This window comes from Campylobacter sp. JH23 (assembly GCF_017846595.1).
Classification (GTDB): domain Bacteria; phylum Campylobacterota; class Campylobacteria; order Campylobacterales; family Campylobacteraceae; genus Campylobacter_D; species Campylobacter_D coli.
Genome location: NZ_JAEQBP010000006.1, coordinates 1 through 115,343 on the forward strand (window position 1 = coordinate 1; position 115,343 = coordinate 115,343).

94 protein-coding genes, 1 tRNA gene, 1 other RNA gene and 4 pseudogenes (1 of these 100 running past the window's edge) are annotated in these 115,343 nt (G+C 30.7%); 35 read left to right on the top strand and 65 right to left on the bottom strand.

Features of this window, described 5'->3' with window-relative positions; genetic code table 11:
- Positions 1-125: hypothetical protein (locus KAR88_RS08885; RefSeq protein ID WP_223206769.1), on the top strand; the 125-nt coding region annotated here is incomplete at its 5' end.
- Positions 122-2,008: a motility associated factor glycosyltransferase family protein gene (locus KAR88_RS06650; protein ID WP_057037428.1), complete on the top strand. Its 1,887-nt coding sequence runs from the start codon at positions 122-124 to the stop codon at positions 2,006-2,008. The genes KAR88_RS08885 and KAR88_RS06650, both read left to right, overlap by 4 nt.
- Positions 2,009-2,038: 30 nt before the next feature.
- Here KAR88_RS06650 and KAR88_RS06655 read toward each other — a convergent pair whose 3' ends face one another.
- From KAR88_RS06655 to KAR88_RS06710, 12 genes and pseudogenes are all read right to left on the bottom strand, one after another.
- Positions 2,039-3,763, bottom strand: a complete 1,725-nt coding sequence (locus tag KAR88_RS06655; protein ID WP_192801334.1) for a flagellin A — start codon at positions 3,761-3,763, stop codon at positions 2,039-2,041.
- Positions 3,764-3,909: 146 nt separating this feature from the next.
- Positions 3,910-5,634: a flagellin gene (locus KAR88_RS06660; RefSeq protein WP_192801335.1), complete on the bottom strand. Its 1,725-nt coding sequence runs from the start codon at positions 5,632-5,634 to the stop codon at positions 3,910-3,912.
- 96 nt (positions 5,635-5,730) lie between these two features.
- The gene (locus KAR88_RS06665) at positions 5,731-7,548 is read right to left on the bottom strand and encodes a motility associated factor glycosyltransferase family protein (RefSeq protein WP_192801336.1); all 1,818 of its coding nucleotides are present in this window, start codon (positions 7,546-7,548) and stop codon (positions 5,731-5,733) included.
- Positions 7,545-9,368, bottom strand: coding sequence for a motility associated factor glycosyltransferase family protein (locus KAR88_RS06670; RefSeq protein WP_192801337.1), 1,824 nt, complete (start codon positions 9,366-9,368; stop codon positions 7,545-7,547). Before KAR88_RS06670 ends, KAR88_RS06665 begins: the two co-directional genes overlap by 4 nt.
- A 10-nt stretch (positions 9,369-9,378) precedes the next feature.
- Positions 9,379-10,628, bottom strand: a pseudogene (locus tag KAR88_RS06675) (DUF2920 family protein).
- Positions 10,628-11,143 carry a prepilin-type N-terminal cleavage/methylation domain-containing protein gene (locus KAR88_RS06680; RefSeq protein WP_002780549.1) on the bottom strand — a complete coding sequence of 172 codons (516 nt, stop codon included), beginning with the start codon at positions 11,141-11,143 and terminating at the stop codon, positions 10,628-10,630. Before KAR88_RS06680 ends, KAR88_RS06675 begins: the two are co-directional and overlap by 1 nt.
- A gap of 3 nt (positions 11,144-11,146) precedes the next feature.
- Complete coding sequence (gene tsaD, locus KAR88_RS06685; RefSeq protein WP_002777752.1) at positions 11,147-12,154, bottom strand: tRNA (adenosine(37)-N6)-threonylcarbamoyltransferase complex transferase subunit TsaD; 1,008 nt, start codon at positions 12,152-12,154, stop codon at positions 11,147-11,149.
- Positions 12,151-13,545, bottom strand: a complete 1,395-nt coding sequence (locus KAR88_RS06690) for a M99 family carboxypeptidase catalytic domain-containing protein (protein ID WP_002793756.1) — start codon at positions 13,543-13,545, stop codon at positions 12,151-12,153. The genes tsaD and KAR88_RS06690 overlap by 4 nt, the downstream gene beginning before the upstream one ends.
- Entirely contained in the window at positions 13,542-14,618 is a 1,077-nt protein-coding gene (dxr, locus tag KAR88_RS06695) for a 1-deoxy-D-xylulose-5-phosphate reductoisomerase (protein ID WP_002799194.1), read from the bottom strand. The genes KAR88_RS06690 and dxr overlap by 4 nt, the downstream gene beginning before the upstream one ends.
- A complete protein-coding gene (locus tag KAR88_RS06700; RefSeq protein ID WP_002780542.1) occupies positions 14,615-15,340 on the bottom strand; it encodes a phosphatidate cytidylyltransferase in 726 nt (241 codons plus the stop codon). The genes dxr and KAR88_RS06700 overlap by 4 nt, the downstream gene beginning before the upstream one ends.
- Positions 15,341-15,348: 8 nt before the next feature.
- Positions 15,349-15,687 carry a hypothetical protein gene (locus KAR88_RS06705; RefSeq protein ID WP_002777761.1) on the bottom strand — a complete coding sequence of 113 codons (339 nt, stop codon included), beginning with the start codon at positions 15,685-15,687 and terminating at the stop codon, positions 15,349-15,351.
- A 2-nt stretch (positions 15,688-15,689) separates the two neighbouring features.
- Positions 15,690-16,997 (bottom strand): NFACT family protein, encoded by a 1,308-nt coding sequence (locus tag KAR88_RS06710; protein WP_060794118.1) that lies wholly within the window; start codon positions 16,995-16,997, stop codon positions 15,690-15,692.
- Between the two features lie 62 nt (positions 16,998-17,059).
- Between KAR88_RS06710 and KAR88_RS06715 the strand changes: the two genes are divergently transcribed.
- From KAR88_RS06715 to KAR88_RS06750, 8 genes are all read left to right on the top strand, one after another.
- A complete protein-coding gene (locus KAR88_RS06715; protein ID WP_002797427.1) occupies positions 17,060-17,635 on the top strand; it encodes a molybdenum cofactor guanylyltransferase in 576 nt (191 codons plus the stop codon).
- Entirely contained in the window at positions 17,632-18,627 is a 996-nt protein-coding gene (locus KAR88_RS06720; RefSeq protein WP_052778195.1) for a phospholipase A, read from the top strand. Before KAR88_RS06715 ends, KAR88_RS06720 begins: the two co-directional genes overlap by 4 nt.
- Positions 18,628-18,759: 132 nt before the next feature.
- A complete protein-coding gene (locus KAR88_RS06725; RefSeq protein WP_192801245.1) occupies positions 18,760-19,728 on the top strand; it encodes an ABC transporter permease in 969 nt (322 codons plus the stop codon).
- On the top strand, positions 19,721-20,659 hold the full coding sequence (locus tag KAR88_RS06730; protein WP_002825228.1) for an iron chelate uptake ABC transporter family permease subunit: 939 nt from the start codon (positions 19,721-19,723) through the stop codon (positions 20,657-20,659). Before KAR88_RS06725 ends, KAR88_RS06730 begins: the two co-directional genes overlap by 8 nt.
- The gene (locus KAR88_RS06735) at positions 20,656-21,411 is read left to right on the top strand and encodes an ATP-binding cassette domain-containing protein (RefSeq protein ID WP_002780521.1); all 756 of its coding nucleotides are present in this window, start codon (positions 20,656-20,658) and stop codon (positions 21,409-21,411) included. Before KAR88_RS06730 ends, KAR88_RS06735 begins: the two co-directional genes overlap by 4 nt.
- A 14-nt stretch (positions 21,412-21,425) precedes the next feature.
- The gene (locus KAR88_RS06740; protein ID WP_002777774.1) at positions 21,426-22,415 is read left to right on the top strand and encodes a siderophore ABC transporter substrate-binding protein; all 990 of its coding nucleotides are present in this window, start codon (positions 21,426-21,428) and stop codon (positions 22,413-22,415) included.
- Positions 22,416-22,580: 165 nt separating this feature from the next.
- Positions 22,581-23,213, top strand: a complete 633-nt coding sequence (locus KAR88_RS06745) for a hypothetical protein (protein ID WP_060785290.1) — start codon at positions 22,581-22,583, stop codon at positions 23,211-23,213.
- A gap of 67 nt (positions 23,214-23,280) precedes the next feature.
- A tRNA-Ser gene (locus KAR88_RS06750) sits at positions 23,281-23,371 on the top strand.
- Positions 23,372-23,884: 513 nt separating this feature from the next.
- On the opposite strand, the gene KAR88_RS06755 is transcribed toward KAR88_RS06750, so the two are convergent.
- Together KAR88_RS06755 and nrfH are read right to left on the bottom strand one after the other, a co-directional pair.
- A complete protein-coding gene (locus tag KAR88_RS06755) occupies positions 23,885-25,717 on the bottom strand; it encodes an ammonia-forming cytochrome c nitrite reductase subunit c552 (RefSeq protein ID WP_192801246.1) in 1,833 nt (610 codons plus the stop codon).
- A gap of 15 nt (positions 25,718-25,732) precedes the next feature.
- The gene (nrfH, locus tag KAR88_RS06760) at positions 25,733-26,224 is read right to left on the bottom strand and encodes a cytochrome c nitrite reductase small subunit (RefSeq protein ID WP_002777782.1); all 492 of its coding nucleotides are present in this window, start codon (positions 26,222-26,224) and stop codon (positions 25,733-25,735) included.
- Between the two features lie 182 nt (positions 26,225-26,406).
- Between nrfH and KAR88_RS06765 the strand changes: the two genes are divergently transcribed.
- On the top strand, positions 26,407-28,491 hold the full coding sequence (locus tag KAR88_RS06765) for an RNA degradosome polyphosphate kinase (protein WP_192801247.1): 2,085 nt from the start codon (positions 26,407-26,409) through the stop codon (positions 28,489-28,491).
- A 141-nt stretch (positions 28,492-28,632) separates the two neighbouring features.
- Here the strand turns inward: KAR88_RS06765 and KAR88_RS06770 are convergent, their stop codons facing one another.
- From KAR88_RS06770 to KAR88_RS06780, 3 genes are all read right to left on the bottom strand, one after another.
- Positions 28,633-30,894, bottom strand: coding sequence for an autotransporter domain-containing protein (locus tag KAR88_RS06770; protein WP_192801248.1), 2,262 nt, complete (start codon positions 30,892-30,894; stop codon positions 28,633-28,635).
- A 205-nt stretch (positions 30,895-31,099) separates the two neighbouring features.
- Positions 31,100-31,458: a transfer-messenger RNA gene (gene ssrA / locus KAR88_RS06775) on the bottom strand.
- Positions 31,459-31,869, bottom strand: coding sequence for a histidine phosphotransferase (locus KAR88_RS06780; protein WP_002822448.1), 411 nt, complete (start codon positions 31,867-31,869; stop codon positions 31,459-31,461).
- Positions 31,870-31,960: 91 nt separating this feature from the next.
- Between KAR88_RS06780 and ruvB the strand changes: the two genes are divergently transcribed.
- Together ruvB and KAR88_RS06790 are read left to right on the top strand one after the other, a co-directional pair.
- Positions 31,961-32,971 carry a Holliday junction branch migration DNA helicase RuvB gene (gene ruvB, locus KAR88_RS06785; protein WP_002777794.1) on the top strand — a complete coding sequence of 337 codons (1,011 nt, stop codon included), beginning with the start codon at positions 31,961-31,963 and terminating at the stop codon, positions 32,969-32,971.
- 9 nt (positions 32,972-32,980) lie between these two features.
- Positions 32,981-34,024 (top strand): AI-2E family transporter, encoded by a 1,044-nt coding sequence (locus tag KAR88_RS06790; protein WP_002777797.1) that lies wholly within the window; start codon positions 32,981-32,983, stop codon positions 34,022-34,024.
- A 46-nt stretch (positions 34,025-34,070) separates the two neighbouring features.
- Here the strand turns inward: KAR88_RS06790 and fumC are convergent, their stop codons facing one another.
- The 3 genes from fumC to KAR88_RS06805 form a co-directional block, all read right to left on the bottom strand.
- Positions 34,071-35,462, bottom strand: coding sequence for a class II fumarate hydratase (gene fumC / locus KAR88_RS06795; RefSeq protein ID WP_002777799.1), 1,392 nt, complete (start codon positions 35,460-35,462; stop codon positions 34,071-34,073).
- 134 nt (positions 35,463-35,596) lie between these two features.
- The gene (gene glmS / locus KAR88_RS06800) at positions 35,597-37,393 is read right to left on the bottom strand and encodes a glutamine--fructose-6-phosphate transaminase (isomerizing) (RefSeq protein ID WP_002777801.1); all 1,797 of its coding nucleotides are present in this window, start codon (positions 37,391-37,393) and stop codon (positions 35,597-35,599) included.
- Positions 37,394-37,396: 3 nt separating this feature from the next.
- Positions 37,397-39,745, bottom strand: coding sequence for a nucleotidyltransferase (locus tag KAR88_RS06805; RefSeq protein WP_002792138.1), 2,349 nt, complete (start codon positions 39,743-39,745; stop codon positions 37,397-37,399).
- Positions 39,746-39,887: 142 nt separating this feature from the next.
- Between KAR88_RS06805 and mqnE the strand changes: the two genes are divergently transcribed.
- Genes mqnE through KAR88_RS06835 form a run of 6 tightly spaced genes read left to right on the top strand, consistent with a single transcriptional unit; the run spans position 39,888 to position 46,520 of the window.
- On the top strand, positions 39,888-40,952 hold the full coding sequence (mqnE, locus tag KAR88_RS06810) for an aminofutalosine synthase MqnE (protein WP_002789617.1): 1,065 nt from the start codon (positions 39,888-39,890) through the stop codon (positions 40,950-40,952).
- A 9-nt stretch (positions 40,953-40,961) separates the two neighbouring features.
- Positions 40,962-42,281 carry an NCS2 family permease gene (locus KAR88_RS06815; protein WP_002789616.1) on the top strand — a complete coding sequence of 440 codons (1,320 nt, stop codon included), beginning with the start codon at positions 40,962-40,964 and terminating at the stop codon, positions 42,279-42,281.
- 15 nt (positions 42,282-42,296) lie between these two features.
- Positions 42,297-42,740, top strand: a complete 444-nt coding sequence (locus KAR88_RS06820) for a phosphoribosyltransferase family protein (protein ID WP_002777808.1) — start codon at positions 42,297-42,299, stop codon at positions 42,738-42,740.
- A 40-nt stretch (positions 42,741-42,780) separates the two neighbouring features.
- Positions 42,781-43,479: a VacJ family lipoprotein gene (locus tag KAR88_RS06825; protein WP_002777810.1), complete on the top strand. Its 699-nt coding sequence runs from the start codon at positions 42,781-42,783 to the stop codon at positions 43,477-43,479.
- 9 nt (positions 43,480-43,488) lie between these two features.
- Positions 43,489-44,058 (top strand): ABC transporter substrate-binding protein, encoded by a 570-nt coding sequence (locus KAR88_RS06830; protein WP_002780490.1) that lies wholly within the window; start codon positions 43,489-43,491, stop codon positions 44,056-44,058.
- Positions 44,058-46,520, top strand: a complete 2,463-nt coding sequence (locus tag KAR88_RS06835; protein ID WP_002787791.1) for an MMPL family transporter — start codon at positions 44,058-44,060, stop codon at positions 46,518-46,520. Before KAR88_RS06830 ends, KAR88_RS06835 begins: the two co-directional genes overlap by 1 nt.
- 33 nt (positions 46,521-46,553) lie before the next feature.
- On the opposite strand, the gene rdgB is transcribed toward KAR88_RS06835, so the two are convergent.
- Entirely contained in the window at positions 46,554-47,162 is a 609-nt protein-coding gene (gene rdgB, locus KAR88_RS06840; RefSeq protein WP_002780486.1) for an RdgB/HAM1 family non-canonical purine NTP pyrophosphatase, read from the bottom strand.
- Positions 47,134-47,589 (bottom strand): hypothetical protein, encoded by a 456-nt coding sequence (locus KAR88_RS06845; RefSeq protein ID WP_002780484.1) that lies wholly within the window; start codon positions 47,587-47,589, stop codon positions 47,134-47,136. The genes rdgB and KAR88_RS06845 overlap by 29 nt, the downstream gene beginning before the upstream one ends.
- A gap of 141 nt (positions 47,590-47,730) precedes the next feature.
- On the opposite strand from KAR88_RS06845, the gene KAR88_RS06850 reads away from it, so the two are divergent.
- Complete coding sequence (locus tag KAR88_RS06850) at positions 47,731-49,026, top strand: MFS transporter (RefSeq protein WP_002783899.1); 1,296 nt, start codon at positions 47,731-47,733, stop codon at positions 49,024-49,026.
- A 1-nt stretch (position 49,027) separates the two neighbouring features.
- Here KAR88_RS06850 and KAR88_RS06855 read toward each other — a convergent pair whose 3' ends face one another.
- Genes KAR88_RS06855 through selA form a run of 4 tightly spaced genes read right to left on the bottom strand, consistent with a single transcriptional unit; the run spans position 49,028 to position 53,432 of the window.
- Complete coding sequence (locus tag KAR88_RS06855) at positions 49,028-49,510, bottom strand: hypothetical protein (protein WP_002810415.1); 483 nt, start codon at positions 49,508-49,510, stop codon at positions 49,028-49,030.
- 44 nt (positions 49,511-49,554) lie between these two features.
- Positions 49,555-50,265 carry a DsbA family protein gene (locus KAR88_RS06860; protein WP_002777827.1) on the bottom strand — a complete coding sequence of 237 codons (711 nt, stop codon included), beginning with the start codon at positions 50,263-50,265 and terminating at the stop codon, positions 49,555-49,557.
- A 48-nt stretch (positions 50,266-50,313) separates the two neighbouring features.
- Positions 50,314-52,113, bottom strand: coding sequence for a selenocysteine-specific translation elongation factor (gene selB / locus KAR88_RS06865; protein ID WP_002780478.1), 1,800 nt, complete (start codon positions 52,111-52,113; stop codon positions 50,314-50,316).
- The gene (gene selA / locus KAR88_RS06870) at positions 52,110-53,432 is read right to left on the bottom strand and encodes an L-seryl-tRNA(Sec) selenium transferase (protein WP_002777832.1); all 1,323 of its coding nucleotides are present in this window, start codon (positions 53,430-53,432) and stop codon (positions 52,110-52,112) included. The genes selB and selA overlap by 4 nt, the downstream gene beginning before the upstream one ends.
- 69 nt (positions 53,433-53,501) lie before the next feature.
- On the opposite strand from selA, the gene KAR88_RS06875 reads away from it, so the two are divergent.
- Positions 53,502-55,163, top strand: a complete 1,662-nt coding sequence (locus KAR88_RS06875) for a 4Fe-4S dicluster domain-containing protein (RefSeq protein WP_023362118.1) — start codon at positions 53,502-53,504, stop codon at positions 55,161-55,163.
- A 4-nt stretch (positions 55,164-55,167) separates the two neighbouring features.
- Here the strand turns inward: KAR88_RS06875 and KAR88_RS06880 are convergent, their stop codons facing one another.
- Genes KAR88_RS06880 through KAR88_RS06895 form a run of 4 tightly spaced genes read right to left on the bottom strand, consistent with a single transcriptional unit; the run spans position 55,168 to position 57,516 of the window.
- Positions 55,168-56,046, bottom strand: a complete 879-nt coding sequence (locus KAR88_RS06880) for an alpha/beta hydrolase-fold protein (protein ID WP_057037145.1) — start codon at positions 56,044-56,046, stop codon at positions 55,168-55,170.
- Positions 56,013-56,504: a flavodoxin FldA gene (gene fldA / locus KAR88_RS06885; protein ID WP_002777839.1), complete on the bottom strand. Its 492-nt coding sequence runs from the start codon at positions 56,502-56,504 to the stop codon at positions 56,013-56,015. Before fldA ends, KAR88_RS06880 begins: the two co-directional genes overlap by 34 nt.
- Positions 56,504-57,199: a hypothetical protein gene (locus KAR88_RS06890; protein ID WP_002783868.1), complete on the bottom strand. Its 696-nt coding sequence runs from the start codon at positions 57,197-57,199 to the stop codon at positions 56,504-56,506. Before KAR88_RS06890 ends, fldA begins: the two co-directional genes overlap by 1 nt.
- Positions 57,199-57,516, bottom strand: coding sequence for a DUF2325 domain-containing protein (locus tag KAR88_RS06895; protein WP_002777843.1), 318 nt, complete (start codon positions 57,514-57,516; stop codon positions 57,199-57,201). The genes KAR88_RS06890 and KAR88_RS06895 overlap by 1 nt, the downstream gene beginning before the upstream one ends.
- 186 nt (positions 57,517-57,702) lie before the next feature.
- On the opposite strand from KAR88_RS06895, the gene KAR88_RS06900 reads away from it, so the two are divergent.
- Complete coding sequence (locus KAR88_RS06900) at positions 57,703-59,127, top strand: catalase (protein ID WP_002780467.1); 1,425 nt, start codon at positions 57,703-57,705, stop codon at positions 59,125-59,127.
- 56 nt (positions 59,128-59,183) lie between these two features.
- A complete protein-coding gene (locus KAR88_RS06905) occupies positions 59,184-59,651 on the top strand; it encodes a Cj1386 family hemin-binding protein (protein WP_002777848.1) in 468 nt (155 codons plus the stop codon).
- A gap of 3 nt (positions 59,652-59,654) precedes the next feature.
- On the opposite strand, the gene KAR88_RS06910 is transcribed toward KAR88_RS06905, so the two are convergent.
- Positions 59,655-60,323 carry a PAS domain-containing protein gene (locus KAR88_RS06910; RefSeq protein ID WP_002780465.1) on the bottom strand — a complete coding sequence of 223 codons (669 nt, stop codon included), beginning with the start codon at positions 60,321-60,323 and terminating at the stop codon, positions 59,655-59,657.
- A 175-nt stretch (positions 60,324-60,498) separates the two neighbouring features.
- Here KAR88_RS06910 and KAR88_RS06915 point away from each other — a divergent pair, with 175 nt between their 5' ends.
- The 7 genes from KAR88_RS06915 (at position 60,499) to feoB (ending at position 68,350) form a co-directional block, all read left to right on the top strand.
- A complete protein-coding gene (locus KAR88_RS06915; protein ID WP_002779137.1) occupies positions 60,499-60,861 on the top strand; it encodes a RidA family protein in 363 nt (120 codons plus the stop codon).
- Positions 60,862-60,864: 3 nt separating this feature from the next.
- On the top strand, positions 60,865-62,304 hold the full coding sequence (dcuC, locus tag KAR88_RS06920; RefSeq protein WP_060787539.1) for a C4-dicarboxylate transporter DcuC: 1,440 nt from the start codon (positions 60,865-60,867) through the stop codon (positions 62,302-62,304).
- A 12-nt stretch (positions 62,305-62,316) separates the two neighbouring features.
- Positions 62,317-63,480 carry a cystathionine beta-lyase gene (gene metC, locus KAR88_RS06925; RefSeq protein ID WP_052781525.1) on the top strand — a complete coding sequence of 388 codons (1,164 nt, stop codon included), beginning with the start codon at positions 62,317-62,319 and terminating at the stop codon, positions 63,478-63,480.
- A gap of 9 nt (positions 63,481-63,489) precedes the next feature.
- On the top strand, positions 63,490-64,857 hold the full coding sequence (purB, locus tag KAR88_RS06930; RefSeq protein ID WP_002798042.1) for an adenylosuccinate lyase: 1,368 nt from the start codon (positions 63,490-63,492) through the stop codon (positions 64,855-64,857).
- Between the two features lie 8 nt (positions 64,858-64,865).
- Positions 64,866-66,206, top strand: a complete 1,341-nt coding sequence (locus tag KAR88_RS06935) for an MmgE/PrpD family protein (RefSeq protein ID WP_192801249.1) — start codon at positions 64,866-64,868, stop codon at positions 66,204-66,206.
- Positions 66,207-66,287: 81 nt separating this feature from the next.
- Complete coding sequence (locus tag KAR88_RS06940; RefSeq protein ID WP_002779147.1) at positions 66,288-66,512, top strand: ferrous iron transport protein A; 225 nt, start codon at positions 66,288-66,290, stop codon at positions 66,510-66,512.
- Positions 66,509-68,350 (top strand): ferrous iron transport protein B, encoded by a 1,842-nt coding sequence (gene feoB / locus KAR88_RS06945; protein WP_057037142.1) that lies wholly within the window; start codon positions 66,509-66,511, stop codon positions 68,348-68,350. Before KAR88_RS06940 ends, feoB begins: the two co-directional genes overlap by 4 nt.
- Here feoB and KAR88_RS06950 read toward each other — a convergent pair.
- From KAR88_RS06950 to gap, 5 genes are read right to left on the bottom strand one after another with little or no spacing between them, the layout of a single operon-like run.
- Positions 68,347-69,846 carry a hydrogenase small subunit gene (locus tag KAR88_RS06950; RefSeq protein ID WP_002787813.1) on the bottom strand — a complete coding sequence of 500 codons (1,500 nt, stop codon included), beginning with the start codon at positions 69,844-69,846 and terminating at the stop codon, positions 68,347-68,349. The two genes, feoB and KAR88_RS06950, sit on opposite strands and share 4 nt — an antisense overlap.
- Positions 69,846-70,673, bottom strand: a complete 828-nt coding sequence (gene fabI / locus KAR88_RS06955) for an enoyl-ACP reductase FabI (RefSeq protein ID WP_057991700.1) — start codon at positions 70,671-70,673, stop codon at positions 69,846-69,848. The genes KAR88_RS06950 and fabI overlap by 1 nt, the downstream gene beginning before the upstream one ends.
- A 3-nt stretch (positions 70,674-70,676) precedes the next feature.
- Positions 70,677-71,348: a triose-phosphate isomerase gene (locus KAR88_RS06960; protein WP_002779151.1), complete on the bottom strand. Its 672-nt coding sequence runs from the start codon at positions 71,346-71,348 to the stop codon at positions 70,677-70,679.
- Positions 71,345-72,547, bottom strand: a complete 1,203-nt coding sequence (locus KAR88_RS06965; protein ID WP_002779153.1) for a phosphoglycerate kinase — start codon at positions 72,545-72,547, stop codon at positions 71,345-71,347. Before KAR88_RS06965 ends, KAR88_RS06960 begins: the two co-directional genes overlap by 4 nt.
- Positions 72,548-72,549: 2 nt before the next feature.
- Positions 72,550-73,548, bottom strand: a complete 999-nt coding sequence (gap, locus tag KAR88_RS06970; protein ID WP_002785681.1) for a type I glyceraldehyde-3-phosphate dehydrogenase — start codon at positions 73,546-73,548, stop codon at positions 72,550-72,552.
- A 61-nt stretch (positions 73,549-73,609) separates the two neighbouring features.
- Between gap and nadD the strand changes: the two genes are divergently transcribed.
- From nadD to KAR88_RS09010, 3 genes and pseudogenes are all read left to right on the top strand, one after another.
- Complete coding sequence (nadD, locus tag KAR88_RS06975; protein ID WP_002779157.1) at positions 73,610-74,155, top strand: nicotinate (nicotinamide) nucleotide adenylyltransferase; 546 nt, start codon at positions 73,610-73,612, stop codon at positions 74,153-74,155.
- A 28-nt stretch (positions 74,156-74,183) separates the two neighbouring features.
- Positions 74,184-74,510 carry a ribosome silencing factor gene (rsfS, locus tag KAR88_RS06980; protein WP_002779159.1) on the top strand — a complete coding sequence of 109 codons (327 nt, stop codon included), beginning with the start codon at positions 74,184-74,186 and terminating at the stop codon, positions 74,508-74,510.
- A 133-nt stretch (positions 74,511-74,643) separates the two neighbouring features.
- A pseudogene (locus tag KAR88_RS09010) lies at positions 74,644-74,919 on the top strand (hypothetical protein).
- Positions 74,920-75,140: 221 nt separating this feature from the next.
- On the opposite strand, the gene KAR88_RS06990 reads toward KAR88_RS09010, so the two are convergent.
- A complete protein-coding gene (locus KAR88_RS06990) occupies positions 75,141-76,505 on the bottom strand; it encodes a phosphomannomutase/phosphoglucomutase (RefSeq protein ID WP_002779163.1) in 1,365 nt (454 codons plus the stop codon).
- A gap of 111 nt (positions 76,506-76,616) precedes the next feature.
- Here KAR88_RS06990 and fliL point away from each other — a divergent pair, with 111 nt between their 5' ends.
- Positions 76,617-77,153, top strand: coding sequence for a flagellar basal body-associated protein FliL (gene fliL, locus KAR88_RS06995; protein WP_002779164.1), 537 nt, complete (start codon positions 76,617-76,619; stop codon positions 77,151-77,153).
- Entirely contained in the window at positions 77,153-77,500 is a 348-nt protein-coding gene (gene acpS, locus KAR88_RS07000) for a holo-ACP synthase (RefSeq protein WP_002831717.1), read from the top strand. Before fliL ends, acpS begins: the two co-directional genes overlap by 1 nt.
- 2 nt (positions 77,501-77,502) lie before the next feature.
- Here the strand turns inward: acpS and KAR88_RS07005 are convergent, their stop codons facing one another.
- The 28 genes and pseudogenes from KAR88_RS07005 to KAR88_RS07155 form a co-directional block, all read right to left on the bottom strand.
- Positions 77,503-77,925, bottom strand: a complete 423-nt coding sequence (locus KAR88_RS07005; protein WP_002800011.1) for a hypothetical protein — start codon at positions 77,923-77,925, stop codon at positions 77,503-77,505.
- Positions 77,922-79,292 carry a cytochrome P450 gene (locus KAR88_RS07010; RefSeq protein WP_002783822.1) on the bottom strand — a complete coding sequence of 457 codons (1,371 nt, stop codon included), beginning with the start codon at positions 79,290-79,292 and terminating at the stop codon, positions 77,922-77,924. Before KAR88_RS07010 ends, KAR88_RS07005 begins: the two co-directional genes overlap by 4 nt.
- Positions 79,289-80,410: a DUF829 domain-containing protein gene (locus tag KAR88_RS07015; RefSeq protein WP_038846752.1), complete on the bottom strand. Its 1,122-nt coding sequence runs from the start codon at positions 80,408-80,410 to the stop codon at positions 79,289-79,291. Before KAR88_RS07015 ends, KAR88_RS07010 begins: the two co-directional genes overlap by 4 nt.
- A gap of 68 nt (positions 80,411-80,478) precedes the next feature.
- Positions 80,479-81,660 (bottom strand): capsule biosynthesis protein, encoded by a 1,182-nt coding sequence (locus KAR88_RS07020; protein ID WP_057040082.1) that lies wholly within the window; start codon positions 81,658-81,660, stop codon positions 80,479-80,481.
- Positions 81,657-83,684, bottom strand: a complete 2,028-nt coding sequence (locus KAR88_RS07025) for a capsular polysaccharide biosynthesis protein (protein ID WP_192801874.1) — start codon at positions 83,682-83,684, stop codon at positions 81,657-81,659. Before KAR88_RS07025 ends, KAR88_RS07020 begins: the two co-directional genes overlap by 4 nt.
- Before the next feature lie 35 nt (positions 83,685-83,719).
- Positions 83,720-85,363, bottom strand: a complete 1,644-nt coding sequence (locus tag KAR88_RS08890; protein ID WP_225982203.1) for a hypothetical protein — start codon at positions 85,361-85,363, stop codon at positions 83,720-83,722.
- The gene (gene cysC / locus KAR88_RS07035; protein WP_002834054.1) at positions 85,360-85,944 is read right to left on the bottom strand and encodes an adenylyl-sulfate kinase; all 585 of its coding nucleotides are present in this window, start codon (positions 85,942-85,944) and stop codon (positions 85,360-85,362) included. Before cysC ends, KAR88_RS08890 begins: the two co-directional genes overlap by 4 nt.
- A gap of 9 nt (positions 85,945-85,953) precedes the next feature.
- Positions 85,954-87,669, bottom strand: coding sequence for an SLC13 family permease (locus tag KAR88_RS07040; RefSeq protein WP_070294380.1), 1,716 nt, complete (start codon positions 87,667-87,669; stop codon positions 85,954-85,956).
- Positions 87,666-89,090, bottom strand: coding sequence for a sulfate adenylyltransferase subunit CysN (cysN, locus tag KAR88_RS07045; RefSeq protein ID WP_192801285.1), 1,425 nt, complete (start codon positions 89,088-89,090; stop codon positions 87,666-87,668). The genes KAR88_RS07040 and cysN overlap by 4 nt, the downstream gene beginning before the upstream one ends.
- Complete coding sequence (gene cysD, locus KAR88_RS07050) at positions 89,090-89,983, bottom strand: sulfate adenylyltransferase subunit CysD (RefSeq protein ID WP_192801286.1); 894 nt, start codon at positions 89,981-89,983, stop codon at positions 89,090-89,092. Before cysD ends, cysN begins: the two co-directional genes overlap by 1 nt.
- 4 nt (positions 89,984-89,987) lie before the next feature.
- Positions 89,988-90,731 (bottom strand): 3'(2'),5'-bisphosphate nucleotidase CysQ, encoded by a 744-nt coding sequence (gene cysQ, locus KAR88_RS07055; protein ID WP_072213939.1) that lies wholly within the window; start codon positions 90,729-90,731, stop codon positions 89,988-89,990.
- On the bottom strand, positions 90,724-92,367 hold the full coding sequence (locus KAR88_RS08895; RefSeq protein ID WP_225982205.1) for a hypothetical protein: 1,644 nt from the start codon (positions 92,365-92,367) through the stop codon (positions 90,724-90,726). The genes cysQ and KAR88_RS08895 overlap by 8 nt, the downstream gene beginning before the upstream one ends.
- A gap of 11 nt (positions 92,368-92,378) precedes the next feature.
- Positions 92,379-93,047 carry a nucleotidyltransferase family protein gene (locus KAR88_RS07065; protein WP_192801287.1) on the bottom strand — a complete coding sequence of 223 codons (669 nt, stop codon included), beginning with the start codon at positions 93,045-93,047 and terminating at the stop codon, positions 92,379-92,381.
- Positions 93,035-93,640 (bottom strand): D-sedoheptulose 7-phosphate isomerase, encoded by a 606-nt coding sequence (locus KAR88_RS07070; RefSeq protein ID WP_192801288.1) that lies wholly within the window; start codon positions 93,638-93,640, stop codon positions 93,035-93,037. The genes KAR88_RS07065 and KAR88_RS07070 overlap by 13 nt, the downstream gene beginning before the upstream one ends.
- Positions 93,628-94,649 (bottom strand): annotated as a pseudogene (locus tag KAR88_RS07075) (dehydrogenase). The gene KAR88_RS07070 and the pseudogene KAR88_RS07075 overlap by 13 nt, the downstream one beginning before the upstream one ends.
- A gap of 3 nt (positions 94,650-94,652) precedes the next feature.
- Positions 94,653-95,684 (bottom strand): GDP-mannose 4,6-dehydratase, encoded by a 1,032-nt coding sequence (locus KAR88_RS07080; protein WP_002835532.1) that lies wholly within the window; start codon positions 95,682-95,684, stop codon positions 94,653-94,655.
- Between the two features lies 1 nt (position 95,685).
- Entirely contained in the window at positions 95,686-96,738 is a 1,053-nt protein-coding gene (locus KAR88_RS07085) for a GDP-L-fucose synthase (RefSeq protein ID WP_002830390.1), read from the bottom strand.
- A gap of 3 nt (positions 96,739-96,741) precedes the next feature.
- Entirely contained in the window at positions 96,742-97,284 is a 543-nt protein-coding gene (locus KAR88_RS07090; RefSeq protein ID WP_002830392.1) for a dTDP-4-dehydrorhamnose 3,5-epimerase family protein, read from the bottom strand.
- A 2-nt stretch (positions 97,285-97,286) separates the two neighbouring features.
- The gene (locus tag KAR88_RS07095) at positions 97,287-98,543 is read right to left on the bottom strand and encodes an NAD(P)-binding protein (protein ID WP_002830393.1); all 1,257 of its coding nucleotides are present in this window, start codon (positions 98,541-98,543) and stop codon (positions 97,287-97,289) included.
- The gene (locus KAR88_RS08900; RefSeq protein ID WP_223213131.1) at positions 98,536-100,740 is read right to left on the bottom strand and encodes a hypothetical protein; all 2,205 of its coding nucleotides are present in this window, start codon (positions 100,738-100,740) and stop codon (positions 98,536-98,538) included. Before KAR88_RS08900 ends, KAR88_RS07095 begins: the two co-directional genes overlap by 8 nt.
- A gap of 1,136 nt (positions 100,741-101,876) precedes the next feature.
- Positions 101,877-102,695, bottom strand: a pseudogene (locus KAR88_RS07110) (glycosyltransferase family 2 protein); the annotation flags it as partial.
- Positions 102,696-102,751: 56 nt separating this feature from the next.
- Positions 102,752-104,065, bottom strand: a complete 1,314-nt coding sequence (locus KAR88_RS07115) for an APC family permease (protein ID WP_002830372.1) — start codon at positions 104,063-104,065, stop codon at positions 102,752-102,754.
- Positions 104,049-107,744, bottom strand: a complete 3,696-nt coding sequence (locus KAR88_RS08905; protein ID WP_225982207.1) for a glycosyltransferase — start codon at positions 107,742-107,744, stop codon at positions 104,049-104,051. The genes KAR88_RS07115 and KAR88_RS08905 overlap by 17 nt, the downstream gene beginning before the upstream one ends.
- Positions 107,745-107,755: 11 nt before the next feature.
- Positions 107,756-108,919, bottom strand: coding sequence for a nucleotide sugar dehydrogenase (locus KAR88_RS07135; RefSeq protein ID WP_002835080.1), 1,164 nt, complete (start codon positions 108,917-108,919; stop codon positions 107,756-107,758).
- The gene (locus KAR88_RS07140) at positions 108,920-110,143 is read right to left on the bottom strand and encodes a capsular polysaccharide synthesis protein (RefSeq protein WP_192801289.1); all 1,224 of its coding nucleotides are present in this window, start codon (positions 110,141-110,143) and stop codon (positions 108,920-108,922) included.
- Positions 110,133-112,682 (bottom strand): CDP-glycerol glycerophosphotransferase family protein, encoded by a 2,550-nt coding sequence (locus tag KAR88_RS07145; protein WP_192801290.1) that lies wholly within the window; start codon positions 112,680-112,682, stop codon positions 110,133-110,135. The genes KAR88_RS07140 and KAR88_RS07145 overlap by 11 nt, the downstream gene beginning before the upstream one ends.
- A gap of 3 nt (positions 112,683-112,685) precedes the next feature.
- On the bottom strand, positions 112,686-114,083 hold the full coding sequence (locus KAR88_RS07150) for a glycosyltransferase family 2 protein (RefSeq protein ID WP_070294882.1): 1,398 nt from the start codon (positions 114,081-114,083) through the stop codon (positions 112,686-112,688).
- Positions 114,073-115,343 carry the 3' portion of a galactosyltransferase-related protein gene (locus tag KAR88_RS07155; RefSeq protein WP_192801291.1) on the bottom strand. It continues 376 nt past the right edge of the window, so 1,271 of the gene's 1,647 nt are visible here — the last part of the coding sequence; the start codon falls outside the window, past its right edge; it ends in the stop codon at positions 114,073-114,075. Before KAR88_RS07155 ends, KAR88_RS07150 begins: the two co-directional genes overlap by 11 nt.

Sequence of the window (115,343 nt, forward strand, 5' to 3'; positions counted from 1 at the left end):
TTATGGAATTAGTTTATGGGCATATTAAAGCACAAGAAAATGCTTTGATTAAAAATATACTTCCTTTAGAAGAAAAACTTAAAGAAAGAAAATTAGATAAATGGATGGAAAGGGTGAGAAGGTGAGAGAAGAAAATAATTTTAACAAAAATTTAAAAGCTTTAAGCGGTTTTGAGTATAATAACTTACGCAAAAAACTTGAGGATCTAAAAGAGCTTAGAGAATTTACTTTCACTCAAGGAAAAGATAATCTTGATATCAATATCATAAAAAAAAGAAATTTAAAAAAAATGTATCAAGATCCCATCAAAGAGCTTGAAAAAAATTTAGAATATTTTAAAGATTTTACACGCTATCCTGTGCTTTTTTTTTATGGTTTTGGAAATGGAATTTTATATAAAATTCTACTTCAAAATCAAGCACTTAAAAGAATAATCATCTTTGAAAAAGAATTAGAACTTATCTTTTTGGCTTTAAATTTCATAGATTTTAGCAAAGATTTAAGCTTAGGGCGACTCATTATTTTACATCATGATGATATTAATCTTCCTAAAATGGATAAAGTTTTTCGTTTGATAGGGGATTTGTTTTATCGTTCTTATAACCTACACATTGCTAATGATTTTTATGAACACTATAAAGAAGATATTTTAAAACTTAATAAACTCAATATGCAAACCATCAAAAATCACAATCTTATGCATGGTAATGATCCAAAAGATGCTCTTCAAGGCATAGAGCAATTTGTTTATAATCTTCCTCAAATGATTACCCATCCTAGTTATAAAGAATTACTTTCTAAAAGAAAGGGTGTAAGTGATACAGCTATCATTGTTTCTACAGGACCATCTCTTACTAAACAATTGCCTTTATTAAAAAAATATGCTAGTAAAGCTACGATTTTTTGTGCGGATTCTTCTTATCCTATTTTAGCTAAACATGGTATAAAGCCTGATTATGTTTGTATGTTGGAACGCGATGAAATAGTAGCTGAATGTTTTAATAATGATTTTGGGGAATTTGATAAAGACATCATTTTTCTAGTAGCTTCTTTGGTGCATAAAAAAACCATTTCTTATCTTGAAAAAAATCAAAGAAAATACATTTTAATCATAAAAGGCCAGCCTTTTGCTAGATGCTTGGGGCTAGACGATTATGGATATATTAGCGGAGGTATGAGTGTATCTCACATGGCTTATGAACTGGCTGAAAATTTAGGACATAAAAACATCATTCTCATAGGTCAGGATTTAGCTTATGCCAAAGATGGGCAAACACACTCTCAAGGTTTTATCCATGCTAATTTACACAATGGAGACTATGAAAGGGACTTAGATAGATTTAGCACTACAGCTTATGGAGGAAATGGAAAAGTTCAAAGTTCTGAAATTTGGACACTTTTTAGACAAATTTTTGAAAATTTCATTGCTTTTAGCAAAAGTAAAACTTATAATTGCACCCAAGGAGGTGCTAGGATAGAAAGCGCTATAGAAAAACCTTTTAAAGAACTTTGTGAAGATTTACTCGAAAATAAAAAAGATAAAAAATTTAAAAAATTACAAGTTTTAAATACTAAAGAACAAGTAAAACTCGGATTAAAAATCTATCAAAAAATCAAAAAAAATATGAATTTATCCTTGAATTTTAAAAAAGAGTGTAAAAAAGTTCAAAAACAAATTCACAATCTTACCCATGGAAAGAACAAACTCTCTCTTGAACAAATAAATCAAAATATAGACAAAATCAAAGAAAAACTTTCAAATAAAAAATATCTCTTTTTGCAAGAAATTTTAGGCCCTACTTTACATCACGAACAAAGTATATTAACGCCTTTATATCTTAAAGATATCAAAGATGAATCTGATAAACAAAATAAACTTTTTGCTTGGATTTATGCGCATGAATCTTTGATAGAAAATATCATAGAACTTTTAGAAGTCCAAGATAAAAGACTTAAAATCGCTATTTTACCTTTGCAAGACTTTTTAGAAAAGAAAAAAGCACTTTAAAAGCTTAGATGCATAAAAGCATCTAAGAAATTATTGAAGAAGTTTTAAAACATTTTGCTGCACTGCATTAGCCTGACTCATAGCATAAGAACCTGATTGCGCAAGGATGTTATATTTAGAAAAATTTGCACTCTCAGCTGCAAAGTCTACATCTCTTATGGTTGATTCAGCTGCTTTAACATTGACTTGAGTAACAGTGATGTTGTTTATAGTAACTTGAAGTTGATTTTGCACCGAACCAATGTCGGCTCTGATTTGATCAAGATTTGTTGTGGCTGTTTCAGCTATATCCATCACCGCCATAGCACCCTTAAGTGTGGTAACACCTGCTGTTTCATCTTTTACTCCAAAAGCAGTTGTTTTCATAGTTGCAAACTGAGAAAGTGTTGAACCACTTGAAAAACCTGAGCCTGCAGAAACATTATATACCTTAGAAAGTTGCGAAGCAGCTGAAATAGTTATTGTATTAGCAGCAGTAAATACAGTAGAATAATTCTTACCACTACCTACAGAATAACCTGAACCTGCCGAAAATCCACTTCCTGCAGCACCCATATAAGCGCTAACAGAAGAAGCTCCAGCTAACATAACTCCTTTATTTACAGAACCAAATCCCATAGCATCAGCGATATTAGCATCAAATCTTCCTTTTGACTCTCTTAAAGAAACAGAAGCCTGAGAGATAAAATTATTCGCTCCAAAGCCTGCAGAAGAAAGATTGGTACCACTGATTAAAATATCCTTACCATCGTTTTTAACCAAAGATAAACGACCATAATTTTCCATCATATCTTTATTGATAAAAGCTCCACCACCGATGCTTCCTTCGATTTTAATTCCTCTTCCTTCTCTTGAGCTAAGCAAAAGTTGTCCATTAGCATCGATTGAAGCTTCAACTCCGGTAGTATCTTTAACTGAATTGATTGCAGAAACTAAAGCTCCATTAGCATCACCATCTTCATAGGCTACTTGACCTATAGTTACCCCATTGATAGCAAATGTATCTGAAGTAGTTCCAGCTCTAACTGCAGCCATACCTCTAGTTTCTACCGTAAAAGTAGCTCTAACACCGGTTTGATCAGCACTCTTATTGATCTCTTCAGCTAAGGCTCCAAGTCCTGTTCCAACTGAAGTTGAAATCACAACTTTTTGAAACTTAAAATCATCTATACCGTTGTAGTTTTTAAGAGTAAATTGCACTTCGCCACTAGATGAAATTCTTCCTCCTGTTTCAAAGCGTGTTAAACCTATCTTAGAAGATTGAGTTGCTCCTATGGTAGCTTTTACAGTTTGATTTGAACTCGCACCGATTTGAAATTCTTGATTGATAAAATTTCCACTTAAAAGTTGTTTACCGTTAAATGAAGTAGTATTTGCGATATTGTCAAGTTCTTCCATTAAACGGTTGATATCTGCTTGAAGCATGGTTCTTGTTTTTAAACTTTGTCCATCTTGAGCTGCTTGAGTTGCCTTAGTTTTGATTGTATCTAAGATTTTAAGTTGCTCATCCATAGCCTTATCAGCAGTTTGTAAAATACCTATAGCATCATTACCATTGTTTATAGCTTGACCTAAAGTAGCTGCTTGTGAACGCAAAGAATCCGCTATCGCCATCCCTGAAGCATCATCTGCTGCGGAGTTGATTCTAAGACCTGAACTAAGTCTGCTTAAAGACTTATCCAGTTCTCTAGCATTAACAACTGAATTTGCATGTGCGTTTAATGCACCGATGTTGGTGTTTATCCTAAAACCCATTTTAAATCCTTTCAAAATATTGCATCGAAAAGATTAAAGCAAGAAGTGTTCCAAGTTTTAGTTTAATTAAAAATTCTAGAGTTTAAAATAAAAAAAGCCTAGCATTAAACTAGGCTTGGATTTATATATATTGCAGCTTTTGTAAACTACTGTAGCAATCTTAAAACATTTTGCTGAACAGAATTAGCCTGTGCCATAGCATAAGAGCCGCTTTGAGCTAAGATATTTGCTTTAGAGTAGTTTGCACTCTCGGCTGCAAAGTCCACATCACGGATTTGCGATTCTGCTGCTTTAACGTTTACTTGAGTAACAGTGATGTTGTTTATAGTTGATGTAACTTGATTTTGCACCGAACCAATGTCGGCTCTGATTTGATCAAGATTTGTTATAGCTGTTTCAGCTATATCCATCACCGCCATAGCACCCTTAAGTGTGGTAACACCTGCTGTTTCATCTTTTACTCCAAAAGCAGTTGTTTTCATAGTTGCAAACTGAGAAAGTGTTGAACCACTTGAAAAACCTGAGCCTGCAGAAACATTATATACCTTAGAAAGTTGCGAAGCAGCTGAAATAGTTATTGTATTAGCAGCAGTAAATACAGTAGAATAATTCTTACCACTACCTACAGAATAACCTGAACCTGCCGAAAATCCACTTCCTGCAGCACCCATATAAGCGCTAACAGAAGAAGCTCCAGCTAACATAACTCCTTTATTTACAGAACCAAATCCCATAGCATCAGCGATATTAGCATCAATTTGTCCTTTTGACTCTCTTAAAGAAACAGAAGCCTGAGAGATAAAATTATTCGCTCCAAAGCCTGCAGAAGAAAGATTGGTACCACTGATTAAAATATCCTTACCATCATTTTTAACCAAAGATAAACGACCATAATTTTCCATCATGTCTTTATTGATAAAAGCTCCACCACCGATGCTTCCTTCGATTTTAATTCCTCTACCTTCTCTTGAGGTAAGTAAAAGCTGTCCATTAGCATCGATTGAAGCTTCAACTCCTGTAGTATCTTTAACTGAATTGATTGCAGCAACCAAAGCACCGTTGCTATCGCCATCTTTATATTCTACTTTACCTATAGTTACTCCATTGATAGCAAAAGTATCTGAAGTAGTTCCAGCCCTAACTGCAGCCATACCTCTAGTTTCTACTGTAAAAGTAGCTCTAACACCTGTTTTATCAGCATTTTTATTGATCTCATCTGCTAAGGCTCCAAGTCCTGTTCCAACTGAAGTTGAAATCACAACTTTTTGAAACTGAAAATCATCTATACCATTGTAATTTTTAAGAGTAAATTGCACTTCGCCACTAGATGAAATTCTTCCTCCTGTTTCAAAGCGTGTTAAACCTATCTTAGAAGATTGAGTTGCTCCTATGGTAGCTTTTACAGTTTGATTTGAACTCGCACCGATTTGAAATTCTTGATTGATAAAATTTCCACTTAAAAGTTGCTTACCGTTAAATGAGGTAGTATTTGCGATATTGTCAAGTTCTTCCATTAAACGGTTGATATCTGCTTGAAGCATGGTTCTTGTTTTTAGACTTTGTCCATCTTGAGCTGCTTGAGTTGCCTTAGTTTTGATTGTATCTAAGATTTTAAGTTGCTCATCCATAGCCTTATCAGCAGTTTGTAAAATACCTAAAGCATCGTTACCATTAGATATAGCTTGACCTAAAGTATTAGCTTGAGATCTTAAACTATCTGCTATCGCCATCCCTGAAGCATCATCTGCTGCGGAGTTGATTCTAAGACCTGAACTAAGTCTGCTTAAAGAAGCATCTAAACTTTTACTATTTAAATCAGCGTTTGCTTTAGCATTTAAAGCTGCAACATTGGTGTTAATACGAAATCCCATTTTAAATCCTTTTAAAAAAATTCAAGCTCATCCATGAACTTGTTAAATGCTATATCGTGCAATCAAAAAAATATTTTATACTTTAGCAATAAAATTTCATACTTTTGACAAAGACTTGTATTTTTGCTCTAATTTTTCTATAAAATAAAGCAACCATTCATGGTAAGCTTTAATATAAGCTGTGATGAAATGTGTTTCATCTTTTATATGAAGTTTCAATACATCAGCAATCATTTTTCCACGATAAGCAAAAGCTCCTCTTAAAACTTCATCCTGTATAAACTCATCTTCATCTAAAGAGTGATTGAAATTTTCTATATTTTGATAAACTTTTTCTAAAAATTCTAAAGGTAAAAGAAAATCTTTACTGAGTATATTTTCTAAAATTTGTTTTAAAGCTAAAGCATCGTCTAAAAATCTTTTAGCATTTTCTTGATCTTTTTGTATTTTTTCTTTGAATTTAACTAGGAGTTTATCACTTCTATTTTTAGTTAAACTTTTTGGAAGTTCAAATTTGGGTTTTTCTTTTGTAAGGAGTTTTTCACAACATTCTTTAAAAGAAAGTTCTTCAGTGAAATTAATCCTTGCTCCACCTTCAGTAGCATTGTAAAATTTAGCCTTTTGATCATTGCAAGCAAAAAGATATTCAAGTTTTATACGATAATCATTCCAAGTTATATGGGTTAAAACTTCACCTTTACCTGCATAGGCAGGGACTTTAAGTTTATCTATATTTTCTTCACCGCTAAATTTCTCTCCAAAATCAAAACCTTTTGAGTGTGAATTTCCTTCTTCATCAAAGGCTAAATCTTGCCCTATCATGATGATATTTTTAAATCCTAAAGCTAAAGCTAAAGTATAAGAAAAATGACTTACATGAGTACCCGTATCTATATAACCAAAGTCATTAAGGTTAAAGCGTTGATAAAGGGCTTTATTTCTTAAAACAATCATACAATTTTCAGCATTTAAACTACGCACGATATTAGGATGCGTAGCACACTCAAGAGCAATGATACTTTGTTTTAAATTTTCTTTATTTTGAAAAAATTTCATTGCTAGATCAGTAAAATCTAAATTCGTAACATAATCAGGTACTATGCCTTCTTTTTCAAGCATACTCAAAGCCCCATCAGCACAAAATATCACTGCTTTATCTTGATAAGCTTTAAGTAAAGGAAGTTGTTTAGCTAAACTAGGTCCTGCAGAAACTACTATAGCATTTTCGAATTTGTTTTTTCTTTCATTTAAGATTCTTTGAAAAGGAATGCTTTCAAGCATAGAAGGGATGTTTTGTAAAAACTGTCCATGTGTTAGCAAAGGTAAAAAACAAGTAATATCTGCATTTCTTATTGCTACACTTGCACTTTTAATACAAAGTTCATTTAAAGATAAAATAGAAGTTTCATAGTATTTAAGATAATAATGCGAGCTAATAAACATTTCATATAAACTTAAATACTCTAAAATACTTTGCTGATCAAAAATCATAGCAATTTGAATTTCTAAATCCTTTGCAACACAGTCAAATAATACAACCTTATAAACTTTCAACTCTTCACTCAAATCTATCGTGCTTAAAGCTAGGATAAAAAGTTCTATTTCGCTTTCAAATACAAAAAGATGTTTATAGTGTTTAGCTAAATTTTTAATCAGTAAAGCATTGCCTATACCATAAATACATACAAAAGGATATCTAGGAGTTTTTTCTAAAATACTTTGATAGAAAAAATTTAATTCTTCTTCTAAATTTTCATACATAAAAACATTATGAGTTTTATCATAGATATTTAAATTTTCATCTATATTAAAACGAGAGCAAGTTTTATTTTGTATGAAATTTAAAAGTTTATTTCCTAAGGGTTCATTTACCCCACTTAATAAAGCTTGTATGTTTTTTTCTAGCAAATTCATGGAAGTTCCTTAGGAAAATTTATAATAATATTTATTTTTTGTTCTAACTTTTCCATAAAATAAAGCAACCATTCATGGTAAGCTTTAATATAAGCTGTGATGAAACTAGCATTATCTACAATATTTTTTTTATAAACTAAACTTATCTTAAGTCCTCGCTCATACATCACTGCTTTTAAAATACCATCCTGTATAAACTCATCTTCATCTAAAGAGTGATTGAAATTTTCTATATTTTGATAAACTTTTTCTAAAAATTCCAAAGGTAAAATAAAATCTTTACTGAGTATATTTTCTAAAATTTGTTTTAAAGCTAAAGCATCGTCTAAAAATCTTTTAGCATTTTCTTGATCTTTTTGTATTTTTTCTTTGAATTTAACTAGGAGTTTATCACTTCTATTTTTAGTTAAACTTTTTGGAAGTTCAAATTTAGGTTTTTCTTTTGTAAGGAGTTTTTCACAACATTCTTTAAAGGAAAGTTCTTCAGTGAAATTAATCCTTGCTCCACCTTCAGTAGCATTGTAAAATTTAGCCTTTTGATCATTGCAAGCAAAAAGATATTCAAGTTTTATACGATAATCATTCCAAGTTATATGGGTTAAAACTTCACCTTTACCTGCATAGGCAGGGACTTTAAGTTTATCTATATTTTCTTCACCGCTAAATTTCTCTCCAAAATCAAAACCTTTTGAGTGTGAATTTCCTTCTTCATCAAAGGCTAAATCTTGCCCTATCATAATAATATTTTTAAATCCTAAAGCTAAAGCTAAAGTATAAGAAAAATGACTTACATGAGTACCTGTATCAATATAACCAAAGTCATTAAGATTGAAGCGTTGATATAAAGGGTCATCTCTTAAAACTACACTTTTATTATCTAAAAAATGAACCAAGCTAAGATGAGTAGCACATGAAAGCACATTTAAAGAAGTTTTATTTTCTTTATTTTGAAAAAATTTCATTGCTAGATCAGTAAAATCTAAATTCGTAACATAATCAGGCACTATGCCTTTTTTCTCAAGCATACTCAAAGCCCCATCAGCACAAAATATCACTGCTTTATCTTGATAAGCTTTAAGTAAAGGAAGTTGTTTAGCTAAACTAGGTCCTGCAGAAACTACTATAGCATTTTCGAATTTGTTTTTTCTTTGGCTTAAGATTCTTTGAAAAGGAATGCTTTCAAGCATAGAAGGGATGTTTTGTAAAAGATGAGAATAACACTCAAAACCGATACATAAACTGGAATTTAAATTTCTTATCACAACTTTAATATTTTTCTCGCAAAGTTCATCTGCTTTATGCCAAATATCTTCATAAAACTTTTTGCAATAAACATTATTTACAAACATTTCATATAAACTTAGATACTCAAACATATCTTTCATATCAAAAAGTATAAGTAGTTGAATATCCACTCTTTCTTCTTCGATATCCACAAGATAAATTTTTCCACTACAAAGTTCCTCACTCAAATCTATCGTACTTAAAGCTAGGATAAAAAGTTCTATTTCACTTTCAAATACAAAAAGATGTTTATAGTGTTTGGATAAATTTTTAATCAGTAAAGCATTGCCTATACCATAAATACATATAAAAGGATATCTATGAGTTTTTTCTAAAATACTTTGATAAAAAAAATTTATTTCTTCTTCTAAGTTTTCATACATAAAAACATTATGAGTTTTATCATAGATATTTAAATTTTCATCTATATTAAAACGAGAACAAGTTTTATTTTGTATGAAATTTAAAAGTTTATTTCCTAAGGGTTCATTTACCCCACTTAATAAAGCTTGTATGTTTTTTTCTAGTATGCTCATGCGGATTTCCTTAAGTCTTTGTGATATCTAAATTGATTTTATTGTTTTTTTCACTAAAACGATACACCAAACCATCACAAGGGTAGCTTATGCTTTTGTTTTTCCATTCTTTTTTAGAATCAGATTCAGATAAAACTTTTTCAAGCATACAAGGAAGTTCTTTGGAAATCAAAGTTTTTATAGACATCCCCATACCATGATCTAAACTTTTGATAAATTTACCATCAATTTGATCTGGATTTTTTATCATATGAAGCTCGGCATCAAAATCAAATTGTTTTAAATATTTATAAAGTTCTAATTTCTCATCAGGTGGAGCTATTTCCTTATCATAAAAAGAATGGTAGCTTACATAATAAGGTTTTGGATAATTTGCTTGATTTTCTATATGATTTAGCTCTAATATATATCTTATCATTCTCCTTGGTATGGAAAAAAAGTTATTTGAGCTCGAATTGCTCGTCCAAAAAGTTTTATCTGAACAATAAATATGGATATGTTTAAAAAAGATACCCGTTCCAAAACAATAGTATTTTGTAAAATCAATTTCCTTGCCAAAACCTATAAGACGCCAAAGAAACTTAGCATAACTAGAATTATCTATCACTCCATTTATAAGCCAAGGTGCAAATTTAGCTGCTAAATGAGCCAAATATCCTCCATGAGAACTACCTATCATGATAACGGGCATACCCCCCCCATAGTATCAAAAGGTGCATGAGCCTTAAGATAAAGAGCTGCATTTAACAAATCTTGCGCCTGCATTACTCCAAAATTTTGATATTCGTTTTTTGTTGGTTGCAAACTTAGATGAATGCTTAATTTAAAATTTGGATTAATTAATTTTTGGTTTTTTTGTTCTTCTAAGATGTGATCAACTTCTTTGAGTGTTGAGCTTAATTCTTCTAAAGAATTTAACTTATCTAAATTAACTTGTATATTTAAAGCTTCACAACTTGTTTTTAAAATAAGTTTGTCTATATCATCCATAAAAAAGCTTGATCCAGTTTGCGGGCGATTACCTATACAATGATAATTCACACTTACTACAGCCACATTAAATTCGCCTGCTACAAATTCAGCTAAGTGTTCACGGTAATTTTCATCCACATCTCCACCAAGCCCAGGGATGATAAACACTAAAGCTTTTATTTCTTTTTCATCATCATACCAAAGCTTAAATTCAAGCTTTGATTCTCTTTTTATATCAAGTTCTACATCATCACAAGAGTCAATCTCATAAGTTTTACTCACTATCATTACATTCCCCCTATTAAAAGATAAGTTTTACTCGCTAGGTTTTTAAAATTTTCATTCTTACTTAAAATCACACAAGCTTTATTACTAGAAGAGCTTGTAAAGTCTATATTTTCTAAATCTTCATGGCTTTGATTGGCTGCGTTAATGATAGCATTTTTACTTGCTTCATTGCTTGAAATTCCCATGAGTATAAAATCAGCTTTATTTATAAAAACAAGTTTTAAGCATTCTTTCTCATCGCCTACGCGAAAATTTACTTCTTTTATACCGTTAAAATTACTAAGATCAACATTTTCAACCCCGCTTACATTACTCATCGTTTTTATAGAGCTTAAATGATCATTTTTTAAAGTATAAATGCTTATATCATTGATTAAAGTTTTAAGATTGTTTAAGGATTTACTCACTTCAGCTTCATCTCTACTAGAACTGAATTTTGGCAAAGCAATCGCTGCTAAAATTCCTAAAATCACGATAACAAAAACAAGTTCTAATATAGTAAAAGCTCTTTTCACTTTTTACATCCTTAAAAAATTTTTATTTTTTGGGCTTAAGATCTCCTCTTCAAGCTCCACAAATTCTTTTCTTTTATAAGTATCAACCCCAGCTCTTGCTATCATCAAAGCATTATCAGAGCAGTATTTTAAAGGGGCTAGTTTTAATTTACTTTGATATTTTTCACATAAATTTTGCAAACGAGAACGCAAATTTAAATTCGCACTTGCTCCTCCCACAACACCAAAGGTTTTAAATTTATAAAGATTAAAAATCTTTTCTAATTTATCCATGATATGCTCACATGCTGCATTTTCAAATCCATAAGCAATTTCTGCTTTTATATCTTCATCTAAATTTTCATGCTTTAAAATTTCTAAACGCACCGCATTTTTAAGCCCTGAAAAACTATAAGCAAGCTCTTTAGAGTGTTTTAAAGGGATGTTAAAATGGATATTTTTTGATTTAGCTTTTTGGGCTAAATTTTCTATAAGCACTCCACCAGGATAGCCCAAATTCATCATCTTAGCTACCTTATCAAAGCTTTCGCCAAAGCTATCATCATTGGTCCTTGCTAAAATTTCTATTTTTCCATCTTCCTTAAGATAAAGAACCTTAGTATGCCCACCACTTACGAGCAAAATTCCCATATCAAGGCAAATAGGCTCCTCTAAAAAAAGACTATAAATATGACCTTTAAGATGATTGATAGCCATTAAGGGCAAATTTAGGCTAAGTGCTAAAGTCTTTGCCATGCTTATGCCACTAAGCAAAGAAACACTAAGTCCGGGTTCATTTGTCACAGCTATGGCACATAACTTATCAAAATACCCCTTGCATTGCTCAAGTATCTTTGGCAAAGCCTCGCTATGAAGTCTTGCTGCAAGCTCAGGTACCACTCCGCCATAAACATTGTGCTCCATTTCTTGAGAGATTTTTTTATGAAATTTACACTCTAAAGTATCTTTATCAATCACTGCTATAGAGCTATCATCACAAGAACTTTCTATAGCTAAAATAAGATTTTTCATTCAAATTCCACTAAAATAGAACCGATAAATTTATCTTTAGCTCTTGCAGTTCTTAGCGTAGCAAGATCAAGTATTTTAGCATTTTTGATAAGCTTGCTTTCGACACTATTTTCTAAGAATTGCTGCAAATTAGCCCCTCTTAACTCATAAAATTCTACGCGATAAATTTTTCCTGCCATATCTAAAGAATAAGGCTTTTGCATATTTTTTTTAGAAACTAAAATATTGCTTTCATCCTTGCTATGATCAAAACCTATGATATTTACGCGCACATTAGCTATCTTTGGAATAAGAAAATTCTCTTTTACTTTTACCTTGGTTCCAAAAGGAACTGTGGTTTCATTGCTATCAACTTGAAAAGTTACTTCATTAAAAGGGTTGCTAAATTCAAGATATTCAGGATAGAGCCTTGTTTGAAATCGGTTGCCGTATTGGATATAAAAAGAATTATTTTCAGCTATGACCGCGGTAAGTTCATTGCTGGTATTATAATTTAACTCCTTATTAACAGGAAAAGGCACATAATTGATAACTTGTCTTGGATTTTTTAAAGAAAGTAAAATTTTATCATCAAAAAGCTTGACTTCGAGCTCTTGATTGATGGCTTTATCAACACCTTGTGGGGTAAGTTCAAAAGTTCTAGTAAATTCAATTCCTGCTGTTTTGAGATAGTTTTCAATAGCCAAAAGATGATAATAAGCCCTTAAATTTACAGGCAAATTTTTACTCGCCTCGTTGGCAAAAGCGGCTTTGCGATTGGATATAACAAAATATGTTAAAGCTTTTAGCATTTCAGCATCACCAAGCTCTTGAGTTTTAGTATTTTTAAGATGATAAGCATGTTTTGGATCAACCAAGGAAGCATTGACACTATTTACAGTTTGAGTGGCTATGCTTTCAAGATCAGGATATTTACTAGCATTGATTTCATTTGTATCAATCACACTTGAATTTCCCCAACGCTTAGGATTTTGCATAGCATCTATATAAGTAGGCTTGTAAAAACCCCAACCATCGTGAAGATTGATCACCATGCTAACTTCAGGAAGTAAAATAAGCTCTTTAATGCGTTTAACTGTTTGATAATCAGGATCTTTTGGACTTATGCTTGCAAATTTGCGATTTAAATCTCCATTTTTCCCGCGTGAGCGTTTAATAATGCTATCAAAAGCTAAATTAGGAGCAACTATGATTTTACCCTTAGTGATATTATAATCACTCAAAAGTAAGCTTGCCGCATGAAATCCACCAGGCTCATCGCCTTGAATTCCTCCAAAAATCAAAACCGTATTGTTATCATCTAAGCTTTTTCCATTCTCTCCCACGCTAAATTCTAAATCTAGAGCAAAAAGTCCGCTTATAAAAAAAATAATCGATATAAAAAATTTCATTTCATTCCCCTTAAATACTCTCTTGTTTTATAATCATACTCAAAAACCTCATCAATACTTGAAATTTTAGGCACACCAAAATGATCCAATGCTTTAAAAACAACATGAGCGATATCTAAAAATTGTATTTTATGATCTAAAAAATTTTGCACTCCAATTTCGTTAGCAGCATTGATAATCACGCCTAAATCAGGATTGTTTAAAAGCTCGTCTTTGAGTTTAAAAATAGGATATTTTTTCGTGCTGATTTTATAAAATTTTAAACCAGAAAGTTTAACAAAATCAACCGGCTCTAAAATTTTACTATCATGCTTAGAAAAAATAGCCTCTGATATAGATAGTTTCATATCAGCCCTTGAAAAATACGCCGTACTTGCACCATTTTTAAACTCACACATGGCATGGACTAAAGATTTTGGTTCGATGAGAGCATCGATATTTTTAAAATTATACAAATGATAAGCTTCGATGATTTCAAAAAGTTTATTTGCCATTGTTGCACTATCTATCGTGATCTTTGAACCCATATTCCAATTTGGATGCTTTAGAGCATCTTTGACACTCACATGACTTAAATCTTTAATTTTGTGTTTATAAAAAGCTCCGCCACTTGCGGTAACATAAAGCTTTGCTATGTCTTTTTTACTCTCAAGTAAAAATTTCAAAGCCGAATGCTCGCTATCTACGGGTAAAAATTTCGCACCTTTTAGAAATTTTCCAGCAACGACCAAGCTTTCTTTGTTTGCCAAGGCGATTTTTTTGCCAAGTTCCTTTGCTTTTAAAGTGCTTTTTAATCCTGCAAAACCCACAATGGCATTGAGCAACAAATCATCTTCACACAAGCTTAAAATTTCTTCTAAACCCTCTTGTCCTACAAAAACTTTATCGTGTTTTACTAAATGCTTATCTTTAGAGTTTTTAATCGCTACAAATTGGGGTTTAAATTGTTCTATTTGCTCATTTAAAAGACTTATATTTTCCCCGCAAGCAAGAGCAGAAATCTTGATATTTTTTAAAGTGGCAAGTTTTAGGGCATTAAGCCCTATACTTCCTGTACTTCCAAAAACTATCATAAAAGAGCAACCATCACAAAAGTAGCGATAATCACCGCATCAATTCTATCTAAAATTCCACCATGCCCTGGTATAAGATCTCCACTATCCTTTACACCCGCTTCTCTTTTAAAATAACTCTCAAGCAAATCACCAATGACTGCAAAAAATGCTACAAAAAATGAGCAAAGCAAAGAAAGCCAAAAACTATAAACAAAAATTCCTATCAAAGTGCCCAAAATACTCGCACAAACAAGACCACCTATCACACCTTCTAGGGTTTTGTTAGGACTTGTTGGAGAAAAAGGAGTTTTACCCATAAGTTTTCCGATAAAATACGCCCCACTATCACAAGCTGCAACGATAATGATAAGCCAAAAAAGTGCAAACATACCCTGATCTAAATACACCTGCCAAAGCGCTAATACAGGCAAACTAGGATAAATATAAATAAGAGCTGGTTTTAAGGAAGCCTTTTTATAAACCAAATATCCAACGACTAATAACAAAGCTAAAATCCCAAAAAGCAAAGCTTTATGCGATAAACTTCCCAAAATAAAAGCTATAGCCAAAGGGATAATAGAGATATTTTCTAAAGCAAAAAGTTTTTTTGCTTCACTAAAAGATAGATACAATAAAACCGCAAAAACGATAAAATTGATAAAAAATTGATCAATCAACGCGATAATAATAATAGCCCCTATCATCACAAGAGCTGAAATAATTCTAGTTGTATTAAACATATTTTTCCTTATATACTAATATCTAAGCGATGAATGCTTTGTGCGTCTTTAAAATTTGGATCTTTAGACTCATCTTCTTCATTTTTCTCATCATCGCTGGTTTTAGCTTCTTGATTGTGTTTTTTCTTTTTTTCTTCTTGTTCGGCTTTTTCTTTGATCTCTTCTTTGATTTCATGAGTCTCATTGACTTTCTCAAGCTTGTTTAAAGTTTTTTCTTTTTCATTAAATTCAGCCATATTTAGCGTAGCTGCAAAACCTTCTTTTGCAAGCTCATTACTCGCTTGAGTGGCAGGATAAGCCATATTTTGATTAACAAAATTCATATTTCCTATTGGGCTAACTGGCATTTTTAATCCTTTGTGATATTAATACTTTTAAAATTTGTATATTTTACAAACGCCTTTTGCTGAACCTTAACAAAATTCTTTAAAGTATAATCGACCCAATATGAACCTTTCTTTAATCCTGAAAAATTCACGCAAAGCCTTGCGCTAAATTCTATCACTTCTTCGCTGATTTTTTGCTTGTTTGAAATAATTAAAACATGAGAACTTGGAATATCTCTTACATGCAGCCACAAATCATCTTTTTTTGCGCTCTTTAGCAAATTTTCATTGCCTTTTTCATTTTTGCCTACGCAAATTTTAAACTCATTAAAATAAAAATTAGCTATGCCATTATCTTGCTTGTTTTCTTGATTTTTCTTGGTGCTTTTTTTAGGCAATAAAATTTCAAGCTCAAATTCATTTTTAGCCTTGCTTAGCATTTCTTTTAAGCCATAAGCAAAGTCTAATTTTTCTTTTAAATTTTCTCTTTGTAAATTTAAATTTCTAGCTTTTTGTTCTAATTTTTTAGCATTTTTATACAATAAATTAGCGCTTTCTTTTGGACTTAAATCGAGTTTAAATTTTACTTTTTTTCCTTCAAAATCATCAAGTTCAAATTCTCTTTCGTATTCTTTTAAAATGCTTAAATTAGCAAATAAAATATCCGCTTGCTTTCTTAAATTTAAAGCTTGATCTAATAAAACTTCTTCTTTGGCTAAAGCAAGATAAAGCTCTTTTAAATTTTCTATTTTTTTATCGATTTGAGCGAGTTTGAGTGTTTGAATTTGCTTGATTTTATTTGCATGTAAAATTTCAAATTTTTGAGTAAAATAATCTTTAAAATTTTTTATTTCTTCAAATTTTTCATCCATTTTATAAGGCTTTAAAGCCTCTAAAACAACATTAGGCTTAACAACGCGGTAACTTTTATCAATATGCCTTAAAGCCTCTATAATCAAATCTTTTTCATCTGTAATAATTACATTGGTATTTTTACCTGTAAATTCAAAATAAATCTTGCTTTCATAGCTCTTATAAGCTTTATCTACCTTAACACTAAAACACAAAATGCGATTATCTTGAAGCAATTTCACCTCTTTGATAAAAGCATTATTAAAGTATTTTTTTAGCATAAAATCAAAAGGAGCGTTATAGTTTTTACTCATTAATTTTGCAGTATAAATAGCACTCATTCCACGAGTTAAATCAAAAATAAATCTTTCTCTATTAAAGCTTAGCTCTAAAATATTATCATTAACACGCTTGATAAAATCGATTTTTTTAAATTGGGAAAAAAAATTTTGTAATTGCATAAGTTCTGTGTATTTCATAAAAGAGATTATAAGATATTTTTGATGAATTTATGATAGAATTGAAATAAAAAAGGAAATTTTTGAAACTTGAAAATTTAAATTGCGTGATTTTATGCGGTGGTAAATCAAGTCGTATGGGAGAGGATAAAAGCAAATTGATTTTTAAAAATCAAACCTTAACCCAATTTCAAGTAGAAAAATTTTCAAAAATATTTAAAAATGTTTATGTGAGTGCTAAAGAGGACAAATTTGGAGCAAAATTTAAACTCATAAAAGATTGCCCTGAATTTGAGATTTATTCCCCCATGCTTGCACTTTATTCTATACTTTCAAATTTTAAAGATGAATTTGTTTTTATTTTAAGCGTGGATAGTCCTAATCTAAGTGATAAAGAACTTTTAAAGTTCTTGCCTTCTTTAAAGCAAGACTATCAAATCATCATTGCCAAAACTCCTTCACATAAACATCCTTTATGCGGATTTTATCACAGCTCTGTAGCTCACTTTTGTAAAAAATTGCTAGAAAAAAATGAACAAAAAATCGCTTTATTATTTTCTAAAGCAAAGACCCACTTTGTAGATTTTGAGGATGAAAGTCCTTTTTTAAATCTTAATTTTTATCAAGAATATGAGCAATTTAAAAGCGAGTACGAGTGAAAAAAATTCTTTTTTTGATATTTTTTTATAGTTTGGTATTTTGCGATGATTTTGAACAAGCTTTAGAATTTGAGAAAAAAGGACAATATGAAAAAGCTATGCAAATTTATAAAAAACTAGCCTTGCAAAATTCTCCTAAACAAGATTTAAAAGAAAATAATGCTTCTTTACTTTCAAGCATAAAGCACGAAACACAAAATACCCAAAAAACACCTAGCACAAAAGAGGATTTTTCGCGCATTGCTTTGGCAAATTATTTAGGAGAAAATTCAAGTTTTAATCCCCTTGGAATCAGCTCATATAAGATGAATTATTTCTTACCTTTTGCTTATAGTTTTGACTCATTAGGCGGGGAAAATAGAAAAACTGAAATGAAATTTCAACTCAGTATTAAAAAAAGATTATTTGAAGATTTGTTAGGATTAGGTGAAAAATATTATGTAGGCTACACTCAAACATCTTGGTGGCAAAACTATAAACATTCCTCACCCTTTAGAGAAACAAATTATCAACCTGAATTTTTTGTAGATATTCCTTTGCATTTTGAAGATTATAAATTTCTTAATAATCTAAGAGTAGGAATTTTGCATGAAAGCAATGGCAAAGGAGATGAGAATTTAGAATCACGCTCTTGGAATAGAGTTTATGCTTCAAGCGTGTTTTTATATCAGCGTTTTTTATTTGTTCCTAGAATTTGGTATAGAATTCCTGAAAACAGCGAAGATGATGATAATCCTGAAATCACACATTATATGGGAAATTTTGATATCAATATGGGGTATTTAGGAAATGATTATTTTATAAATCTCATGCTAAGAAATAATCTTGATTTTCATGACAATAAAGGCGCTGTGCAAGTGGATATAGGATATGATATTTTTGATAATGGAATTTATTGGTATTTACAATACTTCAATGGCTACGGAGAAAGCCTTATAGATTACAACAAACGCTTACAAAGACTTTCTACGGGATTTTTGATTTCATATTAAATTTAATTTTCTTTTTTGTAGATTAAATTAAAACAATCAATTGAGATTTTATAAATTTTTATAGTTTTTTAAATTATTTTATTTTAAAATACGATTTTATTTTTGATAATTATTATTACTATAAGGAAAAAATTGCTTTTTAAACACTTGTTTAGTTTAAATATTCTTTTAATTTTACTTGTTGTTTTTGGAATAATAAGCTTATTTATAGGGGTTATTCGTATCAATTTAGACGATATTTTTTCACTCAGCACTACCCAGCTCGAAATCATTTTACTTACAAGAATTCCAAGACTTATTGCAATTTTACTTACAGGTATGAGTCTTAGTATATGCGGACTCATCATGCAACAACTCACGCAAAATAAATTTGTTTCTCCAACCACTGCAGGGACTATGGATTGTGCTAAATTTGGCATTTTGATTTCTTTAATATTTTTTACAGGAGCTTCTTTTTTTGCTCAAGCTCTCATCGCATCTATTTTTGCTCTTTTAGGTTCTTTTATATTTATCCAAATTCTAAGAAAAATTAAACTTAAAGATGTGATTTTTGTGCCTTTGATAGGCTTAATGTTTGGTGGGATTATAAATGCTATAACCACTTTTTTTGCTTATGCTTTAAATTATATACAAAATATCCAAGGCTGGCTACAAGGCAGTATGGCAAATGTTATGCAGGGAAATTATGAATTGCTTTATATTTCTTTACCGCTTTTTATACTTGCTTATTTTCTAGCCCATAAAATCACTATAGCAGGTATGGGAGAAGATCTTGCTTTAAATCTTGGAGTTTCTTATAATACAATCTTATTTTTAGGCTTAATAATAGTTTCTATTATCACTAGCGTAGTGATTGTAAGCATTGGAGTTATACCTTTTTTAGGTCTTATCATCCCTAATCTTGTTGCCATTTATCGCGGGGATAATCTTAAGAAAAATCTTATCTATATAGCATTATGCGGGGCTTTGTTTTTACTTATTTGCGATATTATCTCAAGGCTTGTGATTTTTCCTTTTGAAATGCCTTTGAGTATAACCACAGGTGTTTTGGGCTCTTTGATCTTTATTTTTCTTTTACTCAAAAGGAAAACTTATGCGTAAAAAAATCTTAATCTTAGCTTTTTTAACCCTTATAATGGCACTTGTTTTTGTATTTGCAGGTTTAAAAGATTTTGATGAATACGCATTAAAAAATCGCTTTTTGCAAATCGCAGCTATTGTTATAGTGGCTATTTGTATAGCTGTATCAACTGTGATTTTTCAAACTCTTTGCAATAACAAAATTTTAACCCCTGCCATCATAGGCTTGGATTCTTTATATATGCTTCTTCAAAGCGCCCTTGTCTTTTCTTTAGGTTCTGCAAATTTGAGTGTATATAGAAATGATATTAATTTTTTAATCACTCTAGCTTGTATGGTTGTATTTTCTTTAGGACTTTATAAAATTCTTTTTAGCAGTGATAAAAGTATTTATCTTATCATGCTTTTAGGTTTGATTTTTGGAACACTTTTTAGCACACTAAGCTCTTTTTTTGAAATTCTTATCGATCCTGATGAATTTATGATTATTCAAGGAAGAATGTTTGCAAGTTTTGATAATGTAGCTTTTGATGTTTTAGCCCTTGCTTATATCGTAACTTTGCTTAGTTTTATTTGGATTTTTCGCTATATGAAATTTTTAGACCCTTTAAGTTTGGGCAAGGATTTATCCATAAATTTAGGGATAAACTATCAAAAAATTTCAAAACATCTTATGATAATAATTGCTATTTTAACTTCTATTAGCACAGCACTTGTGGGTCCTATCACCTTCCTAGGACTTTTAGTAGTAAATATCACTTACGAACTTTTTAAAACTGCAAAGCATAGCATTTTACTACTTGCTTGCATACTCATTAGCATTTTAGCTTTACTTGGGGGAGTATTTTTTGTCTCTAGAATTTTTGATTACAATACAACCATAAGCGTTATTATCAATTTTTTAGGTGGAATATATTTTATCTATCTTGTATTAAAAGGCAATAAACTATGATAAGATTACAAAATATCACCAAATGCTACGATCAAAAGGCTATCATTTCAGATCTTAGTATCGATTTTCATAAAGGAAAAATTACTTCCATTATAGGGGCAAATGGAGCAGGAAAATCTACTCTTTTAGCTCTTGCAAGTCGTTTAATCAAACCTGATAGTGGGCGAATCTATATCGATGGCATGAATTTAGCACTATACAAAGAACAAGATCTTGCGCAAAAAATTTCCATTCTTAAACAGCAAAATCATATTAATTTAAGATTAAAAGTTGAAGAATTGGTCGCATTTGGACGCTTTCCACACTCTCAAGGAAGAATTAATTTAAACGATAAAATGAAAATCGATGAAGCACTTGAGTATATGGGACTTAACACTCTAAGAAATGAATTTTTAGACAGCTTAAGTGGGGGACAAAAACAAAGAGCTTTTATAGCAATGATTATCGCTCAAGATACTGAATTTATCATGTTTGATGAACCTCTTAATAATCTTGATATGAAACATAGCGTACAAATCATGCAACTTATGAAAAATTTAGTAAAAGACTTTAGTAAAAGCATAGCCGTTGTACTTCATGATATCAATTTTGCTTCGATTTATTCTGATGAAATCATAGCCCTAAAAAATGGAAAACTCTTAAAACAGGGTTTAAAAGATGAAATCATCCAAGAAGATGTTTTAAGACAAATTTATGATATGGATATCCCTGTAAGTCAGATTGATGGGAAAAAAATTTGTATTTATTTCTAAATAAAGGAGAATATATGAAAAAATCTTTAGTTTTTGCATTTTTTGCATTCTTTTTAAGTCTAATTTTAACAGCTTGCGATTCTAAATCCAATGAAAACAACGCAAGTACTGCAATAAAAACTAGCACTACGGTAAAGGTTATACCTATTAGTATGAGTGATGAGGGTGATAGCTTTTTAGTAAAAGATAGCCTAGGTGAAAACAAAATTCCAAAAAATCCTTCTAAAGTTGTGATTTTAGATCTTGGAATTTTAGATACTTTCCATGCCCTAAGACTTAACGATAAAGTTGCAGGAGTTCCAGCTAAAAACTTGCCAAAATACTTACAGCAATTTAAAGACAAGCCTAGTATAGGTGGAGTTCAACAAGTTGATTTTGAAGCTATTAATGCTTTAAAACCTGATCTTATTATCATTTCCGGACGCCAAAGCAAATTTTATGAAAAATTAAAAGAAATTGCTCCAACTATGTTTGTAGGACTTGATAATGCAAATTTCTTAAGCTCTTTTGAAAACAATGTTTTAAGTGTTGCAAAACTTTATGGCTTAGAAAAAGAAGCTTCTGAAAAAATTGCAGATATTAAAAATGAGATAGAACAAGCAAAAAGCATAGTAGATGAAGATAAAAAAGCTCTTATTGTTCTAACCAATTCTAACAAAATTTCCGCTTTTGGACCTCAATCTCGCTTTGGAATCATTCATGATGTTTTAGGAATCAATGCTGTGGATGAAAATGTAAAAGTAGGCACACATGGAAAAAGCATTAATTCTGAATTTATACTAGAAAAAAATCCTGATTATCTATTTGTAGTTGATAGAAATATCATTGTGGGCAATAAAGAACGTGCACAAGGCATACTTGATAATGCACTTGTAACTAAAACCAACGCTGCTACAAATAATAAAATCATTTATCTTGATCCTGAATACTGGTATCTAGCAAGTGGCAATGGCTTAGAATCATTAAAAACCATGATTTTAGAAGTAACAAACGCTATTAAATAAACCCTATGTAAGAGAAGTTGTTCTCTTACATTCTCTTATCCAAATCCAACTATCAAGTACAAATCTTAAACAAATTTAAGTTTATATCCACTATAAAAAATTCACTTTCGCTTCACATTCTTTTGTCAAAATACCATACAAATTGATAATCAAAAAGGAGAGAAAATGATTAACAAAAACAAATTATTTAGACAAATTCACATTTATGTGAGTTTATTTTTCTTACCCTGTGCTGTACTTTTTGCACTTACAGGGATTGCTTATATCCTTGGAGCCGATCAAGATACGGGTTTAAAGGTAGAAACTTATAAACTTGTAAAAAATATAGAACCTGGTAAAGAAAAAGATGCACTCATCCAATACTTACAAGAAAACAATTTAAAAGTTCCATCTGACGCTGAAGCTACTCAAGGCAAAGGCAAGGGGGCGAATATGGGCGGAATACACCATAATGCCAATGCAGCTCCTGCTAATGTCAAAGCTGGCAAAGGTAAAAACAATGAAATAACTATAGGTGGAGCACATTATAGCGCCAATATAACTCCTGTTGCTCAAAATGAGTATGTAATAACTATTAAAACTAGATCTTTGTTAGGCGATATGATCATGCTTCATAAAGATAAAGGGGCGTGGTATTTTTCTGTGCTTAGCATAGGCTTTGGTATTGCTTTATTTTTACTCTATATCTCAGGACTTATCATTACTTTATTTGCTAGCAAAAAAGATAGACAAAAACAGCTTGCAACACTTGGAGCTGGGGTTGTTATCACTATACTTTTAGCTTATCTTAGTCTTTAATTTTTTTATCTAGCTTTTTTAAGCTAGGTATTATCTAATTTTTTATATAATCACACTTTAATTTATTGGACAGATGGGTGAGCGGCTGAAACCACACCCCTGCTAAGGGTGCAGATCTTAATCGGGTCTCGAGGGTTCAAATCCCTCTCTGTCCGCCACTGACTTTCAAAAAAAACTATCAACTATCATTTTAATTACCTTTTATATATTATTTGCATTTCAAAAATAAACTTTACAAAGCTTTTTCTTAATCAATAAAATAAAATTCAATTTTATCCTTATTTTTCAACCAAATAACGCAAGCTTTAAAAATAAAAATTTCTATACTTTATCCATCTAAAATAAATGAGCTTTTTTCGTATAATCCAATAATAAAATTGGTTATTTTTCATTTAAAAACGATCTATTTAAAGCAAAGAAGCATTGATTTAAATTCTAATTTTAAAAAACTATAAAAATTATTTTTGTCGTTTTTCTTAAGCAAGTGCTATATTTTTTATAAATCCATCTTATCGTGTGTACTAAACAACTCAAAATTAATCATAGACTTTTATCTATAAAAATTTACTGCTTAAAAGCATAGAAAATATAAAAACATTAAACAGATAAAAATTATAAGATTTTATTTTGAAAGATATAAAAAAAGCCCTAAAATATAGGGCTTTTAAGAATTATTTTTTATCAATTACTCGATAATTATACGGAGCAAGGTTTTTATCGTGTTCTAAAAGTTCTTTTGGAGGATTACCATTTACTTCTACTTCATCACCATAATAACGCTCTCCTGCTTTATGTCCATTAACATCTACTTTATAATAAAGCTCTCCAGGATTAAATTTTTGCATATCTTCAAAACCTAAATTTGAAGTTTTAAAATCATTAATGCCATTAGCATTAGCAATTTCTATAAGTTTAATTTGTCCTGTTTTAGCCATATCTACAGCTTGTAAAAGCATTCTTGAAGCCTCACGAGGATTGTGGAAACCTGTTGAATTTTCAGCATTAACAAAATCAGCTCTCATTTGAGATTTGCGGTGAAGCTCTAAAACTTCTTTAAGTTCTTCACTAATCTTGCTTGCATCAGCTTTACCATCAGTTTGGAATTTTTCCATATTGCCTAACTCATCACGCAATTTTTTAGTATCCATGATTAGGCTAACAATAGCATATTCAGCTGTTCTTTGATCATGCGCTACACTATTTTGTATATCACGAACTTGAGCTCTTAAATAATCCTCGCTTTGTTTATGGCAAGTTTTACAAGCAGAATTAATATCTCTTAATGGAGAAGTGATATTGTGTTGAGAAATTTTCTTAGCACCTTCTCTAACATAAGGCATATGACAATCCGCACAACTTACTCCATTAGCAGCATGCACACCACCACTATAAAGCTCACTTTCAGGGTGTTGAATTTTAATGATTTGCGCACCTGTTAATTTATGAGTGAAATCCGCACCAAATACATTGCGAACTTTATCATAATAATCATCTAACATTTCGATTCTAAAAGGCTGATCTTTTTTCCACTCATTCCATGGGAATGTTAACATGATACCATTAGCTTCGATTTCTTTTGGTTGATTGCCATCTCTCCAAAATTCATATTCATCATAATTTTTTTGAGTGCCATCCCACCATTTTTTAGAACTATCATCAGCAATGGTTTCGCCCATTACTTTTACTTTTTCTCCTGTTGGTTTAAAATAATACTCAACATGGCATTGTGAACAAACCAAAGTTCTCATCTCTTCTCTTGTGGCTTTTACGCCTTGTACTGGATCTTTTTCATAACCTCTAGCAACTAAAGCGTTAATTGCAGCAGGACGAGTAAGTCTTAAGCTCATATCGTTTGGATTATGACAATCTGCACAAGTCACACCCATTCTCTTACCACCATGCGGTCCTGCATGCTCTGGAGAATTTTCTACTATACCATCAACAGCGGGAACATTTTTAATCATAGTCCAATAATTTGTAGAGTTAAATGCGACAAAATCTCCCTTTGCAATATTATTGATAAGCCATGGAGTCCATCCACTATGGCAGTTCATACACGCTGCTGGCTGACCCTTAAATGCTTTAAGTCCGTGAGCATTAAGAAAATCTTTATTATTTCTTGCGGTTTTCATTTGATCTACTTGAACCCAAAAATGTCCTCTTTCTTCATTAAAATCAAGACTAAAAGGATATCCAGCCCAAAGTATTGTTAGTTGAGGAAAACGAATAAGTTTTGAATAAGATAAGTTACCACCAAATTCTGTAGCCTTAGGCTCTTCTTCTTCAACTGTTAAATACATTTTAAGTTGCTCTGGAAAAACCTTTCCCCATCTTTCAAAATTTGGATTATCATCGCTAAGTAAAGAAAAATCCGCATTTGCAGCAATGGCATTTTTGTTTGCCTCGTCTTCTTTTTTTTGATTTATATCATTATTGAGCCATAAAACTCCCACTATAAGCAAAACTAAAACAACGATAGCTAAGCGTAAAAAATTTTTTTTCATTCAATTCCTCCTTAATTAAATTCCATGTTTGTGACCCACATCTTGATGACAAGAAGCACATTTTAAAGATTTGTCCGCATGTGGATTTGTTGTAGCATTGATGGCTGTTTGAGCAAAATCAGCATGACAACGAACACAATTATCTTGTATCATATTCCTACTTTTTTCAGTTGCACTCAAATTTGTAGGAAGCTCATCAAGTTTAAAAGTAAAAGCATAAGCATGATTTAAACCGCTTTCAGCTTTAGCTATCCACTTAGCCAAGAAACCATGGGGTAAATGACAATCAACACAGGTTGCCCTAGCTTCTCCTTTTACCTTTTGTGCATGTGGCCCTGCCATATATTCATTATAAACCTCGTTCATAATATGGCAATTGTTACAAGATTCACTTGCATTACTTAAGTAAGATGTACCTTTTGCATTATAAAAGGTATAAAATCCTACCGCAAAGAACACAAAAAGCAAAACAAGAAAAATACCAAAAAGATTCAAAGATTTTTTCAAAATTTTCCTCCTTAAACTTTCAGAATAAATGAAATTGTTATTCTAACATATAGCTTTTTAAGATAAATTTAAAGATATATTTACTCTTAATTAACCGGAATAAAAATTTTGAATTTTATTTCTCTAAAAAACTCATTATTTTCAAAAATAAATGTTAAAATAACGCAAAAAAAGGAGTTTTAATGCAAACAAATCCGAATATGTTTTTAAATAGAGAACTTTCTTGGCTACGCTTTAACTCACGGGTATTAGATCAATGTTCGCGTCCGTTGCCTTTATTAGAACGCCTTAAATTTGTAGCTATATATTGTACCAATTTGGATGAATTTTATATGATACGCGTTGCCGGATTAAAACAACTTTTTTCAGCTGGAGTTAATATAAGCAGTAGTGATGAGATGTCTCCTTTGCAGCAATTAAAAGCTATACGCAAATATCTTCACAAAGAAAAAGATCTTTTAGAGCATTATTTTAATGAAATTATAAGCGATCTTGAAAAAGAAAATCTTTTTATCAAAAATTATGAAAATTTAGACAACAACCTCAAACAAAAATGTGACGAATATTTTTTCTCTACTATTTTTCCTGTTATTGTTCCAATCGCTGTGGATGCGACTCACCCTTTTCCGCACCTAAATAATCTTTCATTTTCTTTGGCGGTTAAAATTTGTGATAAAACCCATCCTGAGCTTATCAAATTTGGAATGATTCGAATTCCAAGAGTTTTACCTCGTTTTTATGAAGTGAGTGCCAATGTTTATGTTCCAATTGAAAGTATAGTAGAAAAACATACAGAAGAAATTTTTCCAGGTTACAAACTCCTTGCTTCAGCTGCTTTTAGGGTAACTAGAAATGCAGATATGGTGATAGAAGAGGAAGAAGCTGATGATTTTATGATGATATTAGAGCAAGGCTTAAAACTTCGTAGAAAAGGTGCTTTTGTAAGACTACAAATTCAAAAGGGTGCAGATGAACAAATCGTAGAATTTCTTAATACTCATATGAAAATTTTCCACAAGGATGTTTATGAGTATTCTATCTTGTTAAATCTTCCTAGCCTTTGGCAAATTGCTGGCAATAAAACCTTTACTCATCTTTTAAGTCCCCTTTATACACCTAAAACCTTACCGCCTTTTGATGAAAATTTATCCATTTTTGATGCGATAGATAAAGAAGATATACTCATCATTCAACCTTTTGAAAGCTTTGATCCTGTTTATAAGTTCATCAAAGAAGCAAGCAAAGATCCTGAGGTTATTTCTATAAGAATGACTCTTTATAGAGTAGAAAAAAACTCTAACATAGTCCAAGCCTTAATCGATGCAGCAAGCGATGGGATACAAGTTACAGTTATGGTAGAGCTTAAAGCTCGCTTTGATGAAGAAAACAACCTTCACTGGGCAAAAGCTTTAGAAAATGCTGGAGCTCATGTGATTTATGGAATCACTGGCTTTAAAGTTCATGCCAAAGTTTCTCAAGTTATACGCAAAAAAGGCGATAAGCTTAAATTTTATATGCATTTAAGCACGGGAAACTACAATGCAAGCAGTGCTAAAATCTACACTGATGTGAGTTATTTTACAAGCAAAGTTGAATTTGCAAGAGATACAACAAGCTTTTTTCATATACTTTCAGGTTTTAGCAAAAATCGTCGCCTTCAAACTCTCTCTATGAGTCCAAATCAAATCAAAGAAAAAATTCTAGAAATGATAGCTTTAGAGGCAAGCAAAGGAAGCGAAGGAGTTATCATTGCAAAGATGAATTCTCTTGTAGATAGCGATATTATAAAAGCTCTTTATGGAGCTAGTATAAAAGGAACTCAAATCGATCTTATCGTGCGTGGAATTTGCTGCTTGAAACCTAATGAAGAATTCAGCAAAAACATACGCGTTAGAAGTATTATAGGAAAATATTTAGAACATGCTAGAGTGTTTTATTTTAAACACAGCGAGCCAAATTATTTTATATCAAGTGCGGATTGGATGCCAAGAAATTTAGAGCGTCGTTTAGAACTTATGACTCCTATATATGATGAAAGAAGCAAGGCAAAATTAGCACAATTCTTACGCTTGCAACTCAGCGATAATTTACTTGCTTATGAACTTCAAAATGATGGAGAATATGCAAAAGTTGCTAGCAATGAAAAAGTGATTGACTCACAACAAATTTTAGAAGAATATGTCAGTAAAATCTATAAAACTCTTAAAAAGGATGCAGATCAAAGTCGTGCAACGCACTTAGCTTCTAAACTTTTCAAAGAAAACTAAAAGTTTTTAAGGTTTTTACTCTAAAGACTTATTTACTTGTTTATTATAAAAAAGGACTTTAAAATAAAGCCCTAGGAGATTTCCCATAGAAATAAACAATCATTTCTAAACTATAAAAAGATTTAGAAATGATTTTTAAGATTAAAATTTATACTTAAGTCCTACTTGACCACTTAAGTAAGTTTCATTTTTATTATCTACTTTACCTGCTAGTATTTGTTTAGCACCAAAGCCAAGATTCATACTGAGTTGATTTGTAAAATCTACATTACCCCCTACGATAATTTGTCCGTATGTTTTTTTCTTGTTGTTAGCTTCAATACTAGTAAAGAAAGTATTATTTACAGCTAGGTTAGCTGTGTAATCATCACTACTATTGATAACAAATTGTTCTATTTTTGGAGTTACAAAAATATAAGAGTTTTCATTCATATATTTTCTAAATTCAGCACCCACTTCAACACTTACAGAATTGTTTTTCATAGAATCAATATCTTTAGCAATAGCACCATTTTCTGTATGAGATGGAGTATAACTAAAATAATAATTTACTCCCGCAAAAGGTTTGATAAATAAAGTATTATCACTAAAGTCAAACACACGACCTGCATTAGCACTAAGTCCTAAGAATTTGCTTGTATAATCTGAGTTATATGCACCATCTATTTGAACATTGTCTTGTTTAGTTGGAGAAACTTGAGCATAAGCTTTAAGATTAAGTTCCCATTGTGGAGCTACATTGATAGTAGAATACATACCTAATTGGAAGTTATCACTTTTTTGTTCTAAATTATTGTCTTTGATTTTAGCGTTTGCATAAGTAAAATAAGCACCCCATAAAACATCATCATTAGCTTGTTTATCTACTCCCACGGTAGCACCATACATTGCACCACTATCTCCATCGATAATATTAGCACCACCAAAAGCATTAGCCCAAACACTATTAGTATATTCATTTACATAGCTTGGTCTCATATCACTATCTAAGGCAGCAAATTTAAGACCATTCATTTTAGAAGCATAAGTTCCAAAAGGATTGTTTAGCATTGCTACACGAGAACCTATAGAAACATCATTAGAAATATTCATAGTGGTATTCACTGCACTAGAAGCTGAATTGAGATTAGATACAGATTTACCTGTATTGTCTGTGTCTTTTTTGATATCTAAAGCTAGTTTTACACCTTCTCTACTTGCTAAATCTGCTCCTATACTTCCTAATTGTTCTGTAATAGAACGAAGTGCTAGGATAGAAGCTTTATCATTAGCACTAAGATTTAAATTTGAATTTTTATTTACTAAATCAATGTATTTTTCATCATCGATTTTACCACCGTTTTTCTCAGCTTCTTGTTTGAGTTGTTCAAGTTCAGTTTTTTGTTTTTCAAGGGCTTCTTTGGCTTTTGTCCATTCTTCATCTTGACTAGAATCAAATTCATTTTCAAGCAATTTATTGATAGTATCTATATCTACTTGAAGTTGAACTAGCTTATCTTTAGCTGCTGCAGTAGCACCTCCATTAACTACCAAGCATTTATTGCCACCGCAGTTTTGAACGCTAAGTTTATAATCTACTAAACCTCCGCTATATTTGTCATCAGTGATATCCAGTGCAGTTCCTGCTTCCAAAGGATCTTTGCCTTGAACACTGGTTGAGATATAATCACTTGCGAATTTTAAAAGTAATGCACCTGCGTTATTATTTGCTTTTAAAATATCTTCATTGAAATCTTTAGCTTGAACCATTACTACATTATTTGCTTCTAAGTCTGTATAAGAGCGCTTCATAAGTCCAAAATTTGAATTTTTAAGATTTGCAGTTCCATTTACCTTAACAAAATTTCCATAAGTAGCAAAAAGGGTTTTATCGGCAGTAAAATTTCCATTTATAGTTAAGCTACCATTAGCACTTTTTCCTTCAACTGCTCCATTATAAAGAATTATACCTGAACCTTTTTTTTCATCCTCGGTAATGGCTTCACCTCCTGAGCTAGTCATAGTTAAATCTCCATTAATCACCGAAGGTGCAAAAGCTTGTAAAACTATATCTGTTGTTTTAACCTCTTTAGCAGTAGCGTTTAGATTTGTTACATAAGCAGGTTCTTGATTGTTATTATGCGTAAAGCTTAAAGTATTGTTTTTACCGATATCAATGTTAAATCGATAATCAGCACTATCATAGCCATCGCTTGGTAAATCCCCAATGCCCATTTTGATACTTAAATCTTGCCCTTTGTACTGATCAGGATTTTTAAGATTGATATCCTTACCATTTTCTTCAAAATATTTTCCTATATCTGAAGACCCTGCAAGATTGATTTCTTGTGCAAAAGCACCTGAATAAAGCAAAGTTGCTACACCTAAGCTTAGCAATATCTTGCTCGAAGCATTTTTCTTCATAAGTTTCTCCTTCAATAAATTTAAACTGAAGGAATAATTATACCCCCCCCCTAAAAATAAGCTTAAAAATAAAACTATAAATTTTTAATGAAAAATTATAAAACTTAATATATCAAAGTTTTAAGGGTAATAAATCGATCTTAACTTCATATAAAAAATTCTAAAAATTTGAAATAAACTTATGATTTACTTAAAATTAGCGTGATGGTGGAAGCGAGGGGAATCGAACCCCTGTCCAAAAATAATCCCACAAAGACCTCTACATGCTTAGAAAAGATGACTACTTCACCCTACTTCGCTCATCTTCCAAAACTCAAAAGCAAGGCTAAGACCTTATTTCACCTCAACGCTTGTCAAACGCAAGGCTACACTATCAAAAATGACCGAAAATTAAGCTAGATAGTATGACTTAAATTTCAGGCTCAACTGAACTTACGCAGCTTTAGCGTAAGCAGGAGCGAATTTAACGTTATTTGCGTTTAATTTTATTTGGGCTTTTTACGCTTTGCCCAAAGCGACATGCCATCTAAGCAGACTTACTCCTGTCGAAGCCAAGTCGCTCCCTTATTTAGAAATAATATTTGGAACATTAACAATTAAAGGATTAAAAACCGCTAAAACAGAATCATCATTTTCATATGAACGACAATATTTTTCAAATTGATCACTCATCAAAAGCATCCAATCCGTAAATTCATCACTAGCAGGCCCATCAAAACGATTGGCTTGCGCCATCATCTCTTCACAAAATACACAAAAATCAGTCACTTCTTCAAGATTTAAGCGTCTTGCTGCCCAAGCGGTATTGTGTGCTAAAGTTTCAAGCTCTTTTATGGCTTCTTTATAACGCACGCTATCGCTTCCAAGCTTGATGATTAAAGGTTCAAACCTATCGCACATGGTTCTAAAAAATTGTAAAAATTTTTCTATATCGTCAATTTCATAATCTAATTCTAATTTTGTTAAAATTCCCATTTTTAAACCATAATCATTAAAGTTTAATGTAAATTCTAGCAAATTTTAGCTAAAATCTTATTTTAATTTTCCAAAGTATAAGAATGAAAATATGGACAGAATAGTAGAAATAGAAAAATATTCTTTTGACGAAACTTATGAAACTTCTCTGCGTCCTTCAAATTTCGATGGCTACATAGGACAAGAAAACATTAAAAAAAATTTAAATGTTTTTATTAGCGCTGCAAAAAAAAGAAATGAATGCTTAGACCATATACTTTTTAGTGGGCCTGCAGGACTTGGCAAAACTACATTGGCTAATATTATTTCTTATGAGATGGGTGCAAATATCAAAACAACTGCGGCTCCTATGATAGAAAAAAGCGGGGATTTGGCTGCAATTTTAACCAATTTAAGCGAAGGAGATGTGCTTTTTATCGATGAAATTCATCGCTTAAGCCCTGCTATTGAAGAAGTACTTTACCCTGCAATGGAAGATTATAGGCTAGATATCATCATCGGTAGTGGCCCTGCAGCACAAACTATAAAAATCGATTTGCCTAAATTTACACTTATTGGCGCTACAACCCGTGCAGGAATGCTTAGCAATCCTTTAAGAGATCGTTTTGGAATGCAATTTAGACTTGAATTTTATAAAGATGAAGAGCTTGCTATCATACTTCAAAAAGCTGCACTAAAGCTCAATAAAAGCTGTGAAAATGAAGCTGCACTTGAGATTGCCAAAAGAAGTCGCTCTACCCCTAGAATCGCACTTAGACTTTTAAAAAGAGTGAGAGATTTTGCAGATGTAAATGACGAAGAAACGATCACCAAAGAAAGGGCTAAAGAAGCATTAAATTCTTTAGGTGTCAATGAGCTTGGTTTTGATGCGATGGATTTAAGATATCTAGAGCTTTTAACAGAGGCTAAAAGAAAGCCTATAGGACTTTCTAGTATAGCGGCAGCTTTGAGTGAAGATGAAAATACTATTGAAGATGTAATCGAACCTTATTTGCTTGCAAATGGCTACATAGAACGCACTGCCAAAGGTCGTATAGCAAGTACAAAAAGTTTTAGTGTACTTAAGCTTAATTACGAACAAACTTTATTTGATGAAAATTGAAGGAAAAAAATGCAAACTGGAAAAATTTTTCTTATCTGTTTTATTTTAGTGGTTTTATCCCTTTTACTTTATCTTTTTAAGGGTTTTTTACTTGTTATTATCATTGCAAGTTTAATGGCAGTTGCTACCTCAAATGCAAATGCTAAATTTTTAAGCCTAACAAATGGGCGTAAATTTTTAGCCTCTATGCTAACAACTGCATGTATGGTTTTACTTTTCTTCGCTCCCTTTGTCTATGCGATGATCGAGCTAGCTAAGGCTTTAAAGAATTTTGATATCAATCTTGTCACACAAACGCTCAATTATGTTAAAAATTATCAATTTACCCTACCCGAAAGCCTTAGCTTTTTAGAACCTAAAATCAAAGAATTTCTAGCTTCTATAGACTTAAATAGCATTTCTAAACAAATTTTAAATTATGCTTCAAGTTTTACAAAATCAGGAGCTAAATTTCTTATAGATATGGTGTTAATCTGTATATTTTATTTTTTTGCTAATCTATATGGAACAGAATTAGTAATCTATATAAAATCTGTCATTCCTATCGACAAACAAGAACTTGATGATATTTTAAGCGAAGTGGGTAATGTTATGGCCGTGGTGCTTTATTCTATGATCATTATCGCCATACTTCAAGGAGCACTTTTTAGCATCATTGCTATGTTTTATGGATATGATGCCATCTTAATGGGTGTAATTTTTGCTGTAAGCTCTCTCATACCAGCTTTGGGTGGAGCTTTGGTGTATATCCCTATAAGTCTTTATGAATTTGCTTCAAGCGGTCTTGGTTCTGCACTTGTTATTTTTATTTATTCTGTTGTTGTTATCTCTTTTATCGCTGATACCCTAGTTAAGCCTTTAATCATTAAATGGATTAATGAAAAACTCGTAAAAACACCCGCTAAAATCAATGAACTTTTGATTTTCTTAGCCATGATAGCTGGAATTTCAACTTTTGGTTTTTGGGGTATTATTTTAGGACCTGCAATTTTAACTTTTTTTATTTCAACAATAAGACTTTATATGATTTTAAAAGATAAGAATTTAATTTAAAATAAAAAATGTTTCTCTCGCGTAAGAGAGAAACATCAAACTAGATTTAAGCTTTTGGTCCTATCATTTTAGCAGGATCAACGAATTTAGCAAAGTCTTCTTCGCTAACCAAACCTAACTCCATAGCACTTTCTTTTAAAGAAATACCTTTTTTATGTGCATTTTTAGCTACCTTAGCAGCATTTTCATATCCAATGTGTGGGTTTAATGCAGTCACTAGCATTAAAGAATTGTGTAGATTGTATTCTATTTTTTCACGATTTGGCTCTATGCCTACAGCACAATGAATATTAAATGAATGCATAGAATCAGCAAGTAAATCAAGACTTTGTAAGAAATTATAGATAATCACAGGTTTAAATACATTAAGTTCAAAATTTCCTTGACTTGCAGCAAAACCTATAGCCGCATCATTTCCCATCACTTGAACCGCAACCATAGTAATAGCTTCACATTGTGTAGGATTAACCTTACCTGGCATGATAGAACTTCCTGGTTCATTCTCAGGGATATTAAGTTCACCAAGTCCGCATCTAGGACCCGAAGCTAACCATCTGATATCATTTGCTATTTTCATTAAATTTGCAGCCAAGCCTTTCATAGCTCCATGAGTAAAATTAATAGCATCATGGCTTGTTAAAGCATGGAATTTATTTGGACTTGAAACAAATTTTGTACCTATAAGCTTACTAAGTTCTTCGCTCACTTTTTCACTGAGTTCTGGATGAGCATTAAGTCCTGTTCCCACCGCTGTTCCGCCTATTGCCAATTCTCTTAAGGTTGGTAAAGAAGCGATAATTTGCTCTTTTGAATGTAAAAGCATAGAAAGATAACCGCTGAATTCTTGCGCTAAAGTAAGCGGTGTAGCATCTTGTAAATGCGTGCGTCCTATTTTGATAATTCCTTCAAATTCTTTTACCTTTTTTTCAAAAGTAGCAATAAGCTCATCAAGTGCAGGAATAAGCTTTTTCTCCACTTGTTCTACTGCAACTATACTCATAGCAGTTGGGAAAGTATCATTAGAACTTTGAGACATATTTACATGATCATTTGGATGTACAAGTTTTTCTTTACGAAAATCTCCGCCCATGATTTCAGTTGCACGATTTGCAATCACTTCATTCATATTCATATTGCTTTGTGTGCCTGATCCTGTTTGCCAAATTGCAAGTGGGAAATTATCATCAAATTTACCTGCGATAATCTCATCGCAAGCTTGAACTATAGCGCTTTTTTTAGCATCATCTAGCTTGCCAAGTTTATTATTTACCAAAGCCAAGGACTTTTTAAGATTTGCAAAAGCATAGATTAGCACCTTTGGCATCTTTTCGCAACCAATTTTGAAATTTTCAAAACTTCTCTCTGTTTGAGCACCCCAATATTTGTCATTTGGAACTTTAATTTCGCCCATGGTATCATGTTCAATTCTATATTCCATTAGGTTTCCTTTCTAGAAAATTGTTATGCAATTATTTAAACAAAAATAAGCATAAAATTAGCTTATAATTTAAAATTTATTTATTTTTTTGGAATTTATGAGAGTTTATGTGCAGTTTTATAACTGCACGGGGTTTATTCAACGGTTACACTTTTTGCTAAATTTCTTGGCATATCTACATCATTGCCAAGTCTTATAGAAATTTCCATCGCTAGAAGTTGAGTGATCACCATCATTTCAAAAAATTCACACATATAATGATCTTGCTCGTTGGTTTTTATAAAATCATCACTTAAATCAAAATCCAAAGGAGAAACGCAAAGAACAGTAGAATCCCTAGCTATCAATTCCTCAACATTTGATTTGGTTTTTTCATAAAGTAGGGTTTTAGGCATTAAAGCTATAGTATAAAGCTTAGAATCAGCCAAAGCTATAGGTCCGTGCTTCATTTCTCCTGCAGGATAACCTTCAGCATGCAAATAAGAGAGTTCTTTTAATTTTAAAGCTCCCTCTAAAGCCAAAGGATAGAACACATCTCTACCTATAAAGAAAAATCCATGGCCGTCTAAGTAACGCTTAGATAAACGATGAATTTTTTCATGTAATTTAGCACTTACCGCAACGCAATTAGGAGTATGTAAAAGAGCTTTGATTTGGGCACTCATATCAATTTTTTTCTTTTGAGCAATAAAAATTGCCAACATCCAAAGTGTTAAAACTTGAGTTGCAAAAGCCTTGGTTGAAGCTACACCTTTTTCAATGCCTGCGCGCGTTAGAAGACTTAAGTGTGCCAAACGGACTATATTGGAATTATCCACATTACAAATAGCAAATGTTTTAGCTCCTTGCTCTTTTGCAATTTTTAAGGCTTCTAAAGTATCTGCGGTTTCTCCGCTTTGAGAAATTACGATAAATAAAGAATTAGGCTTAATAATGGCTTCTCTGTAGCGAAATTCACTAGCAATTTCTACCTTAGCCTTAACCCTAGCCAAACGCTCAAACAAATACGCGCTTGCCATAGCAGCATGATAGCTAGTTCCACAAGCACAAAGTGTGATTTCATCAACTGTACTTAAATCCTCATTTTCAAGCTCATCAAAAACCACCTCATCACCATTAATGCGCCCCATCAAAACCTCGCTCATTACGCGACTTTGCTCATAAATTTCTTTTTCCATAAAAAACCGAAAACCATCTTTTTTTGCATAAGCTTTATCGCCTGAAAGCTTGGTAAAGGAATTTTGTTTTAATTGATTATTTTCATAAATAACAAGTTCCTTTTCATTAGCATAGCCTAAGCTTAAATCCTCAAGATAAATTACCTCATCACAAAGCCCTATCAAAGGCGTATCAGCACTTGCAAAATAAAATTCATTATTTTGAGATTTTCCTACGATTAAAGGAGCGGCATTTTTAGCAAAAAATACACGAGTAGGATCTTTTTTACTCACTAAAAGTGTGGCAAAAGCACCTCTAAGTTCTTCTATTGTTTTTTTCCAAGCCTCGAAAACTTCCATTTTTTCTGCATAAAATTCAAAAAGTTGAACTATAACCTCTGTATCTGTTTGGCTTAGAAAACTCACTCCTTGGTCTTCAAGCTTGTTTTTAATCTCTTTATAATTTTCTATAATACCATTATGAATCACACAAGAATACTGACCCAAATGAGGATGTGCATTGATTTCATTAGGTTTTCCATGGGTTGCCCAGCGTGTATGACCTATAGCAAAACCAAATTCCTCACTTGTAAAATTTGCACATTTATTGGCCAAATTTTCAAGCTTACCTACAGCTTTGAAAAAATCAAGCTCTCCATTTTTCATCACTGCTAAACCCGCACTATCATAACCACGATATTCAAGCTCTTTAAGCCCACTTAAAATGGTATGTTTTTTTTCATTTTTTCCTATATAACCTACAATTCCACACATGATTTACTCACTTATTAAAGAAATTAACAATTTTTCTTCATTTTTCTCCAAATTTTCATTTTTTTGAAAAATAAAGGTATTACGCGTTCTTTGGCGTATGGTTTGAATTTTTGCTGCAGATAAAACCAAACCTAACTCGTTAAAAATATTCATCATATATGCCATCAAACCTTGTTGATCTTTAGTATTTAAACTAAGTTTTGCATAGATTTTAGAATAATTTAAATCCAATTTTAACTCATCTTTTTTAATGATTGGCTTTTTGATCTTTCTTGAAGAAAAACCACTTAAATTTGAATTTAAAAGCTCGCAAAGTTTGTTTTTTTGCTCATCTGTAATGATATTATCATACTCAAATCTTAAATAAATTTTATCATCAAATAACTCAAATAAATTCATAAAAACTAAATTTAAATTTGCTAAAGCGGTCAAAACAATTTCTATTTTAAAATCCTTAAAAGCAACGATTTGAAGACTTAAATTTGTACTATTGCTAAACCAAAATTTAAAATCATTTTCCTTTGCAAATCGTGCAATTTCAACAATATCTTCAAAAGTATTTTTGATGATAAAAAGATTGGATTTTATATGAGTGATCTTATCTTGTAAAATAGCATTTTGCTCCAAGAAAAGCTTTGTTCTTTTGAGTGTTAATTCTTTTTTTACACGCCTTGCGGTTTCATCAAGTAAATTTTCATCATCAAAACCTTGTTTAGCATTTTCTAAAATTCTATCTATAACCTTATAAAAAAATGGATTACGATTTAAAGCTTTTGCTTTAAGCCAAGTAAGAGTATGTAAAAGCTTTAAGGTTTTTAAATTTTCAACCTTAGAAAGCAAAGCACATATAATGATAGGATTATAAACGTCTTCTTTTTCGGCAAGCTCTTTTAAAGCATTGTGATTTTTAAAAATCCTAAGCCCAAGTTCAAAAACATCATTTTTTAGATTAAATTTAATACAATAAGCCCTATATATACTCGCTAAAGAAATTTCATTTTCATTGTTAATTGCGCTTAAAAGTATGACTAATTTTAAAATCATTTTCTCATCTGTATTTAAATTTTTCAAACTCTCAAGTTCATCTTCGTATTTTTCAAATTCTTTTAAAAGCAAAAATGCTTGCTCATCAAAACTATAATCCCCCTCCTCATCGCTTAAAAAACGCACCATACCAAAAGGCTTGCATAATTCTTTTAAAATTCCACTATCAAGTAAAAGTTTTAAAATACAAAAACTATGTCTTTTATAAAATATTTTTTCAAAAAGAGCTAAAGCTTTCTCTAAATCCTTTTTTTCATAACTTAAATTTTTAAGAGCAAAAACCAAATCTAAATCAAAAGCAATATCTTGATCTTTCAAACCCAACAAAAAAGTTAATGCTTCTGCTAAATTTTTAAATCGGTATTGTTTTTGTGCAATATTTTGTAATTCATTTTGAATTTTATAAGCTAAAAAATGGGTATAAAAACCTATAGTATGCATACTTTGCAAGGCTTTTTGCACTAAGATTTTTTCAGCATCTAAATTTTTCTTGCCCTTTCTATACATCAATTCTGCAATCTCGTGAATATTGCTAAATAAAAATTCGTCTTGATCTTTATTGCTTTGCAAATTTATAGCAGATTTTAAGGACAATAAAAAATCCGCCGCTAAGCGCAACTCGCTTACATTTTTTTCATCCATAAAATTTAAAGCATAATTTTTAGGGGAATTTTTAAAAAGAGTTAACAAGCTTTCTAAAGCTCGTAAGTGATCTAAGCCCCCAAAATCTTTTTTTATGTTGAATTCTTGCTTGATAAAAGGAAGGTTAAAATCTTTAAAATTAGCAAGTAAAATTTGAGCAAATTCATTTTTATTTGCATGGAGTATGCTGTCAAATTTTTCCTTGACTGATTTAAATAAAATTTTAGATCCACATATAAAGCGAGCACCTATTATGGTTGTTTTAAGCTCATTGCTAGCATTATAAAGTCCATTTAGTTCTAAAACCACATAATCAATTTGCAAATGCACATCATTTAATATCTCTATAAAAGCTTTAATCATAGGTTTTAAATGATAAGCTTTAATATCCTTATAAACAAAAATCAAAGAAACGCTTTCATTTGCACAAAGATTATTTTTTGCATATCCTTTGCTTGCCAAAACACAAAAGGGTATATTATCGCTTGTAGGCAAAAAATTTTCAAAACATTCCTTTAATACTATATCATAAGTTTTTTTTAAAAAATTATCCATATTTTTAGAATGATACAGACTAAATGATCCTTGTTTTAAAAAAAATTTTCTATAGTTTTGCGCATAGGTATTGAGATTTTTCTTAAAAAGTTCTAATTCTTTATTTAACAAATCTTTACTCTCTTTTAAAATTTCATTTATAAGATTTTAACAAAAATATCTTTTATTTTGGCTTTGCTATAAACTCTTTTTCAGTAAGCAAAATTTATAATGTTTTTTCAAAAATTCTAAAAATTTATAGAAGTGAAAATCAATGAAAAATCTACTTGAAAAACTAGAAAATGAAGAAAGATTAAATGAAAATGAAGCAAATGCCCTATGGGATTTAGATCTTTTTACCTTAGCTAAATTCGCACACAAAAAACGCACTAAGCTTCATGGAAAAAAGGTGTATTTTAATATAAATCGCCATATAAATCCTACAAATATTTGTGCAGATACATGTAAATTTTGTGCTTTTTCAGCACACCGAAAAAATCCAAATCCTTATCTTATGAGCCATGAAGAAATTATGAAAATAGTTGATGATACTATAACTCGTGGCACTAAAGAAGTGCATATTGTTTCAGCACACAATAAAGACACAAGTTGGCAGTGGTATTTAGAAATTTTTAAAATGATTAAGGAAAAATACCCTCAAATGCATATAAAAGCTATGACAGCGGCAGAAATTGACTTTTTGCATCGCCGTTTTAAAATGAGCTATGAAGAAGTGATAGAAAAAATGCTTGAATACGGCGTGGATTCTATGCCTGGGGGTGGAGCAGAAATTTTTGATGAAGAAATACGCAAAAAAATCTGCCATGGAAAAGTAAGCAGTGAAAATTGGCTCAAAATTCACAAACTTTGGCATGATAAAGGCAGACAAAGCAATGTTACTATGCTTTTTGGACATATCGAAGAAAGACGCCATAGGATAGACCATATGTTAAGACTTCGTGCCTTGCAAGATGAAAGTGGGGGTTTTAATGCTTTTATTCCTTTGGTTTGGCAAAGAGATAATAGTTACATACAAACAGATAAGATAATGGATAGTGAAGAAATTTTAAAAACCATAGCTATTTCTCGCTTAGTACTTGATAATATCAAAAACATTAAAGCTTATTGGGCGACTATGACTTTAAATTTAGCCATGGTTGCGCAAGAATTTGGCGCAAATGACTTAGATGGCACTATAGAAAAAGAAAGTATACAAAGTGCAGGAGGAGCAAAATCTGCTAAGGGTACCAATCTAAAAACCTTTATAGAAATGATAAAAACAGCAAATTTAACTCCTGTAGAGCGCGATAGTTTATATAATGAACTAAAAACCTACTAAGGATTAAAAATGGATTTTTTTAAACTCAAAGAAAATGGTACCAATATTCGAACCGAAGTTGTAGCAGGATTAACAACTTTTTTAGCCATGGTTTATATCATTCCTGTAAATTCAAGCATAGTAGGCAATACAGGCATGCCGATAGAAGCTTTAATTACTGCAACTGCTTTAATTACTATTGTTGCAACTGCTTTTAATGCCTTTTTTGCTAATACTCCAGTAGCCATGAGTGTTGGAATGGGTTTGAATGCTTATTTTACTTTTGCAGTTTGCTTAGGACAAAAAATACCATGGCAAAGTGCCTTAGGGGCAGTCTTTATCTCAAGTATTATTTTTCTAATCCTTTCTTTTACCCCCTTTCGCCTTTGGGTTATACGCAATATACCTAAAGATTTGCGCTTAGCCATTTGCGCAGGGATTGGATGCTTTATCGCTTTTTTAGGCTTAAGTCAAATGGGCATTATAACGCCAAATAAAGATACTTTAGTCAGCATAGGAAATTTTAAAAATCCCCATGTGCTTTTTGGAATTTTTACCCTCATTTTAATTGTATTTTTTTGGGCTATAAAACTAAGAGGGGCTTTTATTTTAGGAGTTTTAATAAGCTCTATTATAGCTTGGATTTTTGGGATTGATAATGCAAGTTTTCCTAAGCAAATCCTTTCTTTACCTAATTTTAGTAGTGACAATGGCTTAGGAGCTATTTTTTTAGAACTTGATATCAAAAGTGCTTTAAATATCACTATGATACCTATTATCCTTACTTTTTTTATCACTCAACTTTTTGATAGCATAGGCACTATCACGGGTATAGGCGAGAGGGGTAAAATTTTTGATGATGCAAAAGATGGAGAGAAAAAACTAGGTAAAACCCTTATGGCAGATGCTACAGGTTCAGCTCTAGGTGCACTAGGCGGAACTTCGACTGTAACTGCTTTTGTAGAAAGTACAACAGGGGTTGAAAGTGGAGGTAGAACAGGACTTACCGCTTTAGTTGTGGCTATTTGCTTTGCTTTCACACTTTTTTTGCTCCCACTTTTTAAAGCTATTCCCGCAAATGCTATATATCCTGTACTTGTAATGGTAGGAATTTTAATGTTTATGGAAGTTAAAAATATAGACTTTAAAGACAGTGCTATTGCAGTAGCTAGCTTTTTTACTATCATTATGATGCCTTTTACTTATTCGATTACCGCAGGTTTTGCCTTTGGTTTTCTTTCTTATTTATTGGTTCGAATTTTTAAGAGAGAATGGGATAAGATTAATCTTGGTATTATAGTTTTAAGCTTAATTTCCTTAGGAAATTTCTTACTCATTGCTTTGCAATAAAAAAAGGGGACAAAAATGATTTTTTATTCTTATGAAGAATTTAAAGAAGATGTAAAAATTTTGGCTAAAGAAATCAAAGAAGATTTTAATCCTGATGCACTTTTAGCCATAGCAAGAGGAGGAATGAGTTTAGGACATTCTTTAGCAGTTGCTCTTCAAACACGCAAGCTTTTTGCTCTAAATTCTATCCACTATGATGATACAAAAAAACTTGATACTATTGAGATTTTTAATATTCCTGATCTTAGCAAGTACAAAAAAATTCTACTCATTGATGATATTGTAGATAGTGGGGAAAGTTTGGCTGAAATTAAAAAGGTTTTACTTGAAAAATTTCCACATATAGAACTTAAAGTTGCTACGATTTTTTATAAAAAAACTGCACTTTTAGAACCCGAATTTAAGGTAAAAGAAGCTAAAGAATGGGTTGAATTTTACTGGGATATTCGTATTGATTAGAATCTGCTATAATAACGGCTTTTAATCTTAGGAGTTTTATTTGAAATTAAAATTAATATCCTGTATTTTACTCTTTAGCACAATCTTTGCTTTTGCAAATGAGCTTGATTTAAATGATTTTGAAGAAGAGTATCAAAGCTATAAAGTAAATGACCCACTTTATGGGTACAATAAAGCAATGACAAGCTTTAATGTAGCTTTGTATGATTATAGCCTTCGTCCTATTCTTAAAGGCTACAATGCTATCACTCCTGAATTTATTCGCACGGGCGTAAGAAATTTTTTTGATAATTTATTTGCACCCCTACGCTTTGTAGGCAATGTCTTGCAATTTAAATTTGAAGAAGCAGGAGAAGAATTTAAAAGATTTAGTGCTAATACCATTATGGGTTTTGGTGGGATTATGGATCCTGCAAGTAAAATGGGACTTAAAAAACACCCTGCTGATTTAGGAACTGTTTTAGCGCATTGGGGAGTGGGAAGCGGTTTTCATATCGTTTTGCCCATACTTGGACCTAGCAATTTAAGAGATACATTAACCCTACCTGCAACTTGGTATGCAAGCCCAACAGCTTATATCGATCCCACTTGGGCAAGCATAGCCATAAGCGCCTATGGCTTTGGAAATGAACTTAGCTTTAGACTTGATGAGATTGATGAGATTTATTATAATACTCCTAACTTATATCCGTTTATACGCGATGCTTACGAGCAAAGACGCAATGAACTTAGTAAATAAAGGAAAAAAATGAAAAAAATATTTTTAATTCTAGCTTTATCTTTAAATATTTTTGCCTTACAATTAGATGAAATTTCTAATACCATGCAAAAAAATATCAATAAAAGCCTACAACTTCTACAAAACAACAAAGAAGATAAAAAACAAGCTGCTGATGGAATTTTTCTAATTTTTGATCATATAATTGATTATAAACTCATGGCTCAACTGAGCCTTTCTAAAGATTATGCTAAATTAAACCCTAAAGAACAAGAAAAATTTGCTAGTGCTTTTGAGGCAAGCCTTAAAAAAAGCTTTACAGATAAACTCGATCTTTATAAGGATCAAGTTTTAATGGTAAAAAATGGAGAATTAAAAAACGCAAAACGATATTTTTTAACCTCTTCGATGATATTAGATGGGGAAGAAAAAAATATCATCTTTAAATTTTATAACAATAATAATGATTGGCTTATCTACGATATCGATGTTTTGGGTGTTAGTATAGTTCAAACCTATAGATCTCAATTTGGGGATATTTTAGCAAACCAAGATTTTGATACTCTACTTCAGAAACTTGAGAATATAACCATAGAATAATGTTTGCGAAATTCTTAAAAATTTTTATTTATCATCCAAAAAGTACTTTTTTTGCTACTCTTTTTATATGCTTATTTTTAAGCTTTTTCGCTTCTAAATTAAGCGTAGATGCAAGTGCTGAAAGCTTGCTTTTAGAGGATGATAAAGATTTAAAAATTTTTAGAGAACTTTCTAAACATTATAAAAGTGATAATTTTTTACTTTTAGCTTTTAAACCTGAAGATGAAAACCCTTTTTCAGGTAAAAATTTAAACAAATTAAAAGAGCTTCATCAAGAATTAGAACAAGTTTCATTAGTCGAGCGTGTTTTTAGCATTATCAATGCTCCTTTGCTCCAAAGTTCAGAAAATACAGACTTAAAAGAACTTTTAAAAAATATTCCCAATATACAAAGCAAGGATATTAACCTCACCAAAGCTCAAAATGAAATTTTAAACAGTCCTTTTTATAAAAACAATATCATTTCAAAAGATGGCAAAACAACAGGACTTATCATCTATCTTAAACCCGATACAATCTATAATGAACTCATAGAAAAACGCGATCTTAGCACAGATAAGAATAAAAAAGAGCAAATTCGCTTAGCAATTAAAAAACACCAAGAACAACAAAAAATCATTACAAAACAAGGCTTAGATACAATCAAAAATATCATCAAAAAATATGAAAAAAATGAGGATAGATTCTATCTTGGCGGGGTGAGTATGATTGCTGATGATATGATAACTTATATAAAATCTGATCTCATGCTCTATGGAATTTCTCTTGTGTTTTTATTAGCATGTGCACTTTATTGCTTTTTTCGTGCGTGGCGTTTTGTATTTTTACCTCTCTTTATTTGTTTTATAAGTTTAAGTGCGGCAAGTGGCGTTTTTGCTCTTTTAAATTTTCAAATCACGGTTATTTCTTCAAACTATGTTGCTTTGGTCTTAATCATCACTCTAAGCGTAGTCATTCACCTCATCACACATTTTATAGAAATTAGCAAGCTTTATCCAAAAGCTAAAATCGAACGCCTTGTACTTCAAACCCTACTTGCAAAAGCAAATCCTAGTTTTTATGCCATCATTACAACCATGATAGGCTTTTTCTCCCTCATGCTTTCAAATATAGAGCCTATCATAAAACTTGGTATTATGATGAGTATAGGTATAGGACTTGCACTTATTTTTAGCTATTTATTTTTAGCAAGTATTTTAGTGCTTCTTAAACTCAAAAAATACTACAAAAAAGAATTTAAATTTAATTTCTTAGCTTTTTGTGCTAAAACAAGCCTAGATCCTAAAAAACGCTCTATTATATACATACTCTCTATTACTACTATTATCTTGGCTCTAATAGGAATTTCTAAACTAAGAGTTGAAAATTCTTTTGTAAATTATTTTAAAGATGGAAGTGAAATCAAAAAAGGCTTATTGGTTATTGATAAAAATTTAGGCGGAACCCTGCCTTTGGATATTATCATTCGTTTTCCTGATAATAAAAACAACCCTAGTTTAAATGATGTATTTGATAGCTTTGAAAGCGAATTTGATGCTCTAGCAACAAAGGATACTTATTGGTTCAATTCTCAAAAAACGCGTATTGCAAAAAAGGTGCATGAATTTTTAGAAAATAAAGAATTCATAGGTTCGGTTTTAAGTCTTAATAGCCTTTTAAGTCTAGGAAAAAATATCAATGATGGCAAGGATTTAGATGATTTTACTCTTGCGTTTTTAAACGAAAATTTACCCCCAGAACTTAAGCAAGAACTTCTTTCACCCTTTGTTAATATAGAAGAAAATGAGTTAAGATTTAGCATACGCATTATAGATTCTGATCCAAAACTAAGGCGTAATGAATTTCTAACAAATCTCAAGCAAGAGCTCGAAACACTTTTAAAAAATGATGGTGTGGAAATTCAAATCACAGGCATTATGCTACTTTATAATAATATGCTTCAAAGTCTTTTTTCATCACAATTTGATACACTTGTTTTTGTTATCTTAGTTATCTTTGTATTGTTTATCATTATTTTTAGAAGCTTGAAATTTTCAATTATTGCCCTACTGGTTAATATCATTCCTTTAAGTATGGTTTTTGCCCTTATGGGAATTTTAGGCATACCTTTAGATATGATGAGTATTACCATAGCTGCTATAGCCATAGGTATAGGCGTGGATGATACCATACATTATATCTATCGTTTTAAAGAAGAAATAAAAACCAAAAGCGTAGAAGAAGCGATTTTAGCTTCACATCTTAGCATAGGATCGGCACTTTATTATACAACCATTGGTATAGTTTTAGGTTTTAGCGTTATGATGAGTAGTAATTTTATTCCTACGATTTATTTTGGAGTTTTAACTGTATTTGTGATGATTTTACTTTTAAGTGGAAGCTTATTTTTGCTTCCAAGTCTTTTGGTTACAATTTATACTAAGAAAACCAAAGCTTTAAACCCGCATAAAGCACATAAATAAATACAACCATTAAAATATACTTGATAAAATTTCTCACCCTTTTCCTTTATTTAAAACTTTTAAAACAATCCTTGTAAGTTCCAAAGCTTTAAAACGATGCGAAAGTTGGTTTTTTTCATTATGGCTAAGTTCTGCTAAAGTTTTATCAAAGCCTTTAGGGATAAAAAGGCTATCATAGCCAAAGCCATTTTCACCTCTTTCTGTGTTAATTACATGTCCGTGCATAGTTCCATGCATTGTCCATTCACCCTCTAAGCTTACCAAAGCGATAGCAGCTACATAATGAACCTTACTTTTTTCAAAGCCCAAAACTCTCATTTGTTTTACAAGCTCATCACGATTGCTTTTATCATCTCCCTTACCACTAAAACGCGCAGAATAAATTCCTGGCTTACCGCCCAAAACATCGACACAAATTCCGCTATCATCGCTTAAAACAATAAATTCATTTTTTTGATTTTCATCCAAAGCATTAAAAACCGCTCTTGCTTTTATAAGAGCATTTTCTTTAAAACTATTGCCATTTTCTTCTATTTCAAAGGTGGTTAGAATTTCATCAAAGGCATAAATTTCAAATTCTTTTAAAAGTTCTTTTAATTCTATAACTTTGTGTTTATTGCTTGTTGCTAATAAAATTTTCATTATCTTGCTCCAAAAATTGAATTATTTTCGCTAAATTATCATTTTTAATCCCTTGCCAAACTAAGAAAAAATCAAGTATATTCCATATAAAAAGAGCGACGATATTAAAAATCCATACTACAAGCATAGAAGATGAATCAAAAAAACCTGCAATAAGTAAACCTATAAAAATAAAAGCCCACATTGCCATTTTTGCAAAACCAAGCCCCATATCCCCTTTATAAAAACGATCAAAAGTAAGCCCTGATAAAATAAAAGCAGGTACTACGCCTAAAATAAGCCCTATAATAGGATTTTTCAATTCTAAATAACAAAAACGAAACAATGTTTCATCGCTTAAAGTTTCAATTTTATCTTTATAAGCTGCCAGCAGCTCTATATTTACTTTACCTTCCATTGCCAAAGAAAAAGTTTGAAAACGATTCATAAACCCATCCTTTTAAAAAATTAAAATCTTACTTTTTTAAGCCTTTTAAAAAGATAAAATAAAAAACTTAACAATCCTTAATATAATTCATAGTAAAATTATCTTTTTTTGTAAAATTTAAGATTTTTAGGAAACCAAATAATGCTAAATAATGTCTTACCCCTATCTTTTATCGTTGGAACAAGATTTTTTGGACTTTTTATAGTTTTGCCTGTGCTTAGCTTTTATGCTCTTGAACTCCAGGGTGCAAATGAATTTTTAGTAGGACTTCTAGTGGGTGTTTATGCTCTAACTCAAATGGCTTTACAAATGCCTTTTGGAATACTAAGTGATAAAATTGGACGCAAAAAAACCATGCTTATAGGACTGATTATCTTTATCATAGGCTCTTTAATCTGCTCTTGGGCTGATAATATTTATACAATGCTAATAGGCAGAATGCTTCAAGGTGCAGGGGCTATTGGTGCAGTAGCTACAGCAATGATTAGTGATTTTATCACTGAAGAAAATCGCGGTAAAGCTATGGCAATAATGGGATCTTTTATAGGACTATCTTTTGCAGCTTCTATGGTAATCTCGCCTTTAATGAGTGCTAAATGGGGGCTTTCTAGTCTTTTTGATCTTAGTGCTGTTTTATCGCTTTTGTGTATTATCTTGCTTTATACCGTCGTTCCAAAAGAAAATAAACTCACCCATGAAAATACCAAAACTCCTTTTTTTCATCTTATTAAACAAAAAAATTTAGCCCTAATGAATTTTACTAATTTCATGCAAAAAATGCTTATGAGTATAGCATTTTTAAGCATTCCTATCATTTTAGTAAAACATTTAGGCTTTGATGAACATAAACTTTGGATTGTTTATACAGCATCTATGATAGCAGGCTTTATCGCCATGGGATTTTCAGGAAGTTTAGGCGAAAAAAGAGGCTTAGCAAAGCAAATTTTACTTTTAGGGATAGCTTTTTTTATCCTTTCTTATATCTTTTTTGTTTTTTCTAGCACAATTACTTTCTTTATCGTTGCGGTTGTGATATTTTTTATAGGTTTTAACTTGCACGAGCCCATTATGCAAAGCTGTGCTTCTAAATTTTGTAAAGTACATGAAAAAGGCGCAGCTTTAGGACTTTTTAATGCTTTTGGATATGGTGGAAGTTTTATAGGAGGTATAATAGGAGGTATATTTTTACATCTTAATAAATTAGAATTACTGGCTATTATTTTAGTGATTTTGTCTATTGTTTGGTTTATAGCTTTGTTATATTTAAAAAATCCTTCTGAATTTAAAAATATTTATTTGCCTTTAGAAACGACTTTAAATTTGAGCGAATTTGGTAAAAATTTAGGCGTTGTAGATATATACAAAAACTCAAAAAATCTAGTCATTAAATTTGATAGCAAGCTAACAAATAAAGAAGAATTAGAAAGTAAAATTTAAATCAAAAATAAAAAAAACTTGAAATTTGATCTATAATTTTATTTTCTAAGGAAAGCTGACAACGCTTTTTATCACTAAGATAAGCTGTGCGAGTAAACAAACTCGTTTTTTGCAGAGTATTTTTAGAGCCAATTTGTATATTTACTTGCATGGTATAATAATTTTCAATATACCATTCCCCATTATTTTCAAAAGGATCAAAATCATAAAAAAATCTTCCCGAACTTGTAATTCTTTGAGCGTAGGAATGCTTTTTAAAATCTACAAGATTGATTAAAATTTCATAATCGGCATTCAAAGATACTTCTTTTAATCCTAAATTTTTAAGTCTTAAAGCTAATTCATCTTTTAGAGTACTTTGAATTTTGCTTGGATTTTGCAAAGTGATACTAAAACTTTGCCCTTGTTTAGCCTTTAAAAAAATGCCTTCATTGCTTGTTTGTATAGAGCTTTGAACAAAGGCAGGCTTTGCGCAAGCACTCAAAAAAAGTGCTAGAAATAAAACTGAAATTAGACGAATTTTTCTCATTATTTGATGATGGTTGGAGTAGCACTAAGGCCTAAAGAACGATATTTTTCATAAAGAGAAAATACTTCTTTTAACTCGCTATCGCTCACCTTTGGATAAGATTTGATATTTGCATCATAATATTTATTTAAAATAGCTATTTTCTCATCATCACTCTTAGCTTTTTTACTCTCTTTGTAAATCAATGCTGATTTTTCAAAAGCTGATTTACCATGCACTGGGGTTAAGATATAATTGACTTGATAATTTTTAAGCTCATCTTTAATCTGTGCCAAATGATCTCTACAATAAGGACATTCTGGATCTGAAAATACATAAATAGCGGGTTTGCTTTTATCGCCTAAAGCTATAAGCATTGTTTCTTTTTGAACTACAGGTTTAACATTTTTAGTGAAATTTGCTCTAGCCTCTTGGAATTTTTTCATTTCATATTCTTGAGCATAAGAAGTTTTAGTTTTTAAATCAATAATATCAGGAACGATAAGATTATCTTTTGTAAAAAGAATTTGCTCTTGCTTTTGTCCTTCAAGCGTTATCGTAACAATTACGCTTTCAAAACCTGTATTTCCAACCTTTTGGCGATTACCTACACTCACTGTTGCATTTGGAAATTGTGCTTTAATGCTTTTGGAATAAAAATCACTGATTTCAGAATTGCTAGCAGCAAATAAAGACATTGAGCAAGCAAGGATTAAGCTTATTTTTTTCATTTATTTTCCTTAAAATCAAATATTAAGATTTTATTTTATAATGATATTCTAAATATTTGTTTTTAAAAATCTTTTTTCATCCTTTTTTTGCACCCTCTCATCTTTATCAAGATATTCTAAATAAGCTATGGCATATTTTCTTGAAAGATTAAAACGCTCTTTCATACTTTGTATATCAAGGCTTTGACTCTTTAAAATTTCTAAGCACTCTTGCATAAGCTTATCTAAGGCATTTTTTTCTACAAAAAGATTATGAGAAAGTCTTATAACGCGATTTTGCTTGGTAAGTTTTTTTAAAATTTCATCTCCACTTTTTCTGTCTAATTCTAAAAATTCGTATAAATTATAAGGTGCTTGAGGTTTTATGCCTTGTTTTTTAAGTATATTGTATAGCTCATCGTTGTTTTTTTCCCTAAGCTTTTCATAATCAATTCCTTTTTTAAAATACACTCCCTTTTCAAATTCAAGTAAATTTGATAGATTTTGAAGTCCAAATTCACAAAATTCCGCACTAGCCCAAGGAAGTCTTAGAGCTAAAGAGCTTGCTGAAAGCATGGCATAAGGATTTTTTTCAAGTATAAAAGAAATGAATTTTTTAAGCTCATCTAAGGCTAAGAGATTATAAATATTAAGATTTTTTTCATCTATAAAAACTCCATTTAATTCTTTGGCTAAATTCAAAGCTTCTTCATGACTTAACTTAAATCTTTGATAACTTGAAAGCAAGCCAAAGCCATATTTATGCGTATTTTTTAGAAATTCGAAAGCTTTTTTTAATTCTTTATTTTTCAAAAGCATTAAAAATTTGTTTTTTTGCTCCTTTTTCAAAGGCTCACTCACAGGATTTAAAACCTCTCCTCCGCCCACAACACGATTATTTTGCAATAAAATAAATTTTTCATTAAAACATAAAAAAAGATTTTTTTCAAATTCAAGATGAGCAAAAAATTCATTATTTTCTAACTCTTTTAAAATGCTTATCTTGCACTCTATGCTTTTTGCACCCACGCAAAAAAGCATTTTTTCATTTTTTAATCTTTTAGCTTTAATCAAAACATCACATTCTTTAAAGCCCTTAAAAAAACCTTTTTTACTTAAAACATAACCTTTTTTTAATTCTTTATAATCACAATTTAAGCTCAAAGCCACACGGTTAAAAGCTGAAATTTCAGCAAAATTACTTTCATGATTTTGTATATTTTTAACCACAAGTTCTTTTTGATTGTCAAGACAAATGATTTTTTCATTGAGGGAAATTTTGCCCTCATTAAGGCTTCCAGTAACTATAGTTCCTATACCTTTTAAAGAAAAAACCCTATCGATATAATAACGAAAAACAAGATTTGCATTAGCATTCTTGCATTCTAAATTTAAAAGATAATTTTTTAAGCGCTCAATGCTCTCTTGATCCTTTATCGAAGTGTGAAACACTTTCATAGGTATAAACTCAAGTGAGTTTAGAATTTTTTGCTCTTGTTCCTTAGGATTTTCACATAAATCGCATTTGCTAAGCACCAAGATAATATCTTTGACACCTAAAAGTTCAAGTACTTCTAAATGCTCTATACTTTGTTCTTTTAAGCCCTCATTGATATCAACTACAAACAAACAAGCACTAAAACCAAAAGCCCCGCTTATCATCGTTTTAACCAAGTCTTTATGACCTGGCACATCAATAAAAGAAAGGTGTTTTTGCTTATAGTTTAAATTAGAAAAACTTAAATTAATGGTAATTTGTCTTTCTTTTTCCTCTTTTAAACTATCTCCTTCAAAACCATTTATAGCTTTAATCAAAGAAGTTTTTCCATGATCAATATGCCCTGCAGTACCAATTAATAGCGAATTCATAAATTTTCCATAGTATTGATAATTTGAATTAATTTTGATAAATCTTTTTCTCTAATTGTCCTAAAATCCAGCACAAAAGCTTCATTTTCTATGCGACCTATGATATTTTTTGCTCTAAATTTTTCTTGCAGTTTTAAAGCATTGCCATTAAAAGCTAAAACATAAGTTTCTAAAGTTTTATCAGGCATAGAACCACCCCCTACCAAACTTTTACTCATTTTCAATTCACTTTTAATCTGAATTTCATTTTGTACCCTTAAAGCTTTTTCTTTAATATGAGCGATTTCATCATTTAAAAGCTTTAAACTTGTGATTTTTTCATAATCTTTTTCAAGATAAATCTTAAGACTTTCATTTAACAAAGCAAGTGTGATTTTATCTACTCTTAGCATTCTTAGCAGTTGATTTTCTTTAATTTTATCAATCAATTCTTTTTTACCCAGTATAATTCCAGCTTGCACACTACCAAAAAGCTTATCCCCACTAAAGCTCAAAATATCGCAATGCTTTATCAAATCTTTGATTTTAGGCTCATTTTTTATTAGTTTTGGATTTAAATTCTCACACCAACCCGAACCTAAATCATAATAACTCAAAAGTCCTTTTTCTTTTGCCAAATTTCCTAAATCCTTGATGCCAACCTCGCTATGAAAACCAATCAAAGCAAAATTAGACTTATGGGTTTTTAAAAGCATTTTAGTATTTTCGTTTATAGCTTTTTCATAATCTTTTAAATGCGTTTTATTGCTCGTACCTACTTCACAAAGCTTTACTCCTGCAGCTTTAATCACTTCACTCACACGAAAACTTCCGCCAATTTCAACAAGCTCACCCCTTGAAGTTACAAGTTCTTTGTCAAAACAAAGAGAATGAAGTACCAAAAAAACTGCTGCGGCGTTATTATTTACAACCAAAGCATCTTCGCATTCAAAAAGCATTTTAAGTTTTTCAAGCACCAAGGCATAACGACTTCCTCTTTTACCGCTTTCTAAGTCAAATTCGATATTAGCATAATTACAAAGCACATCTTTGGACTTTTCAAAAATACTCTCATCAATAACACTACGCCCCAAATTTGTATGAATAACCACACCCGTAGCATTAATGACACTTTGTAAATCTTTGCGTAAATGTTTTTGAATTTCTTGCTGTATTTTTTCTAAAATAGTATTTTTATCTAGCAAATCTTCGCTTATATTCGCCTTGAGTTTAGCGACAACACTTTTGCAAAAATAAGATCTTAAATAAAAAGGATATTCTTTTAAACTCTCATCATCAATCAAGCTTCCAATTTGTGGAAAAGTTCTAAATTTGTTCATCTTAAGCCTTAAGAAAATATTTGGTTATTTTACCATAGAATTTGGCAAATTGACCATCAAGGAAAATCAATGAAAGACTTTGTTTTCATACAAAATGAAAATCTTATTCCCTTGCCCGATGAGATAAATATTTGGGAAAATTGCAAAGATGAAGAAGTTTTAATTTCTAATGAAAAAGCACAAAAAGCACAAATTTATGCTCCAGAAATCAATTTTTATCTTAAAAGTTCACAAGATGAAATTTTAGAAAAAAGTAAAAATATATTAAAACTTTATGAAGCTAGGGCAAATGTCTATGATTTAGGGCTTGATTTAGAACAAAACAAAGAAGTAAAAAACCGCATTATTTTAGTAGATTCTGATGATACTATGGCTGATTTTTTAAAAAAACAAAACTTTAAAATCATAAGCTTAAAAAATGAAGAAATTCTAGCAGTATTTGGCAGCATAGGCGAGCTTTGTGCTGTGATTTTAAATCAAGGAGAAGAAGTAGAAATTGATTTTGATATTTTACTTTTTAATACAAATTCTAACGACATTCGCAAGGATTTTACAAGACAAAGTGGCTGTTATAATATTAGCAATTTTAAAAATCAAGAAAGTTTACTGAAATTTTTACAAGATAAAAGCCCAAAATACACATACAAAACCTATATTACCTATGATTCTAGCGTATGTCAATACCACGAAAGACGCAGTGAGCATTGCGCAAAGTGTGCTGAAATTTGCCCTACGATAGCTATTTTAAAAGATGATGAAAACAAGCATTTAGAATTTTCTCAAGTAGATTGCCTAGGCTGTGGAGGCTGTATCAGCGTGTGCCCTAGTGGTTCGCTTGATTATACACCCATGCCTAGGGAAAGTTTTTTTGAACTTTGTGAATTTTATAAAGAAAAAAAGATTTTAATCATACCTAAAAAAATGTCTTTAGAAAATTTAAATATAAAGCTACCCAAAGATGTTTTGCCTTTTATGATAGAGGGTGAAAAGTGGCTTTCTTCTATGCATTTTCTAACTCTTTTGCAAAGCAGTGGTGCAAATTTGGTTTTTTACACGGATTTTATTTCACGAGGAAGTGCTGAAGCAATAGATCTTTTAAATACTTTTTTTGAAAGAAAATTTCAAAAAGAAGCTATTTTTACCGCTAAAGATGAAAAAGAATTGCAAAATGCTTTAGGAAAGCAAGAATTTATAGAAAATTTAAGTTTTGATTTTCACAATAACACTCTTACTACTAGAGAAAATTTTGCCAAAAGAATGCAAAATTTGATCCAAAATGATGATTTTGGCGCAAAAGAAAGTGGCGAATGGTTAAGATATGGAAAAATAGAAATCAATGCAAATACCTGTACTCTCTGCCTTTCTTGCGTAGGAGCCTGTAATGTAGGAGCTTTGATTGCTGATACTAAAGAAAATGCACTTAAATTCAATGCTTCATTATGCACCACCTGTGGATACTGCGAAGTAAGTTGTGCTGAAAAAGATACTCTAAAACTTACGCGTAGTGGAATGGAATTTAATCCCAACTATTTTGAATACCAAACCATGGCAAAAGATGAACTTTTTGCTTGCATAGAGTGTGGAAAAGAGTTTGCCACTAAAAAAGCGGTAGAAAAAATTGCGAATTTGATGAAGCCTAAATTTGGCAATGATGAGAGCAAGATAAAAACCCTTTATTGTTGTGCAGACTGCAAAGCAAAGGTAATGATAGAAGCAATGAGAAAAGGATAAATAATCAATCAATTGGCTCTGATTTGATATTTTCTATAGCCCAAATCATAGCCTTTTCTATTACACTCCCATGAGTTTCATTCTCAAAAAGTTTAAATTCAACTTCACAAGCACTATGATTTAAAATTTGCATACTAAGTTCTTTAACACTTATTTTAGCTTTAGCTTTCTTAATGCTAGAATTACTCTCAGCCGAACCTAAAGCCATATAAATTTGAGGACAATTTGATAAAGAAATTCGTTTAGGTATAAATTCACTACCACCCCACCACAAAGAAGGTGAAATAATAAAATAATGGCTAAAAAGCTTTGTATCATTAAATAAAGTATCTAAAGCAAAAAGTCCGCCAAAAGAATGTCCAAAAAGAATTTGAAAATCTTCACTGGTTTCATAATGTGTATTAATATAAGGTAAAAGCTCTGTTTTGATAAATTGTCTAAATTCAAAGCTACCTCCTCCATTTTGAAATTCCAAACCTTGAACCTTAGGAGTATAATCTTTTGTCCTATGGGTAGTATCAAACGCCAAAGGGCTATCATAACCTATACCAACAATTAAAATATCTTCTTTAGGCAAATAATTATAAAGATTTAAAAATCTCGAAAAAAACGCATTGCCATCAAGCAAATAAATTACCTTATATTTTTTATATTTTATTTTACTTTTTGCCACAAAAATTCGATAACTTGTATGATAATGCGTTAATTTTAAATCTTTCTCTATAAAAAAGTAATCTTTTGCTTTTTCTATAATAGGAGTAATTTTTTGATCTGGTTTTGAAAAAAGTGGAATAGTTAAAATTAAAAATACAATACAATATCGGCAAAGAAAGCCGATATTTTTAAAAATTAAGCAAAATGAGCTTTGATTTGTTCTACCCAAGCGTCAATTCTTGCTTCAGTTTGATCTTCTTGATTGTCATTATCAAGTGCAAGACCTACAAATTTTCCATCAACAACTGCATCGCTTGATTCAAATGTATAGCCATCAGTTGAAACTTCACCTACTAAATTTGCGCCTGCATTTTTTAAATTTTCTGCAAGTTTTCCCATACCGCCGCAGAAAGTGTCTGAATAGCTTTCACTATCACCCATTCCAAATACAGCTACAGTTTTTCCACCAAGGCTAAGACCTGAAAAATCAAAACCATCCCAATCATCTTGTAAATCACCACTTCCCCAAGTAGAAGTTCCACAAATTAATTTATCATAAGAATTAATTTTAGCTGCATCAATATCTGCAACATTTAAAACATCACTAATTCCTAATTTTGAAGCGATTGTATTTGCTGCTCCTTCTGTATTTCCCATAGCACTTCCATAAATTACTGCTACTGACATTATTTTCTCCTTATAAGTTTATTTGTTATTGAATACGGAACTAATTTTAACATAGTTTTATTTAAATCGCATAAAAAATGTTTTATTTGAATAAAATGTGTGAATTTTTTGTTACGCGGACAAACTATGTAGATTTGTTCAAATTGATTTTGATATATAAATTTAGATATTTTTTGAATTTCGTTATCGATATTTAAATTTTGAAGATCCACTTCCTTGCAAAGAGGTAAAACGGCAATTTTATTATCTATGATAATCAAATTATCATTTTGAACAATGCTTCGATTTTGATTTTGATGAGAAATTTTATCATATACATAAAAATCAAATAAAACTTGCGCATCAAAACAAATTCCTCTAAAATAAGCTCTTAAAAGCCTTAAAATATCGACATTTTGAAATATCTTAGTCTTAAAAATCAAACTCTTTCTTTTTTGAAAATAAGAAATGTTCAAAGTAAGATTTTTATCGATATTTTTTATCTTGCCAAAAGGCGTATGTATCACATCTTGCAAGAAGTTTTGAAAAGGCATTTTTAAATCCTTTGCACTTTTTGCATATGAAAGCGGGATTCTTAAAGCACTATCAATACTAGCATTGTATTGAATCAAAAAAGTTTTGACAAGCTCTTGCTTGCACAAAGAACTATAAACCCGAGGGATAAATTCTCTTTTATCATCAAATCCAAATAGCATTATTCAACCTTAGAGCAAGAAAATTCTTTATCTAAATTAAATATCTTACAATACTCACAATACACGCAACTTACGCTTCTTTTTGCGCAAACTAATGGAATTTTTCGTTTTTTAGCCTCGTTTTTAATTTTTTTCATAGTATTGTGATTTAAGAAACTCGTAAGCATTACTATACATTCTGTATCACAAGGAATAGGTTTGCGATTGACTCTATTTTCATTGCGCGCATCCCAATGCTCTATTTTTTTTGCACCTAAATCATACAAAACAGCCTTAATAGGTGTTATTTCATCTGCACCAATAACCAAAACTGACATAAGCTCTCCTTTGTGATTTTTATTTTAAATTATTTTGATAATTATTATTATAATATAATCAAACTAAATTTATTTTGAAATTTATTATCATTAATATTTTTTATTAATTTATATTAATTCAGCTAATTTTAATTTTTAATAGATATAATTTCTCAAATAATAAAAATTATTATTTAGGAGAAAATAATGAAAAAATTAACTAACGACTTCGGAAACATTATAGCCGATAATCAAAACTCTTTAAGCGCAGGTGCAAAAGGCCCTTTACTTATGCAAGATTATCTTTTACTTGAAAAACTTGCTCATCAAAATAGAGAAAGAATTCCAGAAAGAACAGTGCATGCAAAAGGAAGCGCAGCTTATGGCGAAATAAAAATTACAGCAGATTTAAGTGCTTATACCAAAGCTAAAATTTTTCAAAAAGGTGAAGTTACTCCATTGTTTTTGCGTTTTTCAACAGTAGCTGGCGAAGCAGGTGCAGCCGATGCTGAACGCGATGTTAGAGGTTTTGCTATTAAATTTTATACCAAAGAAGGAAACTGGGATTTAGTAGGAAACAATACCCCAACATTCTTCATCCGTGATGCTTATAAATTTCCTGATTTTATCCACACTCAAAAAAGAGATCCAAGAACGCACTTAAGAAGTAATAATGCCGCTTGGGATTTTTGGAGTTTGTGTCCTGAAAGCTTACACCAAGTAACTATTCTTATGAGCGATAGAGGAATTCCGGCAAGTTATCGCCATATGCATGGTTTTGGAAGCCATACTTATAGCTTTATCAATGACAAAAACGAGAGATTTTGGGTGAAATTCCATTTTAAAACCCTACAAGGTATTAAAAATCTTAGCAATAAAGAAGCCGCTGAACTTATCGCCAAAGATAGAGAAAGCCACCAAAGAGATCTTTACAATGCTATAGAAAATAAAGATTTCCCAAAATGGAAAGTTCAAGTTCAAATTCTTGCTGAAAAAGATGCTGACAAACTAGGCTTTAATCCTTTTGATTTAACTAAAATTTGGCCACATAGCGTAGTGCCTTTAATGGATATAGGCGAAATGATCTTAAATCAAAATCCACAAAATTATTTTAATGAAGTAGAACAAGCAGCTTTTAGCCCAAGCAATATAGTACCTGGTATAGGTTTTAGTCCTGATAAAATGCTACAAGCTAGAATTTTCTCATATCCTGATGCACAAAGATATAGAATAGGAACTAATTATCATCTTTTACCTGTAAATCGTGCTAGAAGTGAAGTAAATACTTACAATGTTGCAGGTGCTATGAATTTTGATAGCTATAGAAATGGTGCTGCGTATTATGAGCCAAACAGCTATGAAGAAAGCCCAAAAGAAGACAAAAGCTATCTTGAGCCTGATTTAGTTTTAGAAGGTAATGCGCAAAGATATGCTCCTTTAGATAATGATTTTTACACTCAACCAAGAGCGTTGTTTAACATCATGAATCAAAACCAAAAAGAACAACTTTTTGAAAATATAGCAGCTTCTATGGAAGGTGTAGAAGAAAAAATCATTACTAGAGCTTTAGGACATTTTGAAAAAATTTCACCTGATTATGCACAAGGTGTTAAAAAAGCTTTGGGAAAATAATTTTTACTTGCCACTTTTTAGGTGGCAAACTAAAGATTATAAACAAAGGAAAAACGATGATGACACTTAGCTTAGAAGAAGAAAAAAGATTTGCCGAGCTTTGCAAAATGGCTTTTAATTTTGCTAGAAATAACGAATATGAAAATCTTAAAATCATGATAGAAGCAGGACTGAATGTGAATTTAAAAACACATAAAGGCGATACCTTGCTTATGCTTGCAGCTTATAATAATTCTTACGAATGCGCAAAAATGCTTTTAGAAAAGGGTGCGCTTGTTGATGAAAAAAATGATCGAGGACAAACACCTTTAGCAGGAGTTTGCTTTAAGGGCTATTTGCCTATGTGCGAGCTTTTAGTAAAATATGGAGCAAATATAGATGAAAATAATGGCTTAGGTATGACACCTTATAGTTTTGCTATCATGTTTGGCCGTAAAGATGTAGCCGAGTTTTTACTCAAAAGCTCTAAAAAAAGCCTAAGTAAACGCCTTTCTTTAGGAATTTTAAAATTATTTAAAAAATAATTTCTATGATTTAAAATTTTTTAAATACCTATAGACACTAGGCTCTGAAATTTTTAAGAGTCTAGCCACTATAGGCACAGAACCCTTGATATTAAAAATACCCTTTTGATATAAAGTTTTTGTAATCTCTTCTTTTTGTGCCATGCTAAGTTGATAATCCGAATTTAAATAATTCATATCAATGCTTTGAGCTAAAATTTCTTCTATAGAATGACTTAGGGTTTCTATATTTCCTAAACTATCTACACTGGTATTATTTTCTTTGTCTTGATTTAAAAATTCACTCATATCGCCTAATTTTTCTATATCTATAATCCTACAAACCAAGTCTCTCATCATGCTCGTATCGTGATTGATACACAAAATTCCTACCAATTCATCAGAATTTTTTATAAAAAATGTCGAACCTCTAACAAGTTTTGATTTTCCAATCAAAGCCTTATAATCACACAAAAAATCTTCTTTTAAATAAGCCTTATTTTGCACAAGTTCACTTGCAAAAGCACTCAAGGGAGATTCAAGAGTTCTACCGCTGACATGACTATTTGCAATAGCTGCTATATAAGCACCCTCTTTAGAAAGAACATGAAAAACCACTTCATACTGCTTACCTAAAACTTGTCCTAAAAAATTCGTGAGCTTTATAAATTGCTCTTTTTGTTTTTCATCCATGAAAATATTCCTAAAATAATAAAATTTAGAATCCAAAGCTTAAATTCTAACTTTAATTTTTTAAAAATATTCTTAAAGATAATATTTTATTATCGTGATAATAAAATATTGACAAATTATTATTATCGTGATAAAATACGTTTATTTAATTTACATTAATAAAAAAGGAGAGAAAATGTCAAATTATCCAAAGGCTATCGGCCCTTACTCAGCTTATAGAGAAGCAAACGGCTTGCTTTTTATCTCGGGACAACTTCCTATCAACCCTGCTTCAGGAGAAATAGAAAGCTCTGATATCAAAGAACAAACCAAACAATCTTTAAAAAATATCGGCGCTATCTTAGAAGAAAATGGTATCAGTTATGATAAAGTGATTAAAACCACTTGCTTTTTAGCTGATATTAATGATTTTGTAGCATTTAATGAAATTTATGCTGAATTTTTTAAAGCTCCTTATCCAGCAAGAAGTGCTTTTGCAGTAAAAGATCTGCCAAAAAAAGCTAAAGTAGAGATAGAGATCATCGCTCAAAAAGGATAAAACATGCTAAGTATTGTTTTTTCTTTATTTAGTATTTTTTTACTTGTTTTTATGCTTTATAAAAAAATCAATGCTCATATGGCTTTGCTTTTAAGTGGTTTACTTTTACTTTCCTTAGCTGCTATTTTTGGACTTTCTCCACACATTGTCGCTAAAGGTTCTTTAAATTTAGGTTTTTTTGATATTTTTCAAGTTTTCAATCAAACCATGTCAAATACATTAGCAGGGCTTGGACTTACACTTATGACTATAGCAGGTTTTTCTGCTTATATGGATCATGTAGGGGCTTCTTATGCACTTTTTAAAGTTTTTGAAAAACCTTTAAAAGCCGTAAAATCTCCTTATGTTTTACTCATAGTTGCTTATTTTATCGTGCAATTTTTAGTTCTTTTCATCCCTTCTCACGCAGGCTTAGCACTTTTACTTATGGTTACTATGTATCCTATACTTGTACGCTCTGGTGTTTCAAAACTTTCTGCCTTAAGTGTGATTGCGATTTGTCAATATATCGATCATGGACCTGGAAGTGGAAATGTGATCATGGCGTCAAAAGTAGCTGAAGTTGATCCTGCAATTTATTTTGTTCATTATCAACTCCCTACAACCTTGCCTATCATTATAGCTGTAGGTATTGCGATATATCTTTGCAATAAATTTTTTGACAAAAAAGATAATTTTGTCTTCAATGCACAAGAAATTGAAAAAGAACTAAATGAAAATGAAGGTAAAGAAAAAGAACTTAAAAAGCCTCCTAGAATTTATGCGATTTTACCTATAATTCCTTTGGTTTTAATCCTAGGATTTAGTTCCGTGCTTGATAGCATCTTGGTTTTAATGGGAATAAGTAGTGCTGAAGAAGTTAAAGCAGCTGCTAGTACTGCCATTAAAATGAATGTTCCAGTAGCAATGGTGATTTCAACTTTTGTTGCGATTGTTTTTGAAATGATACGCTATAAAAGCGTAGTAGAAACACTCAATTCTATTATGATATTCTTTAAAGGAATGGGACATTTATTTGTTATCACTGTTTCTTTGATAGTATGCGGTCAAGTATTTGCAAGCGGGCTTTTATCGGTTGGCTTTGTAGATACCTTAATAGAATTTTGTAAAAATGCAGGATTTGGAGTACTTGCTATCATCATCGCAGTTTCAATTTTACTTGCAGTTTGTGCTTTCTTAATGGGTTCTGGAAATGCAGCATTTTTTAGCTTTGCTCCACTTATCCCAAATATAGCAAAACACTTTGGAGTTGAAACTATCACCATGATAGCACCAATTCAAATCATGACGGGTTTTGGAAGATGTGTGAGCCCTATAGCACCTGCTATTTTAGCCATTTCAGCTATTGCAAAAGTCAGTCCTTTTGCCGTAGTTAAAAGAACGGCTATTCCTATGCTTGTAGCGGCTATTGTAAATATCATTATGACTTATATTTATCTTTAAAAGGAGAAAAAAATGAACTCAAAAACTAAACTTATTCATTGTGGCAGAGGCGATCAAAATGTTGAAGTAAGATCAGTCAATCCTACGCTTATGCGTGCATCAACGATACTTTTTAAAAATCATGCCACTTGGCAAAAATATAGAGAATTAAGAAAAACTGATCGTGTATTAAGCTATGGTGCTAGAGGAACGACAACTAACTTCGAACTTGAAAAACTTATCTGCAGCTTAGAAGGCGGCTACAGAGCTCAACTTTTCCCAACAGGACTTGCAGCACTTGCTATGGTACTTTTAAACTATGCTAGTAAAGACGCGCATTTTTTAATCACTGATGCAATCTATGGGCCTGTAAGAACAATTTGTGAATTATTTTTAGAAAAAATGGGTGTTGAGATTGATTTTTTAAAAGCCGATGCAAGTGATGTAGAAGAAAAAATCAAGCCTAATACCAAACTCATCCTATGCGAAAGCCCTGGTTCTATACTTTATGAAATCATAGATTTGCCAAAGCTTTGCAAAATTGCACACTCTCATAATATTCCTGTAGCTATTGATAATACTTATTCAAGCGGATACTTCCTAAATCCACTTGAGCTAGGCGTAGATATTTCGGTTATAGCTGCGACAAAATATCTTAGCGGTCACTCTGATGTTACCATGGGTGTAGTGGTTATCAATGAAAAAGAATGGAAAAATTTTGACAAACTCCCTGAAGCTTTAGGCTTTACAACAAGCCCTGATGATGCTTATTTAGTTCTTCGTGGTATGAGAACTTTAGATGTAAGAATGAAAGCTCATGAAAAAAGTGCAGATGAAATCGTAGAGTTTTTACAAACAAGAAAAGAAATTAAAACTATTTTCTATCCAAAACTCAAAACCCATCCAAACCATGAAATTTTTATGCGCGATCATAAAGGTGCTAACGGTATGGTTACTATCGAATTTGCAGAGGGTTATAGTAAAGAAGATGCTATTAAATTTGTAGATGAGTTAGAATATTTTTCTATAGGTGCTAGCTGGGGTGGCTATGAAAGTTTAGCAACTGTAACTACTCCACCAAGAACTGCAACAGACTGGAGCAAAAGAGGTCCATTTGTAAGATTTCATATAGGACTTGAAGATACTAAAGACTTGATTGCTGATTTAGCTAAGGCTTTTGATAGTATTAAAAAATAAGGAAATAAAATGACTGGAATTAGCGTATTTGATCATAAATTATTAGCAGATTCATGGAGCACGCAAGATATGCGTGCTGTTTTTTGTGAAGAAAATCGCGTACAAAAATGGCTTGATGTTGAAGCAGCATTAGCAAAAGCACAAGCAAAACTTAATATCATCCCCCAAGAAGCAGCAGATGAAATTGCAAAAAAAGCTTATTATAAATTTATGGATATGGATTTTATTTTTAATGAATTTAAAAAAACCAAACATCCTTTAGTTCCTACTGTTAGGGGATTAGAAAAAGCTTGCGATAATAATCTAGGCGAATATGTACATTTTGGGGTAACCACTCAAGATATCATTGACACAGGACTTGTTTTGCAATTTAAAGAAGCTATGACTCTTGTAAAAAGCGAATTAAAAGCCATTGCAAAAGCTTTAGTAAAACTTGCTAAAACACACAAAAATACTGCTATGATGGGAAGAACTTTAGCACTTCAGGCTTTGCCTATTACTTTTGGACATAAAGTGGCTATTTGGTTAAGCGAACTTGAGCGTCATTTTGAAAGAATACTTGAACTTGAAAAAAGACTTTATGTAGGCAGTATAGTAGGCGCTGTAGGAACTAAAGCAAGTTTAAGTGATGAGTGCAATGAAGTAGAAAAACTCACTTTAGAAAATTTAGGACTTGATGTGCCTAATATTTCTTGGCAGAGCGCACGTGATCGCTTTATAGAACTTGGTTTTGTACTAGGCAATATCAACGCAACCTTTAACAAAATCGCTCATGAAATTTTAATCCTTTCGCATAATGAAATTGATGAAGTTGCTGAACCTTTTGGCAAAGGACAAGTAGGATCAAGCACTATGCCACACAAAAGAAATCCTGCAGTAAGCGAAAATGCAGTTACAGTAAGCAATGCCTTTAAGGCAAATTTAGCCATTTTAAGTGATATTGAAAGACATGAACATGAAAGAGATGGTCAAGTTTGGAAAATGGAATGGAAACTTTTACCTGAAATGTTTTTAATGCTTTCTGTGGTTTTAGCAAATATGAAATTCGCTCTTAGTGACCTAGAAGTAAAAAAAGACAAAATGCTTAAAAATTTAAATACTCTTAATGGTTTTGTTTTAGCAGAGCGTGTTATGTTTGCATTAAGCGATCATTATGGAAAACAACACGCCCATGAGATTGTTTATGAAAATGCTATGCTAGGTATCGAAAAACAAAAAACTTTTAAAGAAGTTTTACTTGCAGATAAAAGAGTATCTAAGGTATTAAAAGAAAAAGAAATTGATGCTTTGCTTGATGCAACAACCTATGTAGGATATGCACCAAAACTTGTAGATGAATTTTTAGCAAAAATCAAAAATAGTGCTATTTTAAAATAGGAAAAATCATGTTCTATAGTGAAATTTTAGCGGATTTTATTTTCAATCTTAAATATGAAAATATCCCTAATACAGTTGTTCAAAGGGCTAAAGAACTTATGCTTGATAGCCTTGGAACAGCTATAGCAGCAAGCAAAGAAGAATGTGTTTTAAATGCTTTTAAAGCTTTTGAAAATTTAAGCACAGAAAAAAATACCCCTGTATGGGTAAATGATAAAAAACTAGATCCTATTTATGCAGCCATGCTAAATGGCATTGCTTCTCATGCACTTGATTTTGATGATACACATACAGAAGCGATTTTACATGCAAGTGCGATTTTAACTCCTCTTTGTTTAAGTTATGGTTTTCATATCAGTAAAGATGCTAAAAAAATTATAAAAGCTTTTATTGTTGGCTGGGAAGTTGCTGCTAGAGTAGGTATTGCAAGCAAAGGAACTTTTCATAAGCGTGGTTTTCACACTACAGCTATCGCTGGGATTTTTGGAAGTGTGAGTGCGAGTGCAGTTTTACTTGATTTAAACAAGCAACAAATCATCAATGCTTTAGGACTTGCTGGAAGTTTTGCAAGTGGGATTAATGAGTTCTTATCCAATGGTTCTAATTCAAAAGTCTTACATATAGCAAATGCCATTAAAAATGGAATTTTAGTCGCTAACTTTGCTAAAAACCATATGAGTGGACCTTTGAGTATTTTTGAAGGTAGGGATAATATCTTTAAATGTTTTGGCATAGAAGAAGAATGCGATAAAACAGAACTTAACAAAGCCTTAGGAGAAATTTGGCAAACTATGCAAGTTTCAATCAAGCCTTATCCAAGTTGTCATTTTGCTCATGGGCTTATTGATTGTGCTATTGCTTTAAAAAATGATGGTTTAAAAGCTGATGAAATTAAAAGTATTCATTGTTTTGTAGATGAAGTTCCTATTTCTTTTATCTGCGATCCTTTAGAAGCAAAATACACTCCAAATAGTGCTTATGAAGCTAAATTTTCCATGCCTTTTTTAATGGCTCTAGGATTCTTTGATGGTAAAATCACTCTTGAATCTTATGAAAATTTAAAGCGTGAAGAAGTACTAGAATTTGCTAAAAAAATCAGGTACGAAAAAAGAAAATCTCAAGGCTTTCCAAAGTATTTTCCAGGGCATTTAGAAGCCAGTTTGCAAGATGGACGCACAATCCAAAAAGATGTTTTTATAAATAAAGGTAATTTTGATAATCCATTAAGTTTTGAAGAATTAAAAGCTAAATTTTTAGCCAATGCACAAATTTACCTTGATAATGCTAAAGCTAACAAAATTCTAGATCAAATCATCAATCTAGAAAATTTAAACCACTTTTCTTTTTAAATATTTATCCTTCTTTTTACAAGAAGGATAATTTCATTACACTTTTTTATTATAATATTTATTATTAATTTAGGAATTACAATGACTTTAAACGAGTTAAAAGATGGACAAAAAGCTATTATTGTCAATTTAAACGCTCACAAAGAACTCAAAAATAGACTTTTAAGCTTTGGATTTATTAAAAATAAAAACTTGAAAAAAATTCATTCCTCTTTAAAAAATGCCACCATAATGGTAGAACTTGATACAAGTTGTGTTATCCTAAGATCTGATGAAGCTAAAACCATAGAAGTGAATCTTATATGAAAAAAATCAAAATAGCCCTTGTAGGTCAGCCTAATGTAGGCAAAAGTCTTCTTATTAATGCGCTTTGCAAAGCTAATATGAAAGTAGGAAATTTTAGCGGAGTTACTATAGAAAAAGCAAGTGCAAAAACTTTTTACAAAAACTATGAATTTGAAGTCATTGATTTACCAGGAACTTATTCTTTAGATGGATATAGTGAAGAAGAAAAAATCACACGCCATTTTTTAAATCAAAATGACTATGATGTTATTGTTAATGTTTTAGATGCTACCAATTTAGAACGTAATCTTATCCTTAGTGCAGAACTTTTAAGCCTTAATAAAAAAATGCTTTTAGCTTTAAATATGTGCGATGAAGCCAAAAAAGAAGGTATAGAGCTTGACACTTCTGTTTTAAGCCAAGAATTTCAAAGTCAAGTTGTTGAAATTTCAGCAAAAACAAAAGAAAATTTAGAACTTTTGCTGCAAAAAATTATTATTTTATTTGAAAGTAAATTTATTCCAAGATCTCAATTTTATACTCCGCTTTGCGAAAAAAGTCCGGAAAAAGAAGATTTATTATATTTTATTAATGAACTTTCAAAAAAAATTATCACACACAAAAAAGAAGAAAGAAATTTAACCAAAAAAATCGATGCCTTACTTATCCATAAATTCTTTGGCTTACCTATATTTTTATTTTTAATGTGGCTTTTATTTCAACTCACCTTTAGCTTAGGGCAAATTCCTATGGATTATATAGAATCAGGCTTTAATGCCTTAGGTGAACTTATTAAAAACAATATTTCTAATACCTTCATCGCTTCAGCTTTAGCTGATGGGATTATCGCAGGTGTTGGTGCTGTGATACTTTTTTTACCTAATATAATAATTTTATTTTTAGGCATAGCTCTTTTAGAAACCACAGGCTATATGTCAAGAGTAGCTTTCTTACTAGATGGAATTTTACATAAATTTGGTTTACATGGAAAAAGCTTCATTCCGCTAATCACTGGTTTTGGTTGTTCGGTACCTGCTTTTATGGCTACACGCACTCTTAAGAACAAAAGAGATAGGCTTTTAACTCTTTTTGTGATTAATTTTATGAGTTGTGGGGCAAGACTTCCTGTTTATGTATTGTTTATCGGTGCATTTTTCCCAAGTGAAGAAGCGGGGAATTACCTTTTTGGAATTTATCTTCTAGGTGCTATTTTAGGGCTTATTGCGGCCAAATTCTTAAGATCCACTGCATTTCGCGGTATTGATGAACCCTTTGTGATGGAAATGCCAAAATATCGTATGCCAAATTGGCATTTAGTTTGGTTTATGGTTTATAATAAAGCCAAAATGTATCTTAAAAAAGCAGGAACTTTCATACTTTTGGCCTCTTTGCTCATATGGTTTGCTAGCAATTTTCCAAAAAATGAAGAAAATTTAAATGATTTTAACGCTCAAGAAAGAGCTATAGAACAAAGTTATCTAGGACAATTTGGCAAAGGCATAGAACCTATTTTTAAACCCCTTGAGTTAGATTGGAAATTAAGCGTATCTTTAATCAGTGGTTTGGCCGCTAAAGAAGTAATGATTTCAACTATGGGAGTACTTTATTCACTAGGAAAAGATGTAGATGAAACAAATAATGATTTAAAAGGAATTATTGCTAAAAATATTCCTTTGCCTAGTGCGGTGGCGTATATTTTATTTGTAATGATTTATAATCCTTGCTTTGCTGCAACCATAGTCTTTTCAAAAGAAAGCGGAAAAATAAAATATACTTTTTTCCTTTTTCTTTTTACTTGCATCAGCGCCTATATAGTGGCTTTTATAGGGTTAAATATTACAAAATTTGTAATCAATTAACCCGCTTTTTGTTTATTAAAGTCTATCACGCTTTTAATATTTTTTTCAAAAGCCTTCAAAACGCTATAAGCAAGAGCTTCAAAATCAAGCCCTCCGCAAAGATAAATCAAAGGCATACGAAAAGATTTACTCACATCAAGTTTTGATTTTTCATTAAGAGTAAGTTTAAAATCATAAGGACTTGCATGCTTAAAGCTATAATTTTGCGCCGCTTTTAAAAAATCGTTTTTATCTTGTAAAAACTCACCCTTTGCCAAAATAAAATTGATCTCAAAATACTTCCAAATATCACTAGAAGGCATAGGATTTTCATCAAAATTTTGCTCTATAAAAATAAAGTTTTTTTCAAAAGATGTTTTGTAATTTTCTACAAGTAAAGCACCTAATTTATTTTTAGCAATGTTTTGCAAGATAAGCTTTAAATTACTTTCAAATTCAAAATCCATCGAAGATAGGATTTGAATTTGCTCTTCTAGGGCAAATTCTGTACTAAATTCCTGATTTACAAGCTTAGCATAAGAAAAAGGATTTGCCATAGGTTTTTCATAATTTCCAAATTCATCCCAAAAATTCTTTTCACTACAGGCTATACAGCCGTGCCCTGCAGCCACAGGCCAAGAAGTTTTAGCATTAAATTTTACTTTAGGACAATTATTATAAGTATAAGGACCTTTACAGCCTATTTTAAATAAACAAGCTCCACTTTTAGCCTTTTCATCATCAAAATGTTCTGCAAAAATTCCACTCTCAAATTTAGCCTTTCTTTCGCACAAATCATGCAAACATTTACCATAAGCCCAAACGGGGCGGTTTTGCTCATCAAGTTCAGGTAAAATTCCAAATAAAGCAAAATAAGTCAAGGTTGCGATGATATTTACATCGCTTGGAGGACAGCCAGGGATATTGACTACTTTTTGGGTTAAAACTTCAGAAATACCGCAAGTTTTGCTTGGATTTGGATAAGCAGCTTGAATTCCCCCATAAGAAGAACAAGTTCCCACAGCAAAAATAGCTTTGGCTTTAGCTGCTAATTTTTCCAAAATTTCATAACCACTCTCACCCTCTGCACCTATAGTAAGAAAAAATGTATCAATAGCTGCAACACCGCCTTCAACCGCTAAAACAAAGTCTTCTTTTAAAACATGCTCTAAAAGTTCTTCAGCTTTTGTCCCATTTGCTGCCATTAAAGTTTCGTGATACTCTAAAGAAAAAAAGTCAAAAACTAATTCATCAAAACTTGGTAAATCCGCACGCAATAAACTCTCACTACAACCTGTACATTCGCAAAGATGAAGCCAAACAACCTTAGTCTTAGGAGCAAGTTCGAAAAACTTTTGCGCAAGAGCTGGAATTTCATTTCCCAAAGATAAATGCTTAGCAAGAGCCTTTACGCTTTCTTCATTGATAGTTTTTTTATCCACCAAGTCTGAATTTTCGATTTTTTCAATGCGTTTTATAAGTATATCTTTTAACTCTTCATTGCTGAGTTTTGCCATTATTGTCCTTTTTGATTATCCCAACAAAGCACAGTATTTCCATTTTCGTCTTTTGTGACATCTCCCATTCCCATGATGTTATATCCTGCATCAACATAATGCACCTCACCCGTAACACCACGAGCTAAATCACTGAGTAAGTACATCGCTGAATTTCCTACATCTTCAATACTTACATTGCGTTTTAAAGGAGAATTGATTTCATTGTATTTTAAAATCATTCTAAAATCGCCTATTCCACTTGCTGCTAAAGTTTTAATAGGCCCTGCCGAAATCGCATTTACACGAATTCCTTTGATACCTAAATCTCTTGCCAAATAACGCACAGAACTTTCAAGAGCTGCTTTTGCCACACCCATAACATTATAATGAGGCACATATTTTACCCCGCCAAGATAGCTTAAAGTCAAAATTGCACCCTTTTCTTTTAATACTGGCAATACCGCACGCGTTAAAGAAAGTAAAGAATACACAGAAGTTCCCATAGCTATATCAAAAGCTTCTTTTGAAGTTTCTAAGAATGAATTTTCTAAAGCTTCTTTTGGCGCATAAGCAACAGCATGTACTATAAAATCAATCTCACCTAAATCTTTTTTAATTTTTTCAGCGATAGAGTCTAAATGATCGCTGTTATTTACATCAAGCTCATAAACAAAGTTTGATCCAAATTCTTCTGCTATAGGCTCAACACGCTTTTTTAATGCATCATTTAAAAAAGTAAAAGCTAAACTTGCTCCTTGCTCATAACAAGCTTTTGCTATACCATAAGCTATGGATTTATTATTGGCTACGCCTACTATAAGGCCTTTTTTGCCTTTCATTATCATCATTTATCCTTTAATTAGTTTTATAAAATTTTCAGCTTTTAATGCAGCAGATCCTATTAAAACACCGCTGCAATGTTTTATATTTAAAATATCTTTGATATTGTCCTCATTTACACTTCCGCCATAAAGCAAAGGAGCTTGCGTAAGCGAAGAAAGAAATTCAAGCACTTTAGCAATATCTTCTTTTTTAGCACTCACACCACTTCCTATAGAGTAAATAGGCTCATAAGCGATAATGAGATTTTTATAATCTAGGTCAATAACTTCAAGTTGTTTTTTTAAAAAATCTAAGGTTTGATTTGAGTTTTTAAGCTTTAAATCCTCGCCTATGCAAAAAACGATTTTATAAGCATGCTCTTTAGCAAAATCAAATTTAGCTTTGATTAAATTTTCATCACCCAAAGCCCTTCTTTCAGAATGCCCTATCAAAACACATTTGATTCCAAATTCATCCAAATGCTCTTTTCCAAGTTCACCTGTAAAAGCTCCATTGACACAAGGATAAAAATTTTGCGCCCCTTGTATAAAATTTAATTCATTTTCTAAAAAAGCTATACTAGGTGGAAAAACGATGATATCATCGTTTTTTGCTTCTAAATACTGATTTAAAATATTTGCATAAATTTTAAAACTTGATCTTGTATGATTGCATTTTAAATTTGCAGCAAATATCATTGCACTCCCCCACTTCTTAAGACTTTTACACCTGGCAATTCTTTACCTTCGATAAGCTCAAGCGAAGCGCCCCCACCTGTGGAAATAAAAGTCATTTCATCTGCATCTCCAGCACGCGCGACAACATCAGCCGTATCGCCACCCCCTACAACAGTAGTAGCATGTCCATCGCTGATAGCATGGCTCATTTTTATGCTGCCTTTTGAAAATTTATCGATCTCAAAAACACCCATAGGTCCATTCCACCAAATGGTCTGTGCATCAGAAATAACCTCTTTAAAAAGTCTCACACTTGCAGGACCTATATCTAAACCCATCCAGCCACTTGGAATTTCTTGCGAAGGTACAAATTTCATTGGTGATTCTTGAGAGCAAGCAGGAGCAGCAACTACATCCACAGGTAAGTAAATTTTAACACCTAAATTCTTTCCTTTTGTAAGAATTTTATTGGCTTCTTCTAAAAGCTCTTCTTCTAAAAGTGAATTTCCTATATCAAAACCTTGCGCCTTTAAAAAAGTAAATGCCATACCACCACCAATGATGAGTTTATCAACTTTTGGAAGTAGATTTGTTAGAGCTTGAAGCTTGCCACTTACTTTTGATCCACCCACAACAGCAACAAAAGGACGTGCAGGACGCTTGATAAGATTTTCAGCAAATTCAATCTCTTTTTGTAGTAAAAATCCTGCACCCTTATGGTTTTCATCAAAAAATTTAGTGATAGCCTCTACACTAGCGTGTGCTCTATGACATACCCCAAAAGCATCGTTGATATAAACCTCGGCCATAGAAGCAAGTTCTTTAGCTAAATTTTCATCATTTTTAGTTTCGCCCTTTTCAAAACGCAAATTTTCAAGCATTAAAATCTCACTTGCTTTTAAATTTGCTGCTTTGCTTTTTGCATCTTCTCCTATAACATCTTTTGCCATAACAATTTCTTTATCTAAAAGCCTTGCTAAACGCTTAGCTACAGGCTCTAAAGAATATTTAGAACTGATCTCTTTTGGGCGACCCAAATGCGAAGCTAAAATCACACTGCAACCATTATCTAAACAATATCTTATCGTAGGGATAGCCGATCTGATGCGTCTGTCATCAGTGATATTTAAAAAATCATCTTGAGGGACATTAAAATCACATCTTATAAAAACTTTTTTTTTGCTTAGATCAATATCTTTTATAGAAATAATATCACTCATTTTTAAGCCTTATTTGCAATATATACTGCCATATCTACTAGGCGGCTTGAGTATCCCCACTCATTGTCATACCAAGCAACAACTTTAACAAAATCATCTGCTATAACTTGGGTCAAATCACTTACCACAACCGCTCCATAAGAACAAGTGATAAAATCGCTCGATACCCTTTCATCATCATCAACCATTAAAATGCCTTTTAAATTTGTAGCTGCAGCTTTTCTAAAGGCTTCATTAAGCTCCTCTTTGCTTACTTTTTTGCTAAGTTGAGCGGTTAAATCCACGCTTGAAACATCAATAACGGGCACACGCATACTTTGCCCGTGAAGCTTACCATTAAGTTCAGGCATTACAAGCTTCATCGCTTTTGCTGCGCCTGTAGAAGTTGGAATGATATTTTGAGCAGCAGCACGCGAGCGGCGTTTATCTTTAGTCTTTGCATCGATAATGCTTTGTCCATTAGTATAAGCATGTATAGTTGTCATCAGTCCTTTTTCTATGCCGAAATTATCTTGTAAAACACGACAAACAGGACCTAAGCAGTTAGTCGTACAACTTGCATTAGAGATGATATTTTCACCTTTATAATTTTGTGAATTTACACCTAAAACATAAGTAGGAGTATCATCTTTTGCAGGAGCACTCATGATCACTTTTTGCACTCCCATATCTAAAAATCCTTGGCATTTTTCTATTGTCAAATGAGCCCCTGTGCACTCTAAAACAATTTGTGCACCGTATTTTGCAAAATCAAGTTCTTTTATATCGCGGCTTTTAAACACTTTGATTTTTTTACCATTGATAATTAAATCATCCCCTTCATTTTCCACACTGCCTTCAAATTCTCCATGCACTGTGTCATATTTAAAAAGATATTTTGTAAGTTCGATATCTGTAGTATCATTTATCGCTACAAGTTCGATATCATCTCGTTTTGAAATAATTCTTGCTACACACCTTCCTATGCGACCAAAACCATTTATAGCAACTTTTACGGCCATTTTGTTTCCTTTTGCGAAGTTTTTTATGCTAATATTTTACTAAAAAAAGGTTAAAATTTTAATGAAAATTGCACTTTTTGGTGGCAGTTTTGACCCACCACACAAAGGACATGACGCTATTATCAAAGAAGCTTTGGCAAAACTTGATATCGATAAACTCATTATTGTGCCTACTTTTATCAATCCTTTTAAAAAAGGATTTTTTGCCGATGAAAAACAAAGATTTGCTTGGGTAAATAAACTTTGGGGAAATTTAGAAAAAGTAGAAATTTGCGACTTTGAGATCAAGCAGAAACGCCCCGTACCAAGCATTGAAAGCGTAGAATATCTTTATAAAATTTATCATCCTAGCAAATTTTATCTTTTAATCGGTGCGGATCATTTAGAAAAACTTCATCTTTGGCATGATTTTGAAAGACTTAATTCTTTAGTAGAATTTATCATCGCAAATCGCAATGATATAGAAATTCCAAAAAATTTTAAAGATTTAAAAACCAATATAAAAATCGCCTCATCTTTCATAAGAAGCACCCTAGATACCCATGAAGTTTGCGATGAAATTAAAAATGAAGTGAAAAATTACTATGAAAAATTACAAAAAAACTGATACAATTTCAAAAATTTAAAGGAAAAAAATGCAAGAAAGAGTAGATTTAATCGTTAAAATTTTAGATGAAAAAAAAGCTGAAGACATAAAAACCTTTGATATGAGCGAGCAAGATTATTTTGTAAAATATGTCATCATCGCAGCTACCTTGGGTGAAAAACATGCCTTATCTTTAATCGATGAACTTAAAACCAAACTCAAAGCCAAGGGTGAAGAATTTTTAAATATAGAAAGCAGTGAAGAATGGAGTGTCATTGATCTAGGTGATATACTTATCCATCTTTTAACACCTGAGCACCGAGGAATTTACAATATAGAAGAATTGTTAGAAAGTCTTAAAAAAATCAAGGCATAAGCTTAAAATGCAAAAAATACACTAAAAATTTCAAAAAAATAAACAAATTTTATGATTTTTTTGAGTTTTCCAATGAGCTTTTTTGCCCTCATTGTCAAGTAAGATATCGTTTAAATTTCAATTCGCCCATGTTTTGGGCGGATATCTCTTCTTTTTTGGTTTAATTATCTTATTTGGTTTATTTGATAGTGATTTTTGAGAATTTTTAAAATTTTTCCTTCAAATAAGAATGATTTTAATCCCACTTAGAGTAGTCTTTATCATCCTTGTGCCCTTTCATTTAGAAAATTCTTTTTTAGGCAAAACTTTTTATTTTTTAGAAAATCTTTTTTGTTTGGCATTTGCAATTTTACTAATCGTTGCAATTATTATGCCATTTTTAGAACGAATCTCCAAAATATTTTTCTAAATATCCTATGCGTTTTTCAAGGCTTGGATGTGTGGCAAAAATACCATCAAAGGCTTTTAGGAAAAATGTACACACAATTTTGTTTAAGTTTTTTATCATAAAAGTGGATCTTTAGTGTATATTTTTACTACATTCTCACACAAACAACGCGTTATATAAATGAAAAAAAGCTCTTGTTTTCGTGCTTTTCTCTAAATTTACAAATAAACCTAAAATACTTATTAAACCGATTCTTTAATATCATTAAAAAGTTTAAATACTTTAGCTTCAAGTTCTTTTGCTTGCTCCAAAGAACTTGCTTCAAAACGCGTGATAAGATAAGGGCTGGTATTGGACGCACGAAGTAAAGCCCATCCATCACCAAAATCAATCCTGGCTCCATCGATTTCACAAAGACTCTTTACTCCTTCTAAGGCACCCTTTTCTATCGCTTTTTTAAATTCATCCACAAGTTTGAATTTTTCTTCCTCGCTTACTGGAATTTTAATCTCAGGCGTAGTGTAAAGTTTTGGCAAGGCACTGATCATACTTTCTAAATCATAGCCCTTATAAACAAGTTCTAAAGCTCTTAAAAAAGCATAAATTCCATCATCATATCCAAAATATCTGTGTTTAAAGAAAATATGGCCGCTTACTTCAGCTGCTAAGTCAATATCTTTTTCTTTCATCATTTTTTTAATATTTGAATGTCCTGTTTTTCCCATAAAAATAGTACCAAATTTTGCCACCTCATCAAAAAGATTTTTAGAGCATTTTACCTCGCCTAAAATTCTAGGATTAGGAATATTTTTTGCAAACAAATAACAAAGCTCATCCCCACAAAAAATATGAGTTTTACTCAAAGCAACCATTCTATCAGCATCCCCATCAAAAGCAAATGCTAAAGGATATTCTTGATTTTCATTTAAAAAATTCTTTATAGCGTGCAAATTTTTTTCTTCTGTAGGATCAGGTTCGTGGTTTGGAAATTGTCCATCAGGATTTGAAAACATAACATGAGCTTTTAAATTTAAAGCTTTTACTAAAGGCTCTATAACAACCCCAGCGGCTCCATTGGAACAATCAATTGCAAATTTATAATTAAAATCCTTTAAAAAGTTAAATTGCTCACACATAAAATTCACATAAAGACTTAAAATATCGTATTTTTGAGCCTCTAAATTTTCTTCAATCTCATCCTCTAAATGCTTATAAACTTCTTTTGAAAATTCTTTAAGTTCAGCTCCAAAAAAACTTTCCTTACCTATGGTGATTTTAAAGCCGTTATAATCTTTTGGATTGTGCGAACCTGTGATCATAATATTTGCATCAAATTTCATACCCTCATAAAGGCTAAAATATCCAAGTGGAGTGGGGACAAGTCCTATGTTGTAAACTTGTATGCCTGCTTTATTAAGCCCGCTAACTAGATATCTATAAAGCTCATCAGCACTATATCTTGCATCATAACCCACGCTTACATTTTTACAACCTTTTGCAAGCATGGTTTGCCCCAAACAAAAACCTATAGCTTTGACACTTTTTTCATTGAGTTCTTTGCCATAAAGTCCGCGTATGTCGTATTCTCTAAAAATCACATCTAGCATAATTTTTCCTTAAATCTTTTTAATAAATTTCTTTTTATAATGTAAAATTTGGATAGAAAAGAAAATTTTGCTACAATTTTACATTAATTTCACTAAATAAAGGAAAAATTAATGGATGAAGAATTAGAAAATAACGAAGAAAAAAAGAAAAAAGGCGGTTCGCTTGTTATCATTATAGTGATTTTACTTTTTGTTCTACTTCTTAGCATCATGGGTGTGATTGCATGGCTTATTTCAAGTAGCTCAAGCGATGAAAGCGAAGTCAAAGCAGCTCCAAAAGAAGAGGCAAAAACTGATAAGGCTAAAGTGACAGCACCGGCGCAACGTGGAAGTGATTTTGCAAATATAGGACCTATGTATCCTCTTGATCCTTTTACTTTAAATTTACTTAGTGATAGCGGCTCAAGATATGTAAAATGCACTATAGAATTAGAGCAAAATACAGAGCTTTTAAAACCTGAGCTTGATAAAAAAGTAGCGGTAATTCGCGATATCATTATCCGCACCTTAACTGCAAAAACCTTTGAAGAGGTTAGCACGCAAAAAGGCAAAGAAAGACTTAAGGATGAGCTTGTTGGAAAAATCAACGAAATTCTTACCGATGGCTTCATCAAAAATGTTTATTTTACTGATTTTGTAGTTTCTTGATGCGTATAGGTTGCGATATAGTTGCCATTTCTAGGATAGATACAATCTATCAAAAGCATGGCAACGCCTTTCTTGATAAATTTCTTAACAAAAACGAACAAAAATTGATAAAATCTAGCTCAACTTTAGCAGGTTTTTGGGCTGCAAAAGAAGCAGCAAGTAAAGCTTTAGGCGTGGGAATTTCAAAAGAATGTGGCTTTTTGGATATAGAAATTTTAAAAGATAGCAAAAATGCTCCTTATTTAAAACTTGCTTCTCATGTATTAGAAAAATTTAAAATCAATTCTACCTCTCTTAGCATCTCACACGATAATGGCTTTGCTATTGCCGTAGTCGCCTTAGACTAAATTTATCTTTTTCCTATGGTTTGCTTATCTAAATTTCTTGAAAGTATAAAATCAACCACAGGTTGTTCTCTTTTATTGGCTCTTTTGCAATGATCTTTTTGAAAAAAATCTGTGATTTTAATCACTACTTTTGCCCATTTTTTTCTATTTCTTTCACGCCAAGCATGCGAAGATACACTTTCCCAAGCATAGCCATTAAACAAACTTGCATTTACAAAATGATCCAAAGCTCTTACACCTTGCCTTGCTCTAGCTGTATTAAAAAAAGTTCCCACTATCACTATGAGTAAATATCCACAAATTGCCAAAGGTACTATAGCGCAAAGTAAGATCGTCCCTGCTAGTTTTTCTTTTAAACTTCCTTTTAGATTGCGCTTAATGCGGTTGCGAAAATTGGCACGAATTCTTGCTTTGACTCTTTTCATGGCTCTCTTTTACTAAATTTTATCCTCATTCCATTTGCAGAACGTATGGTTAAACGACCCACCACATCTGGAACAAAACCCTCTTCAAGCTCTAATTTGTATTTTTTTAAGATATTGGCCAAAATTAAAATAGCCTCTTGCATCGCAAAACCTTGACCTATACAAATTCTCTCTCCTACTCCAAAAGGTAAATAAGCATCTTTTTTATACTCGCCTTCAAAACGAGAAGGTTTAAATTCATGCGGATTAGCCCAAAAGCCTTCATGTCTGTGTATCAGCCAAGGTGCTATAACAACACCTGAGCCTTTTTTAATCATCTTATCCCTTACCTTTGTATCTTTTTTTGCTTCTCTTGCAAAAAAGCCTACAGGAGGATAAAGTCTTAAAGATTCTTTAAAAATATGAGTTAGGTATCTAAACTGTTTTAAATGTGAAATTTGTATATTTTCACCTTGTAAAACTTGAATAATTTCTTTATAAGCTTTTTCTTGTTCATCAGGATAAAGGCTGAGTAGATAAAGCGTCCAAGTTAAAGAGCTTGCTGTTGTTTCATGACCTGCTAAGAAAAGCATAGCCACTTGATCTAGAATTTCCTCAAAAGAAAAGCGTTGATTAGTCTGCGCATCTACTACTAAGAGTAAAGAGCCTAAAATATCCTCAAAATTTTCAGCTTTTCCGCTACTTACTGCATCATATCTTGGCTTTATGATATCACTTAAAGCTTGCCTGATCACATCGCCCGCTTTAGCACGCTTACGATCACCCAACACATAAGAAAGCCATTTAGGGAAACGAAACATACGACGCATAGCCGTATGTACGCTTTGTTCTTGAAAAGTCACAAAAGCATCTAGGATTTTCTTTCCTTGCTCTTCATCTAACTTAGAAGACATGATGGTACGAAAAATGACATCAGCAGTGATGAAAGTCATAGCCTCATCCACTTCGATAATAGAAGCATTAGGGTATTTTTCAAAACGCTTCATCATATCGCTTACTGCTTCACTCATGAGATTGAAAACCTTTGAAATACGAGTCATTTCAAAACTTGGGCGTAAAAGTTCGCGTTGCTTTTTCCAAACTTCACCATTTGTTGTAAATATGCTCTCTCCCAAAAGAGGGCTTAAAAGTTCGTGCAAAAATGCACTTTTTGGGAATTCTTTAACCTCATCCACCATCATTCTTTTAACTTCTTTAGTATCGTTGATCACATAAAGATCAAAATTTGGCATTTTTACATAACCTGTTTGCATTTTATAGCTACGCTCATAAAGACCATCAAGCCATGATCTGCGTTTTAATAAAAAGGTTAAAAGTGTTGAAGCTTTATTTTTATAAGGTTTGGGAAAAAATGGACACTGACTCATATCTTTACCTTTTCTTCTAAAAATTTAGGTGCCACAATAAAAGCAAAAAAATCATAACTCCCTTTAATATGAGGACTATAAAGATATAAAAAATGTGCTTTATTTTTATCTCTTTTGATTTTTTTATATTCATTTTTTTCATACAAAGTATGAAATTTAGCACTTAAAAATGGTGGGGTAAAGTTAGCCTGCACCCCGCTTGTACGGAAAAAATCCACTTGTGGAAAACACGCCCCATCGATTATTGAGGTATAATCATACCATTTTAAATCAAATGCAGAAACAAATTCAAGTTTTTTTCTAAAATCGTCTGCATTTTTTTGATAGCTTGTTAAAGGAATGCATTCTCCTAGTGTAAGAATTTTTAATTTGTCCAATACTCTTTTATCTAAATTTTGTTTTAAAATATGCTCTAAAACTTCTATGCAAACTATGGTTCCAACACTGTGAGCTACTAAGATAAGTTCGTAATCTTGCCTGTTTTCATTTTGTTTTAAAGACTTTAAAATTTCATCTGCAAAAAGCTTTATCCTTTGCTCCATAGCCCCCAATCTTTTCTCTTTCCAAGTAGCACAAAAAGCACATATCCTTGCTATCCAAAATACAGCCAATTTTCTACCTAGCTTGAATGAAAAACGATTGAGTAAAAATCCTAGAACTATACCTATAACAATCGCCAAAAAAGAAGGGATATGATTTTGCAAAAAAACAAAACTTCCCAAAGCTAAGCCTAAAGATAATAACAAAGAAAAAATAACATAAAAGAAAGGATAATAACCCGTAACTAGCTGATAAATCGATTCTTTACCAAATTTAAGAAAAAGCCCCGTAATGGTATAAATTCTAAAAAAACTATAACAATCCATCAAAGCATCTTTATAACTTTGAGACCAATTTTTTTTAACTATATCATTCCAAGTTAAAAAATGATAGCGTGTTTGAACATCTTTACAATCAATCTTAAAAGAAGGAAAGTTTTCATTCTTTTCAATCCCGCTTATCTCTGCTTTAAAATCAAATCTATGAGAATAATCTTTTAAATTTTTCTTAAATAAATCATAATAAAATCTATAACTCTTAGGATCATAGCCCGCTATATAAAATACTTCTCTATCCATAAAAATTCATTTCTTTTTTAGATTGATTATAACATTTTGTTTTAAAAGCTGTCTTAATCGGACTTTTATCAACCTAAAAACGAATTTTTGTAAAAATTGCCATTGAACTGATTTGTATTTAAAAGATAATTTTTAAAATTTATAACCAAGCTAGGATTGGGTTTATAAGCATGAGCTTCGCGCCAAAAAAATTGGAGTTTTTTAGGATAAGCTAGGCCTTCAAAATTGTAAAATGCATTTCCACAAACCTTAGTAGGACAACCCTCTAAAATAGCACTTAAACCTACTGTAGAATTGATCGTAATACAACCTAAAGCATTTTTTAAAAGAGTAGGCAAATAAGTATCATGTACATAGAAAATTCTTCCTTCTACATGGTATTTTTGACTTAGCTCATTTATAAGTTTAGAATAATTTCTATATCCCCTATCCATAGGATGATGTTTAAAGATAAGATAAGACTTTGCTCTTGCGTGATTTGCAAAAGAAAGGATAAGCTCTTCTATAAATTCTTCTATGCTTTTTTTATAATGGTACTTAATTTGCGTATCATTATAAACTTGCAAAATAGCCAAAAAATACTTTTTTTCAAGGCTATAAATTTTTTGATTGAGTTTTTTTTCTGTGAATTTATAAAGGTATTTTCTATATAAAGATCTAAACCAAAATAAAAATTCAAAAGGATATAAGGTGCGATGATGAAGCTTGTTGTTAAAAAAAGGAGCTAGCAGAAAAGAAAAAAGCCAATACAGAAAAGTACTAAAGGCCATAAATTTAAAACCACCTGGAATTTCTTTTATGCTTTCTTTTGTAAGGATATTGCAAGAAAGATAGAAATTTTTATCGCGAGGCAAGGAGGAGTTTGCATTGACCCCATCTTTTTCAAAAGTGATACAATAAGGCCTTAAATACCCCTCTTCAAAAATCCAAATACCAATGCCAAGCCCCTTAGCTACTTTGATAGCTTTTGCATGGATCAAACGGCAATCATTATACATCACAATAGCATCTATCTTTTTTTCTTTAAAAAAGCTCTCATAAAAATTTTCAAGATCCTTTTCGTCGCACTTGCACCTTTTTCCACTTGGATAGAAAAGAAAATCCCCTCCATTAAAATTAAGCTTAAAAACTTTGGTTTTATTTTTTTTCATCTTTATGGCAAGGCGGTGAAAAAAAGTCCCTACAGGTCCTTGTAAAAGCAAGACAGTTTTACCGCTAAATTCTTTTTTAATCTTATCGCTAAATTTCATCTTTTTATAAAAACTTCACCTATTCTTCTTATCTTTCTAAGCATTAAAATTCTAAAATCAATTAAAATTTTTAGCCATCTTTTTGAAAAATAATCTTTTTGCAAAGCTAACATTGTATCCAAAGCAAGCTCAACTTCACATAAATTTTTACTCTTTGGATGAATATATCTTGGATAAAGGATCAAAACTCCTGCCACAAGCTCTTCTAAACTAAGCACTCTTGTGCGTCTTGAGATGTGATGTAAATCTTGAGTCAAACCCCAGCCCGCATAAAAAGGTTTACCATATACCACTACTTTTTTACCACGCAAAAGAGCGTCAAAGCCACTTGTAGAAGTGATAGTATGTACTTCATCACATGCATTTATGGCGCTGTCTATGCTGACATTTTCTATGATCTCATCGCAGTATTTTAAAATGATATCTTTATCCTTTAAACCCTTGCGATTTCCACTTAAAACATCAGGATGAGGCTTAAAAACGACAAAGGCGTCTTTATTTGCAGCTCTTACGCTTTGTAAAAGCTTTAAGGTGTCAAAATCTGCTCCACCTAAGATCATCGAAGCATCATCTTCTACTTGAGCGGGAATTAAAATGATTTTTTTATTTGTATTAAAGTCAAGTTTTTCATGCTTTAGGCCGTTGTACTTTGAAAATTTATTTTGCGTTATGGTAGTGATGAGCTTTTTGGCTCTTTGTCTTAAAGTATCATCAAATTCATGATTTTGCAAAAGCTCTTCTAAATCGCTAGGGTGATTAGGATCTACATACAAACCCTTGCTATCTACTATCAAAGAAAAAGGACGCGTAAGATCTGAACCTAAAAAAACCGAGCGCAAAAAGCCATCTTCTACTAAAAAAATTTCATTGTTAAAATCTTTGGCCAGCAAAGCTTTATCATACTTTTTGCCCCAAATGAAGATTTTATCTTCGGAATTTAAATTCGCTTTGTAAAGTTCATTAAGTGAGTTTAAAAAAATAATTTTATTGTTTTTGGCCTTGAAAAATGGCTTCATAAACCAACGCTTCCATAAAGTAAAGCCTAAAAAATATAAAGTATGAGAATTTACTTGCTCTATCTTTTTGTATCTTGCTAGGGTAAAAATAGTATCAAAAATATCACTTTTTTGATTTAAATAAGGATTAAAATACTCGCTGTATAGGATATAAGCGGCACAAAAAACTTCTTCTAAGGATCTTTTTTTAATCCTTCTTTTACACTCTAGCTTATCTTGAGTTAATCCCCATCCTACATAAAAAGGCATGCCATAGCACACGCATTTACATCCTAGCATCAAAGCTTCAAAACCCATACCTGAAGTCTTAGTATAGACTTTTTTAAAATGGCTTAATAATTCTATGGGATTATAATTTTCTTTTAAAATCACGCATCTACTGGGTAAATCTTGCATGCTAAAATCGCTTTGTTTTTTGCCACTTAACACATCAGGATGGATTTTGATATATATTTTAGCATTTGGATTTTCTTTTAGGGCGTCATTTATGATATCTTGGGTCGAAAAATCACTTGCCAAACCAAATCGAAGTGAAGCGTCATTTGCCACTTGAGTGATGATTAGAACGCGTTCTTCATTGGCGCTGAAAAGCTCTTGAGGTATGCAAAGATTGTTATTATACTTGCTGAGTTTTTCTTTTTTGATAAGCTCTATGGCTTTTTTTGCCCAAGTTAGCTCTTTGGGGCTAAACTCATAAGTATTTAAAATATTTTCAAGCCTTGAAGGAGTGCTCGCATCATAATAAACCCCCACATCATCTTTAACTATAGAAAAACTCGGACTATTTTCTATGCCTAAATTTAATGAGCGCAAAAAACCATCTTCTAAAAGCATAAATTTAGCATTGTGTTTTTTGGCTAAACTCACAGCTTTTAAACCTGAATTTTTCCTGCCCCAGCCTACAAAAACATCTTCTTTGCCTATGCTTTTATAGGCCTTATATAAGACTATATTGTAAAAATCTTTAACATTTTTTATAAGTTTTTTTGAAGTGGTGTGAAATTTCATAAATCTCTCTTTAAATTAAAAAGAGATTATATCATTTATTTCTTTTTAAATTCCTTCTTTAGCTTCCTAATCTCAAGCAATAATTTGATATACCCCCCCCCATACCAATTATTACTTGCTTTTATAAGGGCCTCTCCTAGCTTATAAGTCAAACACTCTTTTTCTTTTAGAGCTTCTTTATAATCAGGGTAAGATTCTAAAGGGGGTAAAGCTAAATTTGGATTTTTCTTTATTTTTAATTTATAAGCTTTTTGGGCTTGTTTGTGCGAAATTATTATATTTAATAATATCATGGGCATTATTAAATAACCTAGTAAAGATTTTGAATTTATTATCATAGCTTGTCCTAGTTTATAAGAGAGTTGGTTTTGAATGCGGGATTTGGCTGTGCCGTATTGAGTTTGGAAAGATAATTTAGATTGAAGTTGGTTAAGTTGGGTTGATTTTTCTTGTATATTGTTTTGTAATTGATCGATTTGGTTTGTATTAGAATTTATGATAATATCTTTTTCTTGTATAGTTTTATTAAGAGTATTGTTTAGGTTTTGAGCTTGGATTAAGTGTGCTTTGTTATCCTTTAAAGTTGTTTGTAAAGAATTTATTTGATTGGTTTGATTAACAATAACCTTGTCTTTATTTTGAATAATAATAGTTTTATCTGCGATATTTTGGTTTTTAGTTGAAACGATATCCGCTATAAATTCAGCTATTTTATCCCAATATTCTGGTTTCATTTCTTTAAGTTCATAATTTTCTTTATAATTACTTAAATCTTTCTTAGGAAACAATCTTTCTTTATGAGGAAAGAACTCTTGTCTTACCCATTCATTTGATTCTTCGAAATAATTTATATAAGACTGCATTATTTCTTTTGGAGGCTGAAATTTAAGATGAGAATATTGTTTTACATTTGTACAATTTCTATCAAAATACTCAACTATATCAAAATATCTACTTTTAAACATAAAAGGTTTTAATCTATTAACCCTACTTAAAAGCTCAAATCCTATTAAATCCAAAGTTTCATTCTCTTTTATTGGAATTTGAAATTTCTCATCCCATTTCAAATCTACACTATATATAAAGTCTTTTAATAAATCTCCTCGATAAAATTCATTTTTATTAAACAGTCTTACAATTAAATTTTCTTTACCAAAAATTTCTCCCCACCACTGTAGTGTTTGTTTATAATCGCTTAAAATTTTTGATTTTTTGTTTTGGTAAGGATATAAAAAATGATAGTCCAAATGACTATCATCCTTGATAGCCTGTGAACACATAGATATAAACAACTCAGCAACATCTCTTAAATATACAATAATTTTTATATTATCGAAAATATATATTAGAAAATCATAAAAATATTTTATTTTTTGTTGAGAATTCAATAACCATTGTACATTTTCCATAGAAATAATAATTTTATCACAATTACACATCTTAATTTCATTATTTAAATTCTTAAATTCCCTAGAAAATATTTTCAAATCATCTGTCTTATTTAATAAAGTATTAAATTTGTGCGCAAAAGGATTATGATCATTCAATCTACCAATGTTTTTTATACTAATGGGATAATAATAATTCTGTTTTTGCAATAAACTACGATTTAAATATAAGAAATTTTGTATACTTGAAGTCCCTGTTTTCATAGTCCCTATATGCACATAAGCAGTCATTTATACTTCCCATTTAAAAATCTCAAAATCATATCCACATTCTCATTAAGATCTTCTTTTGTTATGTGTATATGTGGATTTTTAGGTCTTTCATAAGGACTATCTATGCCTGTAAAGTTTTTAATCTCTCCTTGTCTTGCTTTTTTATAAAGTCCTTTTGGATCCCTTTTTTCACAAACTTCCAAAGAAGTATCGACAAATATTTCTATATATTCATCCTCTTCTAAAAGATCTTTAACTAGTTTTCTATCTTTTTCAAAAGGGGATATAAAAGCACAAAGCACTATCATACCAGCATCCATAAAAAGCTTACAAAGCTCTCCTATACGCCTTATATTTTCTACTCTTGAAGCTTCATCAAATCCCAAATCACCATTAAGTCCATGGCGTACATTATCTCCATCTAAAAGATAAGTATGAAAACCTTGCTCAAAAAGTTTTTTCTCCACTGCATTGGCCAAAGTGGATTTACCACTTCCGCTTAATCCCGTAAACCACAACACACGAGGTTTTTGTTTTTTAAATTTAGCTCTTTGAGCTTTAGTAATGCTACTAGCATGCCAAGTGAGATTATTATCCATTTTTTAGCCTTAAAATTTAAAAAATATCGGAGTCATGATCAAAACAATAGCCGAATAAGTCAAGGAAACTATCCAGCCTATTTTTATAAAATCAGTAGTTTTATATCCGCAAATCGATCCTACCATAAGATGAGTTTGATAACCATGAGGCATCATAAAACCACAACTTGCCCCATAAGCAACTGCTAGGATAAATGGAACCGGATTTACTTCAAGCGCTAAAGCTGTGCTATAAGCAATAGGAAAAGCTAGAGCTGCTGCAGCGTTATTGGTAATGATCTCGGTTAAAAGCAGAGTTAAAAGATAAATCCCCACAAAACTTCCATAAAGTCCATATGCTCCAAAAGTCCCTATAATCAAATCAGCAAAATCCTTAGCCAATCCACTATCGACCAAAACCTTTGTAATAGCTAAAGAAGATCCTACTATGATAAAGATTTCCAAAGGAAAGCGTCTTTTTATCTCATCAAAACTTATAAATTTAAATACAAACAAAAAAGCTAAAAATACTAGCAATGCTTTAAGCAAAGATACTATCTCTAAGGCTGATAAAGCAATGATAGCCAAAAATGCAAATACCACTATAAAACTTTGGACATTGCTTAGTTTTTGATTTTGAATAATATTTGAAATGATATAAAAGTTTTTGTTGATATTATCCCTTGAGTGAAAATCCTTACCCACGCTTAAGATAAGTCTATCTCCAGCTTGCAATACGCTTTTACCTATCTTGGAAATATTTTGAGAGCCTCTTTTTAAAGCTACAATCCCCGCATCAAATTTAGCCCTAAAATTAGCCTCTTTTACGCTTTTACCTATCAAGCTTGACTCAGAATTTATCACCACATCTACTAAATTTAATGTTTCAAGCTTGATCTCTTGAGCACCCATTTGTAAGCCATCAAATTTTTTTAAAGTTTCTAGATGAGTTATATCTCCACTAAAAATCAACACATCACCTTCTTTTATAATCTCATCATGACTTACTGGAGAAATGATCTCATCTTGCCTTTGAATTTCAAATAAAAACAAAAACTCCAAATTTCTTAGACCATTTTCCTGTATGGTTTTTCCCACTAATGAGCTATTTTTCAACACTTTAGCATTAATCAAATACTCATTAATGGCATTTTCTTTTTCTTTATACTCAGGCAATAAAAAACTAAAAATCAAAAGCACTATAAGTACACCAATACTTATACAAAAACCCACTGCAAAAAAATCGAAAATTTTTAAACTCTCTAGACCATTTTGCACCACAAAAGAATTCACTATCAAGTTAGTTGAAGTACCTATAAGAGTCATCGTGCCACCAACTATGGAAAAATATGAAAGTGGGATAAGTAGCTTAGAAGGAGCTTGAAATTTATTGTTTTTTATAAGGCTCATAAAGCTTGCTACTACTGCGGTATTGTTTAAAAATGCTGAAATACTAGCCGTAATAACACCAAGTTTTAAAAGCGATAAATGATAATTTTTTCCTATGATAAATTTAGAACACCAAGCGATAACTGCACTTTTTTCTATCGCTAGTGAAACCAACAAAAGCAGCATAAGCACTATCAAAGATTCGCTCGTATAAGAACCTAACCAAGAGTTCAAATTTAAATATCCTAAAAGATAATAAAGCACAGCAACACTACCAAATAAAATAAAAGGTTTGATTTTATTGCTAATGAGCAAAACAAGTAAGCCCAATATGCTTAATGCAACAATGATTTTCATATCTTTTTACACTCCCATTCGGGGTAGTTTTTTCTTATATAAGCATTAAGCTCTATTTCAGCTTGAGTATAGACCCTTGCTTTATCTTCATGGGTTAAAATTTCTTCTACCATACCTGCTGCTAAGGTTTCATTAGAGTATTTATCTATAATGATAAAACTTCCTAAAGTTTTATTGTCCTTATAAGCTGCTAAAGCTGTCTTTTTGCTAAGTCTTAGGGTGCATTTGGCTATATCATTAAGCTTTAGCTCATCACTTTGAGACTCTTCAAAGGTATTGATATCTTTTTTAAAGTCAATCTTTTCAAATGTTATACTAGTGGTTAAATTAGCCATCTTTATAAGATAGTTTCCACTTAAACTAAACTTCGCTTCACTCATCCATATCATCATGGCTTTAAAAGAATTTGAAATTTTTAAACTATGATTTTTAGAAACTATAACATCACCTCTTGAGATATCTATCTCATCTTCTAAGGTCAAGGTTATGGCACTTGGAAAAGTTGCATTTTTAGAGCTTTGAATTTTTTCATTTTTATCCAATACCTTTAAATTTTCTATATCGGGCGTGATGATTTGTTTTACTTTACTTGTTTTTAAAGAAGGTAAAATCACAACTTCATCTTTAACATTTATACTACCACTCGCAATATTTCCACAAAAACCTCTAAAATTTAAATGAGGACGATTGACATATTGCACACTCATGATAAACTCATCGCTTAAATTAGTAACAATAGGCAAAGTATCTAAAAGTTCAGATAAGGTTTTTCCATCATACCAAGGCATATTAATGCTTTTAGAAGCTATATTGTCTCCATCTAATGCGCATATAGGAACAAAGTGGGTTTTAATACACTCATGATTTTTTAAGCATGGTAAAATTTCTTGATAATTTTTACAGATTGTATTAAAAATTTCTTGATTATAATCAATCAAATCCATTTTATTCACAGCAATAATAAATTGTTTTATACCAAGCAAACTCGCTATATAAGAATGCCTTTTAGTTTGAGTTAAAACCCCTTTTCTAGCATCTATAAGTATGATAGCAATATCAGCTGTGCTAGCACCTGTTGCCATGTTTCTAGTGTATTGTTCATGGCCTGGGGTATCTGCTATGATGAATTTTCTTTTTTCACTTGTAAAAAAACGATAAGCCACATCTATAGTAATACCTTGCTCGCGCTCGCTTGCAAGCCCATCTACTAAAAGCGCAAAATCAAGCTTTTCTCCTGCATTGCCAAGCTTTTTACTATCTTTTTCTAAAGATAAAATTTGATCTTCAAAAAGCATTTTTGCATCATAAAGCATTCTACCTATAAGGGTGGATTTGCCATCATCTACACTACCACAAGTGATAAACCTACAAAGCTCTTTATTTTCATGTTCTTTTAGGTATTTTTCTACATTTGTTTTCATTAAAAATACCCCTCTTTTTTCTTTTTTTCCATACTTGCTTCTTCATCAGTGTCTATAAGCCTACCTTGTCTTTCACTTGTTTTAGAAAGCAAAAGCTCTTCGATGATTTCTAAGACATTGCTAGCACTTGAGTTTATGGCTCCTGTTAGCGGGTAGCAACCTAGAGTTCTAAAACGAACCAATTCTTCTTTGGCATTTTTAGCAAGTTCTTTTGGCATACGCTCATCATCAACTAAAATTTTAGCCCCCATGTACTCTACTACCAGTCGTTTTTTAGCAAAATAAAGACTTGGTATGGGAATGTTTTCTTTGTAAATATACTGCCATATATCAAGCTCAGTCCAATTACTCAGTGGAAAAACTCTTATGGATTCACCTTTTTTATGACGACCATTGTAAATATCCCATAACTCTGGGCGTTGATTTTTTGGATCCCATGAGTGATTTTCATCACGGAAAGAATAAATTCTTTCCTTTGCGCGCGATTTCTCTTCATCTCTTCTTGCTCCGCCAAAAACTGCATCAAATTGATATAAATCAAGCATTTGTTTTAAGCCTTGAGTTTTAGAGATGTCAGTGTGCATAGATGAGCCATGTGTAAATGGAGAAAGATTTAATTCTTTGATTTTAGGGTTTTGATAAACGATAAGCTCCATACCAAGCTCTTTGGCTCTTTTATCTCTAAATTCTATCATTTCTTTAAATTTCCATGTAGTGTCTACATGCACCAAAGGAAGTGGCGGCACGGCAGGATAAAATGCTTTTTGTAAAAGATGAAGCATCACTGAACTATCTTTGCCTACGCTATAAAGCATAGCTGGTTTTTCAAACTCAGCTACAACTTCACGGATAATATGGATGGACTCTGATTCTAAAAAGTCTAAATGGGTCATTTTTCTACTTTACTATAAAATATGGGTTTAATAAATTTTCTTTATTATACACTAAAGGTTTTTGGGTGTCAAAATCATAAGTCATTTTGCCCACTTCCCTAACTATAGCATCAGCGGCTGCGGTATCCCACTCCATAGTAGGAGCTAGTCTTGGGTAAATATCTGCTTCATTGCTAGCTACTAGACAAAGCTTTAAAGAACTGCCCATGGAAACAAATTCTTTTTGCTTGTTCGTTTGGATACTATCGATAAAATCTTTTGTTTGCTCATTGACATGGGATTTGCTAGCGACTATTTTAAAAAAGTCGTCATTTCTTTGCAAGGGTAATTTTACACTATTTTTAAAAGCACCTTCACCTTTTTTAGCACTGTATAAAAGCTCAAGGGCTGGAGCGTACACTACGCCCAATACTGGAGTATCTTTATAAACTAAAGCAATGTTTATGGTAAATTCTCCATTTTTGTTGATAAATTCTTTGGTGCCGTCTATAGGATCTACACACCAAAAATATTCCCAATCTTTTCTTTGCTCATAAGGTAGTGTTTTATTTTCTTCTGAAAGTATAGGGAGGCTAAATTTAGCAAGCTCTTTGCAAATAATTTCATTTGAGATCAAATCTGCTTCACTTAAAGGCGAATTATCATCTTTATAAGAAATTTTAAAATCTTGATTGTAAATTTTTAAGACACTCTTACCTGCTTTTATGGCTATATCGTTTATATCTTTTAAGGTAATTTGACTAAGCATGGTTAGCCTTTTTTCTAAATTCTCTTTTTAGCTTCCTAATCTCAAACCACAATTTGATATACCCCCCCCCATACCAATTATTATTTGCTCTTATCAAAGCTTCACCTAGTTTATAGGTTAAACACTCTTTTTCTTTTAGAGCTTCTTTATAATCAGGATAGTTTTCTAAAGGAGGCAGTTTTAAAGAAGGATCTTTTTTGATTTTTTCTTGATAGATTTTTTGTTCTTGTTTGTGTTTATCTTTTATATAAGATAATACAAAAGGCATTCTTATATAGCCTAGTATAGATTTTGAATTTATTATCATAGCTTGTCCTAACTTATAGGAAAGTTGGTTTTGTATTCTTTGTTTAGCGCTCTGTTCTTTTGGTATATATGAAAAAGCCTGGTTGATATTTAATTCTTGTTCTAGTTTTTTAATTTCTAATTCTTTAATCAAAATATTCTGATTAGTCTCTTTAGCATTTAATTTTTTATTAATTAAGTCTTGTTCTAGATTGGAAATTTCGAGTTGCTGTTTTTTTATAGGTAGAGTATTTAGAGTGTTTTGAAGTTGATTTATTTGGATTTGCAAATTTAATTTTTCATCAATTAATTTTTGTTTTTCATTGTTTATAGTTGCGATTTGATTGTCCTTATTTTGAATAGCTTGGTTTTTGGTTTTAACGATATCAGCTATAAATTCAGCTATTTTATCCCAATATTCTGGTTTCATTTCTTTAAGTTCATAATTTTCTTTATAATTACTTAAATCTTTCTTAGGAAACAATCTTTCTTTATGAGGAAAGAACTCTTGTCTTACCCATTCATTTGATTCTTCGAAATAATCCATATAGGATTGTGTTACTTCTTTTGCAGGTTGGAATTTAAGATGAGGATCTTTGGAAGTAAAATATTTTTCTGAAAATTCCATAGTAGAATTAATTTTATTATTCCAGCCACAACCTAATTTATTTAACCTTCCTTGAAGCTCAAATCCAATCAAATCTAAAGTTTCGTTTTCCCTTTCTGGAATTCGAAATTTATTATCCCATTCCAAACCTATACTATGTATAAAATCTTTTAATAAATCTCCTTGATAAAATTCATTTTTATCAAATAATCTGACAATGATATTTTCTTTGCCAAACACATTAATATAATTCTTACATATTGTTTTATACATATGCATTCCCATAGAAGTGCAAAATTCTGCCTTTCTTTTATAATAGACACCTAAACCACATTTAATATTTTGAGATGAATGAGATATCATATATTCATCATTGCTTCTTAGATACAGAATACATTTTATATTTTTAAACCCTAGCCAATTAAATAGCTCTTTTAAACGTATTAAAGTATAACTTTCATTAATATATAAACTTATCATTTCGCTAGAGAATAAGAAAGTATATTTCTTATTCTCTGATATTTCATTTCTTAAAAATACCACCTCTTGATTCAACCAAAAATTAAAATCAGATTTCATATTTTTTTTAATAATATATGCAATTTTAGCATGCTGATTATTTACACAAAAAGTTTTTGGATAGACCATTCCTTGTTGCAAAAATAAATCGAGATTCAGTGTTATAAATTTTTGAATACTTGTAGTTCCGGTTTTTGGTGTTCCTATATGTATATAAGCAGTCATATTTTTCCTTGTTACTTTCTTAACTTAATAAATTTTATATAATCTTCAGGTATGCCAATATCTATAAAATAATCATCAAAAATTTGGGTTTGTATTTTTAATAATTTATAGTTTTCTTGCAAGAACTCTTCAAAAGAAAATTTCTTCTCTAAACTAAATTCATCAAAAATATCTTTTTTGAGTAAGTATATACCACCATTGATTAAACCCTGCTTTTTAAACACCTTTTCTTCAAAAGATGTCACAATACCTTGCTCATCAACATTTACAGTACCATACCGATCAAAATTTTGCATTTGTTTTAAAGCTATACAAATTTTACTATCATTTAAAATAAGCTTTTTTAAATCAACATCAAAGAAAGTATCTCCATTTAAAACATAAACTTGATTTTGTATAAATTCCAAAGCATCTTTTATAGCTCCACCTGTACCCAAAAGCTCTTTTTCGATGTTATAGTGTATTTTCATACCATGAAATTCATCTTTAAAATACTCTTGAATCAGTTCATATTTATACGAAACACTTAGAATAATCTCAGCAATTCCTTGCTTTTTCAAATACTCTAAAACAAAGGCTAAAAAAGGTTTTCCATTAATAGGCGCCATAGGCTTTGGGAGATCTTGCACTACACTTCTAAGCCTAGTGCCAAGACCCCCAGCTAAAACTATAGCTTGCAATCAAACCCCTTGCCAAAAAGCTCTTCTTCTACTATAGCACAGATAATATGCCCTATCAAAATATGTGCTTCTTGAATTCTTGGCGTACAAGATGATGGCACTTTGATACAATAATCACAAAGTTCATTCATAGCTCCGCCACTAGCTCCGGTTAAACCTATGCTTAAAATTCCTTTTTTTTTACAAACATCCAAAGCTTTTAAGATGTTTTTACTATTTCCACTTGTAGAAATTCCTATAAAAACATCCCCACTCACACCTTGAGCTTGCACCTGTCTAGCAAATAAATTTTCATAGCCATAATCATTGCCAATAGCTGTTAATATACTAGTATCCGTTGTTAAAGCTATACTTGCAATACCTGGTCTATCAAAGTAAAATCTACTTACAAACTCCCCTGCTATGTGCTGTGCATCAGCTGCGCTTCCTCCATTGCCTGCTAGTAAGGTTTTATGGCCATTTTTGTAAGCACTGATAACTTTTAAAGATACTTCTTTGATCAAATTGATTATATTATCATCATTTAATATTTTATCTTTAACATCAATCGAATCACTAAAATGAGATTTTATATATAGGTTTAAATTTTCCATGATTTTGCCCCCTCTTTTGTAAAATAAAATTCCTGTACATACCCTTGCTGTTCATTTAAAATTTTTTTAAGCTTATATTTTTTCACAGGATCTACCATAAAAAACATAAATCCTCCAGCACCTGCTCCGCTTGTCTTGCCACTATAAGCACCATTTTCCATAGCTAAATGATAAATCCTTTCAAGCTCATCATTGCTAACAATTTCAGAAATAATCTTTTTTGATTGCCAAGATTTACCTAAAATTTGTGCTATTTTTTCAAAATCAGCTCTAAATAACGCCTCTTTCATATCTAACGCATCTTGTTTTATCGCATGCATGGCATTAAGTGAGTTTTCATCTCCTAGCTTTCCCTTTTTATGCTCCTCTATGTCCTTTGCTTCTCTAGTGATATTTGTAAAATAAAGCAAAACCCTAGCTTCAAGTTCACTTGCTATCCAGTTTTTAATGCGTAAAGGATTGACTATAACTCTTTTTTGATCATAAAATTCCATAAAATTAAATCCACCAAAAGTCGCAGCGTATTGATCTTGTGCACCCCCTACTATAGCCATATCTTCCCTTTCTATCTCATAAGCCAAACGAGCGATTTCATACTCACCTAAAGGAAGATTGAGCCATTCTGCAAATGCTTTGATGATACCTACTACCAAAGTAGAACTACCCCCTAGTCCACTACCACTTGGTACATCTGAATAAGTGTGCAAAGAAAAACTTAAAGGTCTTTTAATATAGTCTTTTATCAAGCGATTATAAATCGCTTTGTAAAGATCTAATTTACCATCATTTTCTAAAAACTCTTTACTTTGATACTCTACTTTTATGCCAGTATCAGAAGAGTCAAAAATGATTTTTTGATCATTTCTTTCTGTCAAAGTACAATGCACATAAAGAGATACTGTCGCATTTAAAACATAACCTGTATATTGATCACAATATAAATTTATATCAGTACCCCCCCCCCCGCTAAACCTAAACGCAAAGGTGTTTGAGAACGGATTATCATGATCTGCTACCTATTAAGTGGGATTCTGCCCATGGAAATTTCTTTTCTCCAATGATTTAATAAATCCTCAAACATTTTTCTAGCTGGAATTTCTGGCTTCCAATTGATATAACTTTTGATTTTAGTATTGTCAAACATTTGATAGTCTGCATCAATAGGACGTAATCTTTCTTCATCTTGCTCCACTTTGATATCTTTTCTTGTAGAAAAACCTAAAAGTATATCAATAACTTCAGGAAGTTTAAAGGCTTCTTCACCGGCTATGTTAAAAGCTTCTCCACAAGGAATATTACCTTTTTCGCTTTCTAATGAAAGTAGATAATAAGCTCTTATAGCATCACGACAATCCTGAAAGGTTCTTACACTAGATAAGTTTCCTACTTTTACAACAGGCTCTTGATACCCTGCTTCGATCAAGGCAATCTGCTTTGCAACAGTGCTTTCAAAAAATACATCAGAGCGCCTTGGACCACTATGAGTTCCCATTCTGGTAACATATGTTTTTATACCATAGGCCTCACCGTAAAATCTTCCTAAATAATCCGTGCCAATTTTACTTATACTATAAGGGCTTGCACCGTGAAAAGTCGTATCTTCATTTAGCTTGACACCCACTTTTGCCCTGCCATAAACTTCACTAGAAGAGCAAACATGCACCACAGGATCGTAACCATCTTTAGCTTTTAATAATCTAATATTTTCTAAAATATTTGCTGTGCCTATGATATTTGTCTGTAGAGTTTCTATAGGTATATCAAAAGAAGTTTTTGGGTAAGATTGTGCGGCTAGATGAAAGATCACATCAGGTCTTTTGCTTTCAAAAAGCTTTTGAATACTTGAGTAATCGTTTAAATCAGCATAAAAAATGCTGATCCTATCTTTTTTGTTTATCCTGTCGCTTAAATGATAGATATTATCCATTGGCTCTTGCCAACGCATCATGCCTATAACATCATAGTCTGTATTTTCTAGTAAAAAATCTGCCATTTGCGAGCCAACTTGCCCTGTAAAACCAGTAACTAATGCTGTTTTTTTCACTTTAACCTCTTAAAACTCTTTTACTATTTTGAAGATAATCTTCATACATTATTTTAACACCCTCTTCAAGCTCTATCTTGTGTTTCCATCCTAAAGAATGAATTTTAGAGCAATCAAGCAATCTATTCATAGGACTATCTGGCTTGCTTATATCAAATTTTATTTCGCCCTTATATTGCGTAATTTTTTTTATCAAAAGAGCTAGCTCGGCAATAGACAAATCACTTCCGGTACCTATATTAATATGCGTATTTTTTATATTATTTTTAGACAAATCACTGAAATTAACATGTTTCATTATATACATACAAGCATCCACTAAATCATCTGAATGTATAAACTCTCTTCTAGTTTTGCCCGTCCCCCAAAGTTCTATATATTCCTCATAAATTCCGTTTGTCTTAAGATAGCTTATTGCTTCGTTTTCATCTTGTAAGTTAAGATCCAATAAAATATCGCCATATTTCTTTTCATTAAGTAGTTTTGCCAAATGAAATTTTCTAAGCATTACTGGTAGCACTCTAGCTGTTTTTAAATTAAAATCAGCTGTTTTTCCATACAAATTAGTTAAAGCAACCGAAATAAAATTGGTATTATATTGCAAATTATAAAATTCACACATTCTAACTCCAGCAATTTTTGCCAAAGCATATGGCTCAGCATTATATTCTAATTCACCAGTAAGCAAACTATCTTCTTTTATGGGATTTTGGGTATATTGTGGATACATCCAAGAACTACCAAAAAAAATTAATTTTTTAACATTTGAAAGATATGAGTTATGAAAAATATTATTCTGTATTGCTAGATTTTCATATAAAATATCAGCTGGAGCCCTAACTCCTAAAGCACTCATTTTAGCTGCCGCAAAAAAAACATATTCTGGCTGATTATCATCGAAAAAATTTTTAACAGCATCAAAATCAAGTAAATCCAACTCTTCTCGAGTCGCATAAATTAAATTATCAAAACCTAAATTTTGTAATTTTTCCATTATGGCACTTCCTGCCGAACCCCTATGACCTGCTATATAAATTCTAGAATTTTTTTCCATATTTTAACCCTTATTTACCGCCAAAACATCTCGATCTGAAAGAATAGGCGAATTTGTTGGCCAATTTATACCAATTCTCTCATCATTCCAAGCATAAGTAAATTGATCATCAGCATCCACATACTCTCCTAAATAAGCACATTTGTAATAATATACAGCACTTTCACTACTTACATAATGAGCATTTCCAAAACCTGCTGGCACTAGGATAATTTGCTGATTATCTTGATTTATAATAAATTTTTCATATTTTAAATAAGTAGGAGAATCTTTCCTACAATCAACAACCACCTGATGCACTTCTCCATAAACACAAGTAGCCAATTTGTAAGTTTTTATATCACCATGAATACCACGAATAACATTGTGTTTAGAGTGTATAAATTTATCATGTATAAATTTTAATCCATTTGGTAAAAGCTTATCTATAGTCCCACTTGTAAAAGCCGTCCAAATCTCACCTCTTAAATCTCTAAATTTATTTGGAGTTACGATATACACTCCTTTTAAAATTTTTGATTCTTGTATATCAAATTCTATAGCCATTTTCATCCTTTATATTTTTCTTTTATATTTTTAGCCAAATCAATAGATCTTTTGATACATACATCCATATTATAGTACTCCCATTCACCAAATCTACCATGAGAATAAATTCCAAGCGAATCTAAATATGAAATTGCACCTGTTTTTGCTTTAGTATAGTTTAAATCAAAAAATACATAAGCATGTTCTGTAACATTATAATCAAGTGGTTTTTTCAAAAATGGTATTTTTTGTCCTTCTTCTACCAATCTATCATAAGGAATTTCACCTATAGCCTCTGTAGTACAGAAATTTCCCTTTGGTTGCACTATAGAACCGGTATTGGAAATTCTATGAAAACCTATGCTTGGATCTGGAATATAACCCCAAGTAATATCCAAACTTCCATCTGTTTCCCAAAAAATATTTGTAACTTTATTGTATTTTAATTTGTTAAAGCAACTTAAAGCTTTAATAGGAATATTTTTTAAGATTTGAGGAATTAAGTCTAATGGGCTTGTATTTATCAAAATATCATATTTTTTCTCGCCATTGACAATCCACTGATTATTTTCTTTTGTAATATCTTTTACATCATAATTTGTAAGGATATCAACACCTTCTCCTATAGCTTCTATAAAAGTGTTTTGATTATTTGTTTTTGGGTAATAAAAAGCAGCATGAGACATTTTATCTGTTATTTTGCCGACTAATGATTTATAAAAACTTTCTTTTGTTGGCACAGGAAGCTTCATTTGTTTTTCATCTTCTATCCATACATTATCCATATTTTTTGGTGCTATGCCCCAAATTTTAGTATTATAAGGTATGAAATACTCTTTTGCCAATGTTAAACCAAAATGATTTATAAACCATTCTTCAAGATTTTTTCCTTTTTCATACGAGGCATTAAACATTTCTTTAGTTATTTGAAAAGCCAAACTGGTATCAAAACTATCTATTTCTTTAATTGAAAATTCTATAGGATATGTAACCCAATTATTTTTAAATAAAATTTCAGCTTTTCGAGGTAAATAGTTCCATTTATCTTTATCTAATACAGTATTAAAGACAAAATCTAAAACATCGTCAAATTTAGAATTAAAACAATGTCCGCCATTAATATGATATGGCTTACCACCAACATCCTTTGTCCTTGCGATACCACCAACATTATTAAACTTTTCCAAAACCTCCACTTCAAAATCATCTTTTAAAAGTCTCGCAATAGACATGCCTGATATGCCAGCTCCAATAATACCTATTTTTCTATTACTCATTTAACTTCCTTTTTTTGATCTTCAGCTTCCTAATCTTAAATAGAAGTTTAACATATCCTCCCTTATACCAAGTTTTATTAGCTTTTATTAAAGCCTCTCCTAGCTTATAGGTTAAACACTCTTTTTCTTTTAAAGCTTCTTTATAATCAGGGTAAGATTCTAAAGGAGGTAGTTTTAAAGAAGGATCTTTTTTTATTTTTTCTTGATAAATTTTTTGTTCTTGTTTGTGTTTATCTTTTATATAAGATAATACAAAAGGCATTCTTATATAACCTAGTAAAGATTTAGAATTAACTATCATAGCTTGTCCTAGTTTATAAGAGAGTTGGTTTTGAATGCGAGATTTGGCTGTACCGTGGTGGGCTTGGAAAGATAGTTTGGATTGAGGCTGATTGAATTGGGTAGCACAATTAGCTTTTGATAAACTATTATAAATACGGTCTAAAAATTTACATTTTTCATCTTCATTTCTAATCACATGAAGATTTTCCAATAAATTTGCAACCAAATAGGAAAATGTTTCTAATTCTATATTACCAATTATTTTATTATAACACAATAAAGAATTTTCATAATCCTTATGGTGGGAATAAACTGCACTTGCAAACAAAAATGAAAAATTGTACTTTTTTTCTTGCAAAGACATTATTTCGGTAATAATATTTTTATAAATATTCAATGGCTCTTTCTGAATAAAACTAAAAATACTTTTTGGATATTTTTTAAATAAAAAACATATATATTTTTCAGCTTGATAATTTTTTCCTTTTCTTAATAAAGTAAAAAATAAAAAAAGCTGGTAAGTAATATTTAATTTATCATGGCTTAATGACTTTCTTATGTAAATATATAATTCATTTATGTCAACTTCAATCTCTATTCCCATTATAAACAAAACAAAATAAGATGCTGCCAACTGGTAATCATGAACTACAATCTTACCTATATTACTTTTTATATACTTATAATAGTCATTTTTACTGCAAAAATCGTATATATGGTTTAGACGGCTACTTTCTGAAACCAAATAAGGTAATATACCAAAAGTGGATTTTGTACTATAAATTAAGCTTGATTTTGAACGAAAATAAAGCTCAAAAAGTATTTGCTCAATATTAGTTTTAAAAGTATACTTATTTACAAAATCGTTCATAGAATATAATTTAAATTTTCTTGGTTGATTGCTATAATGTTTTTTAAGAGAATCCAATAGAGCTAAATCATCTCCACAGATCAAAACATTCTGACGATTCAATTCATAGTCTATAATTGCCAATGCCATTTCTACCGTAACTATATGTCGATATTTATAATTTCTCAACATTATAAATCTAAAATCACTATAGCACATATCAGCACATCTTATATGGATGGATACAAATTCTCCTAATTTCCCTGCCTCATCTATGCCTTTTTGAATGCTATCATTAAAATCCGGCAAGAATTGAATTTCCCTCCAAGCATTTCTAAGCCCTGTTAAATATTCTCCATCTTGCAAACCATCTAAATATATATCAATAAAACCACCTGCAACATACCAACCAAAATCGTGTGAATAAGGTTTTTCTAGCAATCTATCTATAGACATTTTATTTGCGGCTTTATATTGAAAAATACTTCCAGGGTAAGATTTTAACAGTTTCGTATATGAATATTTTTTGATAAAAATGCTTTCAAAAACTTCTTCTTCCAATGGTAAAGACGGCATCACGGTCTTATGTTGTACATTATCATCTTGTTTTATGTGAAACAAAGCATTCCATACAAAACCAAATTTACATCGAAATTTTTTAGATAACCATATTGCATTTAATAAAGCCATTATCCTTGATCCAAAGGCATCCCCTCTAGCTGCTACAAATAATAATGGAAATTTTCGTATATAAAAATTTATTTGTTTTAAATTGTCTCTTTTAATGCAAATTCTTAAATATCTAACAGATATTTTTTCTGATAGTATAAAAATCATAGCATTATCTTTTATTTCACATAATTCACTATCAAAAGAATAAAAAATTAAATTATCTTTGGAATATTCGATATTAACTATATTAGTTTTATTATTTAGTTTTAAAACTATACACTCTAACTTTATTTCTTTTTGTAAATCAAAAAAATATGAATTATTTTCATAGTTTTTATATACAGAACCATCGCTTTTTAAAATATCAATTAAATCTTCTTTTTTCCATATCATATTTTAACCTTCTTCAGCTTCCTAATCTCAAATATAACTTTAACATATCCACCCTTATACCAAGTTTTATTTGCTTTTATAAGAGCTTGTCCTAGTTTATAAGAAAGATGGTTTTTAAATTTTAAAGCTTCTTTATAATCAGGATAAGATTCTAAAGAAGGTAGTTTTAAAGAAGGATCTTTTTTTATTTTTTCTTGATAGATTTTTTGTTCTTGTTTATGAGATAATAGAGTTGATATTATATATACAGGCATAAATAATATACCAAATATATTTTTTGAATTTATTATCATAGTTTGACCTAGTTTATAGGAGAGTTGGTTTTGAATTCTTTGTTTAGCTGTGCCGTGTTGGGATTGGAAAGATAGCCTGAATTGAAGTTGATTAAGTTGGGTTATTTTTTCTTGCATGTTATTTTGCAATTGATTAATTTGATTTATACCAGAATTTATAACTAAATCTTTTTCTTTTATGGTTTTATTTAGAGTATTGTTTAGGTTTTGGATTTGAGTGGTTTGGTTTGCAACGACTTGATTTAATTCCTTTATTTGAGTAGTTTTAGATGTTAATTCTTGAGTTTTAGTGCTTAGAGTATTGTTTAGGTTTTGGATTTGAGTGGTTTGGTTTGCAACGACTTGATTTAATTCCTTTATTTGAGTAGTTTTAGATGTTAATTCTTGAGTTTTAGTGCTTAGAGTATTGTTTAGGTTTTGGATTTGAGTGGTTTGGTTTGCAACGGTTTTATCTTTAGTTTGCAAAAGAGTATTTTTTAACGTAATTATTTGACTTAACCAAATAAAGATATCTTTAGAATTTGCTTCTTTATATAAAATTTTCTTATTTTTATGCACAAATAAATCATGGGTTAATATCACCACTTGATCAAAAAAATCCATGGGATCCTTGCTTAGATTAAAAATTTCCAAACTCCACTGTCTCAAATAATTAAAAAAAGCAATTCTCATTAAATAAGACACTTCGATATTATGAAAAGAAGTTATAAAAGCGCAAAGTTTTTCTATGGTTATAATTTTACTAATGACAACATGATAGCTTTTTACCTCTGAATCGCTTATAAAATATTCTCTCATATAACTTAAATATTCTGACAAATTACTATTTTTTAGAGATTGCATAATGCTATTTTGGCGAATCCTATAATTATATACAACCCTAGGCAATATATAAATATTTTTAGTTTGGGCAAATAAAATCGTACCAAATGCTACATCTTCAAAAATAATTCCATTGGTAAATTTCAATTTTATATTTTCTAAAAAACTAAAATTGATCATGCCTCCCCATGCAAATGCAAATTCATTCTGTTTCGTTGCAATACTTTGTTCTAACCATTCTTTAGGTGTGATAGTTATTTCTTTTAAAAATTGAAAAGAACGCAATCTACTCCATTCTTTTTTATTTTTAGTCTCATCAATAAACATCTCAAAATCAAACCAAACCACATCTACCCCATCCATTCTAGGTACACATTCTTCTATGCAGTTTAATTCCCAATAATCATCAGAATCTAAAAAGATAATATAATCAATAATAGGATAAGTAAATTTTGTTAAATCTTTTTCATCATTAAAAGCTTTATAGCTTTTATATACAGTGTATATTTCATAAGGATTATTACCTTCTATGTTAAATTCTATTAAAGAATTTTCTTTGATAGTTTGGGTTTTGTTTTTGAGTTTGTATTCTCCGCTAAAGTATTCTATGCCCACATTTCTAGCTGTACTTAAACCACCATTTTTTTTATCAAAAAGAGTAATTCTTTTATCTTTTAAAGTATATTCTTTTGCTATGTTTAATGAGTTTTCATCTGTGCTACCATCATTTACAAGTATGATTTCTAAGTTAGTATAAGTTTGATTGATAACACTATCTAAGCATTCTCTTAAATATTTTTCTACATTGTATATAGGGATTACTACACCGACGGTTTTCATGATATTTGACCTTAGATTATTTTTAATATTATATCAAAAACTCTTTTGTAATAGCATCAGCATTCAATTTTTTTTATTTTAAAAAAAAGAATTCCTAAAATTATCCAAAATAAAAGCATTATCACAGAAGGATATTTTAGTGCAGCTGGAGAATTTGGAAAAAACAATAACAACATGAAAATACAACTTAAAATTAATGAAAATAAACTTCTAATTTTATCCATAACTGAGAAACATAAAAATTTAAAATTAATTAAACTGATATACACGAAAGATACAATAATTCCGATAGAAGACATATCAACTACATATAGCAAATATTCTCTTCCGAAAAAAGGTAATATTGCTGATACAATAGCAATAAAAAAACAAATATAAAAAGGGGAGTTATATTGATTTGTTTGTATAAATCGCTTTGAAATAATACCATTTTCACTCAAGGAATAAAGCACCTTGCTTGTTGCTATAAAAAACCCATTTACGCCACTTAAAATAGCACAAAAAACACCCACTGAAAGTATAAACAAACCATAAAAACCAAAATAATTTTCTACACCCTGTCCAACAATCCATATGATCTTTTTAAATTCAGTATAGGGATATGAATAAGCAGCAATCATTAAAACCAATATGTAAATCAAACAACCTATAAGAATAGAAGCACAGACTAGTTGATTAAAAAACCAAGAATTTTTATTTTTTGTATCTTGAATAACTTGAACAGCACAATCGAATCCTACATAAAGCCAAGGAGCTATGGCAACTACCCTTAAAATATTTTGTAAACTAATATCCTGATTTGAAATATAAGTTGCTAAATTTTTCCAAGAAAACTCACTTAACATCATACCTATCACACAAAAAAGAATACTGATGAAAATAATTATTGTGAAAATATTTTGTATATATAGAGCAATCTTAACACCCCTCAGATTGATATATAATACTAATGCTAAAATCAATAAAGATAAAATAATATTATTTAAGTATATAGGTTTATCATTAATGTAATACAAAATATTATTTTGTAGGTAATTAAATTGCAAGTGATCAAATAGTAACGATATAGCTGTTAAATTTAAAGGTATGATACACAAATATGCTAAAATCAAAAACCATCCACAAACAAATCCATGTTTTTTTCCAAAAAAATGTAAAGTATATAAAAATTCTCCTCCAGTCTGAGGAAACATTTGAGAAAGTTTAAAATAGTTTGTTGCAATAATAATTATAAATAATGCCCCTAGCAACAAACCTACTATAGAATTTATAAGACCCATATCTAAAAACAATAAGCCCGGTAAAGCAAATGCTCCCCAGCCAATAATACAACCTATACAAAAAAATAATATATTATAATTTAAAAACATCACTTCTCCACATTTGACCTAACTTTAAGTCCCATTCAGCAGGCTCTATTTTAGCTTTTCCACAATTTGGCGTAAATGTAAGCTCACCTATATAAATTTTAGAATCCACCAAATACATATCCACTCTGATATAATCAAAATCAATAGATAGTAATGATGCCAATTTTAACATTTTTTTTAATTTATATGGTTTTTGAATTTCTTTAGAGTCTCGTTTATTGAGATACATAATGGGAAATATTTTCCAGTCAGGATAATATAAATTATTGCAAGTATGAGCAGAATTGGCTACTTGTATAAATTGTGTCTTATGGTTAAAAACATGAAACCTATAATCTTTCAAATCATTGTTTTTTTGGCTTAAATTTTCTTCTATAAATATTCTAGGAGTTATATTTTTATAATGCCATTCTTTTGAAACATCATAATAGTTCCTATCCAAATGTTTCTGTAGTTTAGTTAAAGACTCTATTTTTTTGCTAGAATCTGCCAAAAACTCTGCCTTATTGTTAACAACCACAACTCCACCCCAATCATGGTTTGTCTTTATAACAAAAGAATTAGGCAGAAAGTCAAAATCAATCTCATCTGTATGCTTGTATATACCATATATTTCCGGTAGATAACTGCATTTATTAGTATTTTTGAGTTCTTCAGATAATTCATCTATATTTTTCGATAAAAGCTTGTAAATCTGTCCATTTGATATATCATACTCCAAGATAAATTGTATATAAAGCCTTACTTTGATTTTATCTGCTAAAAAAGTGTAAATATCTCTTCTGTCAAATAAAATCCTATGTATTATTTTCTCATTAAATGTCTTGGGGTTGCGAAAATCTGGTTTATAATGAAAAAAACTCTCATGTCTTTTTATAAAATATTGCTCATCTAATCCTAACGCTAACCTATCCCCCCCCCTTATACTTCTTGTTGTATCTTTTTTATTACTATCTCTATTCTTATACAATATCAAACTATTCTTCATTGTTTTTTGTTTATATATTTTTCTTAGCTCAAACAAAAATCTAACATATCCACCCTTATACCAAGTTTTATTTGCTTTTATAAGAGCTTGTCCTAGTTTATAAGAAAGATGGTTTTTAAATTTTAAAGCTTCTTTATAATCAGGATAAGATTCTAAAGAAGGTAGTTTTAAAGAAGGATCTTTTTTTATTTTTTCTTGATAGATTTTTTGTTCTTGTTTATGAGATAATAGAGTTGATATTATATATACAGGCATAAATAATATACCAAATATATTTTTCGAATTTACTATCATAGTTTGTCCGAGTTTATAGGAAAGTTGGTTTTGAATTCTTTGTTTAGCTGTGCCGTGTTGGGATTGGAAAGATAATTTAGATTGAAGTTGGTTAAGTTGGACTGAATTTTTTTGCATATTGTTTTGCAATATTCGATGTAAGCCTACAAAAGTTTTTATAAAATTAATAAAACCACTCAAATGCATAGGATCTTGTTTGTAACTAAATTTTAACTTTAAAATTTGCTCACTCAAATTTCCAATAAACAAATAATATAAATCAGAGTGTAAATTATTTTTTATATTATGCGAATGCATAACGTTTAAAATAATTTGTATCCAACTATATATACTATAATACTCTTTAGCTGTTTTGATTTCAAAATAACTAAGCAATTCCTGTATATAGAAAGGTATTTCATCTTTAAGATTATTTTTAAAATTTCTTACAGTTGTTGCACCATTTCGAATACGATATACCAATAATTTCTTAGATAATAAATAAATATAACTACTTTGCGCAAATAGCAAAAAACCGAAATGTACATCTTGGTGAAAAATGCCATCAATAAATTTCAAATCGATATTTTTAAGAAATCTAAAATTTATCACACCTTGCCAAACAAACGCAAAGTGCCCAATATGTTTATATCGTTCTAACCATAATTTTGAACTAATTTTTTTACTACCACTATTTCTATTATACCCTAAGAACCAAGTCCAATCATTTTTCTGATCCAAAAATCCAGATTCATATATTTTATTATAATCAAACCAAACCACATCTACCCCATCCATTCTAGGTACACATTCTTCTATGCAGTTTAATTCCCAATAATCATCAGAATCTAAAAAGATAATATAATCTATAATAGGATAAGTAAAGCTTGTTAAATCTTGTTCATTATTAAAAGCTTTATAGCTTTTATATACAGTATATATTTCATAAGGATTATTACCCTCTATATTAAATTCTATTAAAGAATTTTCTTTTATAGTTTGAGTTTTGTTTTTGAGTTTATATTCTCCACTAAAATATTCTATCCCTACATTTCTAGCTGTACTTTGTCCACCATTTTTTTTATCAAAAAGAGTGATTCTTTTATCTTTTAGAGTATATTCTTTTGCAATATTGAGCGAGTTTTCATCTGTACTACCATCATTTACTAGTATGATTTCTAAGTTAGTATAAGTTTGATTGATTACACTATCTAAGCATTCTCTTAAATATTTTTCTACATTGTAGATAGGGATTACTACACCGATGGTTTTAGTTTGCATTGTTAATACCTTTATATAATTAGATACCTCCAAGCAAATCGAAGAAACATTTAGCGGGTCATTTTTATACTTAAAAATGGGTTTTGCTAAAGAAAAATAATATTTTACAAATTCTCGCATTAATAAACAACGATAATAACTTAAATGACTATTTTGCAAAAATAATTTCATTTGATTATTTAACAAAACCCAACTTGCAACTCTAAAATACTCTTTTGTTCGTTCCGGATCTTTATCAAAGCTATAATACACAGTTTGTAAAAAAAGCGGAATATTACTAGCTGTAACTTTTTTATCGTGATTCATTGTGCTATTTGGTCTTACCCTGTTTCTATACATTTGCTTAGGAAGTATATAAATTTTACTAACTTGCATAAATAATAAAATTCCAAATAAGTTATCTTCTAAAATTGCATAATCATAATGTTTTAATTTTATGTTTTTAAGAAAGTTAAAATCTATCATTCCCATTACTGTAAACCAAAAACTTTTTCTTCCCATTTGAAGCGTTTTAGATGCCCATTCTTCACTACTTATTTGACACTCCTTATCAAAGTTATAATACTCAAACAATGTTGGCTGTCTTGTTTCTGGAATGTTTACATTATCATATAAGTGCTTATTGGCAAACCAAACCACATCTACCCCATCCATTCTAGGTACACATTCTTCTATACAGTTTAATTCCCAATAATCATCAGAATCTAAAAAGATAATATAATCAATAATAGGATAAGTAAATTTTGTTAGATCTTTTTCGTTGTTAAAAGCTTTGTAACTTTTATATACAGTGTATATTTCATAAGGATTATTACCTTCTATGTTAAATTCTATTAAAGAATTTTCTTTGATGGTTTGGGTTTTATTTTTGAGTTTGTATTCTCCACTAAAGTATTCTATGCCCACATTTCTAGCTGTGCTTTGTCCACCATTTTTCTTATCAAAAAGAGTGATTCTTTTATCTTTTAGAGTATATTCTTTTGCAATATTAAGTGAGTTTTCATCTGTACTACCATCATTTACTAGTATGATTTCTAAGTTAGTATAAGTTTGATTGATTACACTATCTAAACATTCTTTTAGATATTTTTCTACATTATATATGGGGATTACTACGCCTACGGTTTTAGTTTGCATTGTTAATACCTTTATATATCGCTTGTATAAATATCGCTTGTATAGACTTTATCTCTATAAGTAGTAAGTTGTTTATCTAGTCTATTTGCAACAATCATTTCAATTCTATTTATAAATTTCTCAAAATCATTCTCAATCTCACAACCATTAAATTGCTTGCTATCTATCAATGGTTCATATATAACAACTTGCTTATATTTTTGAATTTCATTTATTAAATCCAACATTACAGAATTTCTAAAATTGTCTGATTCATGCTTCATGATCAATCGATAAAATCCTACAGTATCTACCTCTTTAGATAAAATTTCCTGTATAATAAATTTTTTTCTTAAATCATTGGTTTGAACTATAGCTTGAATTAATGCGTTGGGAATGTCTTTAAAATTTGATAACAACTGCTTGCTATCCTTGGGAAGACAATAACCCCCATAGCCAAAACTAGGGTTGTTATAATAATTACCAATCCTTGGATCTGCACAAACGCCTGATATTATATCTTCCGTGTTTAGCTTGTTACTTTTAGCAAATGTATCTAGCTCATTAAAAAAGCCAACTCTCATTGCAAGATAAGTATTTGAAAAAAGCTTTACACTCTCAGCTTCGCTAGAGTCCATAAATAATACAGGAGTATTCTCTTTTAAAACAGAACTACTAAAAATCTTTGCAACATTATGAGCATTCTCTCCTTTACTACCGATAATAATCCTACTTGGATATAAATTATCATACAAAGCATTACCTTCTCGTAAAAACTCTGGACAAAATATAATATCCTTAACAGCAAAAGTCATTTTTAAATATTTTGTATAGCCTATAGGAATAGTACTTTTAATTATAACTATAGCATCTTTATTAAATTTTACAATATCAAACATAACACTTTCGATACTTTTAGTATCAAAATATTGTGTATTTTCATCATAATTTGTAGGTGTGGCAATGATAATATAATCACAATTTTCATAAGCATTTTTTTTATCCAATGTAGCATAAATCTTATTATCATTTGTAAGATATTCTTCAATCATTTTATCTTTGATAGGCGATTGCTTTCGATTAATTTGCTTAATTTTATTTGCATCCACATCTAATATCACAACATTATTATTTTTGCACAACACTAATGCATTCGCTAGACCTACATACCCAGCACCAACAACACAAATTTTCACTTAACTTCCTTGTAATTTCCTAATCTCAAACCATAGTTTAACATATCCACCCTTATACCAAGTTTTATTTGCTTTTATCAAAGACTCTCCTAGTTTATAAGTAAAACATTCTTTTTCTTTTAAAGCTTCTTTGTAATCAGGATACGATTCTAAAGGAGGTAGTTTTAAAGAAGGATCTTTTTTGATTTTTTCTTGATAGATTTTTTGTTCTTGTTTGTGTTTATCTTTTATATAAGATAATACAAAAGGCATTCTTATATAACCTAGTATAGATTTTGAATTTATTATCATAGCTTGTCCTAACTTATAGGAAAGTTGGTTTTGAATGCGGGATTTGGCTGTGCCGTATTTGGATTGGAAAGATAAAGGATTAGCTTGTAAACTTCTCAAATATAATCTATCCCTTATGTCCATATACATTTTACCAAAATCCAAATTTAAAATCTTTAAAAAGATACCAGAAAGAGTATTTTTGCAAATTAGAAAATCTTCAATATTTAGATTTTTATAGCTATAAGGAGTCCAACTGTTATGTAGCATTAACAACCCTGCTTCATTTTCTAAAACAAAATCACTATAATCATTTAAAAAATAAAATTCTTGATAATTTACAATCGCATTTCCTTCCTTGTTTTCATCTTTTGTTCTCCAAAAGGCTTCCATAATTACCTTATTCTTTACTCTATTAAAAATAACAACTTCATTTTTATTGTTTTTAAATGTTTCAATATTAGGATTTAATGGTCCGTTTCCAAGATAATAATAAGCTTCAAATTGTCTTAGGTCACCATTTGATTCTTTAATTTTTCTATAATTTAATATTCTTTTTTGGCATTCTTGAAACCAATTAAAACAAATAATAGAACCTTTTTTTGCTTTAAGCACACCTATGTGACTCGAAAAAATAGAAAAGTTACTAGGATTCTCGAAAAAATATTTAATCTTGGAAGATGTAATAATTGTGTCAGCATCAAGCCAAATTCCACCGTATAAATATAGCACCGCTGCCCTAATAGCATCTGCCTGCTTTGGAAGTGAAAAATTTTCATACAAGCTTTCATCATAAAAATCTTTTGGTAAGAAATTATGCAAATTTGAATAGTCAAGTATAACAACCCTATAGTCTGAAAAAAAAACTTTCCAAGTTTCTATGCAAAGTTTTACATATCCGGGCATCTTATCTTTAGGCTCCCAAAATGTCCAAATTGTTTTATCATTTATCATATTTTATTACCTTATAAATTCTCTCACAACACTTACCATCTTTAAAAGCAAAAGTTGAATCTATATTATCCTTATAAATACCAAAAGGATTGCAATCATTCTGCAGTAAGTTTTCAAGCTCTTTTAATAAACTTTCTTCGTCTTCTACAACAGGACCAAAACCATCTTTTTTATAATCAAAATATCCTTTTTGATAAGTATGAGAATTAAAAAATTCCTCATGATCAAATTGATAATAAATCACTGGTTTGTTTAGATACGCCATCTCAAAAGCTACACTAGAATAATCAGTTATCATTAAAGATGAATTACAAAATAATTCTTGTAAGCTTTCATTGTGATTGGCTATTTTAACATAAGAAGGGATATTGAAGTCTTTTAAATAGGGGATAATATTGGGATGAGGATTGAAAACTATAGTATAATCATATTTTTCACATAATTTTTGCAAGATATTGCTATTTAATAATAAATTCCATTTTTGAAAATATTCACTCTGTGTAAAATCACTTTGCAACCCTCTTTTGCTAGAACCTAAAGCTACACCAACGATATTTGCTCTCCATGTAGGCATTATAATAATTTGCCGAGCATTACACTGATTATTTTTCAATAAAGCGTCATGCCTTGCAAGACCTGTTAAAACCACTTCTTTTTTTCCAAATTTATAGTGATTATAATCATTTGCTATAGAATCATATTCGGCCTTTGTTGAAGTTATAAACAAGTCTATCTTTTTAGAATTAAGCCACTTAGAAAGATCATCTTTTATTACCCCATGTTGCAAAAAAATAAATTGCTGTCTAGGTGTAATATATCTTATCAAATACTCATCAGAATGGGAGCTAATAACCTTTGAAGCTTTTTTTATAATTCTTTCAAACTCAAAACTTCCAAATTCTACTAGATCAAATCCTTCTTTTTTCAATCTTTCCCAATCTGAACTTTCTTTTCTTAATGCAAAAACTATTTCTTGTTCTGGATGATTTTGCATTATATATCTATATAAATGCTCTGCGTTATCATCTGCTTCATAGTCTCTATCAGCAAAAAGCCAAATATTACTTTTTGGTAATCTTTTTTGAAATTCTTGTCTGATATCTTTGATATTTATACTTTGATAGTGTTTGCCATTAAAACTTATTTTACTTTGCTCTCCGTAGATAAAATTTTCCAACTTATCTTTAGCGTTTTTTGGAATATGAGCCCATAATCTTTTTTGATAGCAAAACACTCTATCTAAAAAATCATACTTAACTATCTTTTTATAATCTGCATATACTTCCTCTCCATCTACAAGAATACTTTCTATGTCCTCATCATCTCCAGTGTAATAAGTAAGTAAAATTTGCTCTTTATAAGGGTTATAATCTTCTATATAAGCTATTTGAAATGGTGGTTTTTCATTTTTAAAGCAATTTAAAATTCCTACTTTATGGAAAAACCAGCAGCTTGCTAAGTTAAATTTCATTATGGTGTCATTATCTATATAAGAAAAATTTTCATCTAGCAATTCTAAATATCTCTGTTTTTCATCCTTATCCATGAAATATAATTTTTCGGGCGAATTAATAAGAAATTTAATTTGCCAAACAAAATGATATAAACAAACACTTTGAATAAAAATATTATAAAATTTATTCTCTTGCAAAAGTTTTAAGCAACCTCTACGTGAAACTAATAAATATAAATCGGAATATTTATTAGAATTATCTAAAGTAGAATTTCCCTCACCTCTTTTTCTATAAAAATATTTTACTGTTGGCAAGAAAGCACTTTTTAAATTGATATTTTTTAATAAATACTCATTTATAAATTTAGCATCTTCAAAATTGGGTTTTAGTTTTTCATCAAATAATAATTTATCAAGATATCCAATATTCATAAAACAACTAGCAGCAGATAATTGTATAAAGCTATCAAGATTATAATTTTCTTTAACTTGTACACCGCTTTTGAATTTAAAATTTAATGGATGATTATCTTTATGTATTTTTTGCTTTTCATAATAAAAAATTATATTACACCCTATCATGCAAATATCATCATCTTGGTGAGTTGCTAAAAACTTATCTACTTCGTAAAAATAATTTCTATCCAAAAAATCATCTGGATCGGTGAAAGTAACCCAAGGGGTTTTATAATGATTTTCTTGCATATATTTTAAGCCTAAATTTCTAGCACTAGCTTGTCCGTCATTTTCTTTGTAAAGATAGACGATATTTTTAGGATATTTCTTTTGGTATTTTTTAATTATTTGTGCAGAATTATCAGTAGAGCCATCATCTACAAGTATCATAAAAATGTTTTTTTTAAAGTCAAGTCTTTGGTTTATTATGGATTTAAAATAATCGTCTAAATATTTTTCTACATTATATACAGCTGAGATTATTACATACTGGGAAAAGCCTTTGTATTTTTTAGGAAGATATTTTTTATAAGTATTATTTAGCCACAAGGATTTTTTTTCTATAGCATCTTTGAAAAATAGTTTTGGATTCGTTCTAAGTTTTCTTAACTTTTTAGAATTTAAAATCATATATCAGCCTTTTAATTTTAAGCTTGCATTATACAACATTTGAATTAATCGCTGATTTCTTAAGCTTAAAGCCCTTTGATAATCCTTATAAAATTCCAAAGGCAATCTTTTATTTAAAACATCTCTTTTAATATCTTTTTTATATCTTCTCACTTCTTTTTGATGTTGTACAGATACCTTAACAACACTAAAAGCTAATGTTAATTTCATTATACCTTTTTTTCTAGAAATTTCTTTTGCAATTTTATAAGAAAGATATTCTTTCACTCTGCTAACTGCACCTAAGGGTTGATTTTGTATATATATTTTTAAATTTTTGGCGTATTTTTTTAGATACAATGGATCTTTATCAAATTTTTGTAAAGTTAAAGCTTTATTGCAAACTACTGGTAAAAAATGCTGTTTAACTTCATCGCTTAAATGATGCTTAGAATGGATAAATTTTATAAATTCTAGTGCGATTTGCATCCAGCTTGTAGTCTCATAATACAATCTTGCCTTGTTCAAATTTTCAAAAATATCAATCTTTTTCAAATGCGAATCAGGATGTATCGCCCATTTTTTACGGGTAAAATTCATAGAGCTTGACTCTCGTAAACGATAAATATATATTTGCTTTGGAAGTATATAAATATTTTTACTCAAAGCAAACAATAACACCCCAAAATGACAATCTTCCGCAAATATCCCCTTGATAAATTTTAGTTTTATGTTTTTAAGAAAAGTAAAATTTACCATACCTTGCCAAGCAAACCAAAAATAAAAAAGTCTTCTTTCCTTAGCTCGATCAAGCCATTCTTTTGAAGTGATAATCACTTCATTTTTATAATCAAAGTGAGTCATTTGGCTAAGATGTTTTCTTTTGACTTTATCATACACCGCTCTATAATCAAACCAAACCACATCTACCCCATCCATTCTAGGTACACATTCTTCTATGCAGTTTAATTCCCAATAATCATCAGAATCTAAAAAGATAATATAATCAATAATAGGATAAGTAAATTTTGTTAAATCTTTTTCATCATTAAAAGCTTTATAGCTTTTATATACAGTGTATATTTCATAAGGATTATTACCTTCTATGTTAAATTCTATTAAAGAATTTTCTTTGATAGTTTGGGTTTTGTTTTTGAGTTTATATTCTCCACTAAAATATTCTATCCCTACATTTCTAGCTGTACTTTGTCCACCATTTTTTTTATCAAAAAGAGTGATTCTTTTATCTTTTAGAGTATATTCTTTTGCAATATTGAGCGAGTTTTCATCTGTACTACCATCATTTACTAGTATGATTTCTAAGTTAGTATAAGTTTGATTGATTACACTATCTAAGCATTCTCTTAAATATTTTTCTACATTGTATATAGGGATTACTACACCGACGGTTTTAGTTTGCATTGTTATGTCTTTTATAAAATTTAGAATCTTTAAAAAAATCCCTAGGATTAAAAAATAATTTTCTTGCTAAACGATAAAATTTAGTCTGTGAAATCAAACTTAATAAGAAATTTAAACCCAGAAATTCTAAAATTTTGGAAAAAAATCTCACCCTTTTTATCTCATACAAATAAGGCTTATAAACAAAAGATTTTAAAGAATAATACTCTTTGTCATAATTTCCCAACATAAGCATTTTTTTCTTATTAAAAATAATTTGATAAAAATCATCATTTTTGGCAAAACTATAAAGTTCATTTTTTAAATAAAAAACAATTTTATACAAATCATCATCTTTATCAAATCCTAATTTCTGGATAAAAGTAAAAATTTTCTTCTTTTCTTCAAATTTCAAAGAAGTGATGTAAGCTTGCATTTCTTTAATTTGTAATTTATCTAAATCAATATCCCAATGCTTTCTATCATAAAGCCCATTGGCATCTTTATAAAACAACCAAGAATCAGGCAAAATTCCAGACTCAAAATACACACAAAGATAGTTTTTAAAAATTTTGTGCAAATCTTCGTTGTATATATTTTTATCTAGTAAAATTTTATCGAATTTTTCTTCTTGTAAATAAATTTCAATTTCTTTTTTACTTTGATAAGCAAGCTCATCTAAGCTTTTATAAACAAACTTGCCCAAATAAACGCTCAAAGCTCTAAAATTATATTTTTTATTTGCAATAACTAAAATTTTAGTATTTTTTACACTTGAAATTTGCAAAGGATCTATAGAATAATCTTTTATTTTTTTCAAGTGTTTGTAAAATAACTTATGATTTTTATGCTTTTTATCCATATAACCATTTTGATTTGGCTCTATATGCCAAAGATGGTACATATAAATTCCATAAAAACATAGCTCATAACCAAGTAAAGAAAACCAAGAACGAAAACCTTTAAAGTTATAAAAATTCCAATTTCTAGAATCATAATTTAAATTTAAAGGAATCTTCTCAAATTTTAAACAAGAGTTTAAAACTCTAGCAAAAAGATCAAAATCTTCATAGCCATGACCTATAAAATTTTCATCATTTCCGCCAATTTCTAAAAATTTATGTCGATTGATAATCAAACCCGAAGTCGAACTCGGAGCAAAAAACTTAACAAGAAAATTTTTTCCACTGATTAAATCTTCTTGAATCAATACATCCCATAAATCCATTGGATATTCTCTTAAAATTTCGCTAGCCTCTTGCGTTAAATATACTACAGGCA

Excerpts from the sequence above, each read along its gene's own strand:
- KAR88_RS06655 (WP_192801334.1), bottom strand. The coding sequence starts at position 3,763 with ATGGGTTTTAGGATAAACACCAACATCGGTGCATTAAACGCACATGCA.
- KAR88_RS06660 (WP_192801335.1), bottom strand. The coding sequence starts at position 5,634 with ATGGGATTTCGTATTAACACCAATGTTGCAGCTTTAAATGCTAAAGCA.
- KAR88_RS06665 (WP_192801336.1), bottom strand. The coding sequence starts at position 7,548 with ATGAATTTGCTAGAAAAAAACATACAAGCTTTATTAAGTGGGGTAAAT.
- KAR88_RS06670 (WP_192801337.1), bottom strand. The coding sequence starts at position 9,368 with ATGAGCATACTAGAAAAAAACATACAAGCTTTATTAAGTGGGGTAAAT.
- tsaD (WP_002777752.1), bottom strand. The coding sequence starts at position 12,154 with ATGAAAAATCTTATTTTAGCTATAGAAAGTTCTTGTGATGATAGCTCT.
- KAR88_RS06690 (WP_002793756.1), bottom strand. The coding sequence starts at position 13,545 with ATGAAATTTTTTATATCGATTATTTTTTTTATAAGCGGACTTTTTGCT.
- dxr (WP_002799194.1), bottom strand. The coding sequence starts at position 14,618 with ATGATAGTTTTTGGAAGTACAGGAAGTATAGGGCTTAATGCCCTAAAA.
- KAR88_RS06700 (WP_002780542.1), bottom strand. The coding sequence starts at position 15,340 with ATGTTTAATACAACTAGAATTATTTCAGCTCTTGTGATGATAGGGGCT.
- KAR88_RS06705 (WP_002777761.1), bottom strand. The coding sequence starts at position 15,687 with ATGCCAGTTAGCCCAATAGGAAATATGAATTTTGTTAATCAAAATATG.
- KAR88_RS06710 (WP_060794118.1), bottom strand. The coding sequence starts at position 16,997 with ATGAAATACACAGAACTTATGCAATTACAAAATTTTTTTTCCCAATTT.
- KAR88_RS06730 (WP_002825228.1), top strand. The coding sequence starts at position 19,721 with ATGCGTAAAAAAATCTTAATCTTAGCTTTTTTAACCCTTATAATGGCA.
- KAR88_RS06735 (WP_002780521.1), top strand. The coding sequence starts at position 20,656 with ATGATAAGATTACAAAATATCACCAAATGCTACGATCAAAAGGCTATC.
- KAR88_RS06740 (WP_002777774.1), top strand. The coding sequence starts at position 21,426 with ATGAAAAAATCTTTAGTTTTTGCATTTTTTGCATTCTTTTTAAGTCTA.
- KAR88_RS06745 (WP_060785290.1), top strand. The coding sequence starts at position 22,581 with ATGATTAACAAAAACAAATTATTTAGACAAATTCACATTTATGTGAGT.
- KAR88_RS06755 (WP_192801246.1), bottom strand. The coding sequence starts at position 25,717 with ATGAAAAAAAATTTTTTACGCTTAGCTATCGTTGTTTTAGTTTTGCTT.
- KAR88_RS06765 (WP_192801247.1), top strand. The coding sequence starts at position 26,407 with ATGCAAACAAATCCGAATATGTTTTTAAATAGAGAACTTTCTTGGCTA.
- KAR88_RS06770 (WP_192801248.1), bottom strand. The coding sequence starts at position 30,894 with ATGAAGAAAAATGCTTCGAGCAAGATATTGCTAAGCTTAGGTGTAGCA.
- KAR88_RS06780 (WP_002822448.1), bottom strand. The coding sequence starts at position 31,869 with ATGGGAATTTTAACAAAATTAGAATTAGATTATGAAATTGACGATATA.
- ruvB (WP_002777794.1), top strand. The coding sequence starts at position 31,961 with ATGGACAGAATAGTAGAAATAGAAAAATATTCTTTTGACGAAACTTAT.
- KAR88_RS06790 (WP_002777797.1), top strand. The coding sequence starts at position 32,981 with ATGCAAACTGGAAAAATTTTTCTTATCTGTTTTATTTTAGTGGTTTTA.
- fumC (WP_002777799.1), bottom strand. The coding sequence starts at position 35,462 with ATGGAATATAGAATTGAACATGATACCATGGGCGAAATTAAAGTTCCA.
- glmS (WP_002777801.1), bottom strand. The coding sequence starts at position 37,393 with ATGTGTGGAATTGTAGGTTATATAGGAAAAAATGAAAAAAAACATACC.
- mqnE (WP_002789617.1), top strand. The coding sequence starts at position 39,888 with ATGAAAAATCTACTTGAAAAACTAGAAAATGAAGAAAGATTAAATGAA.
- KAR88_RS06815 (WP_002789616.1), top strand. The coding sequence starts at position 40,962 with ATGGATTTTTTTAAACTCAAAGAAAATGGTACCAATATTCGAACCGAA.
- KAR88_RS06820 (WP_002777808.1), top strand. The coding sequence starts at position 42,297 with ATGATTTTTTATTCTTATGAAGAATTTAAAGAAGATGTAAAAATTTTG.
- KAR88_RS06830 (WP_002780490.1), top strand. The coding sequence starts at position 43,489 with ATGAAAAAAATATTTTTAATTCTAGCTTTATCTTTAAATATTTTTGCC.
- KAR88_RS06835 (WP_002787791.1), top strand. The coding sequence starts at position 44,058 with ATGTTTGCGAAATTCTTAAAAATTTTTATTTATCATCCAAAAAGTACT.
- rdgB (WP_002780486.1), bottom strand. The coding sequence starts at position 47,162 with ATGAAAATTTTATTAGCAACAAGCAATAAACACAAAGTTATAGAATTA.
- KAR88_RS06845 (WP_002780484.1), bottom strand. The coding sequence starts at position 47,589 with ATGAATCGTTTTCAAACTTTTTCTTTGGCAATGGAAGGTAAAGTAAAT.
- KAR88_RS06850 (WP_002783899.1), top strand. The coding sequence starts at position 47,731 with ATGCTAAATAATGTCTTACCCCTATCTTTTATCGTTGGAACAAGATTT.
- KAR88_RS06860 (WP_002777827.1), bottom strand. The coding sequence starts at position 50,265 with ATGAAAAAAATAAGCTTAATCCTTGCTTGCTCAATGTCTTTATTTGCT.
- selB (WP_002780478.1), bottom strand. The coding sequence starts at position 52,113 with ATGAATTCGCTATTAATTGGTACTGCAGGGCATATTGATCATGGAAAA.
- selA (WP_002777832.1), bottom strand. The coding sequence starts at position 53,432 with ATGAACAAATTTAGAACTTTTCCACAAATTGGAAGCTTGATTGATGAT.
- KAR88_RS06875 (WP_023362118.1), top strand. The coding sequence starts at position 53,502 with ATGAAAGACTTTGTTTTCATACAAAATGAAAATCTTATTCCCTTGCCC.
- fldA (WP_002777839.1), bottom strand. The coding sequence starts at position 56,504 with ATGTCAGTAGCAGTAATTTATGGAAGTGCTATGGGAAATACAGAAGGA.
- KAR88_RS06890 (WP_002783868.1), bottom strand. The coding sequence starts at position 57,199 with ATGCTATTTGGATTTGATGATAAAAGAGAATTTATCCCTCGGGTTTAT.
- KAR88_RS06895 (WP_002777843.1), bottom strand. The coding sequence starts at position 57,516 with ATGTCAGTTTTGGTTATTGGTGCAGATGAAATAACACCTATTAAGGCT.
- KAR88_RS06900 (WP_002780467.1), top strand. The coding sequence starts at position 57,703 with ATGAAAAAATTAACTAACGACTTCGGAAACATTATAGCCGATAATCAA.
- KAR88_RS06905 (WP_002777848.1), top strand. The coding sequence starts at position 59,184 with ATGATGACACTTAGCTTAGAAGAAGAAAAAAGATTTGCCGAGCTTTGC.
- KAR88_RS06910 (WP_002780465.1), bottom strand. The coding sequence starts at position 60,323 with ATGGATGAAAAACAAAAAGAGCAATTTATAAAGCTCACGAATTTTTTA.
- KAR88_RS06915 (WP_002779137.1), top strand. The coding sequence starts at position 60,499 with ATGTCAAATTATCCAAAGGCTATCGGCCCTTACTCAGCTTATAGAGAA.
- dcuC (WP_060787539.1), top strand. The coding sequence starts at position 60,865 with ATGCTAAGTATTGTTTTTTCTTTATTTAGTATTTTTTTACTTGTTTTT.
- metC (WP_052781525.1), top strand. The coding sequence starts at position 62,317 with ATGAACTCAAAAACTAAACTTATTCATTGTGGCAGAGGCGATCAAAAT.
- purB (WP_002798042.1), top strand. The coding sequence starts at position 63,490 with ATGACTGGAATTAGCGTATTTGATCATAAATTATTAGCAGATTCATGG.
- KAR88_RS06935 (WP_192801249.1), top strand. The coding sequence starts at position 64,866 with ATGTTCTATAGTGAAATTTTAGCGGATTTTATTTTCAATCTTAAATAT.
- KAR88_RS06940 (WP_002779147.1), top strand. The coding sequence starts at position 66,288 with ATGACTTTAAACGAGTTAAAAGATGGACAAAAAGCTATTATTGTCAAT.
- feoB (WP_057037142.1), top strand. The coding sequence starts at position 66,509 with ATGAAAAAAATCAAAATAGCCCTTGTAGGTCAGCCTAATGTAGGCAAA.
- KAR88_RS06950 (WP_002787813.1), bottom strand. The coding sequence starts at position 69,846 with ATGGCAAAACTCAGCAATGAAGAGTTAAAAGATATACTTATAAAACGC.
- fabI (WP_057991700.1), bottom strand. The coding sequence starts at position 70,673 with ATGATAATGAAAGGCAAAAAAGGCCTTATAGTAGGCGTAGCCAATAAT.
- KAR88_RS06960 (WP_002779151.1), bottom strand. The coding sequence starts at position 71,348 with ATGATATTTGCTGCAAATTTAAAATGCAATCATACAAGATCAAGTTTT.
- KAR88_RS06965 (WP_002779153.1), bottom strand. The coding sequence starts at position 72,547 with ATGAGTGATATTATTTCTATAAAAGATATTGATCTAAGCAAAAAAAAA.
- gap (WP_002785681.1), bottom strand. The coding sequence starts at position 73,548 with ATGGCCGTAAAAGTTGCTATAAATGGTTTTGGTCGCATAGGAAGGTGT.
- nadD (WP_002779157.1), top strand. The coding sequence starts at position 73,610 with ATGAAAATTGCACTTTTTGGTGGCAGTTTTGACCCACCACACAAAGGA.
- rsfS (WP_002779159.1), top strand. The coding sequence starts at position 74,184 with ATGCAAGAAAGAGTAGATTTAATCGTTAAAATTTTAGATGAAAAAAAA.
- KAR88_RS06990 (WP_002779163.1), bottom strand. The coding sequence starts at position 76,505 with ATGCTAGATGTGATTTTTAGAGAATACGACATACGCGGACTTTATGGC.
- fliL (WP_002779164.1), top strand. The coding sequence starts at position 76,617 with ATGGATGAAGAATTAGAAAATAACGAAGAAAAAAAGAAAAAAGGCGGT.
- acpS (WP_002831717.1), top strand. The coding sequence starts at position 77,153 with ATGCGTATAGGTTGCGATATAGTTGCCATTTCTAGGATAGATACAATC.
- KAR88_RS07005 (WP_002800011.1), bottom strand. The coding sequence starts at position 77,925 with ATGAAAAGAGTCAAAGCAAGAATTCGTGCCAATTTTCGCAACCGCATT.
- KAR88_RS07010 (WP_002783822.1), bottom strand. The coding sequence starts at position 79,292 with ATGAGTCAGTGTCCATTTTTTCCCAAACCTTATAAAAATAAAGCTTCA.
- KAR88_RS07015 (WP_038846752.1), bottom strand. The coding sequence starts at position 80,410 with ATGGATAGAGAAGTATTTTATATAGCGGGCTATGATCCTAAGAGTTAT.
- KAR88_RS07020 (WP_057040082.1), bottom strand. The coding sequence starts at position 81,660 with ATGAAATTTAGCGATAAGATTAAAAAAGAATTTAGCGGTAAAACTGTC.
- KAR88_RS07025 (WP_192801874.1), bottom strand. The coding sequence starts at position 83,684 with ATGAAATTTCACACCACTTCAAAAAAACTTATAAAAAATGTTAAAGAT.
- KAR88_RS08890 (WP_225982203.1), bottom strand. The coding sequence starts at position 85,363 with ATGACTGCTTATGTGCATATAGGGACTATGAAAACAGGGACTTCAAGT.
- cysC (WP_002834054.1), bottom strand. The coding sequence starts at position 85,944 with ATGGATAATAATCTCACTTGGCATGCTAGTAGCATTACTAAAGCTCAA.
- KAR88_RS07040 (WP_070294380.1), bottom strand. The coding sequence starts at position 87,669 with ATGAAAATCATTGTTGCATTAAGCATATTGGGCTTACTTGTTTTGCTC.
- cysN (WP_192801285.1), bottom strand. The coding sequence starts at position 89,090 with ATGAAAACAAATGTAGAAAAATACCTAAAAGAACATGAAAATAAAGAG.
- cysD (WP_192801286.1), bottom strand. The coding sequence starts at position 89,983 with ATGACCCATTTAGACTTTTTAGAATCAGAGTCCATCCATATTATCCGT.
- cysQ (WP_072213939.1), bottom strand. The coding sequence starts at position 90,731 with ATGCTTAGTCAAATTACCTTAAAAGATATAAACGATATAGCCATAAAA.
- KAR88_RS08895 (WP_225982205.1), bottom strand. The coding sequence starts at position 92,367 with ATGACTGCTTATATACATATAGGAACACCAAAAACCGGAACTACAAGT.
- KAR88_RS07070 (WP_192801288.1), bottom strand. The coding sequence starts at position 93,640 with ATGGAAAATTTAAACCTATATATAAAATCTCATTTTAGTGATTCGATT.
- KAR88_RS07085 (WP_002830390.1), bottom strand. The coding sequence starts at position 96,738 with ATGGAAAAAAATTCTAGAATTTATATAGCAGGTCATAGGGGTTCGGCA.
- KAR88_RS07090 (WP_002830392.1), bottom strand. The coding sequence starts at position 97,284 with ATGGCTATAGAATTTGATATACAAGAATCAAAAATTTTAAAAGGAGTG.
- KAR88_RS07095 (WP_002830393.1), bottom strand. The coding sequence starts at position 98,543 with ATGAGTAATAGAAAAATAGGTATTATTGGAGCTGGCATATCAGGCATG.
- KAR88_RS08900 (WP_223213131.1), bottom strand. The coding sequence starts at position 100,740 with ATGATATGGAAAAAAGAAGATTTAATTGATATTTTAAAAAGCGATGGT.
- KAR88_RS07115 (WP_002830372.1), bottom strand. The coding sequence starts at position 104,065 with ATGTTTTTAAATTATAATATATTATTTTTTTGTATAGGTTGTATTATT.
- KAR88_RS08905 (WP_225982207.1), bottom strand. The coding sequence starts at position 107,744 with ATGCAAACTAAAACCGTAGGCGTAGTAATCCCCATATATAATGTAGAA.
- KAR88_RS07140 (WP_192801289.1), bottom strand. The coding sequence starts at position 110,143 with ATGATAAATGATAAAACAATTTGGACATTTTGGGAGCCTAAAGATAAG.
- KAR88_RS07145 (WP_192801290.1), bottom strand. The coding sequence starts at position 112,682 with ATGATTTTAAATTCTAAAAAGTTAAGAAAACTTAGAACGAATCCAAAA.
- KAR88_RS07150 (WP_070294882.1), bottom strand. The coding sequence starts at position 114,083 with ATGCAAACTAAAACCGTCGGTGTAGTAATCCCTATATACAATGTAGAA.